We start from the raw sequence: 115,343 nt of genomic DNA, 5'->3' as shown, positions 1-115,343 counted from the left end.
GTCCTAAGAGAAAAAACAGAATGCCAATAAATATTGCGAGTGCGGCAATGGCTGCAACTGACATGATGCGACACCTTAAAAGTTGTGTACCCATGATTACGTTGATCGCCGATGAGCGATGTAGTCGATAATGCTAGGTAAAAGGGGAATAAAAGCGATGAAACGCAACCATATCTTTTAACGTAGGTTAATCCAAAGACAAAATCAGCATGATTTAGAACAAATGGTTATCAATCTTTCTATTGTGCTGGTAAATGAACCGATCGGTGAGTTATTTAAGCAAGTCATTGATACTTCTTGAGCAAGGCAAGCATATCGCGAGAGTGCAAAATATCTATGGCGTGTGGTTGTATCGAGCCGAGCTCTACTGAACTCACAAAATCTCGCGAGTTCAGCTGATGATCTGAATAATTTAGTGAGTAAGTTTAAGACCCAGTAATTTCTGGGGAGATTTTTTATACCTAACCCATTTGAAGGAGAGAAAGTTAACCACTGACTTGTTGTTTCCATAAACGTGCGTAAAGTCCTGCATGTGCGAGCAACGCTTCGTGAGTACCTTGCTCGGCCACTTGCCCATCTTCGATGACGATAATGTTATCGGCATGACGAATCGTCGATAACCGATGTGCAATACTGATCACCGTTCGATTATGGCAAATGGTTTCCATATTGCTCATGATGGCCGCCTCTGACTGATAATCGAGCGCTGAAGTCGCTTCATCAAGCAGTAAGATTTTTGGGTTAACTAACAATGCGCGAGCCAGTGCAATGCGTTGACGTTGCCCGCCAGATAAGTTGGCACCTCTTTCTCCTACTTGTTGTTCAAACCCTTGTGGCAGCGCTTCAATAAAGCTTAACGCACCAGCAAGCTTTGCAACGTTTATCAGCTCTGCATCGCTTGCATCGGGTTTACAAAGACGAATATTGTCGGCGACGCTGCCTGCAAATAGCATGCTTTCTTGCAGAACCACACTCATGCTGCGCCTTAACGAGACCGGATCTGCAATGGCGAGATCCATACCATCGACCAAGACTTGCCCATGCAAAGGTACATAAAGACGCTGTAGCAGTTTCGTTAATGTACTTTTGCCTGATCCGGAAGGCCCGGTAATACCAATAAATTGCCCCGGAGCGATGGTCAACGAGAGATTCGCTAAGACTTCCGGTGCATCGATATGATAACGGAAGCGAACATTTTTAAACTCAATGCCTCCTTGAACAGAAGGGATGGAAGCAAGGCCATCTTTACTATTTTCAGCCGGTTCGTTAAGAATGTCGCCAACGCGACGCAAGGCTACTAAGGTGTGCTGGAAATCTTGCCACACTTGCGCAAGTCGCAATACGGGTTGAGTAACATGCCCTGCTAGCATATTGAAGGCAACCAATTCACCGGGAGTGAGCTGCCCATTGATTACTAAGTTGACTCCCCACCAAAGTAAAATGGCAGCGGCTATTTTCTGCACTAAGGCAATCAATTGCCCAGCAATTAAACTGGCTTTTTGGGCTGAAAACGCGCATTCAATTTGTCGACTGAGTATTTGCTGCCACCGTTCTAAAAATCGAGCTTCCGTTGCGGTTGTCTTGATTGTTTCGATACCCGTTATAGATTCAGTCAGGAAGGTGGTTGTCTCTGCTTCTGCGTCATACTCTGTCGTTACCTTGTGACGAACCCAAGGTCCAATACCTAACCACAGCAGAAAATAAATCACTAATGAACCGATAATCAGCCCGGTGAGCGCTGGCGCATAATGAAACATCACACCAATAAAGAGGGTGATAAAAATGAGATCCAAGAGCAGCATTAAGGTTGAGCCCGTCAAAAACTGACGTATTTGCCCCATTTCCCGTACGCGGGCGATGATTTGCCCCGTTTGACGCTGCTTGAAATAACTTAATGGAAGATTAATCAAATGCCGATACAACCGCCCCGATAGCTCTGCATTGACTTGACTAGAAAGATGACCAAAAACCGTATTGCGCAAATAACTGTAAAGAGGTTCAGCAATGGCTAGCGCAAGCATAGCCAGCGCTAAAACGTGCAAACTCGACAAACTTCGCCCCACAAGAACCTTATCAATAACGGTTTCAAAAAGTTTGGGACCAAACAGGGCAAACAGTTGCAGCACAATCGAATACAGAAACACATCACGTAGCTGTTTTGACTGACGAAGTATCGAAGGCATAAACCAGCGGAGGCCAAAAGCGACATCGCTTGGCTCTATACTCTGCTCAATCAGTAATAAGACCTCATAACAGGAACTTGACGATCCTTGCGCCAACGGGAACTCGAAATAGCGCTGTTTAATGGGATCGTACAAGGTCCAACCATACTCGTTTAGCGCATGAATGACATGCCATTGCTGACGGATTTTGACCAATGCAGGTAGCGGGATCGGCTCGCTTCCTCTGACGGTGATCATTCGGCTTTTCAGACCAATAGATTGAGCGGCTCGCTGAATGTCGAGAGCACTGAGCTCATTTTCGGCAACGCCTAGTGTATGAATCAGTTGTGATGGCGTGACTTTCTTATCAAATGAAAGGCTGGCAAACGAGAGGGCCGCTAATGCGCCATGGCTTTCTTGATCATGAACCGTTGAGACGGTGTTGGTTAAGGTATCCACTCTATTTTTCTCGCAATGCTTCAGCTTGATATTCTCGGATTGGGCTGAGTAGATAATCGATGATCCGACGTTGGTCGGTTTTAATCTCAGCCACGACAGACATACCGGGTAATAAGGCAACAGAGGCACCATCGACCTCAATTGTGTGGTTTAACAATTGCACTTGAGCGGGAAAAACCAACCCAAGTTGCTCATCCATTGTCGAGTCTCTGGAGACGTGGACCAATGTCGCCGATAAGGTGCCGTAACGCGTATAAGGAAAGGCATCAATTTTCAACGTCACGGGTTGGCCAGCATAAATAAAGCCAATGTCTTTATTGAGAATTTTAACTTCGGCGACTTGTACCGAATCGTCAGGCACAATAATCATCAAATTTTGTGCTGGTTGTAAGACCGCTCCAAGGGTGTGAACACTCAATTGCTGTACAGTGCCAGTGACAGGAGAGCGAACCACTTGTAATCCTTCATGTTCGCGTACTTTGTCCAGTTCATGTTGCAACGCTGAGAGTTGTAGGTGTGCTTGCTGACTTTTGTCTTGCCACTCTCTGGCTTTTTGCGCACGCAGCGCTTTTAAACGCTCTTCTAGGTTGAGATATTGCTTTTGCAGCACGTGCTGTTGTGATGTTTGCTGGGCTAACGCTCGTTCGGATTCTAATAACTCTTTTTCCTGCTCCAGATACTGCACTTGACCTATTAAACGCTGTTGCTTGAGCTTTTTTTGAGCATCAAGGCGCTGAGTAATATTACTCACTAACTGTTTTAAGCCTCTGATATCGACCTCAAGTGAGGATTGGGAAGCAAGATTGACCTGCATTTCAGCACGCAAGTTTTCCAACACCGATGTGAATTCGTTCTTTTCAGTATCAAAGCTGTCAATGACCTCTTGCTGCGCCGAAGGTGCCAATGCCAAATACAGGGGATGTTGAGCTAGAACAGCCTTACCACGCAACGCTTGATACTTGAGAAATTCATGGGTTTGATAGCGTATTTGATGACGCAAACGTTCAATATCTTGGCTAACGCCTAACGTGTCCAGAGTCAGTAAGGGCATCCCTTTTTCGACACGTTCGCCGTCTGCTATATGGATTTGTGCTACTCGGCTTTGTTCGTAAGACTGAATCACTTGCGAGCGCCCAGGGACTAACAGCCGCCCGTTTGCGGTCGCTTGGATATCCAATTTCCCCCAATAGGTCCAAAGTAAGGTGAGCAGTAACCCTACACTTAGCGTGATGGCGGTGATGCGAGCAAACGGAGAGGGTGGGCTCTGCTGTAGAGCAAGATGGCCGGGTAAAAACTCAAAGTAGCCGTTCGTTTTCGGGCGCTTAGAGCGAAGCTTCTTTAACTGAGAGATCATACTCGCTCATCCTCTTGTTTTAATGCTTGTTGCAGTTGCCACAACTGGAAATATTTGCCTTGCTCTGCGAGAAGTTGTAGATGCGTGCCTTGCTCTGTAATCTCGCCTTTTTCCAGCACGATAATCCGGTCACACTCTCTTACCGTAGAGAGGCGGTGTGCAATGGTAATAACGGTACGCCCGGCGGCAATTTGCTCCATATTGGTTTGAATGATGGCTTGTGATTCGTCATCTAAAGCGCTGGTGGCTTCATCAAGAATCAAAATCTTAGGGTCTGCAAGCAGTGTGCGGGCAATGGCTAAACGTTGTCGTTGCCCGCCTGAAAGTGACTGCCCCCCTTCAGCTAAAATCGTGTCGTAACCCAGTGGCAGCTTTAAAATAAAATCATGAGCGCCCGCTAATTTTGCTGCTTGCACAATCTCATCCAAACAGGCTTGTGGCTTTGAATGGGCAATGTTGTCACTAACACTTTTACTAAAGAGAAAGTTCTCTTGTGATACCACCCCCAACTGGCGACGCAATTCATGAACACCGATCTGTTTGAGTGGGGTGTTATCGAACATGATTTGGCCTGATTCAGGGCTGTACAGCTTGAGTAAAAGCCGAGCCAAGGTGCTTTTTCCCGACCCCGAGCCACCGACCACACCAATTTTCTCACCCGCTTGGATATTGAGTGAAAGCTGATTGATGGTCAGCGGCAAATCGGGTTGATAACGGAAACTCACTTTACTGAGAGTGATCGCACCTTGCAGTTGTAGGGGATGGCTGGCTTGCTGCTGCTCGGTGGGCAAATTGAGTAGGTCGGAAAGTTTATCGACTGCAATTTGCGCTTGTATAAATTGCCCCCACAGCTCGACGAGCCGGGCAAGAGTTTGTGCAACATGACTGGCGAGCATGTTAAAAGCGATCAGTTGACCTATGGTCATTTGTAACGCGAGCACTTCTGATGCGCCAATCCATAGTAGAAAGACGCTCGCTATTTTTTGGATGAACTGCACTGCGTGGCTAGAGCGGTTATTCCACTGCTGAACCACATAGTTGCTCGATATCATCTGTTCGGTTTGAGTATCCCAACGTCGAATAAAGCGAGGTTCAGTCGCTAAGCTTTTAATGGTATCACTCCCCGCGACGGTTTCAGTTAGAAACGAAGTGTTGTGCGCCATATGGGTAAATTGTTGTTCAATCGCTTGTTGCAGCCTTGGGGTTAGCCACCAAGCCAAAAAGAGATAACACGGCAGTGTGGCCAATACCAATAAGGTTAGCCCGCCAGAAAGTAAGCTCATCACATAGAAAAAGATCACGAGAAAAACGAGATCAATCGTGAGGGTAAACATCGAACCTGTGATGAACTCGCGTATGGTATCGAGCTCTCTTACTCGAGTCACAATCGCCCCAACTTGCCTTGATTTGAAAAACAGCAGCGGTAAACCAAACAGATGGTGAACCAATTTAATGCCAAGCTTAATATCAATGCGGTTAGCGGTATGAGCATATTGATATTCGCGTAAACCGCGTAGCAATACCTCAGCTATTCCAGAAATAACTAAGACGAACACTAAAACATCGAGTGTCGAGTGGGCTTGATGCACTAATACTTTGTCCATCACGACTTGGAAAAATAGCGGTGTAATAAGTGCAATAACTTGCAGTACGAAAGAGAATAAAACAATCTCAGCGATTAAATGTTTATGTTGCGATAATTCAGGTAAGAACCAACGAATATCAAAAGAGGATTGCTTTTTTTTGATATCTAGCGTTTTGCCATTCCAATTCTGTTTTAAATAGCTTGCATCTACTACTTTTGGGGTATCTGAATCACATGGGTGAATTAAACATTTATCCTGTTCAACTTTAGCCAAAATAAATGGGTGATTATTTTTGTTAAATAAAATAATCGGTTTCTTTATTTTAGTAATTCCAGTAAAAGACTTCACTTTATTAGCAGTGACTAAATAATTTCTTCCTTTTAAATCTTTTATTATTGAATCAATTGCATTGGATGGCGTTTCATTAGAGATGTCTAATTTTATCTCACGAATTCCGATCAGCGGTAAGTAGACTGATAAGCAATGTAGCATGGCTTTTTTTTCATTTAAATCAGTCATATATTTGATTCTTCAAGGGCCAGAAAAAGAAAGGGGGCGGATCATATCATTAATATCAATAGATGCTCAAATATTATCTGGTCTGATTAGTTAATTGCGGTTTTTAAAGGTTTTAATTATCAGTTGCTTGTATTCGGTAATATTTTGGTTTTGTTAATTTATTCATGACTTAGCGTTATTGTATGGTTGCATGCCATTGAAATGCTGTATAACATTAAAAATCATTTTTGGGTTATCGCTACTTTTTTATAAGTGGCTTTAATCTTTTTTTATTTTCTTTTTAAATTATGAGGTGATTTATTTATGTCTGAGAAATTTGTCCAAACAGTATCGAGTGTTAATTATAACAAAGGTGTTTTCTCTCTCTATTTTGTTGGACAGAATCAATCCAACATGGCAAACGGTATTATGGCGGAAAGTGATACGGACTTAGAGCTAAAAGAAGTGATTCATATGCCTGCTTCTGGTTTTATGTATATGGTTTCGATGGTTAAGAATATGCTTGAAGATCCTCGTATGAACGAAGAGTTAGAAAAATTAATTGCCGCAGGTTTTCTACCATCACCGAGTGAAGCACCTCAAGAGAACGAGAGTGGTATTGAGCCTGCTAAAAAACGCGTGACACGCACGAAAAAATAAAAGGTGGCTTAGCGTATGTTGATTCAACATCACGCGGCGAAACTGGATCGTGCAATGATGCAGAAAATGATGGGTGGGATTCTTCTACTCAGCCAATATTCTCCTCTGCATCAGCGGTATCTTATCAGTGAATGGCAGCAACGGATTATGCCATCATTTGAGTTAAATCAGTTTTGCTATTACGAAGATGAACAAGGACGTCCAATTGCATTTTGTAATTGGGCGTTTTTGTCTGAGCAAGTGAGAGAGTTGCTATTGTCCGGTGAACGAGAAATCGAAGCCGCTGACTGGCGCTCTGGTGATCATATCTACATTCCTGAAATGCTTGCTCCTTTTGGTCACGGACGTCAAATCGTCAATGACTTACGACAGCGTGTTTTTTTGCCGTGGAAAGGGCAAAAAGTGTGTACTGTCCGCGGCAAAATCGACACGCAAAACGGCCGCTGTATCCGTAAGGTACAGTGGTTTTCTATTTAAATAATAATAAGAGCCACAGTCTATGGGAAAACCATTTTGGAGAAGTGTCGAATACTTCTTCACCGGAAATTATTCCGCCGACGATGGAAATAACGACATTGTTGCCATCGGTTTTGGCGGCGAAATTCATGCTTATGGCGGAGATGATCATATTCATCTGGGGTCGATCGGAGCCACGGTATATGCCGGTTCAGGTAACGATACGGTATCGGCGGGGGCCGGCTATCTAAAAGTTGAGGATACGACGGGGAACCTGAGCGTTCGAGGCGCTGCGGGTTATGCTGACATCAAGAAAAACGGAGACGGTAATCTCTCATTTTCAGGTGCTGCTGGTGGTGTAGATATTGGTCATGACGGCCAGCATGGCAACATCAGCTACGCGGGTGCTGCGGCTTACAACCACATTAAGCGTCAAGGGTTATCAGGCCATGTTTCTTTCCAAGGTGCTGGTGGCTACAACGCTATCTGGCATGAAACCAATCATGGAAACTTGAATTTCGAAGGTGCAGGTGCGGGCAATAAAATCGATCGTACTTGGTTTAATCAGTATCAAGGTTCTCAAGGTGATGTGCGTTTTGTCGGCGCGGGGTTTGCTAACAGTATTAGCTCACGTGTTGAAAGCGGTAACCTGCACTTTAGTGGCGCTGGTGCGGATAACCATTTGGTTCGCAAAGGCAAAGTTGGGGATATTACCCTAGAGGGTGCCGGGGCATCCAACCGAATTGAGCGTACGCACAATGCGAACGATGTGTATACCGAAACACGCGGTAATATTCGCTTCGAAGGTGTAGGTGGTTACAACAGCCTTTACTCTGATGTGGCACATGGTGATATTCATTTCTCGGGCGGCGGTGCTTATAACACCATTACTCGTAAAGGTAGTGGCGGCGACTTTGATGCTCAAGGTATGGAATATGCCAAAGCGGATGAGATCGTTCTCACTGCCGCACAGATGCACGGTTTATCGATTGATAACGGCAACAAGTTCCATGCGGTTAACGCCGTAAAATCAGAGCGAGAGCCCAATACCTATTTGTTTGCTATTGCAGATGGTAATTATACCAAAATCAACAAAATCCGTCTCTATAACGATGCCGAATCCGGCAAACTCAAGTACTACTCAGAGGCGTGGTTTAAGCAGGGTAATTACTTAACCGATCTTGCTCATTCCGATGTTTCTTCTTCAGGTGGCTTTGAGTCCAATCCAGTCAACGGTGGTTACACCCTTTCTAATATTGCCATTGAACATCAGCAATCAGTGACTGTTCATGCGGTTGAGAAAAGCTTGACTGAATATGAGTGGGTGACTTACGCCAATGGTGCGGTGATTGATGCGAAAGATGTGTCATTGTCGGATGCCAAAATGGGTGGTCACGCGATTTATGCTGATGGCACTAAGGTTGATGTCAAAGCGGTGAAATCAAACCGCAAACCCAACACTTATGTTTACGCTAAAGTGCTTGGGCCTTACACAAAAATTGTAGTGGTTGAGCTGGCTAACGATGCCGAAACCGGTGCGCTGAAATATCAAGCTCGCTCTTGGTATAAAGAAGGTGATCACACTGCCAATATAGCCAACCAAGATATTTCGTCTGCAACTGGGTATAACCCAATGGGCAAAGGGGGCTACTCGCTCAGCGACTTGCATTACAGCGTTAACGCGGTAAGAAGTACCAGCGAAACAGTGGCCGATATCGACGAATACACGGATCAAACCTTATTCAAACCCGTAAGTGATAGCGGCGAAAGCTCTGGCGATGTTCATTTCAATGGTGTCGGTGGCGGTAACGTTATTAAATCCAACGTAACACGCGGTCATGTTTACTTTAACGGTGGCGGTCTTGCCAACGTGATCCTGCATAGCTCTCAGTTCGGTAACACTGAATTTAACGGTGCTGGCGCGGCGAACGTGATTGTCAAAAGTGGCGAAGAAGGGGATCTCACCTTCCGCGGCGCAGGTTTGGCAAACGTATTAGTGCACCAAAGTCAGCAAGGCAAGATGGATGTTTACGCGGGTGGTGCGTTGAACGTGCTGGTTCGTGTCGGTAACGGTGACTATCTGGCTCACTTATTGGCTTACGGCAACATCTCGGTACAGAAAGGCCAAGGCAATAGTCGAGTTACTCTACTGGGCGGCTATAACACGCATACGCAAATCGGTAGTGGTGATGCACTATGGCTAGCGGCTGGCGGTTTCAATGTCATGACGCAAGTCGGTCAAGGCGATGTGGCTTCGGTACTGGCTGGTGGCGCAAACGTACTGACCAAAATGGGTGATGGTGAACTCACGGCGGGCATGCTGGGTGGTGCGAACGTGATTACCCATATCAGCAGTGATGATCAATTATCGAATACCACGGCGGTGGCACTCGGCGGCGCAAACATTCTCACCAAAAAAGGCAAAGGCAACACCCTTGCTGTGATGGGCGGAGGCGCTAACGTACTCACCCATGTCGGTGATGGCACCACAACGGGCGTAATGGTAGGCGGCGCGAACATTCTAACGAAAGTCGGGAATGGCGACACGACAGGCATTATGCTTGGTGTTGGCAACGTGCTAACGCATGTTGGTGATGGCCAAACACTTGGCGTAATGGGCGCCGCAGGCAACATCTTCACTAAAGTGGGCGATGGAACATCCATTGCGGTCATGATTGGTGCTGGCAACATCTTCACCCATGTGGGAGAAGGGAATGCTTGGGCGCTGATGGGCGGCTTGGGTAACGTCTTTACCAAAGTAGGCAACGGTGATGCTCTCGCGTTAATGGTGGCAGAAGCCAACGTCTTCACTCACATTGGTGATGGCATGTCGGTGGCACTGATGTTAGCCAAAGGCAACGTTGCGACAAAAGTGGGTAATGGAACCACACTCGCTGCAATGGTTGGTAACGCCAATATCTTCACTCACGTAGGCAGTGGCAGCACGTTTGCTGCAATGATCGGTCAAGCCAACATTATGACCAAAGTGGGCGATGATCTCACCGCTGCGCTGATGGTCGGTAAAGCTAACATCTACACCCATGTCGGTGATGGAACCAGCTTAGGAATATTTGCGGGCGAAGTGAACGTGATGACCAAAGTCGGTAACGGCACAACGCTGGCGGCGATGTTCGGTAAAGCGAACATCATGACGCATGTCGGCGATGGTTTAACCGGTGTCTTAGCACTGGGCGAAGCCAATATCGTCACCAAAGTGGGTGATGATTTCATGGGTGTTGTGGCCGCGGCGAAAGCCAACGTCGTGACTCATGTCGGTGATGCAACCACCGCCGCTGTATTGGCGGGTAAAGGCAATATCCTCACCAAAGTGGGCGAAGGCACCACGGTAGGTTTGTTGATTTCCGATATCGGCAACGTGATGACTCATGTCGGAGATGGCACGACCATTGGTATTGCCAAGGGCAAGGCAAACATTATTACCAAAGTCGGTGATGGCTTGGGTGTTAACGTGGCTTGGGGTCAAGCTAACGTGTTTACTCATGTAGGTGATGGAGATCGCTATAATTTTGCCAAAGGTGAAGCCAACGTCATCAGCAAAGTGGGCGATGGTCAAGAAGTCTCTGTCGTGCAAGGTCAAGCCAATATCATTACCCATGTGGGTGATGGTGATGATTATACCGGTGCTTGGGGTAAAGCCAACGTTATCACCAAAGTGGGTAATGGCCGAAATGTTGTGCTAGCCAAAGGTGAAGCCAACATCGTGACTCAAGTGGGTGATGGCGATAGCTTTAACGCACTTTGGAGTAAGGGCAACATCGTCACCAAAGTCGGTGATGGTATGCAGGTGACCGCCGCGAAAGGTAAAGCGAACGTAACGACTCGAGTGGGAGATGGCCTAAACGTCACCGCCGCTTATGGGGATGCCAATATTAACACCGTGGTTGGTGATGGTATTTCGGTCAATGTTGCTTGGGGCCAATACAACGTCAATACCAAAATCGGCGATGGTTTGAACGTCGCGGTCATGAAAGGTAAAGCCAACGCTAATATTCATGTTGGTGATGGTTTAGGGGTTAATGCTTCTTACGCTCAAAACAACGTGGCGATCAAAATCGGTAATGGTGATTTCTACAGTTTGGCGGTCGCGTCGAGCAACACCAGTAGCAACAAGCTCTCCGCCCTGTTTGATAACATCAAGCAAACCGTACTTGGTGTAGGTGGTAGCCAAGCAATCAACTACTTAGTGCAAGGCGATGAAGCATCATCATCCGGCACGCATAAAGGCCGTGGTGCGATTGCGACACCTGAAATCACCAAGCTGGATGGCTTCCAAATGGAGGCGATTGAAGAAGTGGGCTCTGATTTGGGAGACAGCCTAACAGGTAGTGTGACCAAGGTAGACGCACCTGATCTCAATCAAATGCAAAATGCGCTCAGCGTTGACGACTCTTCGGACCAAGTTCAAGGGCCAAATCTCATTGTTAATGGCGATTTTGAGCAGAGTGATTTCGGTTGGAGTTCTACGCATGGTGTCGAAGCTTATGTTTCTGCAAGTTCATATGGTTTGGAGCGGGATGGGCACGGTAACAATGTGTCTGAATTGGCAACAGATCAAAGCACGACTATCTACCAAGATATTCAGAACCTGACGGAAGGCGAGGTCATTGCTGTGAGCTTTGATTTTGCAAAACGTGCAGGCATTTCTAATAACGAAGGCATTGACGTTCTCTGGAACGGCGAAGTGGTTTTCTCATCGTCTGGTGACGCCTCTGCTTGGCAGCAAAAAACCTTAAAGCTGACCGCTCATGCCGGCAGTAATCGTATCGAATTCAAAGGCACAGGCCACGATGATGGGTTGGGCTATATCTTAGATAACGTAGTTGCGAAATCAGAAACGCCACAGCAAACTAATGCGGTGAGTGAGCATGCAACGCAAAATCAAGCGTCGCAGAATGCCCTATCAGATAAAGAGCGCGCAGAAGCGGATCGCCAGCGTCTAGAACAAGAAAAGCAGAAACAGCTCGATGCTGTCGCAGGTTCGCAAAGCCAGCTGGAATCTACCGACCAACAAGCCTTGGAAAATAATGGTCAAGCTCAACGCGATGCAGTGAAAGAAGAGTCGGAAGCCGTGACGGCTGAGTTGACCGAACTGGCACAAGGTCTCGATGTGCTCGATGACAAAGCCACGCATACGGGTGAGTCGGGCGACCAATGGCGCAACGATTTTGCCGGTGGCTTGCTTGATGGTGTTCAAACCCAATTGGACAACGCAAAACAGGTTTCTGGTGAGCAGATTGCTGCCGCGAAACAGACGCACGCGGACAATCAAAACAAAGTCAAAGATTCGGTTGCACAATCGGAAGCAGGCGTCGCAAAAGGTGAGCAAAACCTGGCGGGTGCAGAGCAAGGCATTGCTGATGCTAAAACTGATGCTGAAAAACGTAAAGCTGATGCTTTGGCAAAAGGCAATGACGCGAAACAAGCCGAATCTGACGCACACAGCGCAGCAAACGACGCGCAATCGCGTGGTGATCGCGATGCGATGAACGCGGAACATAAAGCCAACCAAGTGCAGAATGATGCGAAAGGGGCTAAGCAAAACGAAAGCGATCGACCTGATCGTCAAGGTGTTGCGGGCAGCGGCCTTGTGGGTCAAGCACATAGCGTCGAAGCCGCTGGTGTTGCGGGCCGCCATATCAACGCTGACAGTCAAACAAACGCTGATGGCCGCTTTAGCGAAGGTTTGAGCGAGCAAGAGCTAGAAGCCTTAGAAGGTGCGACCAATGCAGTCAACCGCCTGCAAATTAACGCAGGAATTCGAGCGAAAAATACGGGTAGTTCTGTCACTTCTATGTTCACTGAGACAAACGCCGACAGCATTGTTGTGTCAACAACGGCCTCTCAGGATGTGAGCCGAAAAGAGATTCACATTTCAGGGGTGAACCTTGAAAGCTTAGGCGAAGCTTCGCATGACTCTGCAGAATCGCTTGTAGCTGCTCGCGCAGAAAAAGTGGCGAATCTTTATCGCTGGCTAGACACCGATAATGACGCGGCGACAGATAAGTATGTACCAGTTCCAGGTTTTGAGCGCGTCGATGCCGATGTCTCTGATGAAGCCAAGGAGCGCATGATTCAATTTGTTGGTGGCTACATCGAACACACTGACAACCAAGTACCGAAAGATCAAGCGCAAGCATTAGCCACTTTGTTTGTTGAAGCTACGCTCGATTATGACTGGGACAAGCGCGTTGAATTTCTCACCAAGCTTGAGAGCTATGGTTATAGTTTTGAAGCGCCACACGGTGAGAAAAGCATTGTTTCGTTCTGGTCTGGTAGAAACTTTAAGGAATACCGAAACGTACTCGACAATGCGCAGGTTGATGGCAAAAAGGTAGTTTACGACATTGATGTTAAGGGCAATGCGTTTGCAATCGACCTAAACAAGCAATTGATGCGTTGGGGGGGCATGTTCCTCGACCCAGATAACGCTGAGCAAAATCAATTGAAATCGTCAATTGATGCAGCAACGTTCAGTAATACGGGTTTTTGGAGTTCAGTCTATGCAACGGGCGCACAAAATGATGTTTATGTTATTGCCCAAGGTGGCATGCGTCTTGGCAACTATTTCTGGAATGTTGAACTTCCTGCGCTGCGTCAATTGCAACGCGAAGGATTAGTGGGTGAAATCCGACTGCTGGATAAGCCAGTCTCAGCATACAAAGATATTCCTGTCGAAGATATTGGGCGCAGGCTAACTGATGCTGGTGTTGCCGTTAAAGTACGCTTTGATGCGTTGAGTCACGAAAAACAAGCTGATCTTTTGGCCGACAATCCAGATGGTTACAAGGCCGATACGCTGGTTGAACTGGATGTGAAGCTAAGCGCGATCGATAGCATGTTGCGTGAATCTCTACCATTCTATTCACTTCGTACTGAGCGCAATCTCTTGGTGCAAGAAGGCGATAAAGGTTTTGAAGTTCGATCGTGGCCGGGAACCGATGGAAAGAGAAAGACTATTCTTCTTGATAATCCTGAAGATGCAGCTCAACAAAAATCCATTGAGCGTTTCATTTTGGCCAACTTCGATAATTTTGAACAAATGCCCGATGAGCTCTTTTTGGTGGATAACAAGGTTATCTCACATCATGAGGGTCGCACGCGTGTTTTGGCACAAAAAGAAGAGGGTGCTTGGACGTACAACACCAAAGCAGAATTGATGTCTGTCACCGAATTACTCGATGCTGCCAGTGTTACAGGGAAGATCCGTGGTGAAAGCTATCAGCAAGTGATTGACGCGCTGGCTGAATACCACTTCTTTATCACTAAGCATGCTGATTTCGAGCTGGAGTCAGTGGAAAAACTGCTTAACCTGCGTAAAAAAATTGAAGGCTATGTACTTGGACACCCAGACTCAGGGCGTGTTGAAGCAATGAATTCACTGCTAAATCAGGTGAATACGCGTTTAGATGAAGTTTCGGTTCTTTCAGTCGCAGAGCAAAGCATCAAAACTCACGATAGCTTTAGCCGTCTGTATGACCAGCTTGATAACGCCAACTTGAAGGAGAGTAAACATCTGTATCTGGATGGAAATGGCGATTTCGTCACTAAGGGCAAAGGTAATCTTGCCAATATCGATCAGCTAGGCGGTAGCGATGCTGTACTTGAAAAAGTAAAAGCAGCCGTAAGTCATGAATATGGTCAAGTTGTTGCCGATACGATCTTCGCAGGGCTTTCTGCAAACGATCTTGCAAAAGATGGTAAAGGTATTGATATTGCTGGGTTAAACAAAGTACACCAAGCGATTGAACAGCACATGTCGCCAGTGAGCGCGACCATGTACATCTGGAAGCCGAGTGATCACAGCACACTAGGTCACGCCGCATTGCAAATTGGCCAAGGTCGCACGCAGCTTGAAGGTCAAGCCGCGGCTGATTTCAACAAGCAGAATTATGTGAGTTGGTGGCCACTAGGTAGCAAGTCATCCAATATCCGTAATATCTTCAACGTTGCAACAAAAAATCAGCCTGATCTTAAATTGCGTTGGAGCGACTTCAGCCAACCAGCTCATCAAAATGACACACTTGAGCATGATATGGTGTCAGAAGAAAACGATGGCTTTGGTTTGAATGACGGCGAAACTAAGCTGAAACGCTTTATCGAAAAACTCAATGCCGCTAAAGGTATTGATGCCTCTTACAAAGACGCTTCTGGAGGTTACGCGAGTGTGCTACTGGGCAACCCGGATATACTTGAAACGACAGGCATTCCAGCACATGTATTCCAACCATTCGTTGAACAGTGGAATGACACCAGTTACGACATGATGGATGTAGCAAACCGTTTTGCCGAAGAGCTACAGAAACAAGCTAAAGCGAGTGGCGATCCTGCCCTGGTGGAAAAACGCATCGATAATGTGGTTCGTCAGTTTGCTGAAAGAGCGCTGGAAGAAATCGAAGCCTTTAAGGCCAGCCAAGCGGATGAAGGCCGTGTATTCCGCATTAACTTAGAAGGGCTTAATACTGCGGCAATGCAGGCAGAATGGCATCGTCTAAGTAACGACCCGGATGCGCGTTATCAACTGCTCACCAAAAACTGCTCTAGCACGGTCGCTAAAGTGTTGAAAGCGGGTGGGGCAGATAAACTCATTGGTCACACATGGCTGCCTAAGTTTGGTGTTTGGACGCCGACAGAGCTATTTAACTTTGGTCAAGCGTTACAAGAGGCCCAGTTAGAAATCGTGGCTAAGAAGCAAAGTCATCAAGTAAGCGATGTCCTTGATGCTCTATCAGGCAACGAGAAGCAGAAAGAAACCGTCGCCATCGAAAATGATGGTACGCCACCGCGCGATAAAGAATCTCTGAGCCCATTGACTCGCTTCCTCAATAACGAGTTGTATGGCGATAAAGAAGCTCGCCGTAAGATTGGCGAAATCACGCAAACCCTACTTGACCATGCGGTAGAACAAGGTGAATCGCAGAAAGTCACCTTGAAAGGGGAATCGGGCCGTCTAACGGGGTACTATCATCAGGGAGCTGTATCAAGCGACACTGAAACGAGCGCGACCAGCGGCAAAGTCGTGTTGTTCCTGCACGGTTCTGGTTCTTCTGCTGAAGAGCAAGCGAGCGAGATTCGCAACCACTACCAGAAACAAGGTATCGACATGCTCGCAGTCAACCTGCGTGGCTATGGTGAAAGCGACGGCGGACCAAGCGAAAAAGGCTTGTACCAAGATGCTCGCACCATGTTCAACTACCTAGTGAATGACAAGGGTATTGACCCAAGCAACATCATCATTCACGGCTACTCAATGGGTGGCCCGATTGCCGCAGATCTAGCCCGTTATGCAGCGCAAAATGGCCAAGCGGTTTCTGGCTTATTGCTTGACCGTCCTATGCCAAGTATGACCAAAGCGATCACCGCTCATGAAGTGGCGAATCCAGCGGGCATTGTAGGGGCTATCGCGAAAGCGGTTAACGGTCAGTTCTCAGTGGAGAAGAACCTAAAAGGCTTGCCAAAAGAGACGCCGATTCTGCTGCTAACGGACAACGAAGGTTTAGGCGAAGAAGGCGAGAAGCTACGAGCTAAACTCGCGATTGCTGGCTACAACGTCACGGGTGAACAAACCTTCTATGGCCACGAAGCGAGCAACCGCTTGATGGGGCAGTACGCGGATCAAATTGTCTCCGGTCTGTTTAATGCAGAGCAAGCAGCGGTAGAAGCGGGCGAAGTGCTGAAAGGGCTAGAGAAAGACTTTAAACGCTATGGCGACGCGCTGAAACCTGATACGAGCGTACCGGGTAAATCGAAAGACATTCGTACCACTAAAGATTTCCTAAATGGTTACAAAAACGACCATGCGAAGGAGATCGTTGACGGCTTCCGCTCAGATATGAGCATCAAGCAACTGGTGGATCTGTTTGTTAAAGGCAACTGGAGCGCAGAGCAAAAAGGTGCGCTTGCTTGGGAAATCGAAAGTCGTGCACTGAAAGTGACGTTCCAGAACAAGTCTGAGAAGTACAACCGATTGTTCCGTGAGATTGCTTCTGCTGGCGTGGTGGATGCGAAAGCGACTGAACAGCTCGCGCCACAGTTAATGCTGTTGAACCTATCGAATGACGGTTTTGGTGGACGTTGTGATCCACTTTCTAAACTCGTTTTGGTTGCGAAACAGCTGGAAAACGATGGTCAAGTTGGCGTGGCAAGACAACTGCTGGAGAAGATGTACTCTGCGGCAGCGGTGCTGAGCAATCCAACCCTTTACTCAGACAGTGAAAAAGCCAATGCAAGCAAGTTGCTCAGCAGCTTAGCGGCCATTCATGCGAAGAACCCAATGCATGATACGTCGATGAAAGTGTGGCAGGAAAAGCTGGAAGGGAAGCAAGCGCTGACCGTAAACGGTGTGGTTGAGAAAATCACTGATGCATCGGCTAACGGCAAACCTGTGTTGTTGGAACTTGATGCTCCGGGGCATGCGATGGCAGCTTGGGCAAAAGGCTCAGGCGACGATCGTGTTTACGGCTTCTACGATCCAAATGCTGGTATTGTTGAGTTCTCATCAGCAGAGAAGTTTGGCGACTACCTAACGCGTTTCTTCGGCAAGTCCGATCTGAACATGGCTCAAAGCTATAAGCTGGGTAAAAACGACGCAGGTGAAGCAATCTTCAACCGCGTGGTGGTAATGGATGGCAACACGTTAGCAAGCTACAAGCCAACCTTTGGTGATAAGACCACCATGCAGGGGATCCTCGATTTACCTGTGTTTGACGCTACACCGATTAAAAAGCCCGGTGCTTTAGATGTCGATGGCAATGCAAAAGCTGTAGATGATACGAAAGAAGCATTGGCTGGTGGAAAGATACTTCACAACCAAAATGTGAATGACTGGGAACATGTTGTTGTGACTCCGACAGCGGACGGCGGTGAAAGCCGTTTTGATGGTCAAATCATCGTGCAAATGGAGAACGATGATGTCGTTGCAAAAGCCGCTGCGAACCTTGCGGGTAAGCACCCAGAAAGCAGTGTGGTGGTGCAGATCGATTCAGACGGCAACTATCGCGTGGTGTATGGTGACCCATCGAAACTGGATGGAAAGCTGCGCTGGCAATTGGTTGGCCATGGGCGTGATGATTCAGAACACAACAACACTCGCTTAAGTGGCTACAGTGCCGATGAACTTGCAGTGAAATTGGCGAAGTTCCAGCAGGCATTCGGCCAAGCGGAAAACATCAGCAACAAGCCTGACCATATCAGTATTGTCGGTTGCTCTTTAGTGAGTGATGACAAGCAAAAAGGCTTTGGCCATCAATTTATCAATGCCATGGATGCCAATGGTCTTCGCGTCGATGTGTCTGTTCGCAACTCTGAACTTGCGGTAGACGAAACGGGACGTAAGCATACCAAGGACGCGAATGGTGATTGGGTTCAAAAGGCCGAAAACAACAAAGTATCACTGACTTGGGATGAGCAAGGGCAAGTGATCGCGCGAGATGAACGTATTCGTAACGGTGTGGCGGAAGGGGATATCCATCTTGCTCGTGTTGGTGCGAGTGAGGTTAATGAGCCAGCACGTGGTGCCATCGGCGACAACAGTGAGGTGTTTGAAGCACCTGAAAAGCGTAAAACGGAAACGGATACTACGGCATCGGCGGGCAGTGACAATAAGCTCAGCTACTCGGGCAATATTCAGGTCAACGTCGGTGATGGTGAGTTCACCGCAGTTAACTGGGGTACGTCAAATGTTGGTATTAAAGTGGGTACGGGAGGCTTTAAGTCGCTGGCCTTTGGTGACAACAATGTCATGGTTCATATTGGTAATGGTGACAGCAAACATAGTGTCGACATCGCTGGTTATCAGGCGCTTGAAGGTGCTCAAATGTTTATGGGTAACCGCAACGTAAGTTTCAATATGGGTCGCAGTAATGACCTTATCGTGATGATGGATAAGTCGATCCCGACACCGCCACTGGTCAATCCATTTGATGGTGCATCACGTATTTCAGGAGTATTACAAAGCATCGCACAATCAGGAAAGGGTGCCGATTGGTTAGCGGCTCAAGAACAGCAGTGGACACTCTCTGGTGCGAAAAAATTTGTCAAAGAGATGTCCGGTCTCGATCAAACTAGCAGTGTTGACTACAGCAGTTTGGTTGATTTGGACTCTCAGAATGAGCGCAGCAGCCGCGGCTTGAAGTCTGACGCTGAAGCAACGTTGAATAAAAAGTACAACCAGTGGCTAAGTGGCAATAGTAATAATGATACTGGCAAGATGAGCCGTGCGGATAAGTTCCGTCAAATGAACGAGAAGTTGGCCTTTAACTTCGCGGTCGGTGGTCAAGGAGCCGATATTCAGGTCACCACGGGCAACTGGAACTTTATGTTCGGAGACAACATCCAAGCGATTTTGGATACCAATCTCGGTTCATTGTTTGGCGTGTTAACCCAGCAATTCTCAGCAACGGGAATGGCTCAAACGACCTTTACCTATAATCCGCAAGACTTGCCTCGTCAGCTTAAGAATAAGCTGCTGGGTAAATTTGCTGAGGTCGGTGCAGAGACGACTTTAGGTGATATCTTCGGTGTCAATTACACCGCTGATGGCAAAATAGTCTCTCGTACTGATGAAGCGGTAGATGGCGTTGCCATTTTAAAAGAGATGCTAGAAGTGATAGGCGAGTTTGGTGGTGAGCAGCTCAGCGCATTTACTGACCCAGAAAAATTGCTAGATAGCCTCAAAGCGGGAATCGATATGGGGGCCGATGGTCTTCAATCCTTTGCTGAAAGTCATGGACTGAAAGAGAAAGCACCAGAGGAAAACGATACAGCGCAAGTGACTCTCAATGGCGCGCCTGCGGCAACGGAAAACGTATCAGCCACTGTTGAAGAAACCAAACCAGAGCGCGCATTTGGTTTTAATGCGCTCAATTTGCCCAATTTATTTGCCACCATGTTTAGCAAAGATAAGCAGGCAGAGATGGCATCATTGGTCAGTAATCTGAAGCAGAATCTAACCGCCGATTTGCTCAATATGAAGGATAAAACGTTTGATTTCCTTCGTAACAGTGGGCATTTGCAAGGGGATGGCGATATGAACGTTTCTCTGGGTAATTACAACTTCAACTGGGGTGGTGACGGTAAAGATCTCGGCGCTTATCTAGGCGACAATAATAACTTCTGGGGAGGACGTGGAGACGATGTGTTCTACGCAACGGGAGTCTCCAATATTTTCACCGGCGGTGAAGGCCACGATATGGGCGTTTTAATGGGTCGCGAGAACATGATGTTCGGCGGTGATGGTAATGATACGGCAGTTGTGGCCGGACGCATTAACCACGTCTTTATGGGCGCGGGTGATGATCAATCCTTTGTCTTTGGCGAAGGTGGTGAGATCACCATGGGGTCAGGTAATGACTATGCGGTCACTTCAGGTAACTTCAACCGTGTGGACATGGGAGACGATCAAGACTTTGCTGTAACCATCGGTAATAACAACCAACTTGATCTTGGTGCAGGCAATGACTTTGCGAGAGTCTTTGGCAATCACAACCGAATTGATGCTGGCCAAGGAAACGATGAAGTCAAACTGATGGGTTACCATGCTTCGATTAATGCTGGCGAGGGCGAGGATTACTTAATTGCCGCCGCCATCTCAAAATTCAGCACATTAAACGGTGGTGAAGGTAGCGATGTCATGGTGCTTGGGGGTTACCAAAATACGTTCAAAGGCGGTGCTGGCGTAGACAGTTTTGTGGTCAGTGGTGAGGTGATCGATAACGTGGTTGAAGATATTCGCCAAGGTGAAAACATCATCTTCAACGGTATTGATTGGAACCGTTTATGGTTTGAGCGTAGTGGTTACGATCTGAAAATCTCTATGGCACGCCATACTGATACCTCTTCCGATCAAACGCTATTTGATGCGTTAGGTTGTGTGACTTTCAATGATTATTTTGCAAATAATCGAGCCAAACTTATTATCGGTTTAGGTGAAAAAGACGCTCAAGGCGAGCAGGAATATACCTGTTTGACTGATAATGCGTTAGACAACCTCATTCAAGCGATGAGTTCCTTCGCGCCTAAGGTGGGAGAAAGCAACTTTATGGATGGATTAGCTTCTCAGCCTCAGCAAGCGATTATGGCCGCATGGTCGGATGTGAATACCGGGAAGTTTAGCTTGTCGTAATCATGTCTTTCATGGGTTAAAACCAGCCTTTGTGGGCGTGTCTGTTTGACAATAGCGCCCATATAAACCTAAAAACGCCTCCTGATTTTGTAGAAAACAGGGGGTGTTTTTTTAGGCTCAAATAGGCAAAACCTAGCCGATACTAGCGAATACGAGTAAACTCTTCTCTTTTCATGGAAGAGCCCAAAAGCAATGTTAAAACAAGATCATAGCCAAGCAATACAGCAAAGAATCGATCAAAAAACCAAACCGTTGGGAGCGCTGGGCCAACTTGAGTCATTAGCACACCAGCTCGCCTTAATCCAAAGTCAAAATCAGCCTCAGCCCACTCAGCAGATCACCATTCATAAGCCTACAGTACTGGTCTTTGCTGGCGATCACGGCATTGCAGATGAAGGCATTAGCATTGCGCCAAGCGCGGTGACTCAGCAAATGGTGCTTAACTTTCTGGCGGGTGGTGCGGCCATCAACTGTTTTTGTCGCAGCAATCAAGTCGAGATGAAAGTAATAGATTGCGGGATTTTACTCCCTGTAGAAAGCGACAATCCGCACTTTCTTGTGCAGCGCTTAGGTAGCCGAACGGAGAACTTTGCTCGCCAAGCGGCGATGTCTGTAGAGCAAGTGAAACAAGGGCTATTGCTAGGCAATCAGGCCGTGCAGCAGGTGATCCGTGCGGGGTCCAATATGGTGATGTTTGGTGAAATGGGCATTGGCAATACCAGTAGCGCTTCTGCGATATTAGCGGCACTTTCTAAACATTCTGTTGAACAGTGTGTTGGCTACGGCACTGGCATTTCAACACAGCAATATCAGAAAAAAATACAGTTGGTGAAGCAAGGTGTAACACGCTGCCGTGGTTTGGATCCAGAAACGGTCCTTGCGGAAGTAGGCGGCTTTGAAATTGTGCAAATGGTCGGAGCATTTTTAGGCGCTTACCAGCAGCAAACGCCGATTCTGGTGGATGGATTTATCGTCACGGTAGCCGCGTATGTGGCCACACTTATTGAACCAGATTGCCGCGAGTTGATGATTTTTGCTCATCAGTCCCATGAATCGGGCCATCAACGCGTACTGGAACTGTTAAACGCGACATCACTGCTTAATTTAGGGTTGAGGTTGGGTGAGGGAACGGGTGCTGTATTAGCGGTACCTTTGGTCAAAGCGGCCGCCGAGTTTTACAACACCATGGCCAGTTTTGCCGACGCAGGAGTGACAGTGTAATGCTGCGCGTTTTCGCTTATCAATTAGAGCTGTTCTGGTTGGCGTTGAGTTTTTTCTCGCGCCTTCCTATTCCTAACAATACGCCCTATTGCAGTGAACGAATGAACCGATCTGGGCGCTATTTTTCCTTGGTTGGTCTATTACTCGGCGCGATCTGCGGTGCCATCTACAGTGTGCTGATCCTGATTTTACCAAACGAGGTAAGCATCGCACTGACGATGGTGGTTAGTTTGCTATTAACAGGGGCGTTTCATGAAGATGGCTTAACTGACATGGCGGACGGCATTGGCGGAGGAATGACGGCTGAGCGCCGTTTGAGCATCATGAAAGATAGCCGCATTGGCACTTATGGTGCGGCCAGTTTAGTGATGGCGCTACTGTGTAAGTTTCTCTTTTTAGAGGCGCTACTTGGTTATGGCAACGTATTAATGGTGTGGGTACTAGGCTACAGTTTTAGCCGTGCGATAGCGGCATCGTTGATTTTCGACATGCCGTATGTAAGCGATCTCGATAGCAGCAAAAGTAAGCCGCTAGCCAATAAACAAACCCTTCCAGAGCTCATTTTTCTACTGCTGTGCGGCTTAGCGCCTGCGTTATGGTTTGGTTGGCAGGTAAGCTTAAGTTTGGTATTGGTTGCTGTAGTTTTTCGTATTTTCTTCAAAGCTTGGTTGATGGCGCGTATTGGTGGCTTCACGGGTGATTGCCTTGGCGCTGCACAACAGATTATGGAACTGCTGATCTATCTGCTGCTTATTGTATTCGCTGGGTTGGGTTATTTGAGCATGGGAATGATTGAATAATGGTGCATTTGATTTTGGGTGGCGCGCGTAGCGGTAAGTCTTGTTTCGCTGAACAGGCCGCAAAGCAAGAACACCAAGCCCTTCTAATGCGGCTGCCGCAGGCTCAGCTTAACTATGTTGCCACCGCGATTGCGTTTGATGATGAAATGCAGGCAAGGATTGCTCACCACCAGCAGCAAAGAACGTCGGAATGGCAAGAGCACGAATGCCCTGAACAACTGCCTGAGTTAATTGCCACTTTTTCGGCACATGATGTGGTATTGGTGGACTGCTTAACGCTGTGGCTGAATAACGTTATCTATAACCATGGCCAGCAAGCTCACGAAGCGGAGATAAAAAAGCGAGTCGAGCAACTCTGTTTTGCCGTTGAGCAAACGCCCGCCACTTTGGTTATCGTCGCTAACGAAGTGGGCCTTGGCGTGATCCCGATGGGGGAGGTTTCGCGCTTATTTGTCGATAACGCGGGCTGGCTTAACCAAGCGCTAGCCAAGTTAGCAACCCGAGTGAGCTTTATTGCGGCGGGCTTACCGATTGTTTTAAAAGACATCGCTTTAAAAGGCTCACAATGATCAATCTCTATTTGATGCGCCACGGTAAAACCGTCGGTCGGCCTGCGCTCAATGGTAAAACAGATGTGCTCGTTGAAGCGCATCGGCAAGAGCAGATCGCTCATACTTTGCTGAGATCCCGTTACTCCTTCTCAAACATCATTACTTCGCCGCTACGCCGTTGCCATGATTTAGCGCAGCAACTGGTTTTACAGCAGCCGAAATTGGATTACCAAATTGAGCCTGATTTCCAAGAGATGGATTTTGGTGACGTCGATGGCGTGGCCTTTGATGAACTGCAATCGATGTGGCCAGTAGTGGAAACTTTGTGGACCAATCCGGCCCAACATCAACTACCGAATGCAGAAAACTTGGCCGATTTTCATCAGCGTGTAACTCGTGCTTGGGAGGCTCAGATTAAAGAGATCAAGCAAGACACTTTAATCATCGCTCATGGTGGAACAATCAGAATGATACTTGCCAATGTTCTAGGCACTGATTGGCAAAACCAATATTGGTATAGTGTGTTGAATATCGACTATCAATCATTAACTCATATCCAAATAGGAAAAGATAACGCTAAGAATGTGAGTGTGAAGAGCATCGGAATTCAAATTTAGCACCGGGTGAGCATGCAGTAGAGTATGGAGTAACTATCAGATTTAATGATAGAATTCCCGGCAATTAACGCCGGCCTCTGGTTAAGCGTATTTTGTATAAGGTATTGAGACGATCGTTGATGAGTTAAGTTTACCCTTATCCATCTTGATAAGTGGGATCGCCTCAACATAAATTGCTTCTACAATTCATTAACATACCGCTGTGCAATAAAGGAGTAACGCATGACGAAGTCCCTTTTCCGCCAATCTTTCCTATTTGATAGTTTGGATTTAGACCAAGAAATGGTCACTGGCGAAATCAAAACGGCAGCTGGTATTACGCTTAAAGTGCTCTCGCGTGGAGTGCTCGAAGTGATTCCCGCTCATCTCAACGATGAGAGTAAGCACATCATTATTTCTTGTGGTATTCATGGTGACGAAACTGCGCCAATGGAATTAGTAAATAAGCTGGTGGATGATATTCAGTCAGGTTTTCAAGCGGTCCAACACCGCTGCTTATTTATTGTGGCTCATCCTCAGGCGACGAATCAACATACCCGTTTCGTGCAAGAAAATTTGAACCGTTTATTTGATGATAAAAAGGGCAATACCTCCCTGGAAAGAGAGATTGCACAGCATCTCAAACAGACAGTGAAAGACTTTTTCGAACACACCGCTGAGCAAAACCGGTGGCATCTTGATTTGCACTGTGCGATTCGTCACTCCAAACATTATTCGTTTGCCGTCAGCCCTAAATCCCGCCATCCTGTCCGCAGCCGCGCGCTGATGGCATTGATTGAAAGTGCGCATATTGAAGCGGTGCTGCTTTCAAATTCACCCTCGAGTACCTTCAGTTGGTACAGTGCAGAGAATTTTGCCGCGCAAGCTTTAACGCTTGAGCTGGGACAAGTCGCACCTCTTGGTCAAAACAACCTAGAGCGATTAGTCGCGTTTGACTTAGCCATGCGCGATTTGGTAGCCAATGCGACACCTGAACACTTGCCAAGAAAGCCAACCATTTATCGTGTCAGCCGTACCATCGTCCGTTTGCATGACGATTTTGATTTCATGTTTGATGATAACGTCGAAAACTTCACCGCGTTTAAACATGGTGAGGTATTTGGTCATGATGGTGAAAAGCCACTCATGGCGAAAAATGAAGATGAAGCGATCGTATTTCCTAACCGAAAAGTGGCATTAGGCCAGCGCGCCGCGTTAATGGTGTGCAAAGTGGCGACACGCTATGAAGACGATCAATTGGTATACGATTAACCGATGGTACTTTTGGCTTGTTAATCTTTTGACCTGTTAACCTTTTGGTCTGTTGACAAGGTTAACAGGCGATTGCTTTGGTATATCACTTTCTATTTAAATGGCTTAACGGTAAGGTTAGGCCATTATTGTTTCTCTTACTTACATATAAGCGCATGACGTTCAATCAGTTACTCTTAAAAAAACAGCGTCGCTGGCATTACGCCCTCTACGCTATGCTGGCATTGTTGATTACGATGAGTGCGTTTTATTTGATGGTGGGTGAACTCTTTATCAGCCCATTTCACACTTGGTCACCACTGGAATGGCAGTTAGTGACTGAACTTCGTGCTCCTCGTCTGCTCTCTGCCGTCATCATTGGTGCTTCACTAGCCGTATCAGGCGCGGCGCTGCAAGTGCTATTAGGGAATGTTTTGGCAGAGCCGGGCGTGCTTGGTATTTCTGGTGGCGCCAGTGTGGCGATGGTAGTGGTGCTGTTTTTCTTCCCTGCCTTGGCCTCCCCTGAAATTTTCATGCTTTGTGCCGTAGTCGGTGCGATGGTGTTTACTCTTTTACTGGTCAGCATGGCTAAAGCGATGCGTTTAAGCACAACTCGCTTACTGTTGGTCGGTGTGGCGCTGGGTATTTTATCTGGTGCTGTGGTGACATGGGCGTTTTATTTCAGTAATGATCTCAGTTTAAGGCAACTGGTTTACTGGTTGATGGGCAGTATTGGTGGTGCAAGCTGGTATCAACATACGCTTTCATTAGCTGCGCTTCCGGTGATCATCTGGCTTGCTCTGCAAGGAAAAACGTTAGACAAACTGATGTTGGGCGAAACTCATGCAAAGCAGTTAGGTGTGGATGTGCATCGACTACGTTGGAAATTGATTTTTTCCGTGTCGCTGCTGGTAGGAGCTGCGGTGGCATTGGGCGGTGTGATCAGTTTTGTTGGGTTGGTTGTTCCGCATTTATTGCGCTTGGCGTTTGGTTCTGAAAACCGCTACCTTTTACCTATGTCGGCTCTGTTCGGCGCACTCTTACTGGTTTGCGCGGATACCGTTGCCAGAACGGCGCTTAATGCTGCTGAGCTTCCACTTGGTGTCGTCACTACCACCATTGGTGCGCCGATTTTTATTTGGATGTTGTTGAAAAACCATGATTCACGTTAATAGCCTGCAGGTTTCATCACGCTTATTACCACTCTCTTTTACCTGCCAAGCGGGAGAGGTGCTGCATGTTATTGGGCCTAATGGCAGCGGAAAAAGCACTTTACTGTCGGCGTTAGCTGGCGTGACAGAGAGCCAAGGTGAGGTCTACATTGGTGATCTTCAGCTTTCAAGCGCATCGTTAGAGGCGCTGTCACTGCACCGAGCTTATCTGTCGCAAAACGACAAGCCTGTTTTTAATGTCGATGTTTATCAATATCTTGCCTTAGCGATCCCCAGTTGCGCCGATTTACATTCTCAGGTTGTTAATCAAGCCGTGGTTCATCTCACTCAACGATTGAATATTCAAGACAAATTGCATCGATCCATTCACCAACTGTCAGGCGGCGAATGGCAACGTGTCCGCTTGGCCGGTATTTGCTTGCAAATTTGGCCAACCTTAAACCCTTACGCGCAGTTATTGATATTAGATGAACCTGCGGCGCCTCTTGATATTGCTCAAGAAGGGTTGCTTTATCGTTTGATTGAAGAGGTTGCACAGCAAGGGATAGCGGTAGTGATGGCCAATCACGATCTCAATCGAACATTGCGCCATGCCGATCGCGTTCTGTTACTGCAAGATGGCGTATTGCAAAGTTCCGGCTCGGTTGAACAAGTATTAGAGAGCCAAGCGTTAAGTGCAGCGTTTCAGACTCAGGTGAAGCAGGTTGTTGTTGAAGGAAAGCCTTACCTTATCTTTGATTAAAAGCACAACTGTCGTGCAGTCAGCACACTTTTAGCGCATTAATGTGCTGAAGATAGAATGATAAAAATAGTAAGTCTATTAAAAACAAATAGTTAGGTTTTATGTGAAAGTTGGCACGCCAATCGCATTAATAGAATCGATACATTCTCGTTCTTGTTAGGCTTTTTATAAGTCTCTTAACCACCTTGCTCCCACAAGGTGGTTTTTTTTATCTGAGTCTTTGCAAGGTTATTGCGTCAATGAAGCAAGGTCAGCAGGACGGTAATAGACTGATTTAAGCACTTTACCTTGGCGAATCGTTTTGCCTTCAGAGACAAAATCTTGTGCACATTTAGCAATAATGTAGTCGCCTTTTTGTACGGCCATCAGCTCAATACCTTGTTCAGCATAGTAGGCTTGTGTATCGGCATACTCTTTTTCATTGCGACACACTTTACTCATGTTCGAGCTGTGTACTTCATCCCAGCATGGAATAAATTCGATGCCACGATTCACGGCAACATTGAGCAGAAGATCAATCAAATAGCTGATCGCTAAGTTGTCACTCACTTGGCTATGTCCAAGGTGGACTAAACGACCCATCAAAACATACACAGTATCGATGATCGCATCCGCTTGTTCCGTTTTGTTGTCAGCTTCAGCAAGTTCAGTCAACTCTTCAATCGCGAGCGAAGTATGCAACGTGTCAGCTTTATCGTTTAAGCTGCTGGCATCAGCAACGGGAAGATCAAAGGTGCTACGAAACTCGGTAATATCGCGGTAAAGATGATCGTAAATCTCTTGAGTAAGCTTGGATAAATGCATTATCTCGGTCCATTGGTTTGGTTAACAGGGATTGTGACGCGTAGTAACAAATTAATAGTAATAAACTGATAGTAAGAAAATGGATAGTAACAAACTGATGGTAAAGCTGCGACCCATGCCATCAGTTTGGTTAAAGAACAGGGTTACTTATTGAGAAACAAATAAGGAAACAGTTGGCGGCGTTCTTGGTCACTTAGAGCACTAACACGAGCGATATTGGTATCGGGAATCGCTTCTGGGTTAGGGTAGTGCTTGAGTACTTTTTCCATGCTCTCTTCGCGAATAAGATGGAAAATCGGGTACGGCGAACGGTTAGTTAGGTTTTCGTCATCTTCGGGGCGTGTGCCGCCAAAACAGTAGTGAGGGTGAAAGGTAGCAACTTGAAAGATTCCTTGCCAATCTTGTTGCGTAATTAATGCTTCGACCCAATCGATAAAAAAGTTGTACTCAAAAAAATCTTCGAGCATGTTTGGCACCACCACTAAGGTGGTCTCAAGAGACTGTGCCGAGCTGCCTTCTAACTCTAGCAATTGTTGCAAAATATCTTGCAGCAATTGTTCTTCAGTATCGGCTTCACTGACGAAAATTTTGATCTGCTGGTTACGTTGTGGTTTTGCGGCGAAAGGGCAGAGATTTAAGCCAATCACCACATCGTTAAGCCACTGTTCGACTTCAGTTGTGATGGCGGTTTTATTTATCGTTACGCTCATAGTGCTTATTAAAACAGTCAATTTGGCGCAAGCATAACATGAGTCTTTTGATAAAGTGAGTGGATAACACTACTTGATCAATTCATGCAGCGGTTTGCGGTGCGCCAGTGCGCGGTCATCATGGCGCAATTTCCAACAGAGAAAAAACATCGCCACATACAACACCATTCCACCCGAAACCACCACCGTCCAACCGCCATTTTGCCAGCAATAGAGTAGGAAAAACCCGCCGAGGCTGCCACCCACATAATAATGAACCAAATACAGAGCGGTCGCGGTTGCTTTTGCGCTGCTGGCCTTTTGGCTCACCCATGAATAGGCGAGCGTATGAGTAAAAAAGGCGCCGAAACTGATCAACATTAAACCGATCAGCATAAACGGGATTGATTCAACCAAGGCTAGCCACATCCCCGATAAACTGAGCAAGGCTCCCAACATCATGCCCGAAATGGCATTGTAGCGTTTTGTCCAGTTGGCGGTCAGTTTCGAGCTGAGTGTTCCCGCCAAATAACATAGGAAGATCAATGATGCTAAGCCAATCGGTAGCGAGTAGGGTTCGGCGACAAGCCGAAAGCCCATCACTGAGTAGAGATTAACAAACAGCGCGAAGTTAGTACCACCAATCAGCATCGCTAGCCACAGTGTGCGGTTAGAAAGATGTTTTACCAGCGCACGATTGTGGTGAAAGAACAAGCCTCGTTGCGGCGTGAAATTGCGTTGAATGGGCAGTAACCACAGCACAATGATGGCGCATACGAAAGTCAGTATGGCAATCACAATCACGGCTTGTTGCCAGCCAAAGGCATCGGTCAATATACCGCCTAAAATTCGGCCGCTAATACCACCTAATGAATTCGCAGCAATATAACCACCAATCGCTTGGCTAAATGCTTGAGGCGAAAGCTCCTCAGCCATGTAAGCCACGGCAACCGAAGCAAAGGCGGCCAATGCGACGCCCATTAGTGCACGTGTTAAAACCAGCACCCATAGCTGTTGGCTGATCAACATTAAGCTGCCGATTAATGGCATCATGAATAGCCCTAATAACATCACTTTGCGGCGGCCAAAGGATTCAGAGCTGATTGCCCAAGGGACTAAACTGACGGAGAGTGCGAGGGTTGATGCGGCAAATAACCAGTTAATTTGGGTTTCTGAAACCGCAAAATGCGTAGCAAGGTAGGGCAACATTGGCTGAAAAAGATAGAGATTACAAAAGACTAAGAACGAGCCGAGAGCAAGCCCCCAAGTGACTTTTCGGTATTCTTTACTGCCAATTTCGATCATGATTACGCTTCACTTACGTTATGTATCTGTGATCACAGTAGCAGTGGCTTGGTGATTAATAAAATATATTAAAAATATCGTCGTGATATATAAAATATATCCCAACCTCGTTGGACGAATCTCGCTTCGTTTGATTTTGTGGAACCATAAAGCTATGGATACTCGCCATCTAAAACATTTTTCGGCTGTGGTTCAATGCGGCAGCTTTACTTTAGCAGCCCAGCAACTGCACATTGCGCAGCCAGCACTCAGTATTTCGATTAAAAAATTTGAGCAGCAATTAGGGGTTGTTTTGCTAAAAAGAGATGAGCGAAAAGTGACGCTGACCCATGAAGGGCAAGTGTTATATGAGCACGCCACTCGTATTTTGCAGCAACTTGAAGATGCACAATTGGCGATGGATGAGCTTAAAGGGCTCGTCAAAGGTGAAGTGAGGCTCGGCGCGCCGAGCATGATGGGATCCTATTTCTTTCCAGAAATTGTAATGGCTTTTAAAAGTCACTTTCCCTTGCTAAAAATGACGGTGATAGAAGCGGGAACTCAGTCGATTAGAAAAATGTTGCTCAGTGGTGAGCTAGATATTGGCGTGATCCTCAATCATGATCTTCCTCCGGATTTAGAGGTTGATCCCCTCTTATCATCGCAAATGGTGGCGGTAGTGGGGAGAGAACATGAGTTAGCACAACGAGAATCGATAGATTTTAAAACCTTTTTTGAGCATGAATTGGTAATGTTTAAGCCCGGTTATTTCCACCGCGACTTCATTGATAAAGTGTGTAAAGAGCATAAGCTCAGCGCACATTTCTCTTTTGAAACCAATCTTTTGCCAATGATTTTAAGTATTGTCAAACATGAGTACGCAGTGACTGCGTTATTAGAGCTTGTAACGGAGCATGAACCGGATGTACGAGCGATCCCTTTTGAACCGCCAGTCTGGTTAGATTTAGCCCTCGCATGGCGCAAAGAGGGCTATTTGTCTAATGCCGACCGTACTTTTATTGAATTTGTGAAGCAGTACGTGTGAAAGGGGCTATGTGTATCGTTCGATTAACTTTGATAGATTTTTTCAAAGTTGTTTGGGTTCCAGCCAATCATAATTCGATCACCAATTTTTAAAGCCGGTACACTGCGCGCGCCGATCGCATCCAGTTCCTTCCGGCCGCGTTGCATTTTTGCGTTACATAAGCGGTAGGGGATCTGTTTGGCGTCAAGATAGCGCTGAGCATCTTTACAGTGCGGGCATTTATCTTTGACGTAGAGCACAATACGTTTCATCCAATTCACTCATTAACCGAACATAAAGGGCGGCAAGTTTACCCATCGAGGCGCTGAGTTTCAACTCTCTCGGATACGAAGCCTTGCTCCTTGTGATTGGAAAGATGAAACGCAGGCTTGATTCAGTTACACTTAGCGCCTTTTTTATGAGTCAGTTGCTGGGCTATGCATCCATCTTTTCGTTACATACAAAACTATCCGCCTCATCTCGTTTCACAAGTTGAACAGTTGATCACGGCCGGTAAATTCGTTAGCTGGTTTGAGCAACGCTACCCACAGCGCCATTCGATTCAAAGTGAAAAAGCGTTGTTTAACTACGCGATTGATCTCAAAAATCAATACATGAAGAAAACGGCGCCGATCAGTAAAGTGGTGTACGACAATAAAATCCACATTATCAATAACGCACTAGGGTTGCACAGTTATGTTGCCAAAGTGCATGGTGGGAAAATCAAATCTAAAAATGAGATCCGCATAGCGAGCATGTTTAAAGAAGCACCGGAGCCGCTGTTGCGCATGCTAGTGGTACATGAGCTGGCTCACATCAAAGAGAAAGAGCATAACAAGGCCTTCTATCAACTGTGTTGCCATATGGAACCGAATTATCATCAGCTCGAGTTTGATGCACGATTGTTTATGATGTATCTCGATTTAAAAGAGGAGCAGTAATGTCAGCCAAAGCGAAGTCGCAGAAAAGCCAACCTGAAGCGAGCCATAAAAAACCTGCGTTAAAAGCAAAGCTGGGGTTACATCCTCGTAATCAGCATCAAGGACAATACGATTTCCCCGCGCTGATTAATACACTGCCTGCTTTGAAGCCCTTTGTTATTCGCAACCCGAGTGGTGAACCGAGCATCAATTTCTCCGATGCGATGGCGGTGAAAATGCTCAACAAAGCGTTATTGGCACATCATTATCATGTGACACATTGGGATATTCCCGCTGGGTATTTGTGCCCGCCGATCCCCGGTCGAGCTGATTATATTCATCGCGTGGCCGATCTGCTGCTAGATGAGTGCCCATCAATCAAGCATGAAAAGGTTCAAGCACTTGATATTGGGGTCGGAGCGAACTGTATTTATCCGATAGTGGGTGTGGCAGAGTACGGCTGGCGCTATGTTGGTAGCGATATTGATCCTATCTCTATTAAATCCGCCAATCTGGTGGTTAATGGCAATGCTTCACTCAATGGGCGTATTGAATGCCGTTTGCAGAGTGATGCAAAACATATTTTTAAGCAGATTATTCAAGAAAATGAGCGTTACGATCTCACCACGTGCAACCCGCCTTTTCATGCATCACAAGTAGAGGCGCAGCAAGGCAGCGAACGTAAGTTGAAAAATTTACAGCGTAATCGAGTCAAAAAAGGTCAAGAAATTGCGGGGCAAGACGCTAACAGAAGTAAGGCGGTCACGCTCAACTTTGGTGGACAAAAAGCTGAGTTATGGTGCCCCGGTGGTGAAGCTGCCTTTATTAAAAACATGGCCTTTGAAAGTCAACACTACGCTCAGCAAGTGCTGTGGTTCACCACATTGATCTCTAAAAAAGAGAATGTACGTTGGATGCAAAAACAGTTAGATAAAGTGGGTGCTGCAGTGGTGAAGGTTGTTGAAATGCAACAAGGGCAAAAAGTGAGTCGATTCATCGCATGGAGTTTCCAAAATGACAGTCAACGCAAACAATGGTTAGCGGCAAAGTGCTAGGCTGACTTCGTTGATTGACTATATTGGTCAGTGAGTTGAGATAACAATAGAAGGAGTAAGGTATGGACTTTGACCTTTATTTACCTTGCCAACCCGGATGGATCTGCCAGCCCTTCGCTTATCTGTTTGCCTTGCTTGCGATGATTGGGCTTGGGTTTTTTATTCGTATTATCTATCGCGAATATCAAAAAATTCAGCGCGCTCAGAAAGTCAGACGTCTTCGCCGTATCCACTATCGTGATCGTCCTGGTGGCAAAGACGGTAGACCCACCAATATCAAATAACCCTTGCCCTAGTAATACGATGTTAGGAAAAGGTATCAAGCGCTGCTTGATATTTTTTCTCTAACGCTTTATTTCCTGCCTTTTTCTCTAACTCTACCAATAATTGAAGCGATGTTTTTTGGTTACCGTAGCGCTGATTAAATTGCATCAAGCGGATGCGAGCTTGCGTGTATTGTTGAGCGTCAATTTCCAATTTAGCTAATTGCAGCAATGAACGAGCTCGATTAGGGTCATGGTCTAATGTTTTTGTAAAATAGTAGCGCGCTTGTTCTTTATCGCCAGATTTTAACGCGCAAAAGGCTGCGTTCTCATAGCTTGCTGGGACAAGGTAATAATAGGGTTGAGCAATGGCGCGGTTAAAATATTCATCGGCTTTTTGATATTCGCCCTGCTTGCACAAAAATGTGCCGTAGTTATTGAGAATATTGCCGTTTTTGGGATGGGCGCGAAGCGCGGTTTGATAGGTTTTACGTGCGGCCTCTGTTTCACCGACAGTTTCGTAATAGTGAGCCATCGCAAGTTGCGAGCGATAGTAAGTCGGCGCATGTTGTGTGGCTTTTTCTAAGTTCTCACGCGCTTTGCTCATGTTGCCATTTTCTAAATAGCCTAGGCCGAGCGCAATGCGAGATTCGGCCATTTCAACCGGATCCGCTTTTACTTCAGGCTCACCTTTTTCGTTCACGGTGACACAGGCCGATAACGTGAACATTATCAATATCATCAGTACTTTTTTCATTATCTGCAGCTCCTAAATCGCTTAGACGCATGATAAGGAAATCAGAAGATCGAGGGGGAAAGAGGAGAGAAGAATGCGAGTCAGTATGCACTATGTTTGATGAAAACCTGAACACCTCATTACTGAGATGATCAGGCATGAAACACTAATCGTCTTTGGTAAATTTATCTTCGCTAAAGTGTTCAAGGTCGTAAGGTGTTTGTTGGTAAACACAGTAGTTTAACCAGTTTGCAAACAGCAAGTGACCGTGGCTTCGCCAACTGGCTACTGGTTTATTATCTGGATTATCATTGGGGTAGTAGTTGACTGGGATTGCGGGTTCCATCCCTTCACCCAAGTCTCGAATATATTCACCATGCAGTGTATGTGCGTCGTACTCAGGGTGACCTGTGACAAACACGTTACGTTTGTCTTTGGTTGAGGCTAAGTACACACCCGCCACATCAGAGGTGGCGAGAATATCTAAATTCGTATGTTCGGCTAAGTATTCTGGTGAGAAATCAGCATAACGAGAATGGGGCGCTAAAAAGGTGTCGTCAAAGCCGCGTAATATCGGATGAAAGGGATGGTGGATTTCATGATGATAAACGCCCGATAATTTTTCTTTGCGAGTTCGTTTGGGCAGATTGTAGAGCAGTTTTAGCCCCGCTTGCGCTGCCCAGCAAACGTAGAGTGTGGAAGTGACGTGATTTTTAGCCCATTCCATCACGCTTTTTAAGTGTTCCCAATAAATCACATCTTCAAATTGGACCAACCCCAAAGGCGCTCCGGTGATGATGAGCCCGTCGAAGTTGCGATTTTTTACCATCTCAAATTGACGGTAAAAGTTCTCCAAATGCTCAGTGGGGGTATTTTTACTTGGGCGCTCATCAATTCTCAGTAATTCAATATCCACTTGCAGCGGAGTATTGGATAACAGGCGCAAAAATTGAGTCTCGGTTTCGATTTTCTTCGGCATTAAATTCAAAATCAAAACTTTCAGTGGACGGATGCCCTGTGTGGCGGCACGTGTTTCTGACATCACGAAAATGTTCTCATGACGCAGTACATCACCGGCAGGCAGTTGGTCGGGGATCTTAATCGGCACAGCTTTCTCCCTAAGCTATTTTTGGACGTCTATACTGCCGAACTTAACTCAATCAAAACCAGATGTCGATAGCAAAATGAATCTTGCTGTGAAATTGGTTACTATTGGATATCCGTTTACTTACCTGTTGGATACACATGGCGCTAACCTTAACTTTGATCAGGGGATTACCCGGCTCAGGCAAAAGCACCTTAGCAAGGACGCTACATGCAAAGCATTTTGAAGCGGATATGTATTTTATCAATGAGAAAGGCAGCTATTGTTATCAGCCAGATAAAATCGAGCAAGCTCATCGGTGGTGTCAACAGCAAGTGGAGCGCTGTTTAGCTCAAGGTGAGGACGTTGTTGTGGCGAATACTTTTGTTCGACAGTGGGAGATGCGAGCTTACCGGCAGTTGGCTAAACGTTACCATGCAACCTTAGTGATTAATGTTTGTCGTGCGCAGTACCAGAATGTTCATGGTATCGATGATGCCACTGTTGAGCGTATGCGTCAGCAGTGGCAGGAATGATTAACTAACGCTTCCGCTGGAGTTGGTAAAAGGCAAGGGCTCCCCAACCAAACACTTGCACCCACAAGATCCCCCACTGAGTGCTGATTTGATCCCATGATGCGCCCATTTTGTTCAAACTAAGAAATCCCTGAATGGCAGGCGTACTGGGAAAGAGGTTGGAGATCCAAATGATAGGGCGTGGAATTGCTTCTAAAGGCCAAATAAAACCAGCTGAAAAAATCAGTGGCATTGAGCTGATTAATACCACTAACGTCACCAATTCTCGCCGCGGTGTAACTGAACCAAGCCAAATGCCGCATAGGCAAGAGGCCAGTAAGAAAGGCAGTAGAAGTAGCAATAAATGCCCCGCACTGGCGAGGGTGTTGACACCATGTGAGGTAAAACTGGCACCAAAGTAGTACATGCTGAGTAGATAATAAACAGCAACCAGGACAATGCTGCGTACCAATATTAATCGTAGCGGTGTGGTATGACTCCAATAGCCATTTCCGTGCTTTTGTGTTCCGCCCATTAATCCTGCCGCCATGATCATGGTTTGTTGTAAGATCAAAACAAACACCGCTGGGACAACGTAATCAACATAACCCATGCGTGGGTTAAAGGTCGGTTTTAAGTTGATGCTTGTGGCGGAATAGTGCTGAGCGGCCAGAGAAAGCGGTTCTCCTTCCATCACTAAACGTGACACTTTACTTTTCGCAGCTAAGGTTCCGCCAGCTTGCGATAAGCCCTCAACGATGGTGCCGTACACTAGAAAGTAAGAGGCATCGCCAGCGTAGGCCAGTGTTGGACTTTTCCCAAGCAGTAGGTCTTTATAAAAATGTTCAGGAATCACTAAAATACCGCTAACTTTGCGGTTAAGAAACGCCTGCTTGGCATCTTCAATGGTACTGTCTCGTTGAATCACTTTGACTTGTGGCGTTGCGTCAACCATGCGTTCTAGTTGGTAACTGGCTTGGCTTTTATCGAGATTGACTATCGAGAGTGTCTGCTCGCGTGGAGTTTGCTGCGTATAAGGCAAAGGGTATAAAAAGGAGTAAAAAACCACGCCACCAAAGACAGTCAACAGCACCACAGGGTTAGTGAATAGCGCTTTTAGCTCTGCTTTAAGTAGAGCAATGAATCGCGTAGTTTCAGTCATGGTTGATTCGCTCGGCTTGCTTGTGTTTACGGATAAGAATCAAAGTGAGCAGCAGCGGCAATGCATAGCCCAGCATTGGCACTAAATACTTCAGTGATGACAACAGCTCAGCGTTATAACTCACTTGGCTTACTTGCACTTCAATGTAGTGACTCACTGGTAGCAGGCTTCGCCACCACTGCGCTAGAGTATTCATATCCGTCACTGGGAACGTAATGCCCATAAACGCAAAACTTGGTGCGGTAAAAGCGCCAGCAAAACTCATCGCTCTGGCCGGATCGAGTGTTAGAAAGAAAAAGAGTGCGCCCATGATCATACAGGCGAGCGTCATTGCAAGTTGTGCGATAATCAATAGAGCAAAACTGCCGTGCATTGGCCACATTAATACTTGATAAAACCAGATTAAAAAACCAATCCCTTGCAACATAAAAATCGGCAGATAACGCATCAATGTTAGCGTTAAAATTCGTAATGGCTTTTCTCCAAGCCACGTTTGCAAACCAAAGTGACGATGGTTTGCAGCCAAAATCATAATGGTACTGACCACGACAACGATTTGCCAAAGAGCGGGTACAACCGCCGAGACTAAAAATTGCGCATAGTTTGTATTGAGATTAAACAGGGGCGTAATCTGTGTCCTGATTGGTACGGCTCGCCCCATCGCACTCAATGTGGTTTGTTGGCTAGTCGCTAGGTTTTTTACGACATCCACTTGGGCATTGAACGTACTTTGTGCTTGAACAATAGCAGAGTTGATCAATCGTCCAACCAAAATGTATTGGCTATTGAAGAAGGTCGATACTTGTGGCTGCTCACCACGAAATATTGATCTATCAAATTGATACGGAATGACAACGTACGCGTAAATGTCACTTTCAATTAACGCAGTTTTGGCTTGATTGACATCTTGGAACTGGTGCGTGACTGCCATGGTCGAGGTTGCATCGAAATCTCTTATCAATTGACGTGACAATTGGCTGTGAGACAAATCGACCACGCCAATCGGCAGATCGCGCACTATCCCTTGTGAAAAAATCCACCAAATACTGAATGCCAATACTATGGGTATCCAGCTTAGGCTAGACAATAGCCAAGGGTCATGGCGCAGCAGAGGCCATTGAGGGCGAACCTGAATTGACATAAGGCTTACAGCTCAACCACTAAACTCATTCCCATACGCAAACCTTCGACAGGTGTGGTAGGGCGAGCTTCGATTTCAAAGGTGCGTAAATCAAACCCTTGTGAGGCGTCTGTTGATCGCCATGTGGCGAAATCACCCATCACTGCAATGTGGGAAACGATAAATTCTACTTTGGCTTCTAAAGCAGGTAAGTAAGCCGTAAATGTTGTGCCTTTCGTAAAATGCTTGAGTTGATCTTCGCGTACGTTGAGCACCGCCCATGAGTCTTGGGTATCCACGACAGTGACGACAGGGAAGCCCTGTGGAGCCAGTTCGCCACTTTGTAGCAGTACTTGGGACACTTCACCGTCAAACCAACTCTCAATTTTAGTATCCGCGGCATAAGCTTCAACTTCCGCTACGGCACCTGCAGCCATACGTTCTTTTTCCGCGGCGGCGAGTTTGGTTTCAGAGCGTGCGCCTTCTTTGGTCATTTGATACATCTGAAAAGCGGCGCTTTCAGTATATTTAGCAGCCTGCCATTGGGTATTCGCTTCATCACGTTTTTGTTCAGCGACGACACCATCACGGTAAAGGTTATTGACACGCAAATAGGTTTTTTCCATTAAATCAGTTGCCGCTTTGGCTTTAAGCCATTGATCTTTCGCTGCTTGAATTTGTTGATCGCGTGCGCCTGTTTCTGCTTCTTTAGCCAGTGCGCCCGCCGCTTTTTGACCCGCAATCGCTTGATCTAATTTAGCTTCAATTTCAGGGCTGTGCAGCGTGAAAATGAGCTGACCACGTTCAACGCTATCGCCTTTGCGCACCAGTACCTGATCAATACGGCCGGGAACTTTTGAGGAAATACTGTATTGTTGAGATTCAATTTGACCTTGTAAGCGGACAGGTTTAGGTTGAGATGCTTGGTAAAAGCGATAGCCTACCCAAGAGATCGCCACCACAGCAGCAAGAGCAATCAGTGTTGGTTTTACGGCTTTCATAAGGCATCCTTTTGAGCAGGTGATTCGTGAGTCATTGATGAGTGCAACAAAATCGCTGATTGTGTGTAGATAGGGAAAGTATTCATTTCACTGGTCAATGCCAGTAACTTATTTAAAGAAAGTAAGTAATTGAAGCTGGCTAATGACTGTTGCGTTTTTATACTAGCAAGGTAGAGCTCTGCATCCACCACATCTAAAGACGTTGCTAAACCCTGACTGAATGCTTTTTGGCGTAGATTCAGGTTTTCATTCGCCAGTGCCAGGCTCGAGTTTAGCCCCATCACTTCTTCCAATGCTTGTTCGGCTTCCAAATAGGTTTTTTCCACCAACACGCTCAAATCTTGCTTAGCTTGCGCCTTTAAGTAACGTACTTGTGAAACTGCGCTGTGCGCTGCTTTGACTTGATCGCTGCGACCCGATGTTTCAATTAACGGAATGTTGACCCCAACACCCACTAACCAATCCGGTTTCATTTGGCTGGCCAGCGAATCGTCTTCATGTAGGCTGTAATCGCCGTAAAGGTAGACTTCTGGATAGTATTTGCCTTTTTCAGCTTTGATCAAGCTGCTTGCTTGCTTTTCTTTTGCTTCAAGTAGTGCCAAGCCCGGATAGGTATTGAGCGTTTGCTCCACAAAAACAGAGAGCGGCGGTAAACGGTCATTAACAAACAGTGAACCACTTGGCTCGACTTTTTCTGTTTGACCTAGAATTTGAGTCAGTGCGCTTTGGGCAATATCTAAGGTTTTTTGTGCTTTTTTGCGTTCAACCGTTGCTTTATCTAATGAGGCTTCAGCTTGTAGCCGTTCCACATGGGCAATTTGTCCTTGTTGCTCTAACTTTAGTGCATTATCACGGTGCTTGGTTAACCCTTGCTCAACGGCTTGGCGAGTCACTAAAACCTCTTTTGCCAAAAGAACACTAAAGTAATATTTGCTCAAGTCTTCATAGCGCGCTTGTGTTTCCATTGCGAGCTGGCTTTGTGCTTCTTCTTTTTTACCTTCCGCAGCGGCTTGTGCGGCGCCGATCCGTCCGCCTGTAAAAATGGGCCAAATAGCGCGAATCGAAGAGCTGAAAATATCTCGTTCGGTGATGGTTGATGTGATGGAGCCAGCACTGGCGAGTATCGGTCCTAAAACTGGCCCCAAAGATGATGGGACAGATTGCCCAGTGCTATCGAATATCTGCTTTCCTGACAAAGTAACATCTTGGTCTAAACGCGTGTAGTTTGCACCAATAGAAACAGCAGGCAAATTAAGACTGTCTGTGGAATTTTCAATATGCTGATAACGTTCGACATTTGCTCGCCCAGCGGCAAGTGAATTATTGCTCTGTTGCAAAAGATCCCATGCTTGTTGAAAGGAAATCGGCGCGGCGAAAGAAGGGGCTGCACCAAGCAGAGTAAAGACGAATAGGCTGAGTGTTTTCGCTTTCATGCTAAGCTCGAGTAATAGTAATTAGAGTTAATGCTCTAGTTTTTTGCTGCGGAAGTCAACAGTGCGATGGGTTGAAATGTCGAAACAACAGCAAGTGATATGCGCTAGCATGAAGCGCATATCACCAAAATTCAATATTTAAATTTAATACTTATGGTAAGAAGGGCAGAGATAATCGGCCCGCCAAACCAATTTTTTGCTACCTCTCACGTTTGTACTGCCTTGCATCGTGGTCAGTACGTCCTTACCCGACATCTGCGGGAAAGCGAGCAGCACTCTCAGGTCATCATTTGACTCAGTCGCTATTTCTTCATAAGCCCGAACATGAGTAAAGGTTGACTGTAAATGGTTAAACAGCATATCTCGGGAAAGGCAAATTCCAAAGGCATCGCGTTTCATTGTAAGTGTCCTTCTGACAATGTTATGAATGGAATCGATAGCAATTGGTATGGTTATTATAGGGCTATCTTTTTGTGAGGTTTCCTCATCATCTTCTTCACTGCACAATTAGTATACAAATGCTTTGGCATTATAAGATAAAATTTTTCTAAAATAGGCGTGATATAGATCACGAAATAACCATGATAATTTTTTATAAAACCTTGTGCATATTCTGCTTGGCAAGTCTTCGAAATAGATTGCAATAAAACGAACCAAAATGGTGCGTGGAATGCGTAGTATTGTTCACAGTTATTCGTTTCTCTCTTCGCTCAAATGTTAAATAAGTGTTAGCTTGTATGCAGAGTTAAAGAGGGATTTATGGTGTGGAGTAGTATCAGTTTTCGTAAGCGTATGCTGATCATAATGACCCTTTCAGGGTTGATTGAATTACTGCTGTTAGTTGCCGCTGGTTTTGTGTACATCAAACATTCTCAAGAAGAAGAGATGGGCTTAAAGGCCTTAGGGGTTGCTTCATTTCTTGCACAAACTCCATCAGTGGTCGATATGCTTGAATCTGGTAGTGGGGTGGATCACCAACAGCGTTATCGAGAGTTAACAAAATTAATCGGTGCAACCTTCATTGTTATCGGCGATCAACATGGGATCCGCTTAGTCCATCCTGTTGATGAACGAATTGGTCTTCCCATGAAAGGGGGAGATAACGATCAAGCTTTGCTACATGGTGAGTCATACGTTTCTTTTGCTCAGGGTTCATTGGGTAAATCCGTGCGTGGAAAATCGGCGGTAAAAAATGCCCAAGGACAGATCGTTGGTGTGGTGTCAGTTGGTTACTTAATAGAACGACTACAAGATAAAATTGAACCTTTTCTTATCTACTTAATTGGGATGGCACTACTGGTAGTGCTGGCGAATGCTGTACTTTCCAGCTACGCCTCACGCCGTTTTCAGAAAGCGATACTCGGTTTTGAACCAGAAGAGATTGGCCGATTGTATGTCGAACTCGATGTCACCATGAGTACCTTAAAGGAAGGCATTTTAAGTATTGATGAGGCGGGTATTCTTCGTTCCATTAATAAAAGTGCGTGTGAGATTTTGGCGATTAACCGAGAGAAAGCGCTTAATCAGCCACTTTCTCTGTTTCTGCCTGAAAGTGATCTCATGAGTGTTATTGAAAATGGCACGCCTGATCACGACATCGAGCTGTATCTCAATCAACAGCGTCTGATCGCCAATCGAAGTCCGATTATTGTTGACGGTAAAGTGGTTGGGGCTGTGTCCAGCTTCCGCCTCCGAGATGAAATCAACGAGTTAACTGAGCAACTCTCCCAAACCAAAGAGTATGCTGAAATGCTGCGCTCTCAAACTCACGAACATCGCAACAAACTCAACACCATCAGTGGGCTTGTACAGATGGGAGAGCTGGAAGCGGTTCAGCATTTAATCGGCCAAGAAACGGCTCATTACCAATCGCTCATTGAATTTCTACGCGAGACAGTTAGAGATCCACTCATTGCCGGAATGCTGCTGGGTAAAACTGAGCGGGCTCGTGAACTTGGTTTGGAGTTAGTTGTTGAAGAGGGATCGCGTCTAGAACCTTTGCCGCAGCGTATCAATGCCGAAGATATCGTCACTATCTTGGGTAACCTGATTGACAATGCATTTGATGCGACACTCACGATGATCCGCAATGAAAAACGGGTGACACAAGAACGACGCATCATTGAAGTGTCACTCAGCGATTATGGTGCCGAAATTATTCTTGAAGTGGATGATAAAGGGTGTGGTTTACCCGAACAAATGTCGCCACAGCAATTATGGCAAAAGGGAGTCTCTAGCAAAGCAAAACATAACCGAGGTGTGGGTTTACACCTGGTAAAACAGTTAGCTGATCGCTATCAAGGGCAGCTAGAAATGAAAAGTAATCAAGATGTTGGAACAAGAGTTACGGTTTATCTGCCTAAGGAAGAACAAGTATGAATACCCGTGTCATGATCATTGAAGATGATATCGCGATTGCGCAATTACATCATCGTTACCTGACACAAATTGAGGGATTTGAAGTCATTGGCATTGCAACGACTCACGCCGATGCCCAATTGCAGTTAGGTATCCTCAAACCCGATTTAGTATTGCTGGATGTTTATCTACCGGATGGTACGGGGCTCGATCTCTTACAGAAAGTTCGAGGCAATAACCAAGGCTGTGATGTAATTTTGATTACTGCAGCGCGCGATGTTGAGACGCTACAACAGGCAATGCGTGGTGGCGTAGTTGATTACTTGCTCAAGCCAGTCATGTTTCCCCGTCTTGAATCGGCATTGAAGAAATACCAAACCCAACAATTAGAGCTGGGCTCCGTGGCTGATGTTGACCAAAACGTAGTTGATAAAATGTTGACAGCCAATACCAGTGAGCTTCCCACTCATCTGCGTCTTCCCAAAGGAATTGATGGGGTTACGCTAGACAAAATACGCCATCTTTTTAATACACCATGCAGTTTGACCGCGGACGAAGCGGGAGAAAAAATTGGCGCAAGTCGAACCACGGCAAGGCGTTATCTGGAATATTTAATCAGCAGTGGTGAGCTAACCGCCGACTTAAATTACGGCACGGTTGGTCGCCCGGAGCGTTGCTATAAAAAAGTTGTGCGTTAGGCCGAGAGATTTAATGGGTTAACCGCATGAAATTTAATGCTATTTAATCACGTCGTTCGTATTGTTGATGATGAATGCTTGCGATCAACTAGACGGCGTTTCAAACCCCATCTAAAGTTTAAGGACAAAAGGCAGATAACATCATGTAGGAGAGAGGATGAACGTAATCAAATATCTGCGTACTATTCTACCTATGTGGCTAATCAGTGTGTTGGCATCATCACCTGCTTATCCCGCTAGTCTTGAAACACTAACGTATTATACAGAGGCCTACCCCCCTTTTAATTTTATGAATCAGGGCAAAATCACTGGAATTTCGGTTGATTTACTTCAAGAAGCCGCTACATTCTCAGGGCATGAGGTGTTATTGAGCCAAATCGTATTGCAACCGTGGGCTCGTTCTTACCGCTCTGCCATCTTGAAAAAAGACGGGGTACTTTTCTCAACAACAAGGACGTCACATAGAGAAGAGTTATTTCATTGGGTAGGTCCAATTGATGAGATTAAAGTGGCGGTAATTGCTCGTAAAGGTAGTAATATCAAACTTGGAGAGCCTTTAGAAATTACCTCTTATAAAATTGGGGTAATAAAAGACGATGTCGGTGAACAGATGCTATTGCAGTATGGTGTCCCAAGAGATTCCATGCAAGAAGCGACCGATGTCACTATGCTTGCAGAGCAGTTAGTGAAAAAACGTATTGATTTGATCGCTTACGATGAGCGCTCAGCTCATTGGTGGATAAAGCAAGCAGGGTATGTACCCGATCAATTTGAAACGATTTATGTGTTAAAGCAGGGATTACTTTACTATGCTTTTAACAAAAATGTAGACCAAGCCCTACTAGACGATTTACAAATGGGTATTGATAAAGTAAAGAACACAGTTAATGAAGACGGTGTTAATCGATATCAAGCCATATTAAACAAATACCAATAACCATTCTGAAGATTAGTGACCAGTATGAGCAACCCAAGTAGTACAATTTTGACAGAGAGTGGTACCAACGAACTTGAGATTATCGAGTTTCATTTAGAAAAGGTACTGCCAGATGGACGCACGAAAACCTGCTATTACGGCATTAACGTTGCGAAAGTTAGGGAAGTGATACAAGTTCCTGATACCACTGATTATCCTAATGCTCAGCCGCATATGATCGGTGTGTTTTCATCACGTGATGTACTGACGCCGTTAGTTGATCTTGCCGGTTGGCTTGGTGTGCCTACTAATCCAAGCCTTGATCGAAAGTTTGTTATCGTGACGGATTTTAACCGTATGACCAATGGCTTTTTGATTGACAGCATTAGTCGTATTCACCGCATTTCTTGGAACGATGTTGAATCGCCGAGTCAGTTTTTAGAAGCGGGTGAGCAAGATTGCGTCGTGGCGGTTGTTCGCAAAGACGGCAACCTGATCATGATTTTGGATTTTGAGAAAATCATCGCTGACATCAACCCTGAATTGAGTATGGAAAAATACGATGTCACGGTGGACAGATCGGTCGACCTCAACCAAAAAATGATCAGCAAACGTAATGCGAAAACCATCATGGTGGTGGATGATTCGGCGTTTATCCGAAGCTTAATACAAGATACATTAAGCTCTGCAGGCTACAACATTATTGCGTGTAAAGACGGTGGTGAAGCCTATGAGAAATTGATGGAAATTGAAAAAGTAGCCAAGTCCGAAAACGTACCCGTGACAGAGTTAGTGAATGCGATCGTAACGGATGTAGAAATGCCGCGCATGGATGGTATGCACTTGTTGAAGCGCTTGCGTGACAGCGAAACTTATAAAACAACGCCGATAGTGATGTTCTCCTCGATCATGAGTGATGATAACCGAGCAAAAGCATTAGCACTGGGTGCTGATGATACCTTGACCAAACCCGAAATTGGCAAAATGGTCACCCTGATGGATAAGTATGTGTTTGCTTGATGTTAGAGTTGCCTATCTTTAGTCAGTAAAGGAGAGCCTCATATGAGGCTCTTTTTACTTATCACCAGCCACATCTTTTATTTGCAATCGAATACCACCGCACATAAACCAATCAAAGGGGCTATAGTTTAGATAGGAAAATATTTTGGAGGTAGGCAGTATGAAGCGAACAAGTAATATGCGAATTACTATGCTGATTTTCTTGGGTTCTATTGCTTTACACACCCAAGTATTTGCATCAGAAATGTCGTTAACCTTACATTTGCCAACACTACAAAATAATACTCATGTTTATTATCATGAGTTATTGCAAAAATCGCTTGAGGAGCAGGGGGTTAAGGTTAATATAATTATTACGCCGGATCATGTACCTCAAAAACGAATTAGTAAAATGGTTGAAAATAATCAATTATCACTGATGTGGTTTTTACAAACTCAAGAACGAGATGAGCGTTATGCGGGCATAAATGTTCCATTGACCAAAGGACTGATTGGTAAACGTATTTTGTTGATTCCACCTCAATTACAACGAACGTTTGATACTATTCATTCGCTTAATGATTTACAAAAAGCGGGATTAACCGCTGGGTTAGGCGTTAATTGGTATGATGTTGAGGTCTGGCGCAATAATAGCTTAAAAGTGTATCAACAAGACGGTGAATGGCGAAATCTCTATCAAAAACTATCTGCAGAAGGGCCGATTCACTATTTTCCAAGAGGTATGAATGAAATTTCCGATGAAGCTAAATCACTTCCGTATCTGGCCATTGAACAGCGCTTGATATTGCAATATCAAAGCGATTTCATTTTTTATCTTAGCCAAGAAACAGAACGCTACCAGCCGATCATTGATCGCGCTCTACGCAAAGCTCAAAACAGTGGTTTAATGGATAAATTGATTGAAAAACATTGGGGTAACAGTTTAGAAGCACTGCACCCTGAAAGTCGTACCATCATTCATTTAGATATCCCTCAATAGGCTATTTTTAGGTTCAATACTTGGCTATTTTTTTATGTTCAGGACTTAGCTATGGGACTAAGATCAAACTCTATTAGATTGGTCAAAATGTAATATTCTTTCACACTTTATCATTCCTCATTCTACGCTTTGTCTTTCCGATCACGTTTTTATCTTGCTCTCTCTGCTTTCCTTTCATCTCATTTACCCTGAGCGTGAGTGAACTCTGTGTTTTTCTTCTCCTCCCTTGGCTCTACGCCCTGAGAGCAAAATGGCAAGGGGGAGGTAATTGGCAGTGTCAAAATTATAACGTTAGCTTAGGTAGATATAGGCATATGTCTACTGATTTATAGGTTTTCTGCCAGCAGTGAGAGCAGGACGAGCACTAACGTTATAAAACGGATTACAACAATGAAAACAAACCTAACGAGAATGACTTTAGCGTTTGCTTCAATTGGTATGCTAGCGGGTTGTAATGACTCGTTAGACGTTCAAGTCATGGATGGGTATTTAACCAATGCCCAAGTTTGGCTGGATGTGAACGGCAATCGTCAATTTGAACAAAACGGACCTCAAGCGTATACCGACCAAAAAGGTATCGCAAAAATTAACGTGGCGGGGCTGCGTGGTGACGTCAAAAATTATTATCTGATGGCTTCTGTCATCAAGGGAAAAACCGTTGACCAAGATATTCCCACCGTCAAAGCGGCGCGCAATTATTTAATGATGGCGCCAGCAAATTATCCAGTGATCAGCCCTTTTACGACTTACCTCAGCGTGCAGATGCAAAATGGTAAGCGAGAGAGTAAAGCATTGGCTGAGCTGAAAAAGGCGCTGCGTATTCCAACTCTGGATGTCAAAGCGGATTATGTCGATAACCACATCTTGGTTGCTCAATCTGCTAAAGCGCTAGCGCAACTGCTACCTGCTACTATCGATGACTCCAGCTTGCCTGAATTGGCCAATACCTTGAAAAAAGCCAGTAAACGGTTTGGCGATGAGATCAAAAAAGCACAGCGAGAAAAGAGCGATATTCGCGATAAAACACTGATGCTTGAAAATGGTGAGCCTGTTATTGGCTTTGATAGCGATAGAGATGGCGTAGCCGATTTGATTGACCACTTTCCTTACGACATCCAAGAGAGTATTGACTCCGATAATGATGGCATTGGCGATCACGCAGACCTAGACGATGACAACGATGGCTGGCCTGATGAAACTGAATTGCGATTAGGGACAGATCCTTATGACGCCTTAAGCTTTGCTGCCGATCTCGATGGCGATGGCATTGCGGATGTCGAAGATGATGATATTGATGGTGATGGGTGGAGCAACGCCGATGAAGCGCGTTTAGGAACGGACGCCAATGATGTTTCAAGCGTTCCTGCTGACCTTGATAGTGACGGTATTACCGATAGCGAAGATGACGATATTGATGGTGACGGCGTGGGCAACGCGCAGGATGTATTCCCACGAGATCGCTTAGAAAGCCTTGATACCAATAACGATGGGCTAGGGGATTTTGCCTCAAGCGACGATGACGGTGATGGCATCCCCGACAGCATTGATCCACAACCGAAACAGGCGGATAACTCGACAACCGAGCCAACCCCAACTTATCAAGAAGCGATCATTTACTACCTGCGTGATGACAATAATTATGACGGCTGGGGACTACACCTTTGGAACAACGGTAGCTGTGATTCTGTTTCTGAATCTGCGCTTAATGGCGTGGATTGGGGAAATCCTTACTTAGCCTCAGAAATCGACCCGATTTATGGAGCGATATATCGCATTCCACTTAAAGCAGAACATGGCAACTGCATGAACTTTATTGTGCACAGTGGCAATGATAAAGCGCTGGGCGGCGATGATTTAGTGCTGGATTTTGTCAAAGGCAATACGCTTTATACGCGCCACGGTAGTGCGGTGTTGAACTATTCTCCGAATGAGCAAATTCAAGTTGCCATTGAGGGCGCAGCTGCACATTGGCTTGCGGTAAATCAACTGGCGTGGTTCGATCACAGCGAAGCGGCAAGCTATGAGCTTTGGAGCCGCGCGCAAGGCAATGGTGATATCGCCCATCCTGAACAATTCATTCATTACCCATTAGCCTTGTCAGGCGTGACAAATAATGCGCATTTCCCACATTTAGCGGGTCGAACAGCCTTCACATTGGATGTGAGCAATGAACAAGCTAAAGCGCTGTTGAAAACTCAGCTACTGACAGTGGCGAGAGATGCTGAAGGTAAAGTACTGGTTGCAACAAAAGTACAGATCCCAGGAATAGTCGATAATCTTTACACGGCGGGCAGCGATGATGCCGATGAAGCGAAACTTGGCGCTTGGATAGACGGTGATAGCGCGCATTTTGCGCTATGGGCTCCGACCGCGCAGCAAGTGGAGCTGTATCTGTATGATCAAGATAAAACCCTTCGCAGTACCTCACCGCAGATGATGGTTGAAGATCCAAACACCGGAGTTTGGCACTATCAAGGTGAGCGCTCACTGAAAAACAGTTTCTATCGTTACCGCGTGCAGGCCTACCATCCTAAAACGGCGCAACTTGAATGGATGACGACGACCGACCCGTATTCGCAATCGCTCAGCACATCCAGCCTTTATTCTCAATTGGTGGACTTAACCGCAGCAGAGTCAAAACCGGACGATTGGGATGCTCAAATTATTCCTGAACTGAGTCATCCTGAAGATAACATTCTTTATGAAGTACACATTCGTGACTTCAGCAACAGTGATAGCAAAGGAACAGCGGAATACAACGGTAAGTACCTTGCCTTCTTGGAAGAAGAACGTGACAGTGTTGCGCACCTGAAAAGTTTAAAACAAGCGGGTTTAACCACCATTCACTTACTGCCAAGCTATGATTTAGCGTCGATTCCAGAAGATGAGCAAAAGCGGGTCGATCTTAATGATACGGTCGCAAAACTGTGTAGTATTAACCCGCAAGCGTCGCTCTGTTCTGATGGCACGTCGATGAGCGCGACCATACTTTCTTTGTTGGAAAAAACCGACCCGGATACACCGCAAGCACAAGCATTACTTGCGGATGTGCGGCCGCTTGACAGCTTCAACTGGGGTTATGATCCATTCCATTACAGCGCGCCAGAAGGCAGTTATGCAGTGCAAAGTGATGGTGTGTCACGGGTGAAAGAGTACCGCCAAATGGTGCAAAAACTGCATCAGCTTGGTTTTCGAGTCGTGCAAGATGTGGTCTACAACCATACCTACTCGTCAGGTTTGTATGACAAATCAGTACTGGATAAAACCGTGCCCGGTTATTACCACCGCTTGAACCCCATCACAGGTGCGGTTGAAAATTCTAGCTGCTGTGACAATACCGCTTCAGAAAACCGTATGTTCGAGAAACTGGTGGCCGATAGTGTCACGATGTGGGCGCAAGATTACAAAATCGACGGTTTCCGTTTCGATCTTATGGGACACCTGATGAAATCAAGCATGCTCAAGATTTATGAGGCGGCGAAAACGGTTGATCCTGACACTTGGTTCTATGGTGAAGGCTGGAACTTTGGTGAAGTCGCCAACGGTGCCAGAGGCGAAAATGCCACGCAATGGCCAATGGCTGGAACGGGAATAGGGACTTATAACGATCGCTTACGTGACGGTGTGCGTGGCGGTGGTCCATTTGATAGCGGTGAGGCGCTATTAACCACTCCGGGTTTTGCTAATGCAGGTGATCGATTTAGTGATGAGCTGAAATCGAAAATGGACTTAATTCGCTATGGCATGGCTGGCAATTTACAAGCCTATCCATTGCAAACCGCCAGCGGCATGACAGTACTTGGCCGTGATTTCCAATACGGTGGTCAAGGCGCGGCCTATACACTTGACCCACAAGAGTCGATTAACTACGTCTCTAAACACGACAATCAAACCCTGTGGGACTTCAACCAATATAAAGCAAAAGCAGAAACCAGCTCAGCGGATCGAGCGCGCATGCAGATCATTGGTCTTGCGCCAGTAATGCTTGGGCAAGGTGTTCCTTTCTTCCATATGGGTTCAGAACTACTTCGCTCAAAATCGATGGCGCGCGACAGTTACGACAGTGGTGATTGGTACAACCGTGTTGACTTTAGCAAGCAGACCAACAACTGGAATGTCGGCTTGCCAAGAGCAGATAAAGATCAGGCCAACTGGAGTGCGATTCAAAGTGTGATAACCAACCCCAATACAGTGGCTTCCGCGCAAGATATCGCATGGACAGACAATGCCTTCAAAGCCTTGCTGGCGATTCGTGCGCAAACACCGTTGCTCAAGCTAATCTCTGAGCAAGAAGTGTTAAATCGTGTTCGTTTCCATAATACGGGGCCAAATGCGCAGCCTGGCATGATTGTTATGTCGGTTAATGATGGTGTTTCAGCTGGTGCGGATCTCGACCCTAACGTTGAGGCCATTGTTGTCGCCATCAACGCCAATAGCGTTGAGCAAAGTGTGGTTATTCCGAACGCGCAGCGCTTTGAATTACATCCTGTTTTACGCACAGCGCAAGATGTGCGCGTCAAAGAGAGCCAGTTTAACAATGGCCGCTTTACCGTTCCAGCCTTAACGGCGGCAGTGTTTGTGATGCCGCAGCAGGGCGAGCAGGGTGCTGGCTTAAGCATTGATGCGCCACCAATTGATGTTGCACCTTATGGTTCAACCACGGTGTACGTGCGTGGTTCGATGAACGGTTGGGGAGTTTCAAATCCATTATCCTATCAGCAAAATGGTCTCTACACGTTTGAAGGTTATCTGACTCCCGGAGTGTATGAATTCAAAATTGCTTCTGAAGATTGGAGCACACTAAACCTGGGTTTTGGTGGCTTTAATATAGCTAGCGGTTCCGCGACATTGGAAAATGCAGGAAATGGCAATATCAAGCTTACCGTAACAGAGCAAGGTGTTTGGAAGTTCACACTGGATGCATCCAACACATCGCAACTGGTGGTTGGCGTTGTGGATACGGGTGTTGACTACGCGTGTTATCAGGACAATAACCCCGCTTGTGATTTGCGAATTTATCAAGTGATGGTGGAATCCTTTGTTGATGGAGATTCAAACGCTGATTACGGCGTTGGTTACGGCAACTCGCACCACCGTGGTGATTTGCAAGGCATCATCAATAGCTTGGATTACATTGCTAGCTTGAACGTTAATGCGTTGTGGTTAACGCCAGTATTTGATTCCTGCGCGGGTCAAAATGGCGATGATAAGCTTGACGCTACGGGCTATTTTGCGTGTGATTATTTCAACGTAGATCCTAACTTTGGCAGCAACGCTAAGCTAAAAGAGCTGATTGATAGTGCGCATGACAAAGGGTTGTACGTGTTATTGGATGGCGTATTTGGTCACACAAGCTCTGTTGGCGTGAAAGCGTCACCGAGCGGCAAGTTGCCTCAGCTTCATGACGGAGAAAGTGGTTATCCGGGCAAGTTGGTCACTTATCCTAGCCAAGCGAGTGAGGCATTTTTCACTGAAGTTACCAGCTACTGGATCCGTGAGTTTGGCATTGATGGCTGGCGTTTAGACCAAGCGTATCAAGTCCCGCTTGAGAGCTGGCGTTCGCTGCGCGCGGCGGTTGAACAAGCATCGCAAGATAACCTCAATGCAGGGAAATCATGGGGCACATTAGGTTATATGGTCGGCGAAGTGTGGCAAGGGGCTGATGACATTACCCTAACTGCGTATGGCAGTGATGCAAACCCAGCGCTCTCCTCTGCCTTCAACTTTCCTTTACGCTATGGTGTGATGCAAGCACTAGCAGTGGAAGAATCTGGTGCAAGCGGTAGCGCTCTGAGTCTAGAAGCCAGTTGGAATAACCGAGCGAAATCGCCTTATCACGCCATGCCAAATCTAATGTTAGGTAACCATGATTTGGTTCGCTTTGGTGACCTGATCCAACGAGGTAATTTAGGCGATTATTATGCGCGACATCTTGCCGCGTTCAGTTTTCTTGCTGCTTATTCTGGGCCAATCACGCTTTATTATGGTGAAGAGATTGGGGATGAAGTCGAAAACTTTGCAGCGCAAGTGACACAAAATTGTGCCGCTGTTGGTTTGTGTGATGATCACGTTGCTCGTTCTAGTGGCAAAGTAGATGGTTCAAGCTTGTCACCACAACAGCAAGCGCTGAAAAACAGCGTCAGTCAATTAATGCTACTGCGCAGCCAATACCCGTCACTGGCTAAAGGGGAGCGGCGTAATGTGTGGATTGACGAGAGTTTGTACGCGGATCTTAAAGTGTACGGTGATGAGCAGATCCTCTATGTGCTGAACACCAGCACCGCGGAGCGGAGATTATCTCTTGATATGGGAAGCGTAAAAGCTGCGACTCAATTGAAGGATTTAATGACTGAAGAGACGATCGCCACGCAAATCGGTACAACGACAATCATCGTTCCGGCTTTAACTGGTCGCTTACTTCGACTGGATTAATCGTTAAAGCAATGAAAGCTCGCTGCGGCGAGCTTTTTCTTTCTTTCTTTCTTTCTTTCTTTCTTTCTTTCGCCTACTAAGACTCTCATTAATGAGCCTCTCGTTTGGTCATTGTCCATTGACAGAAAACACAAGTTGCGACATTTCACTCATTGGCGTAGCTTATCAACCTGAATGACACTCTGGTACACATTCTAGATTCAGCTTACAAGAGAGCCTGCTGCCATGTGGATTAGGTCACCCTCTTCAACAAATCCATAGTAATAAACTGGCCTTTGGGCGGTACTTCGTTTATTAATTAGCGAGTTAGCTAATTACTTCAACATGGTTTTTATCGTATGACCAACATTTTTATCATTGTTGCACTGCTGGTGCTGTTTTTTGTCTTTATCCAAAAGTACGTGATCAAACACGACGATACCAAAGATTACGCTTATAAGAAGAAAGGGGCGTTACTCAATATGTCGGAAGGCGCCTTTCATAACGCACTGAAATCTGCAGTAGGGGAACACGGTGTGGTGTTGGCTAAAGTTTCAATGGCCAACGTGGTTACCCCAGCGGCGAACTTGAATAAAAAGCAGTGGTTCATCGCCAATAACCGAATCGCCAAAAACTATTTTGATTTTGTGGTGTGTGATGCAAGAACCTTAGAGCCGCGAGTCATCATCGAGTTGGATAACGGAAAAGAACTGCATAAAGGCAAGGTAGAGCGTGAAAAATTGCTGATGCATGTGTGTAAGTCTGCCAACATTCCATTGATTGGTGCGAACATCAAACACAGCTATCAAGTGAGTAAACTAAGAAGGTTACTGGCTGCACATATCGATTTGATTGAAACCGATAAAGAAGTGCGTTTTTGTAAAAAATGTGGCAGCCCAATGGTGATAAAAATTGCCAGCCAAGGCGAATTCAAAGGCCGACGATTCTTTACGTGTAGCCGTCAACCACAGTGTACCTATACTGAAAATTATAATGTGGTGTATGAAGTCGGAGAGGATCAAGAACTCTGAGAAGCCCAAAGTGTCGCATCATTTTTGCTGTCATTGACTTGGCAAATACGAACTTGGTTACGTCCATTTTTCTTCGCTTTATAAAGCTCAACATCGGCTAATTTCAGTAGTACATCCAACTTGTCACCTTCACGGTATTCACAAATACCGACACTTAAGGTCAGTTGGATTCGCTTCGAGCCATAAGCGTACAAATGTTGATTAATCGCTTCGCGTAATTTTTCTCCCACATGTTCGGCTTGCGCGATACTGTTATTAAACAAAGTCACACAAAACTCCTCCCCGCCGATACGGTAGAGGTTATCGTCGCCCACAATTTGAGACATTACCTGCGCCGTATCGATCAGCACCTTATCACCGGCATCATGCCCATGGGTGTCATTGACTTGCTTAAAATAATCAAGGTCAATCACCAGAAGACATAAAGTGGTATCTACCTTATTTTGCACAAAGTGAGCGAAGGCATGAGTGAGTGCTAAACGATTGTGAGAGCCCGTCAACGCATCACGAGAAGCAAGATAGCGTAGTGAGTTTTCGGTTTTTTTACGGCTAGATTCAAAAATATGAGCCACTGTCCAAATTCCGCAGTAGCAAAGAAGCAGATTGATCATCAACGGGATTGGATCATAAGCTTCATTCCATAAGGCTTGATAATAAATGTTGAACAGTTGCGGAATGAGTGCGATGCCCGTAGCGAGGCGGCCATGCTTAACCCCTAGCAATAGGTAAAAAAGTACTGGGAAAAACGTGGTCCATAAAAATAGACCATTACTTAAAGGCTGGATAAAAGTCCCTGCGCTGATAATAAAGATTAGAAAATAAACGTAGATACGAATATGAGTAGCTGAATGTGTTTGTTGCTTTGCAATCAAGTAAACGTAATAGGAGTAACACATGAAGACAAATTCTAATGCTGCTAGCCCGTAGCTGTAAGTGTAAAAAATGTTAAATAGGACGAAGAAAAATGCAATAGCGGTCAGCAGTAAGCTTAACCCACAAAGTACAGAGGCTCTCAAATGATGAGAATGGTTGAATAATCGCGCATCCATGTTACGTCACCGTATTGCATATCGAAGATATTGATAAAGGTTATAGTACGAGATAATTGGTCCGAATCAATGGATAATCTCACATAACTTATACAATGAAATAAATTGGACAGCTTACACCTATTGTTGATCCGGTTATTGTGCTTAACCCCAGAGTTGTGAATAAAAAACAGACAAGCTGGTGATAGATAAGCCAACTGGCTCAAAAACAAAGAAAATAGACTTGCACACAGCAAAAACAGCCGTTAATATCCACTCCGTTCTGAAGATATGCGTCCGTAGCTCAGTTGGTTAGAGCACCACCTTGACATGGTGGGGGTCGGTGATTCGAGTTCACTCGGACGCACCATTTCAGTTGCATGTATCATGCTCAAGAACAAAAATTTGGGTCTTTAGCTCAGTTGGTTAGAGCGTCTGGTCGACATCCAGAAGGTCGTTGGTTCGAATCCAATAAGACCCACCAAATTCAAACAAAGCCCGCCACGTGCGGGCTTTGTTGTATCTATGACATACCAAATCAGTATTAGACGAAAAACCCACGCAACGTTATAGCGGAAAATTATTTAACAGCGAAGATGGATTTTATCCTCTAGGAAAAATAAACATTATTCCGAGCATGTTGTTCATTGATTATGTTCCGCAATCGCCCGATTGGATTTAAGTTTGGACTGTATGGCGGTTTTCATCACTGCCATACAGGCAGCTTAATTAAATTATCCCAGATTAAGGTGAAATTTGGGTATAGTGTTTTATTTTTGATGATAGGTGGAAAATGAGCACACACAATGCCGCGCGTTTTTACATTGGTACTTATACGGATGCACCAAGCAATAGTAACGGCGTTGAGCTGATTGAGCTTAACACCATCACGGGTGAACTTAGTGTTTTGCAAGAGGTAATGGCGACGCGTAACCCTTCCTACCTTCTCGAAACAACGAAAGGCTTTTACACTTTTAATGAGGTAGAAGCGAGCGACAACCCACAATTAATACACATTAACAAGGGTTTGGTTTCTCAAATACCATTGTCTGGTAGCTATGCTTGTCATCTTGCTATTGATGCCAAGCAGCGCTATTGCGCTGTGGCGCATTATGGGTCGGGTAATGTGAACATTGTTCGTTTGGACGACACTGGCAAACCGGAGTTATGCATCGCTGACCTATGGATTGATGGTCAGGGGCCAAATGCAGAGCGCCAAACCTCACCTCACGCTCATCAGGTGGTTTTCCTTAAACAGTCGTCGCAACTGGTTGTGGTCGATTTAGGGAGTGATGCAATTCATTTTTTCGCCATCAACAGTGATAATCAGACATTTTCATTGGCGCAAACTGTAGAGATGCCTGCGGGGAGTGGGCCGCGCCATGTGGTGTTTAATCACGCAGAAACCCGAGCTTTTGTGGTCTGTGAATTGTCGGAGACTTTGGTCACCTTAGTATTTCCCGGGACGCAATGGCAAATAGAGGCAGAGTGCGATCTCTTGCCGAATGAGGCGAAAAGTGGAGCGGCTGCGGCGATTAAGTTGTCGCCCGATGAACGTTTTCTCTATGCTTCCTGCCGAGAGCAAAATAAAATCGTTCTTTTTGAACTATGCCAGCCACAACCGCAATGGATTGCCGCATTTGACGTCGGTGGCCAATTCCCGCGTGACTTCACTTTGTCTGCGGATGGAGATTGGTTGTTGGTTGCTAGCCAACATTCACACACAATCGCCAGTTATCGCCGAGATGAAACCACAGGCAGGTTGGTTGCCAGCGGCTTTAGCTGCAAAGTCGGCGCGCCAGTCTGTGTGATCGAACAGCACTGTTGCGAGTTATCTTTACCATAAAGAGAGAAATTAATGACTATTCATCGTATTAATCCAAGTAAACGTTGGTCTGACATTACCGTATTCAACGGCATTGCCCACTTTGTGGAAGTGGCTGATAGCGATACAAAAGCCGATATAAAAGGGCAGGTTGAGCAGATCTTAGCCCAAGCCGAGCAGCAGTTGACGGCGATCGACAGCGACAGAAGTCGCGTGTTATCGGTGACGATTTATGTCACGGATTTTGCTCATTTAGCCGCTTTGAATGAAGTGTGGGATAGCTGGTTTCCAGAAGGATGCGCACCAAGCCGAGCCTGCGTTCAAGCGCAATTGGCAAGCCCTGACTATCTGGTTGAGATGGCTTTTGTTGCCGCGGCTGGCCCAAAATTTCAGTAAATACGTTTCTTACGATGTGATAAAAAATGGCGCTAAAAACAGCGCCATTTTTTATCTTAAAGCTTGATGATCTTAACGCTTCTTAGCAGGTTATCTGCTTGCATATGAGTGAGTTACGATTCATCGAAGTGCTCTGCTTGCTCAAGCCACAATCCATTGATTATGCCAAATGCGCAGGCGAGTAATACGCCAAGAACCCAACAGAAATACCACATCAGTCATCTCCTTTAGTACAGCGATACGCTGTGGTTGCGAATATAATCATCACTCAATCGACCGAACATTTTGTAGTAACCCCAAGCCGTGTAACTGAGGATGACTGGCACCACTAAGATGGCGACAAGCGTGATGATATTGAGTGTTTTTTGGCTGGATGTGGCATCCCAAATCGTCAAACTGTGTGATGGCATTAAGCTTGATGGCATGATCATCGGAAATAGCGCCACGCCTGCCGTAAAAATAATGCATGCAATAGCAAGGCTAGAGAATAAGAATGCCCCGCCAGATGCTCGTTTCAGGCTTGCCCATATGCACGCCAATAAGCTCGCGATGCCCATGCAAGGGATCAACCACAGCATGGCGTGTGCTTGATAGTTATGCAGTAAATGACGAGCGATGCTAACCACCTCTTTATGCAAGGGGTTTGAAGCGGCATCCGTGACAATTGGGCTCACGATAATATAACCCGCCATGTTGGCTGCCAAGAATCCGCCGATGAGAAATAAAGCCACGGCAATGCTGGCATTGACGACCGACGCGCTATGGGCTCGCTTGCATAACACATCACAAGTTTTGAGCTGTAAAAACGTTGCGCCTTGAGTGATGACGATGGCAAGGCTGAGCAGGCCACACAGTAGTGGAAATGGTGTGAATAGATCCCAAAAATGGCCTTGGTAATCGAGCATCAATAAGTTATTGAGCTGAAAAGGGACTCCTACCAATAAATTACCAAAACCAATGCCAAAGATGAGGGGCGGCACAACGCCACTGATGAACAGTGCGTTATCGCACGCCTTGCGCCATGAGGGGTTATCGATTTTTGAGCGATAATCCATACCAATTGGGCGCAGCCATAACGCAGCAAGTAGCAACATCATCGCTAAATAGAAACTAGAAAATGCGGTGGCGTAAACCAGTGGCCAGATAGCGAAAATCGCACCGCCAGCAGTAATCAACCACACTTGGTTGCCATCCCAATGAGGCGCGATACTGTTGATCATCACTCTTCGTTCAACATCACTGCGTCCCAAAATGGGCAGTAGCGCTGCAACGCCCATATCAAAGCCATCGGTGATGATAAAACCAATCAATAGCATACCGACAATCGCCCAAGTCAGCAGACGTAAGGTTTCGTAATCAAACATTGTGTTCTCCCTTAATGGTGTACGTGAGATAGAGATCCGTGCCCATCTTGCGTTTCAAAATGGTAACGTCCGGTATGTAGGGCACTTGGGCCGCGCCGAGCAAACTTCACCATCAGGTACATTTCCACCACCAAAAATGCGCTATAGAGTAAGTAAACTAGGCCCAGTGAAATCCATAAATCGCTGGTTGATAGGTTAGATACGGCCATATTAACCGGAAGTACTTCACCGATAGCCCAAGGTTGGCGGCCAAACTCAGCGACAAACCAACCCGCTTCGCTGGCAATCCATGGGAGTGGAATCGACAATAGTGTTGCTTTGAGTAGCCAAGGCTGAGTACCGATTTTTCGCCGACAAATTTGGATGAAACAGAGCCCAATGACAGCGAACATCGCCATACCGCAGGCCACCATGATGCGGAAGCTCCAAAACAGAGGTGCAACTTGCGGAATGGTATCTTGCGCGGCTTGTTTGATTTGGCTTTCAGTCGCATCAGTTACTTTATCGGTGTATTTTTTGAGTAATAAACCGTACCCTAAATCCTCTTTTAGCGTTTCAAACTGAGCGATGTTTTGCAGTGAATCGTCACCATTGCGTAAGGCTTCTAATAGCCCGTAAGCGAGCATGCCATTGCGAATGCGCTCTTCACTGCGCGCCATCAAATCTTTTAAGCCGATGACGGGCTCATCCAATGAACGCGTGGCGATAATACCCATTAAATAAGGGACTTTAATCGCCGCGTCTGTGTGCATGGTTTCTTGGTTAGGTAGCCCAAACAGAGTAAAAGAGGCAGGGGCTTGTTCGGTATCCCACTCGGCTTCAATGGCGGCCAGTTTCACCTGTTGCACTTCACCTAAGGTGTAACCTGACTCATCACCTAGCAATAAAGTGGCGGTAATGGATGCCATGCCAAAAGCGCAAGCCACAGCAAATGAGCGACGCGCAAAGGGAAGGTCGCGCTTTTTCAATAGGTAGTAAGCGCTGATACCCATGATAAACAGTGCGCCTGTGGTGTAACCCGCCGCAACGGTATGCACAAACTTCACTTGGGTTACTGGGTTAAAAATGACCTCAGCAAAGTTGATCATTTCCATACGCATGGTTTGATAGTTAAACTCGGCACCGACGGGGTTTTGCATCCAGCCGTTGGCCATCAAAATCCACAATCCAGAAAAGTTAGAGCCTAAAGCGGTTAACCAAGTCACGCTTAAATGCTGACGCTTAGAAAGGCGATCCCAGCCGAAGAAAAATAGCCCAACTAAGGTAGATTCAAGGAAAAAGGCAATCAAAGCTTCGATCGCCAGCGGGGCACCAAAAATGTCACCCACATAATGAGAGTAGTACGCCCAGTTGGTGCCAAATTGAAACTCCATAGTGAGACCGGTGGCAACGCCAACGGCGAAGTTGATGCCAAACAGCTTGCCCCAAAAACGAGTCATGTCTTTGTAAACGGTTTTTCCGGTCATCACATACAGCGATTCCATGATCGCCAGTAAAAACGATAAGCCAATGGTCAGCGGAACAAAAATAAAATGGTAAAGCGCCGTACTGGCGAACTGGAACCGTGACAGTTCCACCACATCTGTAAGCATAAAGTCTCCCTCCCGCCACCAAAATGGCAGGTAAGATAGTCAGAGATGAATGTGTGATTGATAACACCTGCCACTTGAAGCTGCGGGCGGCAACTTCAAGTTAGTAGGCATCATTAGGTGTTAAGCAGTTTGAGGCGTGCGAGTGAATGGTTTTTTAGCCAGTAGTCGAGGCTGACGTAGCGGCCACCACCATAAATGAAAAGAACCATCAGCATCACAAAGTAAGTAGCCGCAAATTCCATCCCGTTATTGAGCATCACAGGGTCGCCAAGTTCTGTGATGTAGTTGTAGCGGCCCGGAAAATTGACCGCCAACCATTCAATAAAACCGTTTAAGCGCACCGTCGCTTCCATACTGCTGGTGGCAATCGCGTCCCAGCCATGTTTCCAGTGCACCATTGCGCTCGCCACACTCATCATGAGAATCATAGGGATAGCCATAATGCGAGTAAAAAGACCAAGTGCGATGCATATACAGCCGAGAACTTCTGTCGCGGCGGCTAAAAATGCCAGCAGTTCTGGAAAAGGTAGATTTAAACCACCATCGGCGGTTGAGGCGCCAAACCAAGCAACGGTTCCAGCGAAACCAACCACTTTGGAATGAGCACCGACAAAAATCACCGGCACGAGAAAAAGTCGAATCGCAAGTAGTACTATAAAATCGAATTTTTTAAATTTTTCGATCACGCCATCGTACCAATTGAGGGCTGAGTGAATCATAGAGTTTCTCCTAATAAATATAGGCTGATGAGTCCTTGTTGCTGAAACGTTTGAACCCACGCCAAAAAATGGAAGTTGGATAGGTGTTGAGCTATCTGTTGTTCTAGTTGCGTTAGTGACTGCGCTGGGGCGTTTTGAATCATCTGAATTAGGGCGATATCCACTTCTCTGAGTTTTTGTGATACCACCTGATGCGATACATGACGAAATACCCCATAACAGACCGTTTTCTGTTCTTGAATCAAAAAAGTGACCGATTCTGGATGGACAAGAAAAGGCACTTCGACCAGTTTTAACGTTGGGTTAAGCTGTATGCAAAACGCCTCCGGTTGAGCTTCAGCGTCATCCGACCACACGTTGAGATTCGGCACATGAGCACTATCCATTTCAGCGTTGAAAACGATCCATTCATATTCAAGCAGTGCGATTTGCTCAGCACTGAGGTTAACACTGGCGTTATGGTTATTTTGCTGTTGGATAAACTGAACAAATTCAGTCGCAATCTGATGGAACTCAGGCTCCATAGCGCCATGTATTACCAGCCATTCGTCCGTCAAAATGTAGAGTGTTTCCTCGTTAAGTTGAGCGTAGAACAGAGGAAAAGTGTGCTTAATGACAGAGTAGATATTCTCTCGAATGAACTCTCGATAACGGCAGGGCGGTTCGCCTTGTGCGACAGGAGAGCGGATCACGCAGGTCAGTGCGTGCATTGACATACTCATGTTCATTGGTGGTTTAAGCATGGCTACGCTCCATATCGATAACTAATGATGGCGCTGGCTGCATGATCTCATGATGGATAGTGCGCAACTCTTCAGTCAAAACCACCAGAGGGGGCACATGATGATCACGTTCAAGCAGCAAAGGACGGCTACCTTGTTGAGCGTAAGCATAACGAGCCAAGTCAATCACCTCTTGTTGTACTGGTTTGCCATGGGTATCGAGCAAGAAATCTTCGCTCTTTTAAGTGACCTGCGATGTGGTAATAGCCGATCGCTTCGCTCGGTAAAGTGGCCAGCATGTCAAACGGGCAGTAATTGTGGTTACGGCTATTCACATACACATTATTGATATCAATCAGCAGCTGGCAGCCGCTGCGCTCGACTATCTCAGCAATAAATTCGCCTTCGGGGATCTCCTTGCCGTAACTGTGGTAGTAGGAGATGTTTTCCAGCACCAAAGGACGTTGCACAATATCTTGAACGCAGTGAATGCGATCAACCAAGTAAGCAATGCTCTCTTTATAGCGCGGGATAGGCAGCAGTTCATACAAGTACCCTTGGGCATCACGTGAAAAGCTCAAATGCTCACTGTAAATGTCGATGTTAAATTCATCTAAAAATGCCGCTACCTTTTTCACAAACGCTTTGTTCAGTGGCTGACAATCGCCAATCGACAAACTCAGCCCATGTGCAACCAGAGGATAGTGCTTTGCTATCTGCTGTAACTGCTCGCGTTTAAGTCCGCCCATGTTCATCCAGTTCTCCGGAGCAAGCTCAAGGAAATCGATGTCGGGATGGTCAGGCAACTGGCATAGCAAATCGATGTGTTCGCTACGCAAGCCGATGCCTTTTGAAGTGCGATCTATTGCCCGCATACACCACCAGTGATTTTGCTGTTGGTTAGAGTAATGGTTTCAGCGGAAGGTGCGATTCCCTCTGCGGTTAAGCCGCATTTACCATCTCTGGCGCGTACTAAACGTCCTTGCGGATCGCTTTTTAAATCCTGTTTTTCAAAATGTTTTTCAGTACCACATTTACCAGCCGCGCATTTGCCACCATTTTGCGAGGTGGGTTGCACACTCACTGGTGCTTCCGTTGACGTTTCTGCAACGCTCATTGCAGGATGAAGAGCAATGGCCGAAGTCATCGCAATAGACAAAACAATTTTACAATTCATGGGTTATCTCCTTCACGGAACTCATTGGGTAGCTTGAGAGATCACGGGCGGCAATAACTTCGCCGTGATAAAACTGTTTGATGATCTTGGTGGACTCTGATTTATGTTTAAGGCCGACTCCCATCCAGTGGTTGAGCACGAGCAGTTTAGGATTGATTTTGGCTGCAATTTCGCCAATCACTGAAGGTTTAGCGTGCATAAATGCGGAAACTTCATCGGCTGACTCATGAACAGCCATCGGCATGACTAAAATGTCAGCGCCTTGAGCAAAATCGAGAAATGCTGGGTTACTGCCGTTTTGATCGGCAGAAATAACAATAACGCCCTGATCACTTTCAATACGATAAGCCAAACATGGCACGTCCCCATGAGGAATACCGGGTGCGTAAATGGTTAAACCGTCTTGTTGATACACTTTAGTTGGTGTCGTGGTTTTGTAAGGAACATCAGTGATGGTGACTGGGAACAAACCATCGCTGCCATCATATAAACCATTTAAATAAGCGTAAGCGCCATCTTTGCTATTAAAGAGTGCGTCCATATAGCCTGATAGGCTAGGGAAGGCTGATCCCGCTTGCGGGCCTGCAATATCTAGTGGGTCTTCTCGCTTAAAGAAGTAGCCGCCTATTCGCTGCGCCGAGATCGTGTTTAAGACCAAATAGAGTTACGACAAAGTGGTTGCTTGGATGAATGATGATTTCACGGCGATTTATGTCGATGGTTCAGAAGCAACGTCCAATATGGTTCGATTTCGAGAGGATGATGTAAAAGCTGGCTACGTGAAAATGAAGGTAAATCAACCAATTACCGCTTATGTCTGTTTTGGTCAATCGAGCGTTCCGATCAGTCAAATAGAGTGCGATATGAAATGGATTGCTTATCAACGTTAAGTGCCATCTCCTTAAATGGGGGAGCAAATGATAGTCAGGCCTTATCCTGACAAAGCCATACATTTCGATACCCAATCCTTTTCACATTCAACGTACAATCGCCGCACTTAAATTATTGAAAAGGGTTGTTGTAACGATGTCAGCAAAATTTGTACTCTCACCCATTATGGGTTTGATGGTTTGTTTGGGTATGCATACACCAACAGTATTGGCTGAGTCAGTCGCTTGGGATCAAGCTGGTCAGCAATGGCAGACTCAACAATCGCAACATTTTATCGTGCACTTTCGCAGTGAATTGGCCCAGTACGCGGCGCGTTCGTTAGATATTGCCGAGAAAGTGCATCAAGACCTTGCCAGTCAATTCTCAAAGATGCCAGCTGAAAAAACGCACCTAACGCTGGTGGATGACTACGACTATTCCAACGGTTGGGCAACGCCGCTGCCTTATGCTCAAATTCGCTTGATCTTAAATCCTCCCAGCGATGTCAATGGATTGGAAGGCAATGATGAATGGTTGCACATGCTCATCCGCCATGAATACACTCACATTGTTCATATGGAATTAAATGAGCGTGCGGTCACCGGAGCTCGGCGTATTTTTGGCCGCCACACACTGCTTTTCCCGCATGCAATGACACCCTCGATGCTGTTAGAAGGGTTAGCGGTTTACATGGAAAGCCAAAATGAACAAGGTTATGGACGTTTGCACAATAGCCATTTTGCGATGCAAATGCGCATGGAAGTGGCGAGCGGACAACTAGCTGATCTCAACCAAATCGTGGTAGCGAACAAACGTTTACCGCTTGGCAGTAATTACCTCTACGGCGCGTATTTTATTGATTATTTAGCCAAAACGTATGGCGAAGACGCACTCCAACATTTTTTAAGCGATTACAGTGGCTACCTAATTCCGGGCGTTTTCTTAAACCGAAGCGCTCAACGTGCTTTTGGTAAAGACTTTTTTGCGCTTTGGCAAGAGTTCCGTGCCGATCTAATCACGCAGTTTTCAGATCAAATTGTGCAAAGTAAGGAACAGCCTTCGGAGGCTCAATCTCTCGATAGCCAGCCATTTGAATATCTATTAGCCAATGGTGGATCAGAGCAATTACTGGCTTGGCGTCGTGATGGGGTTGATCGAGCAAATTTAGCGATGTGGGATAGTAAGCAAAATCAATGGCAGCGTTTATTGACTACAAAAAGCTTAACTAGCCTCGATGTTCATCCCCAGCAAGGTATCGTCGCGTCACAAGTGAATAGTTATCTTGATGGACGAGTGTTGAATGATCTTTATCGCTACGTTGATGGGCAGTGGCAGCGTTTAACCGAGCAACAGCGCTTTACCCAAGTACGTTGGAGCCGAGATGGGCAAAGTGTTTTCGCTACCCGTCATGAACAAGGGTTGCCTGAATTATGGCAGGTGACGCTGGATGGACAACAAACTCGCTTATGGCAAGGCACATATGGTTGGGTCATTGGTGATATGGCGCTGTCTCCGACAGGCGACATTTATGCTTCCGTGAAGCAGCCGTCTAGCGCTTGGAATATCATGCGTTTTGTCGCCAAAGAGCAGCGCTGGTTAGCTGTCACTGAAACATCATCAACCGAGCATCAATTGAGTTTTACCCAAGAGGGGGAGCTGCTGTTCAGCGCCGATTACACGGGGCGTTATCAGATCTACCGAATGGACTTGGCCAGTTTGCAGTTGGAGCAGTTAACCAATGAAATTGGAGGTGCTTTTTCTCCGCAATGGAATCAATCGCAAGGGCTTATCTACCAAGCTTATGAGCATGATGGTTACCATTTGCGCCACATTCCGGCGGTGACGGCTTTCAATGAGGTTCCGCTGTCTTCCTTTGCCAAGGTGACATCCGTTGCTTCGACGCCGATATCTCAGGCCGAAAAAAGTGACACTACTGACTACTCACCGTTGTCGACTTTAACGCCACGTTATTGGGTTCCCGTCTGGCAAGGGGATGATAACCAATCGTTACTTGGTTTCTCGACCAGTGGTTCAGATGTGTTAGGGCGACATCAATATGAGATACAAGCGGCTTGGGATACAAAAAATGCGTTGGCTACGTACCAATTGGGATATCAATATGACAACCGTTGGCAAGCGACGCTCAGCCGAGAGCATGAGTTTAAGTTAAATCCATTGACCAATAAAGACGATCGCATTGTCCGCCAAGATGACTTAACGTTACAACGTAATTATTTATGGCATGGCCTCGATGATAACTTAATGTTTGGTATCGGAACTTATTGGCAGAAAGAGTCATTGATCAAAGCGCCTCAAGGTACGCGCTATACACAAGCCAGTGATGAGTGGCTAGCAGGGGCTGCGCTGCAATGGGATAACCGTGAAGGCTTATTGAATGTTCCCGGCTATGCGTGGGGTCATTACGCTGATTTGGTATGGGAGTCCAATGTTGGCGGTGATTACTCTGGACAAAAATGGCAGGCGCAGTGGCAAGCACATTGGGACCTCCCGGGGAGCTTCAACCTTACCACTCATCTTGCGGCAGGTTATGCAGATTCAAAAGCTAAAGCGTTTGAGCTGGGCAGTTACGAAGGCGACAGCGCGCAGCTCTATGGCCGCCAACAGATAGCGTTGCGTGGCTACAGCTCTGCGGCTCAAGTAGGGCAAGCCTACGCGACACAAAGTGTTGAACTAAGCCGCTTATTGTATCGCGCTGAACGAAACTGGAATTTGTGGCCAATTGGCTTGGGGGATATTTCAGGTTCTGTATTTGTCGACTCAGGATCAAGCTGGAACGATAACCAAAACTACCAAGCCCTGACGGGGATTGGTGCTGAAGTGCAGATCGATACCATCGTACTTTATGGCGGCACGTTACCAGTACGGATTGGTTACGCTCATGGATTAGACAGTAAATTAGGCAAAGATGAAGTGTATATCAAGCTAACTGCTCAGTTTTAACCGTTTGTTGAGGAGGAAAGGGTCGCATCAAATGCGACCCTTTTTGCGTTGTAAGCCGAAGCAAGGCTTACTGCTTACTCAAACCTAACGCTTCTTGTGGGGCATGGTTATTTTTTGTCATAATTCTTCCGTAATTTGATACATCTTTTTCCTCGGTCTTACAGCTGATGATTGGTACAACTCATTGGCTGCGCTGTTCTGGATTTTCATTCCCCTCAATCGACGAGGAGCCTTAGTGACTTTAAGTAAGAAAATCCTCAGGCAGTGAACTTAATTAGGTCGATCAACGTAATTAACAATTAAGTAAATTGTTGTTATTTGATTGCCTAGTCTTTTTTGATTGAGGAAAGAGTGATGTTAGAGACCCTCATGTTGTCGCGGATCCAGTTTGCCGCCAATATCAGTTTTCATATTTTATTTCCAACCATTACGATTGCGCTTGCATGGGTGATGGTGTTTTTTAAGTGGCGTTTTGTACGAACGCAAGCTCAGTTGTGGTTGGACTTATATTATTTCTGGGTCAAGATCTTTGCCCTGACTTTTGCGCTCGGTGTTGTTTCTGGTATTACGATGAGTTTTCAATTTGGGACTAACTGGCCAGGATTTATGGAGAGAGTCGGTAACGTAGCTGGGCCATTGTTAGGCTATGAAGTGATGACGGCCTTTTTTATGGAAGCGACCTTCCTTGGCGTGATGCTTTTTGGGCGTGGAAGAGTACCTGAATGGGTGCATACTTTAGCAACCGTGCTGGTGGCGATAGGCACATCACTCTCTGCTTTTTGGATTTTAGTTTTAAATAGTTGGATGCATACACCCGCTGGTTATGAAGTGATTGAAGGCATTGTTCATGTCACCAGTTGGAAAGAGGTTATTTTCAATCCTTCTATGCCGTATCGGCTTTTACATATGTTGCTGGCTTCTTTACTCACCGCAAGTTTTGTTATTGCAGGGATCTCTGCTTACCAATTTTTGCGTAATTCACAACTGGAAGCAGCGAAAGTGGGCCTTAGAGTCGGCATTATTCTCGCGGCCATTGCTATACCAATACAAATTTTTGTTGGCGATTTACACGGTTTAAATACGTTAAAACACCAACCCGCTAAAATTGCCGCGATGGAAGGGGTGTGGGACACGGAGCAAGGAGCACCGTTACTCTTGTTCGCTTGGCCGGATGAAGCCACACGTAGCAATCACTTTGAACTCGGCATTCCTAAATTAGCCAGCTTAATACTGACGCATGACCTCGACGGTGAAATTGTGGGTTTAAATCAATTTGCACCGGACCATCCCCCGGTTAAGCCACTGTTCTTTGGCTTTCGAATTATGGTCGGAATTGGCGTGCTGATGCTGCTAGTGAGCTGGTTTGGTGCATGGCGTTTAATTCGTAAAAAAACCTTACCCAAGTTCTACCTTTATACCGTTGTCGCGATGACGTTTTCGGGATGGGTAGCCACATTAGCAGGGTGGTATGTTACTGAAATTGGCCGTCAACCATGGCTTGTCAGTGGTGTATTACGTACTTCTGATGCAGTTACTGCGATTGGAAGTGGTTCTGTTGTGCTGTCATTAGCCATGTATTTAACCATTTATGCCGTATTGCTAGTTGCTTATATTCATACACTGTTTTATTTAGCAAGGCAGTTCTCTACAAGCATAACGATTCAACCGATTGACGAGCAAAAGGCACCATTATGATCTCTTATCTACCGGAAATTTATCTTTTACTGCTTGGTTTTAGCGTTTTCATGTATGCGGTACTTGATGGTTATGATTTGGGTGTCGGTATTTTATTACCCCAAAATAATGAGCAACAGCGCGATAGAATGATCGCCTCCATTGGTCCTTTCTGGGATGCCAATGAAACATGGCTAGTGCTAGGCGTTGGTATTTTATTGATTGCGTTTCCAAGTGCACATAGTTTGATTTTGACTGAGCTGTATTTACCCACCGCACTGATGCTGATCGCATTGATTATGCGTGGTGTCGCGTTTGATTTTCGTGCAAAAGCGAAAGCGGATCATAAAGACCACTGGGACTTGTGTTTTAAAACAGGTTCTTTACTTGCCGCATTAACCCAAGGTTACATGATTGGGCGGTATGTGATGAGCTTTGAGGAATCGATGCAGGCTTATGGCTTTGCACTACTCAGTTCGCTGTGCGTGACGGCTGCTTATGTTTATATCGGTGGTGCTTGGTTGGTGTTAAAGACCGAGGGCGCGTTACAAATTCGAGCGGCACGTTGGTCACGCCGCGCCGGGTGGTTGGCCGCGCTGGGCATTTTTTCAGTCAGTATTGTTAACCCGTTATTTAACCCACTGGTCGCGGAACGTTGGTTTAGTTTCCCTGAAATGCTGTTATTAGCTCCTGTTCCGCTGGTGGTGTTAGTCACGATTTTTATGGTTGATCGCTATTTAAAAAGAGTGCCTGTAGTGAATGATATGGGCGTTCAATGGCCATTTTTTGGCGTGATGCTAATTTTTGCATTAAGCTTTCTTGGATTAGCCTATAGCTTTTTCCCTGATGTCGTCCCCGGGATAATGACGGCTCAAGAATCAGCCGCCTCTACGGCTAGCTTATTGGTAGTGGGCATTGGTGTCGTGATTGTGATGCCGATGATTTTGCTGTACACCTTTGTGGTTTACCGAATCTTTAAAGGTAAAGCGACAGATTTAAGCTATAAATAAATAGCAAGAGAATGGATACTATAACGGCCTCAAAAGAGGCCGTTATTTTTAAACCCACGATATGAGGGTTAGACTTGGAAGCGACGTACCGTATTTTGTAGCATTGCAGCCAACTGACTCAGCTCTGCGCACGCTTGAGCGGCGCTGGAAGAACCTTGTGCAACTTGCTTGGCTGATTCACTAATGCGTTCGATATTGCGGCTGAGCTCTTCGCTAACCGAATCTTGTTCTCCGCACGCACTGGCGATTTGGATGGTCATATCTGCAATATGCGCGCTTTGATTACTAATGTGGTCAATCGCGATTTGAGTTTGGCCACTTTGCTCCACACATTGTCCCATAAGTACACTGCTTTGTGACGTCGCTTCACGAGCACGCAGTGCGCATGTTTGTAGGCTTTGGATAATATTGACGATGTCGCCCGTCGATTGCTGAGTTTTGCCAGCTAAAGCACGGACTTCATCAGCCACAACCGCAAAACCACGCCCTTGTTCACCAGCACGCGCCGCTTCAATTGCTGCGTTAAGTGCAAGCAAATTGGTTTGGTCGGCGATGTTGCTTATCACGTCAACGACAACGTTAATTTGCTGCGCTTGCTGCTCAAGCTCTAATACGCGTTGTTCTGCTTGATCAATTTCTTGAGTCACAAGAGAGATAGCATTCGCGACGGAATCCATCTGTTTTGATCCAAGGATGGATTGTTGGTTACTTTCACGAGCGGCGTCAGAAGCGACTTCTGTGCTTCGTGCCACTTCTGCAACCGTTGATTTCATTTGCGTCATGGCCGTAGCAATGTGCATCACCTCGACCTGTTGCTCTTGCATGCCCTGTGATGTCTGTTCAGAGACGGCGCTAACTTCATCGACAGCATGAGATAGTTGAGTCGCTCCGGCGATGATCTCTTCCACCATTGAGCGTAAATTCTCTTGCATACTTGAACACGCATCGGCCAATTCACCTAGCTCATCTTGTCCAATATGCTGACGTGCTAATCGATGGCTTAAATTACCTCCAGCAATGGCGTTCGCTTGCTGTACAACCAACTGTAGTGGCTGGCAGATTAAGCGAGAAAGTAATAGTGTAATGAACACCATAAATGCTATCAGCGCAACGATGCTGCCGGTGGAAAATGAGGTGATAGCTTGAATAAGCGTCATCAGTTCAGAGCGATTTTTGGCAACAAAGGTTTGGTTTAAATTGAGAAGATCGTCAATCGCACTCTCTAGGCGTTCAAATGTAACCAAAGAGGCTGAAATGTCGCCTTGAGCTTTTACTTTGTTTTGACTGAGAATATCATCATTAAAAGAGCCTAATGCGGTTAAATAATCGCGCCACAGATTCTTAACAGGCATAAAAATCGAACGCTCGTGATCGGTCCAAACCGCACGCTCATAGGTGGCTAGTGCACTATCAATTGCTTGATAGTGTTCCTGCATCCAACGAATATCCTCCGTAATTTCGGCTTGATCGGTTGCGGAAAGCAAACTGATTTGAGCACGTCGCACAGAAGCCATATTGTATTTGACGTTATTGACCATCATCATTGATGGGAGTGTGTCATCCGTTAGATTGAGTAGGTCATCTTGTATTTCGTTCAATGAACGATATAGGTAATAACCGAAGGCGATGTTGACTAACGCGATAATAGTAAAGGCAAGCGCAATTTTTTTGCGAATGGCTAAATCTTTTAAAAAAGACATGGTAATAAGTGACCTCGGAGTAAAACAACGGAGTTATACCTGTCCCACTTGCAGCATTGCTGTATTGATCCTGTTCATTGACGCCAATTCCACCATTTTATTGATGTTTTTTCGGCCTCACTTACTGGTCATCGACAGCATCCTAAGTGGCTTGGGTATCGGGTCACGTCCATATGAAAATAGAGAGATATCCATAAAGTTGTGCATCGTATCACAATTGAAACTTGACTCCTATGGTGTTTTTGAGATTTTTGTGAGTGAGATATTGGGTGTGGAGAGCTTAGAATAACGCTCAAGACGGTTATTTTAAGCTCTGTTAAGGTCACAATTCTTTACATCTCAATCACCTAGTTTATAGTGAGTTCCATTTTGAGTTGGGTGCTAATTAGGTAATGAAAGGGATGGTTATACGATTCTCTCTTGGTATTTTTGGCGCTAAGGTAAACGGAAAAAGGTATTTGAATCATGAAATTAAAAACACGTTTACAGCTACTGTCTGCGATCGAACATAAAACTGAAATTCCGATGCTGCTGCTATCGGTAGTGTATGTGATCGTCGCTTTACTACCAGATATTGCACCTTTACAGCCCGAAGAGCTTGATTTTCTGGAGCACCTGCTTTGGATTATTTGGGCATTGTTTGCAACGGAGTTACTGGTTAAGGTCTTACTCAGCCCACATCCAGTGCGTTACATGGTAAAAAACTGGCCTGACGTGTTGATTGTGGCCATGCCATTCCTACGTCCGCTCCGTTTTTTACGCATTTTACTGATCTTGCCAAGAGCATGGCGTCAAACAAAGGCGGTACTGAGACAAAAAACGCTCAGTTTTATTGGGCTAACCAGCTTATCGACAGTGCTTCTTTCCGCGGCTTTTGTCTATTTGGTCGAAAAAGGAACGGATAGCCCAATCAATGATTTTTCTGATGCGATTTGGTGGGCAATGACTACGATTACTACAGTAGGATATGGTGATATGTACCCGGTTACCCCGTTTGGTCGTGGTGTTGCGGTCTTTTTAATGCTTACGGGCATAACACTTTTTGGTTTATTGACGGCCAGTGTTGCGTCTTTCTTCATTGAAGATGATGAACAATCAGTGGCGAATCATAGCCAGCATCACAATAAACAACTCAATCAAGTATTAAAACAACTGTCTGCTCATCAGCCAGTTCGAAAACGTTTTCATTTAGCTCGCTACCGTGCTCAGTTGGCTTCTCGTCATAAGAAATAACCACTGAAGTTCTAGTTATCACCGCATTGGAATGCCAGAGATTGATCTAGGTGGTTTTAAGCAGAGTGATAAACTCACTGAGCTGCATAGGTTTATAAAAGAAATAGCCTTGTAAATAGTCAATTTCTCTTTCGTTCAAAAAATCAATTTGATCTTGGGTTTCCACACCTTCGGCGATGGTTTTTAACCCAAGTCGCTTAGCTAAATCGACTAAGTTTTCAACAATATGGCTAGAGATCGCATCACTACCGATCATGGTAATAAAGCTTCTGTCGATTTTTAAAATGTCAAACTTGAACTCTTGCAAATAGTTCAAACTAGAGTGACCCGTACCAAAATCATCAATTGCTAGCAACACACCTATTTTATCCAATGACTGGAAGAGCTTTTTTGCTTCATCACTATCAATAACCAACTCTCTCTCAGTGAGCTCTAACGTTAAAATATGCTTACGATTGTCGAAGGTTTCAATAAAGTGTTTGCAATCATCAAACAAATTGGAAGCTACGCAGTGCTTGGCTGAAATATTAAATCCAATACTGAAATGCTCTGGAAATTGTGACTGGTGTAATGAAAGTTCATGCTCTACTTGGGACATTAACTGAGTCGTAATAGGAATGATTAGCCCAGATTCCTCCGCTAAGGGAATAAAAAGATCGGGCCTCACTAATCCATGAACAGGGTGTTGCCAGCGGGCAAGCACTTCGATATGGCAGAGCTGACCACTACCATCAACAATCGGTTGTACATACGGAACGAATTCGTTGGATTGAATAGCGCGTTTCACTTCTCCTTGCATTGACGAAGCTTGGCCGAGTTTCCAAAAAACAAATCCGCCTAAACCGATTCCCATTAAGAGAGCTAACATCGCACTGGTTTGTTTGGTGTTTTTAAAATAAAGCCAGTAGTCATCAATAGTTAATAGGGTCGATAGTGAATAAGGGTAGCGTTCTGAAGTATTAATAATTGTGGGAAATAACGGTTCGGAAGTTACAACGCCAGTCTCGTCGAGGTGATTTTTGCCAACGTGAAAATAAAGTTTGCCATAGCGATCAAGTAAAATAAGCATGTTAGTTAGGTAATAGGAACTAACACCAGTGATCACCATACCCTGTTCGTAAGTTCTGTGAAAAGCCAACACAGGCCGGAGAGGTGTGAGTCGATTACCTGCCATTAAATAGAGCTCACCACTGACATAGCTGTCGATTTGGTAGTGATCGTTTACTTGACCGGTTAACGAATTACAATAAATCGTATTTTGTTTGGCTAAATTGATGGTCCGGATATCGGGAGTTGTCGCCACTAGCTCGCGCAGATAACGAGTAGCATCTAGGCAATCCATATTAAGGTAGGGCGCCGCACGCTCGTTGGCAACATGAGCATTTCTTAGCAGTAGATTAATGTAATCCGTACCTTTTACCAAAACGTTTTGCATGTGATGATTCAAATCAGCTCGTGTCTGCCAAGCGATAATTGGGCTAGCTACAACGATGGGCAGTAAGCAAAATAGTAAGCTAACTATCCACCGTCTACATCGTTCATATTTTACAAATGTCTGCATCTGGTCCGAGTGCTATTTGTTTAATCATGCAGTAAGCGTAGCAAATATCCTCTGAAAATCATCCGTTTATTTCGCAGTTTGCTTGAACTTCAACACGACTTACGTCCTTGTAAGTACAAGCCATCATTTTAGCCAATCCATTGATCAAGTATGTGTTTATCTGGTAGCGCTGTCATTGCCCCTTTTTGAGTGGTGGCTAATGCTCCGCAGCCATTAGCCCATTGCACTGCGTTTATGATAGTACCCTTAGTAAACCACTCTTTATGTAATGACAACTGGCACAGCAATCCACCGACAAAAGCATCTCCGGCACCTGTTGTATCGATAGGTTTTACGGCTTTTCCCGTAATCATTGTTTGCATCTCTGCTGTGATCACCAGCGCTCCTTTTGCACCTTGAGTAATGACAATCAGCGGAATGTTCAATTCTTTCACTGAGATTAATCCCTGCTCAAGGCTAGGGCGCTGCGTGAGCAAGAGCAGTTCGTCATCGGAAAACTTAACCACATCCGCCATTGCCACCACGCTCATCACCACTGGGATCATCTCTTCGGAGTTAGGCCAAACCTCTTCTCGTAGATTGGGATCAAAACTGACAAATCCACCGTTGGTTTTGATGCGTTTAATCGCTTCAATGGTAGTGCTGCGACTCGGTTCACTGGCCAGTGCAATGGAGCAACAATGCAGCCATTCACCCCCTAAAAAGGTAGGAATGTCTGAACATTGGACGAATTGATCCGCGCTCGGTTTCACCATAAAGGTAAAACTGCGTTCGCCGTGCGAGTCTAAATCGACCACGACGGTTGATGTTCTTTGCTGTTCATCCAACTGCAAATATCGGGTGTCTACTTTCTCTTCGGTTAATGTGGATTGCATAAAGCGCCCCATAGGGTCATTACCCACACGGCCAAAAAAGGCGCTATTACCCCCCAATCTTGCGATGGCAACAGCCACATTCGCCGGAGCACCGCCCGGACATTTTAGATAGTGTGCTTCACCATCAGGAATTAAGTCGACGACCGCGTCGCCTGTCACCCAAACTCGATTCATTTTTTCTTCCAATATCCGTGTTATTCGCTGAAGAAATAAGCCCACTCACATCGAGCGGGCTTAGGAGCATAACAGCCTTGGGGGTTACGCTGTTGCTTGTTTATCAAGCTTTGCGCGCTCTTTGGCACCCAAAACAAGTGTTAAGGTAAAGGCAATGACAAAAGAAATCAGCATACCAATCATGTAGTAGCTGATTTTCTCTGGGTTAATGGAAATCACTCCTGGAAGCCCAGCCGCGCCTAACGCTTGTGCTTTGACATTAAACAAGGTAATGAATGCACTGGCACAAGCTGAACCGATGATCGCAGCAATAAATGGGTAGCGAAGTTTCAGGTTTACACCGAACATAGCGGGTTCGGTAATGCCCAGAAGGGCGGTCACACCTGATGGAATCGCAATGCCTTTTAATTTGATATCTTTGGTGTTCATACCAACCGCTAAAGCTGCTGCACCTTGTGCGACGTTTGACATGGCCGCAATAGGAAAAATAAACGTACCGCCAGTAATGGCGATGTCAGCTAATAGCTGTGTTTCGATAGCAATAAAGCTGTGGTGCATGCCAGTAATCACAAACGGTGCGTAGATGAAGCCAAACAGTGCACCACCAATGAAGCCAGCAGAATCGTATAGCCAGTTCAGCCCATCACCCAATAGAAAGCCGATATCGCGAGTAATCGGACCTACCAGAGTGAAGGTTAAAAAGCCTGCAATGAAAATCGAGAGCATAGGCGTCAGTAAATTATCCAGTACAGAAGGGATAATTTTGCGCAGGCCATTTTCGATTTTTGCAAGAATAAAGGCGGAGACTAAAACGGGTAAGACAGAGCCCTGATAGCCGACTTTCTGGATCTCAAAGCCAAAAATATTCCAAGTAGGGATGGTGCCTGCGACAGACGCGCCGCCAAATCCCCAACCATTAAGCAGGTCTGGGTGAACCATCAACATACCTAATGCAGCGCCAAGGAATGGGTTGCCGCCAAATTTTTTAGAAGCAGAAAATGCTAACAAAACAGGAAGATAAACAAAAGGGGCGTTAGCGAAGGTGTTGATCATGCTGGCAAGATCAGCCAAGCCCGGGTTGGCATCAATCAGTGACTGCCCTTCGATAAAAAGCCCAGTGGCTGTCAGTACATTGAACAACCCCATCAATAAACCGCCAGCAACGATGGCCGGGATAATAGGGACAAAAATGTCAGACAACCCTTTAACGGCGCGCTGCACTAGGTTCTGCTTTTGTGCTCCCGCGCTTGCAACATCATTGGTTGACATTTCAGCAAGGCCGGTCAGCTTGGCCATTTCCGCATAAACTTGGTTAACGATACCGGAGCCAAAAATAATTTGATATTGGCCAGCGACTTTGAATTGTCCTTTGACACCTTCAAGTGAATCAATGGCTTGTTCATCAACCAATGCGTCATCTTTTAGCGCTAATCTTAAACGTGTTGCACAGTGAGCAAGGGCTTGGATATTTTCTCTGCCACCTAATTGCTCTAATAATTGTTTTGCTATGACTGGATAGTTCATAACCCACCCCGGTTGTTGTTTGGTATCCAGATGACTTGATCTCTTTAAGATAAGCATGGTGGATAAAATTAAAATAAGTATTTTTGGGAACGTTTGCAGAATGGATTTTTGATGAATAATTCAAAGTAGTCAAAAGCCAACCATTGATTCTGTGAATTAGATCAGTAAAAGAGAGATCGATAATTCTACAAACAGCGTTAGAATCACACTATTCGATCGTTTGCAGCACTGAGTTTTGCAAACAATCCCAAAACAGAATGAGTAAGGTTATGTATGTCGAGTTTGCACGATGTCGCTAAGCTGGCCGGAGTTTCTAAATCGACGGTTTCACGCGTTGTAAATGATGAGTATGGTGTTAAAGAGTCTACAAAAATCAAAGTGTTAAAGGCAATTTCCGAATGCGGCTATATGGTCAACCAAGTCGCTAAAGATCTCAAATCACAAAAAACCAATTTAATTGGAGTCATCGTTCCGCGAGTCTCTTCGCATGCGACAGCACAAGGCGTTGATGGTTTAAGTGCCATATTTGAACAAGCGGGCAAACACGTGTTGCTTGCCAATACTCATCAAGATCACGCTAAAGAGTTGGAATATATTCAAATATTTAATCAAAAGAGGGTAGAAGGCATTGTACTTTACGCCACACACCTTGATATGCCATTAGTGAAAGCAATCCAACAATCTAATGTCCCGGTGGTATTGGTTGGGCAAGATGGCTCACTGCACGATATCCCAAGTATTGTTCATGATGATCTTCGCGTTGGATTCGAAGCGGGTAAACGGTTGATAGCAAAAGGTTGTCAACACATTGGTTTTATTGGTGTTCAGAGCGATGACGTAGCGGTGGATTGCTTGCGTTCTCAAGGGTTAGAGCAAGCACTGGGTATCAACAATTTAACCCTGTTGTTTCATGTGCGTGGTGATTTTTCGATTGAATCTGGTTACTTACAAGCTAAAACATTAATCACGCAATACCCACAATTAGATGGTCTTTTTTGCGCAACCGATAGAATTGCGGTTGGAGCGGTGAAAGCACTACAAGAGTCTGGAGTTCAGGTTGGATCGCAAATAAAAGTATTAGGAGTTGGCAATGATGAGCTCGCATTTGTCAGTAACCCAAGCTTATCAACATTCAACTATGCCTTTGATAAAGCAGGTGAAAATGCAGCCAAGATGTTGCTTGAACGTATTGCTGGTCGTGGGCAGGAGATGAGTAAAGTCGTGTTAACATTCCAAAATATCGAACGTGAAACCGGCTAAGACTGAAGGTACTTGCTGAGGGGAAGCCCGCATAATTGAGGGCAATATTTCACCAATGCTTGCAAGCTGGCTTATTTTTTTATATTTTGCAATCGTTCCCAAAAATTGAGTGTAAGTCATGTCATTAGAAACAGTGCCAGTAGAAAAAATGTCATTTGAAGAGATGGTGAGATTAGTTGGCGGCCCGGCCAATATTCAGCGGGTACTCGCACCAAGAGGCGAAATCGTTATTGCGCTGCGAGATCCAGCTTTAGTCAATGTTTTGCCGAGCCATATGCGATTGCGTGAAGTGCTCGGTGAATGGCAGCTTTCATTTTTGATTCAACAGGATAACATCAATGAATATGCCGATGAACTGATCAACAGTTTAGGTCGAATGATTGATTCTCAGCTGCGGCTTAATGCGTACGCCTATTCCTCGCCAAACGATTGTCCCTTTCGTCCAACGTGGCATATTTCTCCGCCGCAAGGGCTGCTCAATGATCCAAACGGTTTCATTTATCACAAAGGAAAATATCATCTTTTTTATCAGTGGTATCCTTATGGGTGTGAGCACAAGGATAAATATTGGGTACAACTGACGAGTACTGATCTTATTCACTGGCAATGGCAAGGTATTGCACTGACTCCATCAGATTGGTATGACAGTCACGGAGTTTTTTCTGGTCATGCTTTAAGTCACAACGATGAGTTGATGCTTTTCTATACTGGCAATGTTCGGTTAGGTGAACAGCGATTGCGTCAAACAACGCAGTGTTTAGCCGTGTCGCAAGATGGTCTCCGTTTTGAAAAACGTGGCCCAGTGATCCGTAATTTGCCAACGGGTGTCACGGAACACATTCGCGACCCTAAAATAGTGCGCCACCGAGGAAGATGGCTCATGTTGCTTGGCGCGCAAACAACGCAGTTGCAAGGTCGGTTGGCGATTTACCATTCACATGATCTTAAAGAGTGGCATTTCGATGGTCTATTTGGTGAAGAAATCGCACCGCTCGGTTACATGTGGGAATGTCCCGATCTGTTTGAAATTGCGGGCCAAAGTTATTTTGTTTTTGGCCCTCAAGGGATTATTTCAGATAACGTGAACCACACAGTTATCCATCAGAATCGTATTGCAAAAGTCTTATGGGATGAAAATGATCATCCTCACTTTTGTCATCTGCAACCACTGGATCACGGCTTTGATTTTTATGCTCCTCAAACAATGCAAACGGCAGACGGGCGGCGTGTCTTGTGTGCATGGATGGGGTTGCCTGACGAAATTAATCATCCTAGTTGTGACAACGGCTGGCTGCATCAACTTACGGCACTGCGAGAGTTGAGTCTTGAGAATGGTCAACTTATTCAAAGGCCTATAAGGGAGCTAGAGCAGTTATGCCACCACCCGTTAAGTTTGGAGTTGAGCGATAAATGCACCATTCTCAACACCAAAAGTTTTGAAATGTGCATCACTTTGCCTTGGGGGGCAAGCTTACGTTTGTTTGAAAAAGATGAGCAATACGTTGAATTGAGTTTAGATGCCCAGCAAAAAGTATTACGCTTTGATCGTTCCCATACTTTGATACGTCAAGGTGATGTGATTCGTGAATTGGCCTTAGAGTGTGAACAGGTTGAGCTGCAGATTCTCGCGGATAATTCTTCATTAGAAGTGTTCATCAACGGCGGAAAAGCTGTGATGACTGCACGAGTTTTTACCGATCAAGAAGCGACAGGGGTATCGCTATTGAATGCGTTGACCACGGCCAAATACTCTTCTATCCAGCCCGTCAGCGCTTCTTCATTCGCTACTCAATTCTAAATTAAGCCGAAAGTAAACTTTCGGCTTAAAAAATAATAGCCTTTTTCTTTCTTGGTCTATCCTTAAGTAAAAGATAAGTGAGATCAACATGATCGGTATGAGTTCAGACAATAGCAGAGATGATATTGACCTCTCTTCTGGTCTGCATTGCCCTATTCATTAAACACAAGAGTCAGATGGTTATCATGCGGTGCGATGAAGCCAACGCACAGTGCTTAACTCATACCATTGATTAAGGCGAAATGAAGTATGTGGAAAAGTGTCAAAGTGATCTTTGTTACCCAAGTTGTTCTGGCAGTGTCCATTGTGTTGGGCATTTCTAGTTACATTGATTACCAGTCAAAGAAAGCGGAGCTACAGCATAGCCTAGATACATCGATCTTGAATGCAAAAGAGCGTTTGAGCTACAGCCTACCTAAAGCAATTTGGGATTTTGATTTACATGCCGCTAAACTCACTATTTCAGCAGAGTTAAATAACCCAGACATACAAGCGGTTAGAGTGAAAGATGCGGGTGGTACACCGCTTCTTTTCCTGAGTACATCACCCGACTCTCAAGATGTGAAAGAGATGGAACCCAATGAGGGGAAACAATACGAATCCATGCTCTCTTCGGTGCAAAAGCTCACCTTTGTTGAGTATGAAAAGGAAAATGAAGTTGGTCAGGTAGAGCTTTTCTATAACACAGATAGGCTAGAAAAAACCTTGTTACAAAGTCTGCAATATAGCCTGATTGAGTTGCTGATTTTAGATAGCGTAATGATTGTATTCCTAATTTTGGCGTTAACGAAAACCGTCCTTCGCCCGCTCAACGATTTAACAGAGCGAGTGGCCGATCTTGCAACCGGTGAAGGAGATTTAAGTCGTATCATTCCAGAACCCAAATATAGAGAGTTTTCGCAGATCATCCGCAGTATTAATCATTTTACGGAGTCGCTAAGGGAGATAGTTGTACAAGTAACGAATGCTTCTGTGCAGTTAAAAGACACCGCAGAGATGAGTGGTCAGGTTGCCATGAGAAATGCGCAGCAAATTGATCAACAAAAACACAGTTTATCGACCGTCGCTGCCGCTTCCACACAGATGAGTCAGTCGGTGGCAACAGTGGCTGAAACCGCTAATGACGCCGCAAGGCAAGCAAGTGAGGCTTCTCAACTGGTCGATAATGTTTACCAATCAATAGAACGCTCTGCTGCCGAGATTGTAAACATGCGTTCCGAAATGGGTTCGGTAAACGCGGAAATGCATAAGCTGCTTGATGAAGGGCGAAAAATATCAACGGTGGTCGGGGTGATTAATGATATTTCCGAGCAAACCAACTTGCTGGCACTGAACGCTGCTATTGAAGCGGCACGCGCAGGTGATCATGGTCGTGGTTTTGCAGTAGTGGCTGACGAAGTGCGCAACCTTTCGACCAAAACTAGCCAATCCACTGAACAGATCCAAACCAATATTCGCTCACTTAGCAGTGCAACAGAATCGGTTGAGCAAGAAATTATTCGCATCTCTAATTTGTTAGAAAGCACCGCTAAGCGAGTATCAGAGTCACAACATTCTGTTGAGCAGGTGAAAAATACTATCTCTGAAATTTCTGAAAGAAATGGCGAGATTTCGCATGCCACAGAAGAGCAGAAACAAGCCATTGATGAAGTCAGTCAGGCGATTGTTGAAGCATCAGAGGCCACTAATGAGCTGTCGAGTAGTGGTCAAGATAATGCTCAGAGAACGAAAGAAGTTCTTCAACTGAGCTCAAACATTAAAACTCATATGCGTAAGTTCAAAACATAAGTTCCACCTTCAAGGAGAAGAAAGTATGAAGCGTCTGTTGATCTTTATTTTCAGTATGATGATGGCCTTACCGAGTAGCTTTGCTGCTGCTATTACGGCTGCGCAAGATCCATGGCCACCGTTTATTTCACCGGATAAAAGCATGCCGGGGCTATCGGTAGAAATCGCTGTTGCGGCTATGAAAACACAGGGCTATGACGTCAATTTTCAAATCATGCCTTGGTCACGAGCATTAGATGAGGTGACTAAAGGACGTATCGACTTGCTTCCAGCTACTTGGTATACGCAAGAGCGAACAGCCTACTTGGTTTATAGTGACTCATATTTAGAAAATGAACTGAGCTTTATTAAAAGAGCGGGCGATGCTTTCGAATTTTCAGGTTTAAATAGTTTGAGTGGCAAACAAGTTGGCATCGTTAGGGGCTATGGTTATGGGGATGACTTTTTATCCGCCACTAATTTCAACAAACCAGACGCTAATGATCTCACGACTAACTTGAAGAAACTGCAAGCCAAACGAATCGATCTTACCCTTGAAGATAAGTTGGTTGCGTTATCGACCATGAAAGAGGCGGGCTTAAATAGCAGTGATTTTCAGTTTACCACGGCATCTTTGTCTAAAAATCCTTTACATGTTACCTCAGGCAAAGCGAACCCTAATGCGCAGAAATATATTGATGCGTATAACAAAGGGTTAGCCACGATTAAAGCTGACGGAACATTTGATGCCATTTTAGCGAAATACGGTATTCAGTGATTTTTTTTTAAAAAAGGCCGCAGTTTTAACGCTGCGGCCTTTTTCTATTCCAATAGGATTTGAATCCTTTGAAGTAAGCATTGGGGTAAATATTAGCGCTTTGAGCCGCGCTGCTCAGCTTTACGTGCTAATTTTTGCGCACGCTTTTGCTCGATCAGTGATGCGGTATCGCCGCCAATGTGTGCTTCTCCACGCTGTTTTGCGAGCTGAACTTGTTTTTCTCGCTCACGGAAACGGGCCAGTTGTTCCGCAGAGTGAGTACCGAAGCAGGATGGGCAACTGACGCCTTGCTCGTAGACTTCGCTCTGTTTGTCTTCATCGGTAATCGGCAAACGGCAAGCGTTACATACATCGTAGTGACTCTCTTTTAAAGCGTGCCCTACAGCCACTCTGCCATCAAACACATAGCAGTCACCTTGCCATAAGCTCTCTTCTTGCGGCACTTCTTCTAAGTATTTCAAAATACCACCCTCGAGATGGTACACCTTATCGAACCCTTGCTCTTTTAAATAAGCCGTGGATTTTTCACAGCGAATCCCGCCAGTACAAAACATCGCGACTTTTTTGTGTTTCTCTGGTGCGAGGTTCTTCTTCACATAATCAGGAAACTCACGAAAGGTTTCAGTGTGTGGGTTAAGCGCATTTTTGAAGGTGCCGATTTGGATTTCATAATCATTACGGGTATCGACAACCAGCACATCAGGGTCTGAAATTAGCGCATTCCAGTTTTCTGGTTTCACGTAAGTGCCCACAACGTGACGAGGGTCAATACCTTCTACGCCCATAGTGACAATCTCTTTTTTTAGTTTCACTTTGGTACGGTTAAATGGCTGCTCTGAGGCTTGTGATTCTTTGTAAACCGTGCCTTTCAAGTCCGGTTCAGCATCAAGCCAAGCTAATAGCGCATCTATTCCTTTGCGTGTTGATGCCACAGTGCCGTTAATTCCTTCACTGGCTAATAATAGCGTGCCACGAATTTGGTTTCCCTCCATTAGTTCAAGAAGCGGTGCTTGCAGCTCTTGGTAGTGATTGAGTTCAACAAACTTATAGAGTGCACAGACGACGTACTGACTCATGGGGTACCTTTTAAAAAACGAGATAAAGAATTGGGGCGCATTATAGCGAAGGGACGCGCCCACAAATACGGACAATTATTAAGGACAATATTAGATGGGGTAGACCATTGGGAAATCCATGGTTGGATGTGCGGCGACAAGCGACGAGTAGCCATACACCTGCTCAATTCTTTCTGCATTGAGCGCTTCCCAAGGTGGCGCATCACAAACCAGTTTGCCATTGTGCAGCATCACCATGCGATCTGCATATTGAGCCGCAAGGTTGAGATCGTGCAGCACAACTACAACAGCGCACTGCTCTTGGCGTGCTAATGAACGTGCAATGCGCAGTGTATTGTGCTGGTGAGCCAGATCTAACGCTGACGTTGGTTCATCCAGCATCAGGATTTTTTTGTCACCGGAGTGGTGAAGTTGAGTTAATACCCGCGCCAGATGTAAACGTTGTTTTTCACCACCCGATAAAGCCGGGTAGAGATTGTTCGCTCTATCGCTGATATCGGTTTGTTGCATGTAGTGTAGCGCCACTTCACTGACTTGTTGGTGGCTTAAATTTAATGGCAGTGCGCCTAATTCCACCACTTCTTGAGCGATAAAAGGAAAGCTCAACGTACTTTGCTGCGGAAGAATAGCCAAGTGCTTTGCTAACTCATTCGGTTGCCACAGTGCTTGCGGAACACCGAAGTAAGCCATTTTGCCTGTTGATGAGATTTCACCGCTGAGTATTTTCAGCAAGGTACTTTTTCCAGCACCATTGGGGCCAAGTAACGCCGTGACTTGACCTGAAAAAATCTCAATATCAATCTTATCCAAAATGGTTCGATGGCCAAATTTAACCGATATATTACTGGCTTGGATCGCTGCCGTTGTACTCAAAATACTTTGCCTTTTTGTTGAAACAGAAGATAAAGGAAGAAAGGTGCACCCACCAGCGCAGTCACAATCCCGACAGGCAGCTCCGCAGGTGCCACTGCTATACGGGCAAACATATCGGCGACAGTGAGTAAGAGTGCACCAAGTAAAGCCGAAATGGGGATCAAACTACGGTGATCGGGGCCAACCAGCATCCGGCCTAGATGAGGGATGACTAAACCGATAAAACCAATCATACCCACCGCGCTGACGGTCACTCCAACGCCGAGTGCGCTGAGTAAAATCATTGAACGTTTAAGCCGTTGCACAGAAATGCCTAGATGACGCGCTTCAGACTCGCCAAGTAATAATGCGTTGAGCGCCATCGCTTGACGAGAGAAACAGACGAGCAGCAGCAGTAAGGTCACAGCGCACAAGAGAATATTTTGCCAGTTTGCACCCGCCAGTGATCCCATTGACCACAATGAGAGATCGCGTAGCATTTGATCGTCTGCAACATAATTCAAATAGCCAATACCCGCCCCCGATAGCGCGCTGATGGCGACGCCTGCGAGTAGCATGATGGTGACGGAAGTACCAAATTTACTGGTGCCTAATCGGTAAACCAACAAAGTAGTCAATGCACCGCCTAAAAAGGCAAAAATAGGTACCACCGCAGCGCTCATCCACGGGTTGGAAAACAGCGCTAAATTGGCGAATAACACAATCGCAAGTGCGGCTCCGAGGGCTGAACCTGCCGAAACACCGATAATGCCGGGCTCAGCTAATGGATTACGAAACAAGCCTTGCATCACCGTTCCGCACAGCGCCAAAATTGCTCCAACCAACAAGCAGAGCAGGGTACGCGGAAAGCGTATCTCGTGGATGACTAAATTGATGTGCGCGGCAATGTCATTGGAGTGCAGCACGAGACTTTTTATGCTGTCACTGAAGCTGATATTCATTGGACCAACGGTGACAGAATAAAGGCTCACTAAGATTACCAAAACTAACAACGTTGCATTCACCACATTTTTTGAGAGATGACGTAACAAAATAAGCCCCTTAAGGATAGAGCAATGCGTTTAGACGTTGCGCTTCAGCCAAGCTTTTAAGGCCTAACCCGCCGACGAGAGCGTGGCCATCGATGGTGATGATCTGCTTATTTATCCCAGCCGGAGTTGCTACTAACGTCGGTATGGATTGCAAAATGGCATCTGCTCCTCCGAGTTTTTCATAACTGCGGCCACTGACTAAAATCACGTCCGGTTGCATCTCAATTATCGCTTCCATCGACAGTGGTTTATAAGACGTCACTTGTTCAGCGGCTGGGTTAACCGCGCCAGCCAACTCAATAATGCTGTTTGGCGTGGTGTCACTGCCCGCCACGTTGGCTGCCCTTCCTTCGTGGATAAGGAGAAATAGCATTTTTTTCGGTGTCTTGTGGGTAGATTGATGGTGGGTTAACGCCGCTATTGTGCTTTGAACTTGCTGTTTGAGCGCTTTAGCTTGAGGTTTTGCATCAGCGAGCGTCGCGATTTGGTCAATGCGTGCCAACAACCCCTGTGGTGTGGATTCATCATTCACCACCTCGACGTTAACGCCAGCGCCTTTAAGCTGTTGCAATGTGCTTTCTGGCCCCATTTCACTAGAACCAATCAACTGTGTTGGTGCTAAGGCTAATAATCCTTCCGCGGATAATTGGCGATGATAGCCGATTTTGGGGAGAGCAAGATCGTTTGGAATTTCACTGGTGACATCGACCGCAACAAGTTTATCTTGTGCGCCTAACGCAACGAGGATTTCGGTCACCGCGCTGCCCGCACTGATAATCCGTTCTTGCGCGCAGAGCCAAGGTGAGAAGATGAAGAGCGTTATGGCAACAAGCCAATGAGAAAGAGAGTTGTGTGTCATCGTGTTGTACTCATGAAAATCATACGGTTTTTAAAAGCGCGTATGAATAGGCTATTGGGGATGATCGGTTAATAACTGCGTGGCAGCGATGCCATTGTCTTGCAAGAACGCCAGCAATTTAACCAACTGCTGCACTTCGGCGGTTTTGTCTGCGCCAATCACGATGGGGCGATCACTCGCTTTGCTTTGTTCTAACAACGCCAATGTGAAGTTATTCCAATCGATATACTGCTTGCCATCGATAGCCCAGTAAGGTTCGTGCGCCAGAAGATTCACTGTGATTGACTGCTTGTTCACTTCACTCACGGTGGGTGAGTCGGTTGTTGGCAGTGAAACGTCTAATGACTCAAATTTAACTGCGGCTGTAAGCAGTAAAAACACCATGACAATAAAAATGATATCCAACAATGGCGTTAAATCTGGCATTAATGCGGATGAGTGAGAGTGCGGCGTTTTAATCATGATGCATTAACCACATCATTATCAGAGACGTCTTCATACTTAGCTACACGCTCTTGTTTGGTGGTGCAATCATGCTGTAAAGAAACACCTTCGAGCCATAAGTTGACATAATTTAGTGTGTGCTCAAGTTTTGCCATCACTCTGTCAGCCCATACGCCAAGCAATTGAGCGCCGGTAATTGCGGGAAGCGCGATCAGCAAACCTGCAGCCGTGGTTCGCATCGCAATGCCTAGGCCATCCGCAAGGTCGTTTGGCGTAATATTGCCAGAAGAGAGCGCCACCCCCTTGAACATTTCAATTAAACCTAACACAGTGCCAAGTAAGCCTAGCAGTGGGCTGATCACACCAATCAAAGATAAAATACGCAGTCCGGAATGCAGTTGATGACGCTTTTCTTGCAACCAAATGCCCGCCGCATCTTCACGTAATCCTTTGGAGAAATCGTGATGAGCAAGCAGCATGGCAACCCCTTTATAAAGCAATGGGCGCTTGCTGGAAAATTCACTGGCTAGCGTCTCAATTTGCGCTGTATGGGTCGGTGATATTTGGTTGAGCGCACTACCGATCGCACCTTTTCCAACACCAAGGCTAAGCAGTACTTGGAAAAGCCGTTCAGTAATGATCATGGTCGCAAGTGCTGAGCAGACAAAAAGAGGCCAGGCCATCAGGCCAAGTTGTTGTTCTAGTTGAGTAAGTAGTTCCATTATCCTTCCAATTTAAAACGTACTGGGATTTGCACTCGGTGGGCTATTTTTTCACCGTTCACCACTTGAGGAGAGAATTTCCATTGTTTGATGGCATTAAGAGCCGATTCATCCAGCAGCGCCGCGCCCGACGAAGAGAGCAAAACCTGTTTGATTTGGCGGCCGTTTTCGTCTAACCACACCTCATACATAGCGACCCCTTCAATTCCTCGTTTTTGTGCAAGCCTTGGATAAACAGGAGGGGCTGGGCGAGTAACAAAAGACGGCGCATCGACTAATTTCGGTTGATTAGTTGCGCCGCTGCTGCTTGGGGCGGCGGCGGTTTTCGGTGTCGATTCAGCGCTATTTTCATTCTCTACAGAGGATGTCACAGCTTCCTTTACAGGAGTTTGCACTTGTGCTGATTTTGTCGGTATTTTAGGAGCCGGTTTGTCTTTTACCGGTTTTGACAGGCTCTTTTTCTGCACCACTTTTTGCGGCTCTTTTTTTGCTGGTTTGGGTTTGTTGGCTCTCTTTTCTGAAGGTGGGGTTTTTATTGCTTGCTCTTGTACTACCTGAGCTTGAGGTTGAGCCACAAAGTTAATCGACACTGAGGTGGATTGATTTCCCGCAGGCATGGCAAACACTTTTGATTCGTCATCAACAAACAAGATCGCCGCGTGAATCGCGAGAGATAGACTGCCAGCGACAAGATATCTAGTGAAATTCACGTTGTACTCCATATAAAAACAAAGCGTTCAGAGAGAGGATTATTACCTATCATTCAAATAAGATCAATTATCAATTGCATTATCATTTACATCAAATTATGATTTTATGAATTAAAGAATGCGCGTAATAACCTCTCATTACGCCTAGGTTTTCTATGAATATTGTGATGAATTTAGATAAATATGATGAATCCGTTTTGGGGGCGAGAACAGACGACCCACTGCGTTTTGCTTTTGGTCAAAAACATTCCGCTCATGCGGGAGGAGTGGCGACTCCCATTGGTGCGGAGCAGCAACCTCGATTATGGCAACAATTAACGTCGCAGAGCAGTGAGCGCGCCAATAAACGCTGTTTATACATCCATATTCCCTTTTGCCGAGTACGCTGCACATTTTGTAACTTCTTTCAAAATGCCGCGAGTCGAAGTTTAGTCGATGATTACTTCTTAGCGTTGATGCTTGAGCTTGAGCAAAAATCCCAATTGGCTTGGACACAATCAGGTTTATTTCATGCGGTTTATATTGGTGGTGGTACACCGACCGATCTCTCAGCGCAACAAATACAGCAGTTAGGCCAGAGCATTCGTCGTCTATATCCATTATCAAATGATTGTGAAATCACTTTAGAAGGGCGTATTAACCGTTTCAGTGATGAAATGTTTGAGAGTGCGCTTGAAGGTGGGTTCAACCGTTTTTCATTTGGTATTCAAAGCTTTAATACTCAAGTTCGCCGCAGTGCAAAACGTCTTGATGATCGTGAAGTCGTGTTAGAGCGCATCACGAATTTGAGTGAAAGAGAAGAAGCACCCATTGTTCTCGACTTATTATATGGCTTGCCTTATCAAACCTTGGACGTTTTCGAGCAAGATTTGCATGACTTCGTCAGCACAGGGGCACAGGGTATCGATTTGTATCAGTTATTAGTTTCAGGTAGCGCACCAATGTTGAATTTGGTTGAGAAAGGGAAAATACCCGCCCCTGCTACCACACCAGACAAAGCCAGCATGTACCAAATTGGCGTTCAATTTTTTGCCAAACACCATTTCAAGTCGCTGAGTGTCAACCATTGGGCGAAAGATAACCGAGAGCGCAGCCAATACAACAGCCTAGCAAAAACCTTTGCAGAGGTGTTGCCAGTAGGTTGCGGCGCAGGAGGTAATGTTGGTGGATACAGCATGATGCAGCATCGCAGTCTTGAAGCGTATATGGAAGCGATGAAACAGCAACAGCCTCCGCTCGCCATGATGATGAAACAACACGCACTAGAGCCTGTCTTTGCCGCGATTAAATCAGGCTTTGACCGGGGCGTGTTAGCGCGTAAAGCCTTACCCAATTTTATGGGATTGGATTGCTTTGACTACCTAACGCCGCTGCTTCAGCATTGGCAGCAGGCAGGTTTAGTTAAACTAGAAGAGGATTATCTAGTCTCCACTTTGGCGGGTGGATTTTGGGCCGTAAGTTTGGCGCAATCATGCATTAAAGTTTTACATAACGAATTTACGGAACGCACGGATTTAACACACAGTAATTCAACACTGATAGCAAACTGGAAATGAATATGGATTTACTTGAACAGAAAGTGGCCTCTTTATTAGAGCAACAACCGACCTTATTGCCGGCAGCGATGGCGCAAGAGTTGAATGTGACTGAATTTGAAGTGGTGCAGGCATTGCCTAAAGAGATGGTTGCGATTGTTGATGGAGCTCAAGCTCAATCGCTGTTGGAATCATTAGCGGATTGGGGAATGGTCACAACGATTGTCCACTCTTTTGGCTCTATATTTGAAGTGAAAGCGCCTTTTCCAAAAGGGAAGTTGGCTCGTGGCTATTATAACTTGATGGGTAAAGAGGGTGAGTTACACGGCCACTTAAAGTTGGAATCCATCCAACACGTTGCTTTAGTCAGCAAGCCTTTTATGGGACGTGAAAGTCATTACTTTGGTTTCTTTAGTGAGCAAGGCGATAACATTTTTAAAATTTATCTAGGCCGAGATGAAAAGCGCGAACTGATTGCAGAGCAAGTCGCACGTTTTAAAGCATTACAACAAGACGTTCATTCCAACCAATAATATTGATATAACGATAAGCCCTGAACGCAATGCGAAAGGGCCGAGGAGAAAGTCATGGATCAGCAGATCAAACAAGAGCGATTACAAGGACGATTGGAACCTGAAATCCAAGAGTTTCGTCAAGAACGTCGTACATTGCAATTGGCTACAGTGGACGCGGAAGGCCGTCCGAATGTGAGTTACGCGCCATTTGTACAAAACCAAGAAGGTTACTTTGTGCTGATTTCGCACATCGCTCGTCACGCGCGTAACTTGGAGGTGAACCCGCACGTCTCCTTGATGATGATTGCAGATGAAGGCTCATCAAAACAGATTTTTGCCCGTCAACGGCTGACGTTTGACGCCGTTGCGAGTGTTGTACCACGTGAAACGGCATTATGGCAGCAAGTCATTGGCCAAATGCAAGCTCGTTTTGGCGAGATCATTGACGGCTTAAGCCAGCTACAAGACTTTGCTTTATTCCAATTGAAAGTAGAAAAAGGTCTTTATGTGAAAGGCTTTGGCCAGGCGTATCAAGTGTCTGGTGATGACATGGTTGATTTTGTGCACCTTGATGAAGGACATAAGAAAATTTCCAACGCGTAATCTTAATCGCTCAAGATACATTGGACATTGGACATTGGAAGAAAAGGCTAGTTATCTAGCCTTTTTTGATCGTGATTTACCGTTGTTACGAGTTAATGATTTATCTGTGACTTCGTGGGATCGTTAATCGAGTATGAGAAATGTAGATAAAACAAAGCCAAGCGTAGAGCTTGGCTTTGTTGCTTGGATGAGAGAACGTTAGAATTGATAATCTACATTTAAACCCCAGTTACGCCCAGGCTGTGATTTGCTATCGATGTTAAAGGTTTCGCCAGTAGCATCTCGGCCCGTGAGATCGCTATACAGCCAATATTTTTTATCGAGTGCATTGAATAGACCAGCGCGGATGGTTAGGTCTTGCATTGGTTTATAGTAGGCCGTTAAATCGATAAGTGTATAACCAGCGGTATCTGCATTTGTATTTGATTGCCAGTCCGTCTTACTTGCAACCATCTTAACATTAAGCAGTGCTCCGTATTGGTCGCGATCCAGCCCTAAGCCTACATTACTGGTTAGAGGCGCGACTGAATCTAAAGCATCACCTGTTTTCTTATCTTCTCCCTCTGCATAAGCAATGGCTAGACGGGTGTAAGTCCCTTGTGGGGCATTAAACGCTTTATCTAAGTCAATTCGAGAGCTAAATTCCGCACCATAAATCGTGACTTCATCCAAGTTCTCTTTGGTAAAGATATCCTTGCCACCTTGTTTGCCTGTCTTTGACTGAGTAATAAAATCGGTGTACTCGTTATAGAAGGTGGTGATTTCAAAATTAGTTGAGTCATTTTGACCACGTAGCCCAAGTTCATAGGACAAACTTTTCTCTGCTTTAAGATCTGGGTTCGCATCAATGATTGCCCCCTGATTATAGAAGTAGTAAAGGTCGTAAACAGTTGGTGCCTTGAATCCTTGGCTAATTTGACCAAATACCGCTAGGTTAGGATTGACGTGGTAAACAGAACCCAATTGAGCAGTGAATGCGCTGTCTTTATTGGCTTCATAAGACTGAGTGTAGCCAGCATCAACGCTGGGTGTCGCTTCAAAAGAATCGTATCGAAGACCAGCGGTTAATATTAAACGGTCTTGGATGAAGTAGGCTTGGTCTTGTAGGAATAGCCCCCATTGCACGATAGTCGCATCAGGAATGCCAGAGCTACCCGGAGTCGATGTACCTGCATCTAATTTATAGTCAGTATTATCGAGGTCGAAGTCGTTGTTGATGTAGCTGGCACCATAGGTAAATTCATGAAGGTTGCCATTGAGATCTACGGCTTTGGAGAGCTGTCCATCAAATTGAATCGATTGATCTGATGATTCCCGTTCACGTAACCGGCGGCCATTAGATGGCGTTGTGTCGTAGTTCTTAGCGAGAGCGCTAGAATCTTGGAAATTCAATGACCAATCTAAAGAGTCAGCAAGCAGGGTATTCATCAACCATTGATGCTCTATACCGACACGAAGACGCTCATTGGTATCTTGGTTGTAGTTATCGGTATAGGTAAAGCCGGGCATAATGGAATAACCGTTATAGTTTAGCTCGTCTTCATCATACCGTTTGTTGTAATACTCGGCGGTTAGCCCAAGTCGATGGTTATCATTGGCTTGATAAAATGCTTTTGCCAACAGGTTGCCAAGTTTGGAGTCAGCCGGGTTTTGAGCGCCGCGATCAGGGCCTTCGATTTCTGAACCTGAGCCATGAGTTTGGGTCTCACTGCCATTGGCATAAGTTGCCATCAGTAAGGTTTCCAGTTTATCTTGACGCATTGCCCACGTTAATGTCGTTTTAAATTGCTCGTTAGCGGACGTATAACCAGACTTGATATCGAAGCGTTGCTCATTTCCTTCTGTGACGAGAACGTCTTCTGGATTTTTAGTGCGTAGCAATACCACACCACCTAAAGCGTCAGATCCATACAGTGTAGATGACGCACCTTTGTTCACTTCAATAGCTTGTAGAGTGTCAATCTCTATTGCGTTTGGATATTTTCGTTGTTCAGTTGCGCCAGGGTTATAAGGTACAGGTTGCTGTACACCATCAACCATCATTTTTACACGGCTTCCATCCATGCCGCGAATATTAAATCCTGCTATTCCAAAGCGGCCATTACCTTCCGCTTCAACACCTGGGGTGGAATTTAGAGCTTGCTGAATATTATCAGCCATTACTTCTGCAATCTCAGAAGAGGAGATACTTTCAATGGATGACGATACATCTTTTTTACTCTGCTCGGTTCGCGTTGCCGAAACAACAACCTCATCGAATCGAGAAACTTCTTCTGCGAGAGCAGCAGGGGAAAGCGCTAGCAATATGGAGGCTGATAGTAGTGTTTTAGTGTACATCTGAGTTATTACCTTATTCATCAATAACAGATTCAAGCTGTGCGCAATGATATTGGATCTAAATGGTAATTACTATCATTTGTATTTGTGTGTTGATGTGAAATATAAACAGAATTAGGAGTGTATGTTTTAAATATCAGTCATTTAATATGTAAAACACTTGCTTTACTTAATTTTTCGATGACTAAAGTTGTGACTTTAATCACTTTCTGCTAGTTCAAACCTAGCCAAGCTGCACCACGGATGCCGCTGCTGTCACCATATTTCGCTTGGGTAAACACAATCTGTGCACTATCAGAAAAAACGTAGTTCACTGTTGCCCGAGGTAGATCAACATACAGCGATGCTACGTTTGATAATCCTCCGCCAAGCACTATCACATCAGGATCCAACACATTAACGATGCAAGCAAAGCTGCGCGCCATTTGATCAATCAATTGTTGATAAAGCTTTGTTGCTTGTGGGTCTTGCTGCTGGTAGCGAGTGATAATTTCGGCTGCATTCCACTCTTGTTGACCAATCAACTGAGCACTCTTTGTTAAGCCAGAGCCGGAGATAAAGAGTTCAATACAGTTGTTGCGTCCGCAATAACAGTGGCGAGTAGGCCCATCCCGTTCACTGGTAAAACTTGGCAGCGGATTGTGCCCCCACTCACCGCATACGGCGTTCGCACCGACCAATACCTGCTTGTTGATCACAATACCGCCACCGCAACCTGTGCCCAAAATCGCGCCAAAGACTACGTTGCCATCTTTGGCGGCACCATCGACCGCTTCAGACAGCGCAAAGCAATTGGCATCATTGGCAATAACAACATTGCGTTGCAGGCGAGCGCACAGATCAGCTTTTAAATCTCGACCATTTAAAAAAGTGCAATTGGCATTTTTGATAAGCCCTGTCGCTGGGCTGATGGCTCCGGGAAGTCCAATCCCGATTTGGCAGTGAGTTTGCGTTTCGCTTTCGGCCATTGCAACCAGTTGACATAAGGTGCTTAGAAAAAGCTCGTACTCATGTGGGGTAGGGGTTCGGTGTTTAAATAGGGTGTTTCCTGATTTATCCAGTACGCAAATTTCAATTTTGGTGCCGCCAATGTCGAAACCTATCAGCATGATTTTTCCTTATTTTGGATGTTGAGTGTGAGTCCTGACTATGGAATATAGTCTAATAATCAACGTGTTTTGTCTTTGAACCGAACAAGATAACGTGAAGTGGTGAGATTTTTTCTTTTGATTGCTGAGAAATGTTATATTATAACATTTCTCAGCAAGTGATCTTTTTATTGAAAAGGGGAGTATCTATCCCCATAGTTAGGTCATCAATGGGTCAATTCGAATGCAAATCAATTCAGCATTGCAACAAGCAATTATTCAAGTGAGTGTAGATATGGCGGAAGTACGAGCCAGAGTGGATTTCAAAGTCGGTCTAAAAAGCAATATTGACGCCGAAATACTCTCTTTTAGAGGACTGAAAACAGACAAAGAACATGTTGCGGTCATTTTTAAATCCGCTGATGTTACTCAGGAAACTCCTTTAGTCCGTATGCATTCAGAGTGTTTAACGGGCGATGTTTTTCACTCATCACGCTGTGATTGTGGTGAACAATTAGAAGAAACCATTAATAAAATGGGCGAAGTTGGCGGCATTATCCTCTATTTGCGTCAAGAAGGTCGAGGTATTGGTCTGTACAACAAAATTGATGCCTATCGCTTACAAAGTGCGGGGATGAATACCTATGAAGCCAACAATCATCTTGGCTTTGGTGACGACCTGCGTGATTTCACTGAAGCGGCGCAGATGTTGAAAGCGTTAAATGTGACCAAGATTCGTTTAGTCACTAATAACCCTAAAAAAAGTCGTGAGCTGAAGGAGCATGGTATTGAAATTGTAGAGGTCGTGAATACCGCGGCACATATTAAGTCAGGTAATGAAAATTACCTCAAGGCCAAAGTTTCCCATGGCAAACACAACTTAAAACTATAATTCAGACTTATAGATGACAGCCAAAAACCTCATTTCGGTGAGGTTTTTGGCGTTTTTACCTTGCAAAAAAATGGATAATTTGTATTATCGGCGACTAAAAGTGCAAATGATAATAATTAGCACTACCATAAGATAACGCTCAAATCGCCTCAACAAGGATGCTCCCATGAAAGTTAACACGCTTCTTATTCAGTCAATTGCTGCCTCACTTGCCATCGCAAGTAGTGCGTCATTTGCGGCTACCGTCACTAAGGAGCAGGTGGTCGAACATTATGCCAATATTGCCCATGCCGTGTTTGCAGATTCGCTGACGACCGCTCAATCATTAGAAAAATCAATTGATCAGTTCTTGATGACTCCCTCGGCGGCTAAATTGGAAGAGGTGAAACAAGTGTGGTTAGCATCGCGAGTGCCTTACCAGCAGTCCGAAGTCTTCCGTTTTGGCAATGCCGTTGTTGACGATTGGGAAGGGCAACTCAATGCTTGGCCTCTTGATGAAGGGCTGATTGACTACGTCGCTACTGATTACCAATATGAACTGGGCAATGAAGGCGCCAGCGCTAACATCATTGCCAACCAAACGCTGAAAATTGGTGCGACAACGATTGATGTCTCGACTATCACACCAGAGCTGATTGCCAGCTTAAACGAAATTGGTGGCTCTGAAGCTAACGTCGCTTCAGGTTATCATGCCATTGAGTTCCTACTGTGGGGCCAAGATTTAAATGGCACCAATGCGGGAGCTGGTGCTCGTGCTTACACGGATTTTGTCGTGGGTAGCGAATGCACCAATAACCATTGTGATCGCCGTGCCCAATACTTAAAAGCGGCTGCTCAACTGCTCGTGCAAGATTTGGCATGGATGGAAAAACAGTGGTCTGCGGATGAAAAAGCCAATTACCGTCATGAATTGCTTGCGGAATCAGCAGACAATGGTTTGCGTAAGATGTTATTTGGTATGGGGTCTTTATCACTGGGCGAATTAGCGGGCGAGCGTATGAAAGTGGCGCTAGAAGCAAACTCGACTGAAGATGAGCACGATTGTTTCTCGGATAATACCCATAACTCTCATTACTACAATGAACAAGGTATTTACAACCTTTATACGGGTTCTTACCAGCGTCAAGACGGAAAGGTACTAACAGGCCCAAGCCTGAATGATTTAGTGGCACAAAAGGATGCACAAGCAGCCAAAGAGATTCAAAAGCAGTTTGACAGTGCGCGCGCTGAAGTCGGTAAATTAGTCACGTCGGCTGAAAAAGATAATCAGCATTTCGATCAATTGATCGCGGCTAATAATCCTCAAGGCAACGCGATAGTCAATGGAGCCATTATGGCTTTAGTGGCTCAAACCGCTTCGATAGAACGTACCGCTTCAGTGATTGGGATTGATAACCTTAATCCAGATACTGCAGACCACGAATTCTAATAATAAGATGAAAGATCCAAGGGCTCAGATGAGCCCTTTTCCACGTTTACACTGAATAAAGATGTTGAGAAAAGCCCAATGAGATCGTTTTTTACCGTCGCGCTCCTAACCTTGTTTGCCCACCCCGTTTATGCCGATGAGGTGAAATCGGGTGGCAAAACCAGTACAACCAAAGCTGGGGCGAATGCTTACTCGCTTCCTGCGGCCAATTTGCCCATGAGCAAACGGCTCGATTTTAGCGTGGGAAACAGTTTCTTTCGTAACCCTTGGGTGCCAGCGCCATCATCTACCGATGCAAGAGATGGTTTAGGGCCGCTTTTTAACACCAATGGTTGCCAAAATTGTCACATCAAAGATGGTCGCGGCCATCCGCCAGAAAAAAATGACACACATGCCGTTTCGATGTTGGTTCGCCTGAGTATTCCAGCGGTGACGGATGAACAAAAAGCGATCTACGCTAAAGAAGGGGGGATCCCAGAGCCCGTCTATGGTGGACAGTTACAAGATTTCGCTTTGCCCGATCAAAAAGCAGAAGGACAAATCCAAATCGCTTATCAAGAGGTTGCGGTTGCTTTTATGGATGGCCACCAAGTGATGTTACGCAAACCTAATTTAAAAATTACTGAACTTGGTTATGGTGATATGCATCCTGATACCCAGTTTTCGGCGCGTGTCGCCCCGCCAATGATTGGCCTTGGCCTACTTGAAAGCATTGCTGATGCCAGCTTATTAGCAATGGCAGACCCTGAAGATAGTGATGGCGATGGTATCTCTGGCAAAGTGAACCGTGTTTGGGATGTAGAAAAAAAAGATTTTGCCATCGGGCGTTTTGGTTGGAAAGCCGGGCAGCCTAGTTTAATGCAACAGAATGCCGCGGCGTTTAACGGCGATTTAGGATTGACCAGCCGTTTATTCCCAAAAGAAAACTGCACCGAGAAGCAAACACTCTGTCAAACCTTACCTAACGGCGGCGACCCTGAGGTCAGTGACAACATTCTTGATTTTGTCGAATTCTATTCTCAGCATTTAGCCGTTCCAGTGCGTCGCAATGTCGACGATCCACAAGTGAAGCTGGGTCAATCATTGTTCAAACAAGTTGGCTGTGAGAGTTGCCACCGCACTGACCTTAAAACGGTAAAAAGAACGGATCGCCCAGCCTTGTCAGAGCAAGAAATTCATCCTTACAGTGATTTACTACTGCATGATATGGGCGAAGGGTTAGCCGATAATCGTCCAGAAGCCTTAGCTAATGGACAAGAGTGGCGAACCCCGCCTTTGTGGGGGATCGGCTATACGCAAGAGGTGAGCGGCCATACTTATTTTTTACATGATGGCCGAGCGCGTAATCTCATGGAAGCGGTACTTTGGCACGGCGGTGAGGCGCAAGGTGCCAAAGAGAAAGTACGTCAATTCAATGCCAGCGAACGCAACGCGTTGATCGCTTTTCTTAATTCTTTATAGGGTGCGAGCATGAAATTTCCTCTGCTATTTTCGATAGCGGTTACCAGTGTACTTTCGGCTTGCCAACCCACGCCGAAATCAGCGCTTGAGCCGCAAAAAAACAATCATGTTAGCCAAGGTGTTTATGAGGTTGAATTTGCTGCGGCGCAGCGTTTTGCTCAACAATCGCACCAGCTTGCTCAATTATTTGATCAGCAATGCCAGCCGGGCGATGTTGCATTGCCCTTGCTGAAAGAACAGTGGCAGCAAACTATTGGGGCGTGGATGTTTTTACAAGGGCAAGAGAGAGGGCCAGCTAAAGCACTCGAGCAAAGTTGGAACGTACAATTTTGGCCAGATAAAAAGGACACCACCGGGCGAAAAATGAGCCTGTTAGCGAGCAGTGGCAAGCACTGGAGTGAGGAGCAGATTGCAAACCAGAGTGTCACAGTGCAGGGGATTGGCGCATTGGAATGGTTACTCTATGACCCCCAATCGCCGCTTCTGAAAAACCAGCAATTAGAAACGGGCTGTATGATTGGACAAGCGATCAGCGCGAATTTGGCGACGAAATCTCATTTGATTGCTGAGCAATGGCAACAGAATCCATGGCTGATGCTGGATCTGAGCGCTTGGCAAGCCGAATACATTGCGCTGCTCTCCAATCAGCTTGATTACAGCATGAAAAAACTGAGTCGCCCCTTAGCCAATATCGGCCAGCCACGCCCTTATTTTTCAGAATCGTGGCGCGCCAAAGTCTCTTTGAATAACCTGCAAAAGAATGTGCAAGCGATGCAAGCACTCTATTTAGCAAAAGACGGTTTAGATCAGATGTTGCGGGAAAGAGATCAAGTCGCCATGGCCGAACGCGTAAAAGAACATTTATCCTTGATGTTGGAAACGTGGCCGCAAACGGCCAGCTTATTTGATTTATTGCAAACGAAAACAGGCTACCGTGAGGTGCTTGCGCTCTATAACAAGTTCGAACAACTCAATTATTTACTGCATGATGAAGTCGCGGTAGAGCTAGGTGTAGTGATAGGATTTAATGCAACCGATGGTGACTGATCTAACAAGACGTACGCTGCTGAAAGCGGCGTTATTGAGCACTTCAGCGCCTCTGCTGCCACTGGGGTGTGCCACTACGCGCCGTGGCCCACAACCCGCTTTGATTGGTTGCGCTATTCATAAAGGCTCGCAGTTTCGCGCCGTTGTAGCCGACGCCCAAGGTCAAGCGATTCACCAATTACCTTTGCCTGCAAGGGGACACGGTGTTGCTATCCATCCTACCTTGACGCATGCGGTCGCTTTTGCCCGTCGTCCCGGTGAGTTTTTGATGGTGTTTAACTATCAAAATGGAGAACTCATCAAATTGCAACTGGCGCAACCCACGCGACATTTTTATGGGCACGGCGTTTACTCAAATGATGGTGCGTGGCTTTATGCAACCGAAGGCGAGAAAGCGACAAGTCGCGGCATTATTGGTGTATATGATGTGCAGCACAGTTACCAAAAAGTGGCTGAGTTCAGTGGGTTTGGTATTGGCCCTCACGAAGTCATTGTGATGCCAGATGGTAGGCTCGCAATTGGGGTGGGTGGGGTTCATACCTTCGGCCGCGAGCCACTCAACGTAGAGAGCATGATGCCAAGCTTGACCTACCTTTCTCATCAAGGAGAAGTGCTTGAGCAACGGATATTGAACGACCACCATTTGAGCATCCGCCATCTTGCTCATGATGGTGCAGATACTGTGCTGTGCGGCCAACAATATCGAGGTCAGCTGGAAGAGTATCCACCTTTGGTAGCGCTACATCACCAAGGTGGCGAACTCATTCCGCTCTTGGCAGAGCCTGAACAATGGGCAAGATTCAACCACTACATTGCCAGTATTGCGGCGACCGACCAATGGATTTTAGCGACTTCTCCACGAGGTAACTGTTACGGTATTTGGTCAAAAGAGACACTGCAACTGGTTGAGTTGGCCTCTTTGCCGGATGCTTCTGGCGTGGTAGTGCAAGATCAGCAGTTCCAAGTCAGTTCAGGAGCAGGCTTGGTCGTTAATTCACCCTATCCTCAACCTGAAATACGCGCGCGTAGTAATGTCCAATGGGACAATCACTGGTCTGCCATTGATTACTCTCGCCAAAAAAGCTGAGTAAGCGAACTAAATTTGTTTAATGATGATTCTCATTGCATGAGAGTTTATGAATATATTGTTGATATCGACAACAACGTTTAGCAGATAGCCGTTTCTTTTGCCATACTGAAACGTGAATCAGCGTTGTTGGATAGATCGGAATGAGTAAAAGCATCCTATTTGCTTTATTATTGATTTTTAGTAGCTTTTCTCTTTACTCTGCCGAGAAGGTACAGCCTTTTGCTGTCTCGCAAGAGAATGCCTCGTTGCAATCTTTTATCCAATATCCGCATTTAGTCGAACGAATTTACCAAGAGAATGAGAATCGGCGCATTTGGCAAGATGAGCAGATTGTTCGTCAATTTGAACATCAATTGGAAGTGATTCGCCGAGCGGGGTTTAGCCCTTTATTTTCACGCCAGTTAGCGCAAATGAAAGCGTACCGGAATCAGCAAGCGTTCAACGAATACGATCTGCTGGCGACCGATACTTTACTTTTGTATTTGAGTTATGCCGAGCAAGCTCCCAAAGTCGGTATGGCTTGGTTCTTTGAACGTAAGCTCAACTCTGCGATTGCTCCACCAAGCCAAGAAGCCTTGTTCGCTCTTCATGTTGCGGTGGAAGTTAACAGTATCGGCGATCTGCTCAATGGTTATGCGCCCAACAACGCGGCTTATGATCAACTGCTACATGCCTATGATTTTCTGCTCAGTACTGAAAATGCAGCGCTCTCGTTGTACAGCCAAAAAGGGTTAAAAAAACCTGGCGATAAGCTCTCACAACGTAGTGTGCTTATTGCCCGCTTATCATTAGTTAATATCGATGTTAGCACAGTGCGTGACGACGTAACTTGGTATGACAACAGCTTGGTCAAACCTGTGAAAGAGTTTCAAGCGATGCACGGTTTAAAAGCTGATGGCATGATTGGCCCCGAGACCTTAAAGTGGTTAAATTTGTCTTTGCAGGCACGCCTGTCTATGTTGGCATTAAATGCAGAGCGAACTCGTTTGTGGCCAGAATCAAAAGAGACACAGATCGTAGTCAACGTTCCCAGTTTTGATATGCGCTACTGGTATTTAGGTAAAGAAGTCTTTCAGTCTAAAGTGGTGGTGGGCCGAGTTTCACGCAAAACGCCACTCATGAGCACCAAATTAGATTCTTTGATCCTAAACCCGACGTGGAATGTGCCACACAAAATCATGGTTGAAGATATTCTGCCGATGGTAAAAAAAGATCAAAACTATTTGCGTCAACACAATATTGATATTGTTTCGAGCTGGCGCTCGAACGATCAAATTGACCCAAGCAACATCAACTGGTCTGCGGTGAATCCGGCCTCTTTTCCCTACCGAATGCGTCAGCAAGCGGGGCAAGATAATGCATTAGGTCTGTATAAATTTAATACGCCCAATCGTAGAGCGATTTACCTACATGATACGCCGAGTAAATACCTATTCAATAATACGTCGCGAGCCTTTAGTTCGGGTTGTATTCGAGTACAAAATGCCGATAAGTTTGCTTCGATGATATTAGAAACCCAAGGTATTAATGGTGATAAATTAACGGGAAAAGAAGGGCCTGCGAATGGCACGATCCCATTAAAGCAGCGCATCCCCGTACACATTATCTATCAAACCGTTTGGTATGAAGGTGGGGAACTGCACTACCGAGATGATATCTATCGTTATGATGCATTCAGTACCAGTAATGGGTGAATGGATACCGCTAAAACAGTGGTCACCTAAGTAAGCAGGGATGCGTCTCTCAATTTACCAAAAAATGACTTAATAAAGATCTCTTTTATGTTCAAAGAGTAACGATGCTGTGGCTCTCTCTTGAGCATTTCGAGCACAATTTATGCATTTGATCTTCACAATGGAGTCCGGTAGTGTCCGGGCTTGTTGAAAATAAATTCAGTTGTGAAGGTATCAAACCTTGTTAGTTTCTCGTCGTCACTTTATAAAATTGGCTGGTAGTGGTGTAGTTGTAGCGGCGTGTGCCCCCCAAATAGTATTGGCATCGTACCCTGAAACCTCTCGCATACTCGCGATGAATAATTTACATACCGGTGAAACACTTGAAACCTGTTATTTCAACGGTGTTCGTTATGTTCGATCTGAGCTTGATCGGCTCAACCATATTTGCCGTGATTTCCGCCGCAACGAAGTCCATCCAATGGACAAAAATCTATTTGACCAAATATCGAAAATTCAATCTCTACTTGGCACTCAAGCGGAAGTACAAATCATCTCTGGTTATCGATCTCCTGCCACCAATGAAATGTTGCGCACTCACTCCTCTGGGGTTGCTAAGAAAAGTTTCCATATGCTAGGCCAAGCAATTGATTTTCGGTTAGATGGTGTTCAGTTGAGTCAAGTACGCGAAGCGGCGATCGAATTGGGCGCTGGCGGTGTTGGTTATTATCCTAGCAGTGATTTTGTGCACATTGATACTGGGCCTGTACGTCATTGGTCATAAGGCTGTTCGTGACTTGTCAAATGAAAGTGTCAATGTCATAGTTCGGCCAACTGCGAATTCGAACAAGGTTTTAGTATGTCGTTAAAGTATCAAGTGGTGCCCGTCACTTCCTTCTCTCAAAACTGCTCTATCGTTTGGTGTGATGACACCATGGAAGGGATCGTGGTTGACCCTGGCGGTGATGTGAAACAGCTCGTGATGTTGATCAATGAACTCGGGGTAAAAGTGGTCAGTTTGGTTCTTACTCATGGTCATTTAGATCATGTCGGTGGAACCGAACCGCTGGCGCAGCAGTTGGGCGGCGTCGATATTATTGGACCACATAAAGCGGACAACTTCTGGCTACAAGGCCTCGAAGGTCAAAGCAAAATGTTTGGTTTTCCACTGACGGAAGCCTTTGAACCTACCCAATGGCTTAATGACGGTGATGAAGTGAAGTTTGGCCTTCAAACTCTACAAGTATTACACACGCCCGGCCACACGCCCGGCCACGTGGTGCTGTTTAGCCAGCAAGCGAAATTGGCGTTTGTTGGCGATGTATTGTTTAACGGTAGTATCGGCCGTACGGATTTCCCGCAAGGTGATTTCAATACCCTTATTCACTCGATCAAAACTAAGCTATGGCCACTTGGCAACGATGTGACGTTTGTGCCCGGCCATGGCCCGCAATCGACTTTTGGCCGTGAACGTGCCAATAACCCTTATGTCGCAGATGAAATGCCCCTGTATTGATCTTGATTAGGCTCAGAGTGTTCCTTCTGCGCCCATGAAACTATGCCTTAGTCTGGTTCGGCCGCCGCGAGGTAGCGCCGAATCAGCCCCACAAACGCTTCGGCGTCACGATCCAGATCGTGCGCTGAGATAAAAATATCATAATCAAAAAATTGCCGTTGATAGCGCATCCGATTGGCTAACATTGCCATAAGACCATGATAGTAATTACCGTTTGGCGCAGTGTAAGGTGCGTTGTCGAGTACCAAATCTTCAAATTGAGTCTCCTTGCGCTGTTGTTTTGCTCCTAAGTAGAGCAGCGCGCGCTGGCTGAGCAAGATCTCACTAGCGATTCTGGGACACACACTCTCAAGGTAAGGTGAATAATCCTTCAGTTTGATCCCAATCCAAGGCAAAGGTTGGTGCCAACCATGATATTCATAACTGCATACCCCAATGCGGCTAATATTGTTCCATTTTACGACCCAACCTCCTTTAAAGAGATGCTGCTGAAAATGGGTAGCGGTTAGGGTGTAGCTAACTTTGCCTTTCAAAATCAAAAGATAGAAGGTGATTAGAGTCACTGCCAGTGCACTTACTAACAGCAGCGCATGAATAATGTTGGATGAGAACATGACAATGCAAATTGAAGCGATGATACAAGTCGTATTGACCCATTTAACCACAGGTGATTGCAGAGAAAAGCGCGTATTAGACAAATGTTGGGTGTGCATAAACCAGTGAAACTCCTTCGAGCTACAGCATCGTTGTTGGCTGTTGCGACCTGTATAAATTGTAGTCAGTTACCGCATCAAAATGCGTTTTTGCCCCTCAATCTGTGCTATGCCCTACAAATCGAGGACGATTTTTGATATAAAACGCGCTTCAAATTTTCACCACTGCTTGAAACGCAGTGAAATGGAGAAATATTCGATGAGACTTGCTCATAAGCGTAAGGTGCAGGCAAAATTGCAAAAGCGTATTAAAGCGACTGTTGCAAACTTGATCGCCTCTCAATCAGCAAAGCCTGTAACAGCGCAATCGACCGTAGCAAAAACCGCTGCAACAAAAGTAGTTGTGGAGAAAGCGGCGGCGAACTCTAAAAAAGTGGATGTTGCGTTAACGCCAAAACAGCAACAGGTTTTAGATATCGTCGCTAACCACACAGAAGGTATGAATCCTAAATCGATCGGCTTAAGTGCTGGTCAAGAAGATGCGAAAGCTGCCGCTTGGGCCACTGGCGCACTCAAGAAACTAGTAGAAGAAAATCTGGTAGTGAAAGAGCAGTTAGCAGGCAACAAAGTTATCTATAAAGCCATTTAATCTGCTGTTCGTTGTGAATGAATTAGCCTCGGTAGCTCCGAGGCTTTTTTACGATCAAATTTTAAAATGCAATCAAAGCTACTCTTCTTTGGTAATAGAGCCAATTTCGAGCATCGGTGCGACATCGATGTTTTCGGCATTCATCATAGAAGATAAACGCTGTACCGATGAGAGCAACAAGCTTTGCTCCCACTCTTGAAGCTGCCTAAATTGTTCGACAAAGCTTTCTTGCAATGGTTGCGGTGCCTTTTCTAGCAGCTTCTTACCTTCGTCCGTTAAATGGGCGTGCACTTTTCGTTTATCGGTATTGCTGCGAATTCGCTGTACGTATCCGTTGCGCTCTAATCTATCCAAAATGGTGGTGGCAGTGGCCTGGCTCATGTTCGTATGATCCGACAATGTGCGGATAGTCACCTCACCAAGGGTTTGAATTGAACGCATTAAAATAAGCTGGGGACCAGTAAGTCCAGCGTCTCTATTCAGTTTTTTAGAGTGCAGATCAATTGCGCGAATAATTTGTCGAATTGAGATCAAAACTTCTTCATGTTTTTCCAAACTCATTGTCCCAAAAAGAAAGTTATTAATAAGCGGGGACCATAGCGCAGTTCTTTTCACTTGAAAAGTAGCATTCGACCTCTTTTGTTTTGGTCTAAGATGATGAGTGTATAAGTTGAGATGTAAAATGATTAGTGCTCGAATGTTTTTGTTTTCGATTTACCCCCTAAATTGGTTGAAGTTTAACCTTTAAGGCTTGTTTTTTGCCTTTCATGGCATTTTGTGTTGCTTTTTAGTGGATTTTTTCTGTGATTTTGGTAGGGTATTCAGCATATTGAAAAAATAAATTGCTATGAGTACGAAGTTATTTTTGGTTTTTGTCTTAAAATTGTTTCGTTCTCATGGTTATTAATCTCAACTGAAAAATCATGTCTAGATTTCTAGAGAGGTAAAATGACAAAAGGTATTGATAAGTACAGTATCGACAGTACTGACTACACTGTCGGGCAAGATAACGTGCAAAAGTGGGGGTTTGATGTTCATAACCCAGTGTTTGGCTTTAGCGCCGGATTTATTGCGCTATTTTTAGTCGCCGCTTTAGTCGTTGATCCTGAGGTTGCGAAGAGCGTGCTTGATGGCGTTAAATGGAAAATTATTGGCACTTTTGACTGGCTGTTTATTTGGTCGGGTAATCTTTTTGTGCTGTTTTGCTTAGGCTTGATTGTTTCTCCCTTTGGTAAAATACGTTTAGGTGGCCAAGAGGCGACAGCAGACTACTCTTTTATTTCTTGGCTCTCTATGCTGTTTGCCGCAGGGATGGGTATTGGTCTCATGTTCTGGAGTGTCGCTGAACCTGTGGCGTATTTTACCGGTTGGTATGAGACGCCCTTAGGTGTTGCAGCTAACACACCCGAAGCGGCTAAACTAGCATTAGGTGCAACCATGTACCATTGGGGTTTACACCCTTGGGCCATTTACGGTGTGGTAGCGCTTTCCCTTGCGTTCTTTACTTACAATAAAGGGCTTCCGCTTTCTATTCGCTCTATTTTTTACCCGTTACTTGGCGATCGCGCTTGGGGCTGGGCAGGGCACATCATTGATATTCTGGCTGTATTAGCAACATTGTTTGGCTTAGCAACGTCATTAGGGCTGGGGGCTCAACAAGCGGCTAGTGGTATTCATCATGTGTTTGGCATTGATGCCGGAATGGGCTTACAAATTGTCGTGATTACCGTCGTTACTTTATTGGCAGTGGTCTCCGTGGTGCGTGGTATTGATGGTGGTGTCAAAGTCATCAGTAACATCAATATGATCGTTGCGTTCTTGCTGCTGATTTTGGTTGCACTGATTGGCTATACCGTAACCTTTTCATCCATTCCAACCACATTAATGGCGTATATTGAAAATATCATCCCACTCAGTAACCCGCACGGTCGAACTGATGAGGCTTGGTTCCAAGGTTGGACAGTGTTCTATTGGGCTTGGTGGATTTCATGGTCACCATTTGTTGGAATGTTCATTGCGCGAGTATCAAAAGGTCGTACTATCCGCGAGTTTCTCACCGCCGTATTATTAGTACCTACTGCTGTTACGTTGATCTGGATGTCTGTATTTGGTGGTTTGGCGATTGATCAAGTCATCAACAATGTTGGTCAATTAGGCGCGAATGGTTTGACCGAAGTGCCACTGGCGATGTTCCAAATGTTTGATGCACTGCCTTATGGCACGTTACTTTCAGTGATTGCGGTTGTGTTAGTGTTGGTATTTTTTATCACCTCATCAGATTCAGGGTCACTGGTCATTGATAGTATTACTGCTGGAGGCAAAGTGGATGCCCCTGTCTTACAGCGTATTTTCTGGGCGTTGATGGAAGGTGCTATTGCCGTAGCCTTATTATGGATTGGTGGCACCAATGCTATTGAAGCGTTGCAGGCTGCGGCAATATCAACAGCGCTGCCATTTACCATCGTCTTACTATTGATGTGTGTGAGCCTATTATTGGGAATGCGAACCGAGCTCTTGAAACGTTAATTTCGACATTAATTTAAAAAGGCGACGAAAGTCGCCTTTTTTGATGTTTTTTTGACGATCGTCATTAGATTGTTTGACTAAAATACTAAGAAAAGCAAATGGTTATCTTGTGTCAGAATTCGACATATATTTCGTGCATCTTGTATTAAATCTGGTTAATATTCGCCTCCGTTCCTGTATCTAACATTCTGCAAACCAATGAAATTAACCTTAAAGCAAAAGCTAATCGGTGCCAGTCTTTCTGCCGTCGTCGTTATGGCGAGCGCGTTGACTTGGCTAGCCGCTGATCAACTCTTTGAACAAACTCGAAATGGCGTATATTCGCGGGCAGAAAGCTTGTCAGCTGCCGCTGCGAAAGGTATTTCGGACTGGATTGTGGTCCGTAAAGAGATCTCAACCGCTTTTAATGACTACACCGCTCAAGATGATGTCGTCCCTTTCTTACAGCAAGCTCGCAAAGCGGGTGGCTTTGATGATATTTTTTTTGGTACACCGCAAGGTGAGATGTATCGTTCACACCCTGAGCGTAACCGTGCTGACTATGATCCTCGCCAACGCCCTTGGTATAAAGATGCCGTTTCAGCGAATAAGCAAATTATCACCACCGCTTATAAAGACGCGATCACCAATGCACTGTTGGTGACAATTGCAGAGCCAGTGCGTCGCAATGGGCAATTTGTCGGCGTCGTTGGTGCCGATGTGTTAATCGATCAGCTCATCCAAGATGTCATCAGTTTAGATGCGGGCAAAAACGCCTACGCGATGTTAATTGATGCGCAAGATGGAACCTTTTTAGCGCATCCAGATAAGAATTTCTTATTAAAACCAGTGTCGTCATTGTCGAAGACATTGACGATGAACATGATAGAGCAAGCAGTGGCTTCAGGTACCGTTGAAGACACGTCATTACAAGGTGTTGATAAGCTATTTTACTTCGCCAAAGTACCGCAAACCGATTGGATTTTTGCTATCCAAATGGATCGTGCAACGGAAGAAGCAGCGCATACATCCTTGCTCATTGACCTAATTGTGACTGCACTTGTGATTACTATTGCTGTGATTGTAATCGTCTCTTGGTTAGTGAGCTTTTTGTTTAGAGATCTTAGCCGAGTATCCAAAGCCTTAGAGGAAATTGCTTCCGGAGACGGTGATTTAACTCAACGTCTTGAACCAAGAAGCGATGATGAAGTTGGGCAATTAGCACAAAACTTCAATACCTTTGTCGGTAACATGCACACTATGGTTTCTAAACTCAGCTTTGTTTCTGCTGCGTTGTCTGAACAGTCAAAACAGACGGCCGCTCAAGCCAAAGAGCGTAGTGCGCGTATCCGTTTACAACAAGATGAAATTAATATGGTGGCTACGGCCATCAATGAAATGGCCGCAGCTACACAAGAGATTGCCGGTAACGCGGATCATACAGCTCAAAACTCTGGCGAAGCGGTAACGGCTTGCGTACATGGTTCGAATCAAGTTTCACAAACACAAGGTTCGATTCAAAATCTGGCTCAAGAAGTTCAAGTGGCCACTGATGTTATCCTTGAGCTGGAAGCACACGGTAAACATATCAATACGATTCTGGCGACTATTCAAAACATAGCAGAGCAAACTAACCTGCTAGCATTGAATGCGGCGATTGAAGCTGCACGTGCTGGTGAGCAAGGTCGTGGCTTTGCCGTGGTTGCCGATGAAGTTCGTGTGCTTAGCCAACGTACACATGCTTCGACAAAAGAAATTCAGCAGATGATCGAAACGTTGCAATCAACGACGGGTAAAGCGGTTGGCATTATGGGTGATAGCCGTATGCTTGCTGGAACCAGCGTAGATGATGCGAACGCCGCTGCAGCAAGTTTGATGCAAATTCATAATTCAGTTGAGCGCATCAGTGACATGGCGACGCAAATTGCCTCGGCCGCTGAAGAGCAAGCTTCTGTGACGTCGGAAATTACTCGCAACACGGAAGGGATCCGCGATGTGTCTAACGATCTTGCACAAGAAGCGCATGAAGCAGCAGCACAAGCATCACAACTTTCTGAGCTTTCGCATCAGTTAGAAAATGAAATTCGTCGCTTTAAGCTGTAAGTTCTAAGCGTAAAAGCCGAGATGTGATTAAAAAAGAGGAACCTAACATGGGTTCCTCTTTTTTTGCTCGTGTCGATCACGGTACTAAACCTTGAAAGAATCCCTTGAAAGGATAATCAAAAAGTTTATAGCCACAACGTTCGGACACTTTGCTGCCGATCAAAATGATGAGCGATTTGTGCTTGGAATAATTCCGCGGTGGCAATAGCATCAACTAAAGCGTGGTGTGGAGTATACGCTGGTAGCCCATAACGCGCCCGCGCTTGCCCTAAACGCACTGATTGTGGTTTTTGCCCTTTTAACTGGTTCCATAAACCTCCATGCAACCGTTGTTGAATTTCCGTCTCCAATTGCAAAGTATCGATCACAGGGAACTCAATACCTTCACCCAATCGCACTTTTAATGCTTGATTGAGAAAGCTACGTTCAATATGACGGTAATGAACCACAACAATTTTTCCAGATAAGGCCTTCAGTATCGACTCCTGCACTTCTGCCAAATCTGGCGCATCTAAAATATCGTTGTGTGTGATGCCATGGATAACCACCGAATCCTCTTTTAACGCTTGGCGTGGCCGAACTATCCAATGTTTAGAGCGGTTTAGATAGATACGGTTTAAGGTAAAAGGCACCAAGCCAATGGTGATAATGTCATCATGCTGCGCACTTAAACCCGTTGTTTCCAAATCTAAAGCGACAAACTCTATTTCATCGATTGGCGTGCTACCCTTAGCAATCGGCCTTGAATAAAAATCTTTGAGTAACGGATGGTTAACCAACGACTGCTTATTGGCATATTTTGCTACCCAATCGATGCTCGGTTTTTGAAACCATTGTTTAATCATCACTCTCACTTAAAGTTATTGCTGGCTTGATAACGGAATTTCAAGAAATTTTGCGCATTGCTTAGGATTTGAAACGCATCTTTTAAGTTACGTCTTTCAAAATCAGATAGATTTTCTGGCTCGATATTGTTATCTGGCTCTATTTCTTGTTCAACGTCAGCCGCTTGGTGGCGAATGCGTACCATCGCGATAAACTCCATTGCGTCACGCAGATCTTGCGCCCGTCCTTTGGGTAGAATTCCGGCTTCAATGATGTCATCTAAACGTTCAAACGAGTTGGTAGAACGTGAACCGACAGCCAATGCATGCACACGGATTAAATCCGCTAACGGTGCCGTGCCGCGACGTTTTAAATTGATGGTGTTATTGTGTCGTCCATCTTTTTCCATCACAAAGTCTTTGAAAAACCCCAATGGTGGCGTGCGGTTCAGTGCATTTCGTGCAAGGCATGCAAGAAATCGATTATTTTTGCGTGCTCGCCGTACAATAAACCCATTCAGTTGTTCTGCCCATTTGGTCCTGCCACACACTCCGTATAAGTCAAAAAAGATGGATGCATTCAATAGCGCTTTAGGGTTAGGGTTATCTATCCAATCGGCAAAGCAGGCTTCCCATTCTTTACGAGTCATACGCCACATCGGGTTGCTGGCCATAATGTCCCCTGTACAGTAGCTGTAACCGCATTGATCTAAGCTGTCGCAGACAAATTTGGCGAACGCTTCGAAATAAGCACCATGCTGTGTTTCTTCATAGCTATCGTCCAAAATTAAAGCGTTATCTTGGTCCGTGACAATTAACTGTTCGTCACGGCCCATAGAACCCAAGGCTAAAAAGCAGTATGGAATAGGCGGCGAGCCTAGTAATTCTTCGGCAAGTTCAATGATTCTTTGTTTAAAGCTACGGCCAATCACTGACATCGCCGTGCCGATCATATGTGAGTTTGCATCTTCATTGACTAAACGAACAAAACTGTCTTTGACTTGGTGCGACAGTGTAGCTAACTCTTCAACGCTTTGTTGCTGAAAGATACGACTGACGAGCAGCAATGAGTTTTGTGATTCGTAGCGAACAATGTCGGTCGCTTCAATGATACCGATCGGCTTTTTTTCTTTGAGTATAGGAAGATGATGAACATTGTACCGAAGCATTTTCAGCATGGCCTCATAGACATAAGCATTATGATCTAATGAGATAACCTCCGTTGTCATCACTTCCGTGACGAGGTGATTAGGATCGATGCCAACGGCTAATACACGCGTGCAGAGATCTCGGTCAGTCAGGATGCCGATTACTGGGCTGTTATCGTCGTCACTCTCTTGCAAAATATCAGGGTCAATCACCAGCAGTGAAGAGATACTCTCTTCCGCCATCTTGATCGCCGCATGTTGAATGGTTTCTGTTTTGTAAACGAAAGGGGCTTCTCGGCTGAGTAAGGTCCGTACTTTCGAGGTGGTGAGATCATTCTGCTCTGTTTTACTCAGTACGGCTTGGCGAAGGCGCGCGTTATCTTGCACTTCAACGAAATCAGCAAAGGAATCATAGTTGTCATATAAATCCTGAAACCTTGCCTCTGGAATACAATAAACCAGCGTATCTTCAATCGCTGTGACCGGAAAACGAACACGGTTATTCGTCAATAGCCCCATTTGACCAAATAAACCGCCTTCGGTTAGGCGGTTGTATAATTCGCCTTTGCGACGGTACACCTCGACGACGCCGCTGCGGATCAAATACAAGTCCTGGATATGATCACCAAAATGAATGATGGGTGTACCTTGTCGAAAATAGGAGATTTCTACGCTCTGCGTCACTTCGATCAGTGTTTCTTCAGGTAGTTCATTGAACGGTGGATACTGAGCAAGGAAGTTCTTGATTTCAATTAATTCTGCTTCCATGGAGGCTTCCTTGTGTTTCGGAGTTCATATTGTGGGATTCTGACGTCGTGAGCCAGCTAAACGATGTAACTTGTCAAAGGGATCCGGTTAGATCGGTGGCATTGGACATAGGATTCAGAGAGTTATAGTACATGAAAAGAACGTGCTTTGCAGGCAAGAGGGGAAAGTGTACGCGCTTCGATGTGAATCAAGTGCCATTTCAGTGAATTGAAGATAAAAAAATAGCCGACAAGTGGCGGCTATTGTTGTCTATTTCTTATCATTATCGATTATAGAACCGCTGCAATACCTCTGCACAGTGGGCCCATATTCGATTTCGTCATGCCTGCCACACTGATACGGCCGGAACCGACGATGTAAATTGCCAATTCATCTTTCAGACGAGCAACTTGTTCCTTGTTCAAACCAGAAAAAGAGAACATGCCATTTTGACGTTCAATAAAGCTAAAATCAGCCTTCACACCTTCGGCTTTTAGGGTGGTAACAAACAGCTCACGCATCTCTTGAATACGTTCACGCATTTCCGTCACTTCGTTTTCCCATTCTGCGCGCAGTTCGGCGTTGTTGAGAATATAAGTAACGACCGCAGCACCGTGCGCTGGTGGGTTTGAATAAATAGAACGAATGATCGCTTTGATTTGTGAGAAGGCTGTTTCAGCGACATCTGTTGAGCCAGCAACGATAGTAAACGCACCCACGCGCTCATTGTACAAACCGAAGTTTTTAGAGAATGAGCTTGCCACTAAGATCTCTTTATTGTATTTCGCAAAAGTACGTAGGCCCTGTGCGTCTTCTTTAACACCTTTCGCAAAACCTTGATAAGCAAAGTCAAACAGAGGAAGAAGCCCTTTATCAGCGACTAATTTTGCTAACGTTTCCCACTCTTTATCGGTTGGATCAATGCCAGTTGGGTTGTGGCAGCACCCGTGTAGAAGAACAATATCACCCGCTTGAGCTTGCTCAAGATCGGTAAGCATCGCTGCGAAATCTTTATCTTTCGTTTCGGCATTGTAGTACGAATACTGCGTGGTTTCTAAACCAGCCGCATTAAAAACACCGTGATGGTTTGCCCATGTTGGGTTGCTGATCCACACTTTCACGTCGCCGATTTGACGCTTAATAAATTCACCAGCTACACGCAGTGCACCAGTACCACCCGGCGCTTGCGCCGTTTTTGCGAGCTTTTGCGTCACAATCTCAGATTCATCGCCAAACAGGAGTTTTTGTACCGCGAGCCCATATTCAGCAGTACCTTCAATGGTGAGATAAGATTTGGTCTTTTCAGACTCAAGCAACGCCGCTTCCGCTTTCTTTACTGTCGCAAGAACAGGTGTTTCACCTGCTTCATTTTTGTAGATACCAACACCGAGGTTAATTTTTTCAGTGCGAGGATCTTTTTTAAACTCTTCGGTTAAACCAAGAATAGGGTCAGCCGGAGCTGCGACAACTTTTTCAAACATAATCATCATCCATGTAAAGTGTTAGAAGGGATTTTAGAAACATAAAATTAAGGTATTTATACCTTTATGAAATATCCGTTACAACACACAAAACAGAAAAACTGAAAATAATTTGTGTTGGCTAAGAATCATGAACAAAAAGGCGATTTTTTTAAAAAAACTCTATCATCCACCGTTTTCAGGCGGGGAGATTAAATAGGTTTTACTTTGAGAAGTAGTCAGCTCAACGGCAAAATTCATCATCAAATACGATATTTTGCCATTGAGCGGAGGAGTTACTGTAACAAGAGATTAATGTTTATCCTGATGGCGAGAGGCAATGGCGACAAATTGTTGTTCAACACTCAAAAAAGCCTCTACGACTTGTGGGTCAAAATGTGTCGCTTCGCCCTGTAGGATGATGGCTTTTGCTTCATCATGAGAAAACGCGGGTTTGTAAACGCGCTTTGAGATGAGCGCATCATATACATCAGCCAGTGCCATTAAACGGCCTGAGAGTGGAATCTCTTCCCCTTTGAGTTGTTTTGGATAGCCCGAACCATCCCATTTTTCATGGTGAGTGAGGGCGATTTCTTTCGCGATTGCTAAAAAGGAACTTGTGCCAAGGTGCTGCTCGGCAATCGATAGCGCTTGTGCGCCGATCTCAGGGTGCCCCTTCATAATAATGAACTCATCATCGGTGAGCTTGCCGGGTTTCAGTAGGACGGCATCAGGGATACCGACTTTGCCGACGTCGTGTAGTGGGGCTGATTTGTAGAGTAAATCAATATAAGTGGGCGTTAATAAAGGCTGATATTTCGGTTTTTGGCTTAGATATTGCGCGAGTACTTTGACATATTCTTGAGTACGTAAAATATGAGCGCCAGTTTCATTATCACGAGATTCAGCTAAAGCGGCCAGGCTGACGATGGCGACATCACGCGTGGTTTTTACTTCATCCTGTGAGTTTTGTAGGCTATCCAACATTTGATTGGTCAACCAAGCCACAGAGCCTAACTCGTTATTTTCAAAAATCGGTAAGCGTTGTGCTATATCACCTTGAGTTACTTGGCATAGCGAATGCTCTTGAGCGTGCAATATTTGCTTCATCAGCTTTCCCCACTGCCAGAGGATAGCGATCACATAACCGCCCAAAACCAAAGAAACATAAATAAACTCTTTAATAATACTTATCTTGCCATGTCCATTGATTAAACTGGCAGGGTTATCTTCAAGCCAAAAAAGATCTTTCACCGCGACCATCGTGAGTGTGGCTGTCAGAGTGATGATCATCAGCATCATTAACCCGATCATCTGCTTAACAATCGAGTGCCTTTCACCTTGGAGTTGTTGACGATTCAATTGTACTGCGTGCTGGCGATATTGGGCTCGTTTAGCGATGAGTTGTAATAAGCTTCCGGTAAAGAAACCAAACAGTGTTAAACCAAACAGGACTTTTACGTTGCTATCGATAGTGAATTGATAGTGCTGATTGTAGTAAAGGGATAGTGGAATGCTGACAATAAAAAACAAAACACTATCGAGTTTTGCATACTGCTCTGTTTTTGCCCAATGATGATGAATAAAGACATATCGACGCATTACCCATGCACAAAATACACTAATTGTGACATGAGTGGTGATTTCTAATGCGCTTAAACTGGACAACATCGGACAGATTCGTCCGCCATAGGTGGCAAATAGCAGCGCAGCTAAGAGGTAGAGCAGTGCGGTGAGTTGGCTGTTGTTTCGCTTGGTATTATTCATGAATTTGATTTCATTACAGTATGTGATGCTTAAGTTTAGGTGATTAAATTCGTTCGATGTTGTGTTTTCGTGATTAACCGATGTGCGGAGGATCAGAAAAACGATGGATTCTAGTGATGTATTTCTAGGAAAGATAGCTAAATAAAATAAAGCCCATGTGATCCGATCAGTGCGTCATGTTATGAGAACAGAGGAGAGGGCCCAATGACGTTACTCAGCCGAACTTAACGAAAGTCAATCGTTACTCTGGCTGATAAGAGTGGACTGTTTAAAATTACCTAACACAACAAAAGTAAAATTGACCCTGTAAATAATTCTGTGTAACTGTCAGGGTTACATGTATTGAGTGAGTCGGTCTTCGAACATAATCATAAAGCGGTTTAGAGCTTGTCGCCAGTTTCTGATCGGCATCGTCCATTTCTTGGAA

General features: G+C 45.5%; 88 protein-coding genes, 2 tRNA genes and 2 pseudogenes (1 of these 92 running past the window's edge). 49 read left to right on the top strand and 43 right to left on the bottom strand.

All coding sequences use genetic code 11. The annotated features are described in order from the left end of the window. From AACV20_RS13355 to AACV20_RS13340, 4 genes are all read right to left on the bottom strand, one after another. Positions 1-64: the beginning of an L-cystine transporter gene (locus tag AACV20_RS13355; RefSeq protein ID WP_170907457.1), read on the bottom strand. Its footprint begins 1,304 nt before the window's first position; only the first 64 of its 1,368 coding nucleotides appear in the window; its start codon is at positions 62-64; its stop codon lies off the left edge, out of view. A gap of 421 nt (positions 65-485) precedes the next feature. After that, a complete protein-coding gene (locus AACV20_RS13350) occupies positions 486-2,621 on the bottom strand; it encodes a type I secretion system permease/ATPase (protein ID WP_170907456.1) in 2,136 nt (711 codons plus the stop codon). Position 2,622: 1 nt separating this feature from the next. Further along, complete coding sequence (locus tag AACV20_RS13345; RefSeq protein ID WP_170907455.1) at positions 2,623-3,975, bottom strand: HlyD family type I secretion periplasmic adaptor subunit; 1,353 nt, start codon at positions 3,973-3,975, stop codon at positions 2,623-2,625. Then, positions 3,972-6,080: a peptidase domain-containing ABC transporter gene (locus AACV20_RS13340; RefSeq protein ID WP_170907454.1), complete on the bottom strand. Its 2,109-nt coding sequence runs from the start codon at positions 6,078-6,080 to the stop codon at positions 3,972-3,974. The genes AACV20_RS13345 and AACV20_RS13340 overlap by 4 nt, the downstream gene beginning before the upstream one ends. Before the next feature lie 303 nt (positions 6,081-6,383). Between AACV20_RS13340 and rtxH the strand changes: the two genes are divergently transcribed. The 10 genes from rtxH (at position 6,384) to btuD (ending at position 27,648) form a co-directional block, all read left to right on the top strand. Further along, a complete protein-coding gene (rtxH, locus tag AACV20_RS13335; protein ID WP_013856638.1) occupies positions 6,384-6,719 on the top strand; it encodes a protein RtxH in 336 nt (111 codons plus the stop codon). 15 nt (positions 6,720-6,734) lie between these two features. Further along, entirely contained in the window at positions 6,735-7,196 is a 462-nt protein-coding gene (gene rtxC, locus AACV20_RS13330; protein WP_170907453.1) for an RTX toxin-activating lysine-acyltransferase RtxC, read from the top strand. 22 nt (positions 7,197-7,218) lie between these two features. Next, a complete protein-coding gene (rtxA, locus tag AACV20_RS13325; RefSeq protein WP_170907452.1) occupies positions 7,219-21,315 on the top strand; it encodes an MARTX multifunctional-autoprocessing repeats-in-toxin holotoxin RtxA in 14,097 nt (4,698 codons plus the stop codon). Positions 21,316-21,507: 192 nt separating this feature from the next. Beyond that, the gene (gene cobT, locus AACV20_RS13320) at positions 21,508-22,536 is read left to right on the top strand and encodes a nicotinate-nucleotide--dimethylbenzimidazole phosphoribosyltransferase (RefSeq protein ID WP_170907451.1); all 1,029 of its coding nucleotides are present in this window, start codon (positions 21,508-21,510) and stop codon (positions 22,534-22,536) included. After that, on the top strand, positions 22,536-23,336 hold the full coding sequence (locus tag AACV20_RS13315) for an adenosylcobinamide-GDP ribazoletransferase (RefSeq protein ID WP_013856643.1): 801 nt from the start codon (positions 22,536-22,538) through the stop codon (positions 23,334-23,336). The genes cobT and AACV20_RS13315 overlap by 1 nt, the downstream gene beginning before the upstream one ends. Next, a complete protein-coding gene (cobU, locus tag AACV20_RS13310) occupies positions 23,336-23,905 on the top strand; it encodes a bifunctional adenosylcobinamide kinase/adenosylcobinamide-phosphate guanylyltransferase (protein WP_017044834.1) in 570 nt (189 codons plus the stop codon). Before AACV20_RS13315 ends, cobU begins: the two co-directional genes overlap by 1 nt. After that, the gene (locus tag AACV20_RS13305) at positions 23,902-24,504 is read left to right on the top strand and encodes a histidine phosphatase family protein (RefSeq protein ID WP_088732562.1); all 603 of its coding nucleotides are present in this window, start codon (positions 23,902-23,904) and stop codon (positions 24,502-24,504) included. Before cobU ends, AACV20_RS13305 begins: the two co-directional genes overlap by 4 nt. Positions 24,505-24,726: 222 nt before the next feature. Further along, positions 24,727-25,755: a succinylglutamate desuccinylase gene (locus tag AACV20_RS13300; RefSeq protein ID WP_047691738.1), complete on the top strand. Its 1,029-nt coding sequence runs from the start codon at positions 24,727-24,729 to the stop codon at positions 25,753-25,755. A 155-nt stretch (positions 25,756-25,910) separates the two neighbouring features. Beyond that, a complete protein-coding gene (gene btuC, locus AACV20_RS13295; protein ID WP_026028399.1) occupies positions 25,911-26,906 on the top strand; it encodes a vitamin B12 ABC transporter permease BtuC in 996 nt (331 codons plus the stop codon). After that, positions 26,893-27,648 carry a vitamin B12 ABC transporter ATP-binding protein BtuD gene (btuD, locus tag AACV20_RS13290; protein WP_170907450.1) on the top strand — a complete coding sequence of 252 codons (756 nt, stop codon included), beginning with the start codon at positions 26,893-26,895 and terminating at the stop codon, positions 27,646-27,648. Before btuC ends, btuD begins: the two co-directional genes overlap by 14 nt. 228 nt (positions 27,649-27,876) lie before the next feature. On the opposite strand, the gene AACV20_RS13285 is transcribed toward btuD, so the two are convergent. The 3 genes from AACV20_RS13285 to AACV20_RS13275 all read right to left on the bottom strand — a co-directional run bounded on the left by AACV20_RS13285 (position 27,877) and on the right by AACV20_RS13275 (position 30,446). Beyond that, positions 27,877-28,452, bottom strand: a complete 576-nt coding sequence (locus tag AACV20_RS13285) for a nucleoside triphosphate pyrophosphohydrolase family protein (RefSeq protein ID WP_010318603.1) — start codon at positions 28,450-28,452, stop codon at positions 27,877-27,879. Positions 28,453-28,595: 143 nt separating this feature from the next. Then, the gene (locus tag AACV20_RS13280; protein WP_026027360.1) at positions 28,596-29,162 is read right to left on the bottom strand and encodes a DUF1415 domain-containing protein; all 567 of its coding nucleotides are present in this window, start codon (positions 29,160-29,162) and stop codon (positions 28,596-28,598) included. A gap of 69 nt (positions 29,163-29,231) precedes the next feature. Next, positions 29,232-30,446, bottom strand: coding sequence for an MFS transporter (locus AACV20_RS13275; RefSeq protein ID WP_105977526.1), 1,215 nt, complete (start codon positions 30,444-30,446; stop codon positions 29,232-29,234). A gap of 154 nt (positions 30,447-30,600) precedes the next feature. Between AACV20_RS13275 and AACV20_RS13270 the strand changes: the two genes are divergently transcribed. Beyond that, the gene (locus tag AACV20_RS13270; protein WP_170907449.1) at positions 30,601-31,470 is read left to right on the top strand and encodes a LysR family transcriptional regulator; all 870 of its coding nucleotides are present in this window, start codon (positions 30,601-30,603) and stop codon (positions 31,468-31,470) included. Positions 31,471-31,493: 23 nt separating this feature from the next. On the opposite strand, the gene AACV20_RS13265 is transcribed toward AACV20_RS13270, so the two are convergent. Continuing rightward, positions 31,494-31,721, bottom strand: coding sequence for a glutaredoxin family protein (locus AACV20_RS13265; RefSeq protein ID WP_010318599.1), 228 nt, complete (start codon positions 31,719-31,721; stop codon positions 31,494-31,496). Between the two features lie 165 nt (positions 31,722-31,886). Between AACV20_RS13265 and AACV20_RS13260 the strand changes: the two genes are divergently transcribed. From AACV20_RS13260 to AACV20_RS13250, 3 genes are all read left to right on the top strand, one after another. Then, the gene (locus tag AACV20_RS13260) at positions 31,887-32,390 is read left to right on the top strand and encodes a M48 metallopeptidase family protein (protein ID WP_010318598.1); all 504 of its coding nucleotides are present in this window, start codon (positions 31,887-31,889) and stop codon (positions 32,388-32,390) included. Continuing rightward, positions 32,390-33,424 carry a 23S rRNA (adenine(1618)-N(6))-methyltransferase RlmF gene (gene rlmF / locus AACV20_RS13255; RefSeq protein ID WP_170907448.1) on the top strand — a complete coding sequence of 345 codons (1,035 nt, stop codon included), beginning with the start codon at positions 32,390-32,392 and terminating at the stop codon, positions 33,422-33,424. The genes AACV20_RS13260 and rlmF overlap by 1 nt, the downstream gene beginning before the upstream one ends. Before the next feature lie 62 nt (positions 33,425-33,486). Next, positions 33,487-33,708, top strand: a complete 222-nt coding sequence (locus AACV20_RS13250) for a hypothetical protein (RefSeq protein ID WP_170907447.1) — start codon at positions 33,487-33,489, stop codon at positions 33,706-33,708. 22 nt (positions 33,709-33,730) lie between these two features. Here the strand turns inward: AACV20_RS13250 and pilW are convergent, their stop codons facing one another. After that, a complete protein-coding gene (gene pilW, locus AACV20_RS13245; protein WP_170907446.1) occupies positions 33,731-34,444 on the bottom strand; it encodes a type IV pilus biogenesis/stability protein PilW in 714 nt (237 codons plus the stop codon). Positions 34,445-34,589: 145 nt separating this feature from the next. Beyond that, entirely contained in the window at positions 34,590-35,531 is a 942-nt protein-coding gene (gene metA, locus AACV20_RS13240) for a homoserine O-acetyltransferase MetA (protein WP_013856656.1), read from the bottom strand. Between the two features lie 137 nt (positions 35,532-35,668). Here metA and AACV20_RS13235 point away from each other — a divergent pair, with 137 nt between their 5' ends. Then, positions 35,669-36,043: an ATP-binding protein gene (locus AACV20_RS13235; protein ID WP_026027357.1), complete on the top strand. Its 375-nt coding sequence runs from the start codon at positions 35,669-35,671 to the stop codon at positions 36,041-36,043. Positions 36,044-36,047: 4 nt separating this feature from the next. Here the strand turns inward: AACV20_RS13235 and AACV20_RS13230 are convergent, their stop codons facing one another. The 5 genes from AACV20_RS13230 to AACV20_RS13210 form a co-directional block, all read right to left on the bottom strand. After that, positions 36,048-37,184 (bottom strand): ABC transporter permease, encoded by a 1,137-nt coding sequence (locus AACV20_RS13230; RefSeq protein WP_170907445.1) that lies wholly within the window; start codon positions 37,182-37,184, stop codon positions 36,048-36,050. Continuing rightward, a complete protein-coding gene (locus AACV20_RS13225; protein WP_088728902.1) occupies positions 37,177-38,325 on the bottom strand; it encodes an ABC transporter permease in 1,149 nt (382 codons plus the stop codon). Before AACV20_RS13225 ends, AACV20_RS13230 begins: the two co-directional genes overlap by 8 nt. Positions 38,326-38,330: 5 nt before the next feature. Beyond that, positions 38,331-39,305 carry an HlyD family secretion protein gene (locus AACV20_RS13220; RefSeq protein ID WP_170898498.1) on the bottom strand — a complete coding sequence of 325 codons (975 nt, stop codon included), beginning with the start codon at positions 39,303-39,305 and terminating at the stop codon, positions 38,331-38,333. Further along, positions 39,302-40,738, bottom strand: coding sequence for a TolC family protein (locus AACV20_RS13215; protein ID WP_170907444.1), 1,437 nt, complete (start codon positions 40,736-40,738; stop codon positions 39,302-39,304). The genes AACV20_RS13220 and AACV20_RS13215 overlap by 4 nt, the downstream gene beginning before the upstream one ends. A 144-nt stretch (positions 40,739-40,882) precedes the next feature. Next, complete coding sequence (locus AACV20_RS13210) at positions 40,883-41,137, bottom strand: hypothetical protein (RefSeq protein ID WP_013856662.1); 255 nt, start codon at positions 41,135-41,137, stop codon at positions 40,883-40,885. Between the two features lie 360 nt (positions 41,138-41,497). On the opposite strand from AACV20_RS13210, the gene AACV20_RS13205 reads away from it, so the two are divergent. The 7 genes from AACV20_RS13205 to AACV20_RS13175 all read left to right on the top strand — a co-directional run bounded on the left by AACV20_RS13205 (position 41,498) and on the right by AACV20_RS13175 (position 54,151). Further along, positions 41,498-43,117, top strand: coding sequence for an ATP-binding protein (locus AACV20_RS13205; RefSeq protein ID WP_088732552.1), 1,620 nt, complete (start codon positions 41,498-41,500; stop codon positions 43,115-43,117). Next, a complete protein-coding gene (locus tag AACV20_RS13200; RefSeq protein ID WP_170907443.1) occupies positions 43,114-43,794 on the top strand; it encodes a response regulator in 681 nt (226 codons plus the stop codon). Before AACV20_RS13205 ends, AACV20_RS13200 begins: the two co-directional genes overlap by 4 nt. Positions 43,795-43,951: 157 nt before the next feature. Then, positions 43,952-44,731, top strand: coding sequence for a substrate-binding periplasmic protein (locus AACV20_RS13195; protein WP_019282559.1), 780 nt, complete (start codon positions 43,952-43,954; stop codon positions 44,729-44,731). 24 nt (positions 44,732-44,755) lie between these two features. Then, positions 44,756-45,730, top strand: a complete 975-nt coding sequence (locus AACV20_RS13190; protein ID WP_026027355.1) for a chemotaxis protein — start codon at positions 44,756-44,758, stop codon at positions 45,728-45,730. A 160-nt stretch (positions 45,731-45,890) separates the two neighbouring features. After that, a complete protein-coding gene (locus AACV20_RS13185; protein WP_019282558.1) occupies positions 45,891-46,709 on the top strand; it encodes a hypothetical protein in 819 nt (272 codons plus the stop codon). Positions 46,710-47,099: 390 nt separating this feature from the next. Next, the gene (gene pulA / locus AACV20_RS13180; protein ID WP_170907442.1) at positions 47,100-53,141 is read left to right on the top strand and encodes a pullulanase-type alpha-1,6-glucosidase; all 6,042 of its coding nucleotides are present in this window, start codon (positions 47,100-47,102) and stop codon (positions 53,139-53,141) included. A 338-nt stretch (positions 53,142-53,479) separates the two neighbouring features. Beyond that, positions 53,480-54,151, top strand: coding sequence for a DUF2726 domain-containing protein (locus AACV20_RS13175; protein ID WP_013856668.1), 672 nt, complete (start codon positions 53,480-53,482; stop codon positions 54,149-54,151). On the opposite strand, the gene AACV20_RS13170 is transcribed toward AACV20_RS13175, so the two are convergent. Beyond that, on the bottom strand, positions 54,139-55,200 hold the full coding sequence (locus AACV20_RS13170; RefSeq protein ID WP_170907441.1) for a GGDEF domain-containing protein: 1,062 nt from the start codon (positions 55,198-55,200) through the stop codon (positions 54,139-54,141). The genes AACV20_RS13175 and AACV20_RS13170 overlap by 13 nt on opposite strands. 272 nt (positions 55,201-55,472) lie before the next feature. On the opposite strand from AACV20_RS13170, the gene AACV20_RS13165 reads away from it, so the two are divergent. The 4 genes from AACV20_RS13165 (at position 55,473) to AACV20_RS13150 (ending at position 57,400) form a co-directional block, all read left to right on the top strand. Then, positions 55,473-55,549, top strand: a tRNA-Val gene (locus AACV20_RS13165). A 37-nt stretch (positions 55,550-55,586) separates the two neighbouring features. Next, positions 55,587-55,663, top strand: a tRNA-Val gene (locus AACV20_RS13160). Positions 55,664-55,972: 309 nt separating this feature from the next. Continuing rightward, positions 55,973-57,025, top strand: coding sequence for a lactonase family protein (locus AACV20_RS13155; protein WP_170907440.1), 1,053 nt, complete (start codon positions 55,973-55,975; stop codon positions 57,023-57,025). A 12-nt stretch (positions 57,026-57,037) separates the two neighbouring features. Beyond that, complete coding sequence (locus AACV20_RS13150; protein WP_064625364.1) at positions 57,038-57,400, top strand: RidA family protein; 363 nt, start codon at positions 57,038-57,040, stop codon at positions 57,398-57,400. Between the two features lie 113 nt (positions 57,401-57,513). Here AACV20_RS13150 and cydX read toward each other — a convergent pair whose 3' ends face one another. From cydX to AACV20_RS13110, 8 genes and pseudogenes are all read right to left on the bottom strand, one after another. Continuing rightward, a complete protein-coding gene (cydX, locus tag AACV20_RS13145) occupies positions 57,514-57,615 on the bottom strand; it encodes a cytochrome bd-I oxidase subunit CydX (protein WP_013856710.1) in 102 nt (33 codons plus the stop codon). Positions 57,616-57,627: 12 nt separating this feature from the next. Then, a complete protein-coding gene (gene cydB / locus AACV20_RS13140) occupies positions 57,628-58,764 on the bottom strand; it encodes a cytochrome d ubiquinol oxidase subunit II (RefSeq protein WP_170907439.1) in 1,137 nt (378 codons plus the stop codon). 11 nt (positions 58,765-58,775) lie between these two features. Then, a complete protein-coding gene (locus AACV20_RS13135) occupies positions 58,776-60,356 on the bottom strand; it encodes a cytochrome ubiquinol oxidase subunit I (protein ID WP_170907438.1) in 1,581 nt (526 codons plus the stop codon). 113 nt (positions 60,357-60,469) lie between these two features. Continuing rightward, positions 60,470-61,075 (bottom strand): HvfX family Cu-binding RiPP maturation protein, encoded by a 606-nt coding sequence (locus AACV20_RS13130; protein WP_170907437.1) that lies wholly within the window; start codon positions 61,073-61,075, stop codon positions 60,470-60,472. After that, on the bottom strand, positions 61,072-61,818 hold the full coding sequence (locus AACV20_RS13125; protein WP_170907436.1) for an HvfC family peptide modification chaperone: 747 nt from the start codon (positions 61,816-61,818) through the stop codon (positions 61,072-61,074). Before AACV20_RS13125 ends, AACV20_RS13130 begins: the two co-directional genes overlap by 4 nt. Further along, a pseudogene (locus AACV20_RS13120) lies at positions 61,811-62,672 on the bottom strand (DUF692 domain-containing protein). Before AACV20_RS13120 ends, AACV20_RS13125 begins: the two are co-directional and overlap by 8 nt. Continuing rightward, the gene (locus AACV20_RS13115; RefSeq protein ID WP_170895341.1) at positions 62,660-62,974 is read right to left on the bottom strand and encodes a hypothetical protein; all 315 of its coding nucleotides are present in this window, start codon (positions 62,972-62,974) and stop codon (positions 62,660-62,662) included. Before AACV20_RS13115 ends, AACV20_RS13120 begins: the two are co-directional and overlap by 13 nt. Next, positions 62,964-63,599: pseudogene (locus AACV20_RS13110) on the bottom strand (MBL fold metallo-hydrolase); the annotation flags it as partial. The pseudogene AACV20_RS13110 and the gene AACV20_RS13115, both read right to left, overlap by 11 nt. A gap of 61 nt (positions 63,600-63,660) precedes the next feature. Between AACV20_RS13110 and AACV20_RS13105 the strand changes: the two are divergent. The 4 genes from AACV20_RS13105 (at position 63,661) to AACV20_RS13090 (ending at position 69,489) form a co-directional block, all read left to right on the top strand. Then, positions 63,661-63,864, top strand: coding sequence for a hypothetical protein (locus AACV20_RS13105; RefSeq protein ID WP_249929753.1), 204 nt, complete (start codon positions 63,661-63,663; stop codon positions 63,862-63,864). Positions 63,865-64,000: 136 nt separating this feature from the next. Then, positions 64,001-66,805 carry a BamA/TamA family outer membrane protein gene (locus AACV20_RS13100; RefSeq protein WP_170907435.1) on the top strand — a complete coding sequence of 935 codons (2,805 nt, stop codon included), beginning with the start codon at positions 64,001-64,003 and terminating at the stop codon, positions 66,803-66,805. Positions 66,806-67,159: 354 nt separating this feature from the next. Beyond that, the gene (locus AACV20_RS13095) at positions 67,160-68,500 is read left to right on the top strand and encodes a cytochrome ubiquinol oxidase subunit I (RefSeq protein ID WP_170907434.1); all 1,341 of its coding nucleotides are present in this window, start codon (positions 67,160-67,162) and stop codon (positions 68,498-68,500) included. After that, entirely contained in the window at positions 68,497-69,489 is a 993-nt protein-coding gene (locus tag AACV20_RS13090) for a cytochrome d ubiquinol oxidase subunit II (protein WP_017042970.1), read from the top strand. The genes AACV20_RS13095 and AACV20_RS13090 overlap by 4 nt, the downstream gene beginning before the upstream one ends. Positions 69,490-69,557: 68 nt before the next feature. Here AACV20_RS13090 and AACV20_RS13085 read toward each other — a convergent pair whose 3' ends face one another. Next, complete coding sequence (locus AACV20_RS13085) at positions 69,558-71,189, bottom strand: methyl-accepting chemotaxis protein (RefSeq protein WP_170907433.1); 1,632 nt, start codon at positions 71,187-71,189, stop codon at positions 69,558-69,560. Positions 71,190-71,654: 465 nt separating this feature from the next. Between AACV20_RS13085 and AACV20_RS13080 the strand changes: the two genes are divergently transcribed. Then, positions 71,655-72,422: a potassium channel family protein gene (locus AACV20_RS13080; RefSeq protein WP_019282399.1), complete on the top strand. Its 768-nt coding sequence runs from the start codon at positions 71,655-71,657 to the stop codon at positions 72,420-72,422. Positions 72,423-72,468: 46 nt separating this feature from the next. Here the strand turns inward: AACV20_RS13080 and AACV20_RS13075 are convergent, their stop codons facing one another. The 3 genes from AACV20_RS13075 to AACV20_RS13065 form a co-directional block, all read right to left on the bottom strand. Next, positions 72,469-73,857 carry an EAL domain-containing protein gene (locus AACV20_RS13075; RefSeq protein WP_249929752.1) on the bottom strand — a complete coding sequence of 463 codons (1,389 nt, stop codon included), beginning with the start codon at positions 73,855-73,857 and terminating at the stop codon, positions 72,469-72,471. Between the two features lie 254 nt (positions 73,858-74,111). Continuing rightward, positions 74,112-75,032 carry an aminoimidazole riboside kinase gene (locus tag AACV20_RS13070; protein ID WP_170907431.1) on the bottom strand — a complete coding sequence of 307 codons (921 nt, stop codon included), beginning with the start codon at positions 75,030-75,032 and terminating at the stop codon, positions 74,112-74,114. Between the two features lie 84 nt (positions 75,033-75,116). Beyond that, a complete protein-coding gene (locus AACV20_RS13065) occupies positions 75,117-76,556 on the bottom strand; it encodes a sucrose-specific PTS transporter subunit IIBC (protein ID WP_026028729.1) in 1,440 nt (479 codons plus the stop codon). Between the two features lie 273 nt (positions 76,557-76,829). On the opposite strand from AACV20_RS13065, the gene AACV20_RS13060 reads away from it, so the two are divergent. The 4 genes from AACV20_RS13060 (at position 76,830) to AACV20_RS13045 (ending at position 82,159) form a co-directional block, all read left to right on the top strand. Beyond that, the gene (locus AACV20_RS13060) at positions 76,830-77,816 is read left to right on the top strand and encodes a LacI family DNA-binding transcriptional regulator (RefSeq protein WP_010319758.1); all 987 of its coding nucleotides are present in this window, start codon (positions 76,830-76,832) and stop codon (positions 77,814-77,816) included. A 118-nt stretch (positions 77,817-77,934) separates the two neighbouring features. Continuing rightward, positions 77,935-79,614: a glycoside hydrolase family 32 protein gene (locus tag AACV20_RS13055; protein ID WP_170907430.1), complete on the top strand. Its 1,680-nt coding sequence runs from the start codon at positions 77,935-77,937 to the stop codon at positions 79,612-79,614. Between the two features lie 249 nt (positions 79,615-79,863). Continuing rightward, entirely contained in the window at positions 79,864-81,402 is a 1,539-nt protein-coding gene (locus AACV20_RS13050) for a methyl-accepting chemotaxis protein (RefSeq protein ID WP_170907429.1), read from the top strand. Positions 81,403-81,427: 25 nt separating this feature from the next. Then, positions 81,428-82,159: a transporter substrate-binding domain-containing protein gene (locus tag AACV20_RS13045; RefSeq protein WP_170907428.1), complete on the top strand. Its 732-nt coding sequence runs from the start codon at positions 81,428-81,430 to the stop codon at positions 82,157-82,159. 92 nt (positions 82,160-82,251) lie between these two features. On the opposite strand, the gene trhO is transcribed toward AACV20_RS13045, so the two are convergent. The 7 genes from trhO to AACV20_RS13010 all read right to left on the bottom strand — a co-directional run bounded on the left by trhO (position 82,252) and on the right by AACV20_RS13010 (position 87,874). Next, a complete protein-coding gene (gene trhO, locus AACV20_RS13040; RefSeq protein WP_170895331.1) occupies positions 82,252-83,235 on the bottom strand; it encodes an oxygen-dependent tRNA uridine(34) hydroxylase TrhO in 984 nt (327 codons plus the stop codon). Positions 83,236-83,325: 90 nt separating this feature from the next. Then, the gene (locus AACV20_RS13035; RefSeq protein WP_010319753.1) at positions 83,326-84,108 is read right to left on the bottom strand and encodes a heme ABC transporter ATP-binding protein; all 783 of its coding nucleotides are present in this window, start codon (positions 84,106-84,108) and stop codon (positions 83,326-83,328) included. After that, positions 84,105-85,139: a FecCD family ABC transporter permease gene (locus AACV20_RS13030; protein ID WP_017048632.1), complete on the bottom strand. Its 1,035-nt coding sequence runs from the start codon at positions 85,137-85,139 to the stop codon at positions 84,105-84,107. The genes AACV20_RS13035 and AACV20_RS13030 overlap by 4 nt, the downstream gene beginning before the upstream one ends. Positions 85,140-85,149: 10 nt before the next feature. After that, on the bottom strand, positions 85,150-85,998 hold the full coding sequence (locus tag AACV20_RS13025; RefSeq protein ID WP_170907427.1) for a heme/hemin ABC transporter substrate-binding protein: 849 nt from the start codon (positions 85,996-85,998) through the stop codon (positions 85,150-85,152). 51 nt (positions 85,999-86,049) lie between these two features. Beyond that, positions 86,050-86,460 (bottom strand): ExbD/TolR family protein, encoded by a 411-nt coding sequence (locus AACV20_RS13020; protein ID WP_013856733.1) that lies wholly within the window; start codon positions 86,458-86,460, stop codon positions 86,050-86,052. Then, a complete protein-coding gene (locus AACV20_RS13015) occupies positions 86,457-87,164 on the bottom strand; it encodes a MotA/TolQ/ExbB proton channel family protein (RefSeq protein ID WP_088732524.1) in 708 nt (235 codons plus the stop codon). The genes AACV20_RS13020 and AACV20_RS13015 overlap by 4 nt, the downstream gene beginning before the upstream one ends. Further along, positions 87,164-87,874, bottom strand: a complete 711-nt coding sequence (locus AACV20_RS13010; protein ID WP_088732523.1) for an energy transducer TonB — start codon at positions 87,872-87,874, stop codon at positions 87,164-87,166. The genes AACV20_RS13015 and AACV20_RS13010 overlap by 1 nt, the downstream gene beginning before the upstream one ends. A gap of 155 nt (positions 87,875-88,029) precedes the next feature. Between AACV20_RS13010 and hutW the strand changes: the two genes are divergently transcribed. The 3 genes from hutW to hutZ are packed head-to-tail and all read left to right on the top strand — an operon-like array spanning position 88,030 to position 90,527. Next, on the top strand, positions 88,030-89,430 hold the full coding sequence (hutW, locus tag AACV20_RS13005; protein WP_170888371.1) for a heme anaerobic degradation radical SAM methyltransferase ChuW/HutW: 1,401 nt from the start codon (positions 88,030-88,032) through the stop codon (positions 89,428-89,430). 2 nt (positions 89,431-89,432) lie between these two features. After that, positions 89,433-89,942 (top strand): heme utilization cystosolic carrier protein HutX, encoded by a 510-nt coding sequence (hutX, locus tag AACV20_RS13000; RefSeq protein WP_088732522.1) that lies wholly within the window; start codon positions 89,433-89,435, stop codon positions 89,940-89,942. Between the two features lie 54 nt (positions 89,943-89,996). Next, positions 89,997-90,527 (top strand): heme utilization protein HutZ, encoded by a 531-nt coding sequence (gene hutZ, locus AACV20_RS12995; protein WP_017044790.1) that lies wholly within the window; start codon positions 89,997-89,999, stop codon positions 90,525-90,527. 198 nt (positions 90,528-90,725) lie between these two features. Here the strand turns inward: hutZ and AACV20_RS12990 are convergent, their stop codons facing one another. Together AACV20_RS12990 and AACV20_RS12985 are read right to left on the bottom strand one after the other, a co-directional pair. Beyond that, complete coding sequence (locus AACV20_RS12990; RefSeq protein ID WP_170907426.1) at positions 90,726-92,864, bottom strand: TonB-dependent hemoglobin/transferrin/lactoferrin family receptor; 2,139 nt, start codon at positions 92,862-92,864, stop codon at positions 90,726-90,728. A gap of 212 nt (positions 92,865-93,076) precedes the next feature. Then, positions 93,077-93,973, bottom strand: coding sequence for an ROK family protein (locus AACV20_RS12985; RefSeq protein WP_170907425.1), 897 nt, complete (start codon positions 93,971-93,973; stop codon positions 93,077-93,079). Between the two features lie 223 nt (positions 93,974-94,196). On the opposite strand from AACV20_RS12985, the gene AACV20_RS12980 reads away from it, so the two are divergent. From AACV20_RS12980 to AACV20_RS12945, 8 genes are all read left to right on the top strand, one after another. Continuing rightward, entirely contained in the window at positions 94,197-94,844 is a 648-nt protein-coding gene (locus AACV20_RS12980; RefSeq protein WP_013856740.1) for a GTP cyclohydrolase II, read from the top strand. 166 nt (positions 94,845-95,010) lie between these two features. After that, positions 95,011-96,273, top strand: a complete 1,263-nt coding sequence (locus AACV20_RS12975) for an imelysin family protein (RefSeq protein ID WP_170907424.1) — start codon at positions 95,011-95,013, stop codon at positions 96,271-96,273. 78 nt (positions 96,274-96,351) lie between these two features. Beyond that, entirely contained in the window at positions 96,352-97,734 is a 1,383-nt protein-coding gene (locus AACV20_RS12970; RefSeq protein ID WP_170907423.1) for a di-heme oxidoreductase family protein, read from the top strand. Between the two features lie 9 nt (positions 97,735-97,743). Further along, positions 97,744-98,781: an imelysin family protein gene (locus tag AACV20_RS12965; RefSeq protein ID WP_170907422.1), complete on the top strand. Its 1,038-nt coding sequence runs from the start codon at positions 97,744-97,746 to the stop codon at positions 98,779-98,781. After that, on the top strand, positions 98,771-99,868 hold the full coding sequence (locus AACV20_RS12960) for a DUF1513 domain-containing protein (protein ID WP_170907421.1): 1,098 nt from the start codon (positions 98,771-98,773) through the stop codon (positions 99,866-99,868). Before AACV20_RS12965 ends, AACV20_RS12960 begins: the two co-directional genes overlap by 11 nt. Positions 99,869-100,011: 143 nt before the next feature. Further along, positions 100,012-101,565: a L,D-transpeptidase family protein gene (locus AACV20_RS12955; protein WP_094147795.1), complete on the top strand. Its 1,554-nt coding sequence runs from the start codon at positions 100,012-100,014 to the stop codon at positions 101,563-101,565. A gap of 220 nt (positions 101,566-101,785) precedes the next feature. Continuing rightward, positions 101,786-102,328 carry a YcbK family protein gene (locus AACV20_RS12950; RefSeq protein ID WP_017044782.1) on the top strand — a complete coding sequence of 181 codons (543 nt, stop codon included), beginning with the start codon at positions 101,786-101,788 and terminating at the stop codon, positions 102,326-102,328. 75 nt (positions 102,329-102,403) lie between these two features. After that, on the top strand, positions 102,404-103,060 hold the full coding sequence (locus tag AACV20_RS12945; protein ID WP_013856747.1) for an MBL fold metallo-hydrolase: 657 nt from the start codon (positions 102,404-102,406) through the stop codon (positions 103,058-103,060). A gap of 47 nt (positions 103,061-103,107) precedes the next feature. Here AACV20_RS12945 and AACV20_RS12940 read toward each other — a convergent pair whose 3' ends face one another. Beyond that, on the bottom strand, positions 103,108-103,773 hold the full coding sequence (locus tag AACV20_RS12940; protein WP_064625306.1) for a DUF2982 domain-containing protein: 666 nt from the start codon (positions 103,771-103,773) through the stop codon (positions 103,108-103,110). A gap of 199 nt (positions 103,774-103,972) precedes the next feature. Here AACV20_RS12940 and AACV20_RS12935 point away from each other — a divergent pair, with 199 nt between their 5' ends. After that, positions 103,973-104,362 carry a MarR family transcriptional regulator gene (locus AACV20_RS12935; protein WP_161439660.1) on the top strand — a complete coding sequence of 130 codons (390 nt, stop codon included), beginning with the start codon at positions 103,973-103,975 and terminating at the stop codon, positions 104,360-104,362. 78 nt (positions 104,363-104,440) lie between these two features. Here the strand turns inward: AACV20_RS12935 and AACV20_RS12930 are convergent, their stop codons facing one another. Further along, positions 104,441-104,917, bottom strand: coding sequence for a MarR family winged helix-turn-helix transcriptional regulator (locus AACV20_RS12930; RefSeq protein WP_010320725.1), 477 nt, complete (start codon positions 104,915-104,917; stop codon positions 104,441-104,443). Between the two features lie 393 nt (positions 104,918-105,310). Here AACV20_RS12930 and AACV20_RS12925 point away from each other — a divergent pair, with 393 nt between their 5' ends. After that, positions 105,311-106,888, top strand: coding sequence for a BCCT family transporter (locus AACV20_RS12925; protein ID WP_017044778.1), 1,578 nt, complete (start codon positions 105,311-105,313; stop codon positions 106,886-106,888). A gap of 198 nt (positions 106,889-107,086) precedes the next feature. Further along, on the top strand, positions 107,087-108,970 hold the full coding sequence (locus tag AACV20_RS12920; protein ID WP_017044777.1) for a methyl-accepting chemotaxis protein: 1,884 nt from the start codon (positions 107,087-107,089) through the stop codon (positions 108,968-108,970). A 125-nt stretch (positions 108,971-109,095) separates the two neighbouring features. Here AACV20_RS12920 and AACV20_RS12915 read toward each other — a convergent pair whose 3' ends face one another. From AACV20_RS12915 to AACV20_RS12900, 4 genes are all read right to left on the bottom strand, one after another. Further along, entirely contained in the window at positions 109,096-109,815 is a 720-nt protein-coding gene (locus AACV20_RS12915) for a 3'-5' exonuclease (RefSeq protein ID WP_069571721.1), read from the bottom strand. 5 nt (positions 109,816-109,820) lie between these two features. Beyond that, positions 109,821-111,710: a putative nucleotidyltransferase substrate binding domain-containing protein gene (locus tag AACV20_RS12910; RefSeq protein ID WP_013856754.1), complete on the bottom strand. Its 1,890-nt coding sequence runs from the start codon at positions 111,708-111,710 to the stop codon at positions 109,821-109,823. A gap of 269 nt (positions 111,711-111,979) precedes the next feature. Continuing rightward, positions 111,980-113,170, bottom strand: coding sequence for an amino acid aminotransferase (locus tag AACV20_RS12905; RefSeq protein ID WP_170907420.1), 1,191 nt, complete (start codon positions 113,168-113,170; stop codon positions 111,980-111,982). A 291-nt stretch (positions 113,171-113,461) separates the two neighbouring features. Continuing rightward, the gene (locus AACV20_RS12900; protein ID WP_170907419.1) at positions 113,462-114,916 is read right to left on the bottom strand and encodes an HD-GYP domain-containing protein; all 1,455 of its coding nucleotides are present in this window, start codon (positions 114,914-114,916) and stop codon (positions 113,462-113,464) included. Between the last annotated feature and the right edge of the window lie 427 nt (positions 114,917-115,343).

The organism is Vibrio sp. B4-6, assembly GCF_963888245.1.
Lineage (GTDB): Bacteria > Pseudomonadota > Gammaproteobacteria > Enterobacterales > Vibrionaceae > Vibrio > Vibrio anguillarum.
Note: the sequence above shows the minus strand (reverse complement) of the source record. Positions and strands in the feature narration are given on the sequence as shown.

What these genes read in the sequence shown, in the direction of transcription:
- AACV20_RS13345 (WP_170907455.1), bottom strand. Translation starts at nt 3,975, where the DNA reads ATGATCTCTCAGTTAAAGAAGCTTCGCTCTAAGCGCCCGAAAACGAAC.
- AACV20_RS13340 (WP_170907454.1), bottom strand. Translation starts at nt 6,080, where the DNA reads ATGACTGATTTAAATGAAAAAAAAGCCATGCTACATTGCTTATCAGTC.
- rtxH (WP_013856638.1), top strand. Translation starts at nt 6,384, where the DNA reads ATGTCTGAGAAATTTGTCCAAACAGTATCGAGTGTTAATTATAACAAA.
- rtxC (WP_170907453.1), top strand. Translation starts at nt 6,735, where the DNA reads ATGTTGATTCAACATCACGCGGCGAAACTGGATCGTGCAATGATGCAG.
- rtxA (WP_170907452.1), top strand. Translation starts at nt 7,219, where the DNA reads ATGGGAAAACCATTTTGGAGAAGTGTCGAATACTTCTTCACCGGAAAT.
- cobT (WP_170907451.1), top strand. Translation starts at nt 21,508, where the DNA reads ATGTTAAAACAAGATCATAGCCAAGCAATACAGCAAAGAATCGATCAA.
- AACV20_RS13315 (WP_013856643.1), top strand. Translation starts at nt 22,536, where the DNA reads ATGCTGCGCGTTTTCGCTTATCAATTAGAGCTGTTCTGGTTGGCGTTG.
- cobU (WP_017044834.1), top strand. Translation starts at nt 23,336, where the DNA reads ATGGTGCATTTGATTTTGGGTGGCGCGCGTAGCGGTAAGTCTTGTTTC.
- AACV20_RS13305 (WP_088732562.1), top strand. Translation starts at nt 23,902, where the DNA reads ATGATCAATCTCTATTTGATGCGCCACGGTAAAACCGTCGGTCGGCCT.
- AACV20_RS13300 (WP_047691738.1), top strand. Translation starts at nt 24,727, where the DNA reads ATGACGAAGTCCCTTTTCCGCCAATCTTTCCTATTTGATAGTTTGGAT.
- btuC (WP_026028399.1), top strand. Translation starts at nt 25,911, where the DNA reads ATGACGTTCAATCAGTTACTCTTAAAAAAACAGCGTCGCTGGCATTAC.
- btuD (WP_170907450.1), top strand. Translation starts at nt 26,893, where the DNA reads ATGATTCACGTTAATAGCCTGCAGGTTTCATCACGCTTATTACCACTC.
- AACV20_RS13285 (WP_010318603.1), bottom strand. Translation starts at nt 28,452, where the DNA reads ATGCATTTATCCAAGCTTACTCAAGAGATTTACGATCATCTTTACCGC.
- AACV20_RS13280 (WP_026027360.1), bottom strand. Translation starts at nt 29,162, where the DNA reads ATGAGCGTAACGATAAATAAAACCGCCATCACAACTGAAGTCGAACAG.
- AACV20_RS13275 (WP_105977526.1), bottom strand. Translation starts at nt 30,446, where the DNA reads ATGATCGAAATTGGCAGTAAAGAATACCGAAAAGTCACTTGGGGGCTT.
- AACV20_RS13270 (WP_170907449.1), top strand. Translation starts at nt 30,601, where the DNA reads ATGGATACTCGCCATCTAAAACATTTTTCGGCTGTGGTTCAATGCGGC.
- AACV20_RS13265 (WP_010318599.1), bottom strand. Translation starts at nt 31,721, where the DNA reads ATGAAACGTATTGTGCTCTACGTCAAAGATAAATGCCCGCACTGTAAA.
- AACV20_RS13260 (WP_010318598.1), top strand. Translation starts at nt 31,887, where the DNA reads ATGCATCCATCTTTTCGTTACATACAAAACTATCCGCCTCATCTCGTT.
- rlmF (WP_170907448.1), top strand. Translation starts at nt 32,390, where the DNA reads ATGTCAGCCAAAGCGAAGTCGCAGAAAAGCCAACCTGAAGCGAGCCAT.
- AACV20_RS13250 (WP_170907447.1), top strand. Translation starts at nt 33,487, where the DNA reads ATGGACTTTGACCTTTATTTACCTTGCCAACCCGGATGGATCTGCCAG.
- pilW (WP_170907446.1), bottom strand. Translation starts at nt 34,444, where the DNA reads ATGAAAAAAGTACTGATGATATTGATAATGTTCACGTTATCGGCCTGT.
- AACV20_RS13235 (WP_026027357.1), top strand. Translation starts at nt 35,669, where the DNA reads ATGGCGCTAACCTTAACTTTGATCAGGGGATTACCCGGCTCAGGCAAA.
- AACV20_RS13230 (WP_170907445.1), bottom strand. Translation starts at nt 37,184, where the DNA reads ATGACTGAAACTACGCGATTCATTGCTCTACTTAAAGCAGAGCTAAAA.
- AACV20_RS13225 (WP_088728902.1), bottom strand. Translation starts at nt 38,325, where the DNA reads ATGTCAATTCAGGTTCGCCCTCAATGGCCTCTGCTGCGCCATGACCCT.
- AACV20_RS13220 (WP_170898498.1), bottom strand. Translation starts at nt 39,305, where the DNA reads ATGAAAGCCGTAAAACCAACACTGATTGCTCTTGCTGCTGTGGTGGCG.
- AACV20_RS13215 (WP_170907444.1), bottom strand. Translation starts at nt 40,738, where the DNA reads ATGAAAGCGAAAACACTCAGCCTATTCGTCTTTACTCTGCTTGGTGCA.
- AACV20_RS13210 (WP_013856662.1), bottom strand. Translation starts at nt 41,137, where the DNA reads ATGAAACGCGATGCCTTTGGAATTTGCCTTTCCCGAGATATGCTGTTT.
- AACV20_RS13205 (WP_088732552.1), top strand. Translation starts at nt 41,498, where the DNA reads ATGGTGTGGAGTAGTATCAGTTTTCGTAAGCGTATGCTGATCATAATG.
- AACV20_RS13200 (WP_170907443.1), top strand. Translation starts at nt 43,114, where the DNA reads ATGAATACCCGTGTCATGATCATTGAAGATGATATCGCGATTGCGCAA.
- AACV20_RS13195 (WP_019282559.1), top strand. Translation starts at nt 43,952, where the DNA reads ATGAACGTAATCAAATATCTGCGTACTATTCTACCTATGTGGCTAATC.
- AACV20_RS13190 (WP_026027355.1), top strand. Translation starts at nt 44,756, where the DNA reads ATGAGCAACCCAAGTAGTACAATTTTGACAGAGAGTGGTACCAACGAA.
- AACV20_RS13185 (WP_019282558.1), top strand. Translation starts at nt 45,891, where the DNA reads ATGAAGCGAACAAGTAATATGCGAATTACTATGCTGATTTTCTTGGGT.
- pulA (WP_170907442.1), top strand. Translation starts at nt 47,100, where the DNA reads ATGAAAACAAACCTAACGAGAATGACTTTAGCGTTTGCTTCAATTGGT.
- AACV20_RS13175 (WP_013856668.1), top strand. Translation starts at nt 53,480, where the DNA reads ATGACCAACATTTTTATCATTGTTGCACTGCTGGTGCTGTTTTTTGTC.
- AACV20_RS13170 (WP_170907441.1), bottom strand. Translation starts at nt 55,200, where the DNA reads ATGGATGCGCGATTATTCAACCATTCTCATCATTTGAGAGCCTCTGTA.
- AACV20_RS13155 (WP_170907440.1), top strand. Translation starts at nt 55,973, where the DNA reads ATGAGCACACACAATGCCGCGCGTTTTTACATTGGTACTTATACGGAT.
- AACV20_RS13150 (WP_064625364.1), top strand. Translation starts at nt 57,038, where the DNA reads ATGACTATTCATCGTATTAATCCAAGTAAACGTTGGTCTGACATTACC.
- cydX (WP_013856710.1), bottom strand. Translation starts at nt 57,615, where the DNA reads ATGTGGTATTTCTGTTGGGTTCTTGGCGTATTACTCGCCTGCGCATTT.
- cydB (WP_170907439.1), bottom strand. Translation starts at nt 58,764, where the DNA reads ATGTTTGATTACGAAACCTTACGTCTGCTGACTTGGGCGATTGTCGGT.
- AACV20_RS13135 (WP_170907438.1), bottom strand. Translation starts at nt 60,356, where the DNA reads ATGCTTACAGATGTGGTGGAACTGTCACGGTTCCAGTTCGCCAGTACG.
- AACV20_RS13130 (WP_170907437.1), bottom strand. Translation starts at nt 61,075, where the DNA reads ATGATTCACTCAGCCCTCAATTGGTACGATGGCGTGATCGAAAAATTT.
- AACV20_RS13125 (WP_170907436.1), bottom strand. Translation starts at nt 61,818, where the DNA reads ATGCTTAAACCACCAATGAACATGAGTATGTCAATGCACGCACTGACC.
- AACV20_RS13115 (WP_170895341.1), bottom strand. Translation starts at nt 62,974, where the DNA reads ATGAATTGTAAAATTGTTTTGTCTATTGCGATGACTTCGGCCATTGCT.
- AACV20_RS13105 (WP_249929753.1), top strand. Translation starts at nt 63,661, where the DNA reads ATGAATGATGATTTCACGGCGATTTATGTCGATGGTTCAGAAGCAACG.
- AACV20_RS13100 (WP_170907435.1), top strand. Translation starts at nt 64,001, where the DNA reads ATGTCAGCAAAATTTGTACTCTCACCCATTATGGGTTTGATGGTTTGT.
- AACV20_RS13095 (WP_170907434.1), top strand. Translation starts at nt 67,160, where the DNA reads ATGTTAGAGACCCTCATGTTGTCGCGGATCCAGTTTGCCGCCAATATC.
- AACV20_RS13090 (WP_017042970.1), top strand. Translation starts at nt 68,497, where the DNA reads ATGATCTCTTATCTACCGGAAATTTATCTTTTACTGCTTGGTTTTAGC.
- AACV20_RS13085 (WP_170907433.1), bottom strand. Translation starts at nt 71,189, where the DNA reads ATGTCTTTTTTAAAAGATTTAGCCATTCGCAAAAAAATTGCGCTTGCC.
- AACV20_RS13080 (WP_019282399.1), top strand. Translation starts at nt 71,655, where the DNA reads ATGAAATTAAAAACACGTTTACAGCTACTGTCTGCGATCGAACATAAA.
- AACV20_RS13075 (WP_249929752.1), bottom strand. Translation starts at nt 73,857, where the DNA reads ATGCAAAACGTTTTGGTAAAAGGTACGGATTACATTAATCTACTGCTA.
- AACV20_RS13070 (WP_170907431.1), bottom strand. Translation starts at nt 75,032, where the DNA reads ATGAATCGAGTTTGGGTGACAGGCGACGCGGTCGTCGACTTAATTCCT.
- AACV20_RS13065 (WP_026028729.1), bottom strand. Translation starts at nt 76,556, where the DNA reads ATGAACTATCCAGTCATAGCAAAACAATTATTAGAGCAATTAGGTGGC.
- AACV20_RS13060 (WP_010319758.1), top strand. Translation starts at nt 76,830, where the DNA reads ATGTCGAGTTTGCACGATGTCGCTAAGCTGGCCGGAGTTTCTAAATCG.
- AACV20_RS13055 (WP_170907430.1), top strand. Translation starts at nt 77,935, where the DNA reads ATGTCATTAGAAACAGTGCCAGTAGAAAAAATGTCATTTGAAGAGATG.
- AACV20_RS13050 (WP_170907429.1), top strand. Translation starts at nt 79,864, where the DNA reads ATGTGGAAAAGTGTCAAAGTGATCTTTGTTACCCAAGTTGTTCTGGCA.
- AACV20_RS13045 (WP_170907428.1), top strand. Translation starts at nt 81,428, where the DNA reads ATGAAGCGTCTGTTGATCTTTATTTTCAGTATGATGATGGCCTTACCG.
- trhO (WP_170895331.1), bottom strand. Translation starts at nt 83,235, where the DNA reads ATGAGTCAGTACGTCGTCTGTGCACTCTATAAGTTTGTTGAACTCAAT.
- AACV20_RS13025 (WP_170907427.1), bottom strand. Translation starts at nt 85,998, where the DNA reads ATGACACACAACTCTCTTTCTCATTGGCTTGTTGCCATAACGCTCTTC.
- AACV20_RS13020 (WP_013856733.1), bottom strand. Translation starts at nt 86,460, where the DNA reads ATGATTAAAACGCCGCACTCTCACTCATCCGCATTAATGCCAGATTTA.
- AACV20_RS13015 (WP_088732524.1), bottom strand. Translation starts at nt 87,164, where the DNA reads ATGGAACTACTTACTCAACTAGAACAACAACTTGGCCTGATGGCCTGG.
- hutW (WP_170888371.1), top strand. Translation starts at nt 88,030, where the DNA reads ATGAATATTGTGATGAATTTAGATAAATATGATGAATCCGTTTTGGGG.
- hutX (WP_088732522.1), top strand. Translation starts at nt 89,433, where the DNA reads ATGGATTTACTTGAACAGAAAGTGGCCTCTTTATTAGAGCAACAACCG.
- hutZ (WP_017044790.1), top strand. Translation starts at nt 89,997, where the DNA reads ATGGATCAGCAGATCAAACAAGAGCGATTACAAGGACGATTGGAACCT.
- AACV20_RS12990 (WP_170907426.1), bottom strand. Translation starts at nt 92,864, where the DNA reads ATGTACACTAAAACACTACTATCAGCCTCCATATTGCTAGCGCTTTCC.
- AACV20_RS12985 (WP_170907425.1), bottom strand. Translation starts at nt 93,973, where the DNA reads ATGCTGATAGGTTTCGACATTGGCGGCACCAAAATTGAAATTTGCGTA.
- AACV20_RS12980 (WP_013856740.1), top strand. Translation starts at nt 94,197, where the DNA reads ATGCAAATCAATTCAGCATTGCAACAAGCAATTATTCAAGTGAGTGTA.
- AACV20_RS12975 (WP_170907424.1), top strand. Translation starts at nt 95,011, where the DNA reads ATGAAAGTTAACACGCTTCTTATTCAGTCAATTGCTGCCTCACTTGCC.
- AACV20_RS12970 (WP_170907423.1), top strand. Translation starts at nt 96,352, where the DNA reads ATGAGATCGTTTTTTACCGTCGCGCTCCTAACCTTGTTTGCCCACCCC.
- AACV20_RS12965 (WP_170907422.1), top strand. Translation starts at nt 97,744, where the DNA reads ATGAAATTTCCTCTGCTATTTTCGATAGCGGTTACCAGTGTACTTTCG.
- AACV20_RS12960 (WP_170907421.1), top strand. Translation starts at nt 98,771, where the DNA reads ATGGTGACTGATCTAACAAGACGTACGCTGCTGAAAGCGGCGTTATTG.
- AACV20_RS12955 (WP_094147795.1), top strand. Translation starts at nt 100,012, where the DNA reads ATGAGTAAAAGCATCCTATTTGCTTTATTATTGATTTTTAGTAGCTTT.
- AACV20_RS12945 (WP_013856747.1), top strand. Translation starts at nt 102,404, where the DNA reads ATGTCGTTAAAGTATCAAGTGGTGCCCGTCACTTCCTTCTCTCAAAAC.
- AACV20_RS12940 (WP_064625306.1), bottom strand. Translation starts at nt 103,773, where the DNA reads ATGCACACCCAACATTTGTCTAATACGCGCTTTTCTCTGCAATCACCT.
- AACV20_RS12935 (WP_161439660.1), top strand. Translation starts at nt 103,973, where the DNA reads ATGAGACTTGCTCATAAGCGTAAGGTGCAGGCAAAATTGCAAAAGCGT.
- AACV20_RS12925 (WP_017044778.1), top strand. Translation starts at nt 105,311, where the DNA reads ATGACAAAAGGTATTGATAAGTACAGTATCGACAGTACTGACTACACT.
- AACV20_RS12920 (WP_017044777.1), top strand. Translation starts at nt 107,087, where the DNA reads ATGAAATTAACCTTAAAGCAAAAGCTAATCGGTGCCAGTCTTTCTGCC.
- AACV20_RS12915 (WP_069571721.1), bottom strand. Translation starts at nt 109,815, where the DNA reads ATGATTAAACAATGGTTTCAAAAACCGAGCATCGATTGGGTAGCAAAA.
- AACV20_RS12910 (WP_013856754.1), bottom strand. Translation starts at nt 111,710, where the DNA reads ATGGAAGCAGAATTAATTGAAATCAAGAACTTCCTTGCTCAGTATCCA.
- AACV20_RS12905 (WP_170907420.1), bottom strand. Translation starts at nt 113,170, where the DNA reads ATGTTTGAAAAAGTTGTCGCAGCTCCGGCTGACCCTATTCTTGGTTTA.
- AACV20_RS12900 (WP_170907419.1), bottom strand. Translation starts at nt 114,916, where the DNA reads ATGAATAATACCAAGCGAAACAACAGCCAACTCACCGCACTGCTCTAC.